87 protein-coding genes, 1 pseudogene and 1 riboswitch are annotated in these 93,068 nt (G+C 41.6%); of the genes and pseudogenes, 27 read left to right on the top strand and 61 right to left on the bottom strand.

Annotated features, from left to right (window positions below):
* Positions 1–296: 296 nt before the first annotated feature.
* The 4 genes from hpf to tkt form a co-directional block, all read right to left on the bottom strand.
* Positions 297–653, bottom strand: a complete 357-nt coding sequence (gene hpf, locus CWC02_RS15860; RefSeq protein ID WP_054551132.1) for a ribosome hibernation-promoting factor, HPF/YfiA family — start codon at positions 651–653, stop codon at positions 297–299.
* 182 nt (positions 654–835) lie between these two features.
* Complete coding sequence (ppnP, locus tag CWC02_RS15855; protein WP_054551131.1) at positions 836–1,147, bottom strand: pyrimidine/purine nucleoside phosphorylase; 312 nt, start codon at positions 1,145–1,147, stop codon at positions 836–838.
* Between the two features lie 702 nt (positions 1,148–1,849).
* Positions 1,850–2,500 (bottom strand): hypothetical protein, encoded by a 651-nt coding sequence (locus CWC02_RS15845; protein WP_138599688.1) that lies wholly within the window; start codon positions 2,498–2,500, stop codon positions 1,850–1,852.
* A 441-nt stretch (positions 2,501–2,941) separates the two neighbouring features.
* Complete coding sequence (gene tkt / locus CWC02_RS15840; protein WP_138619276.1) at positions 2,942–4,933, bottom strand: transketolase; 1,992 nt, start codon at positions 4,931–4,933, stop codon at positions 2,942–2,944.
* Between the two features lie 266 nt (positions 4,934–5,199).
* Between tkt and metK the strand changes: the two genes are divergently transcribed.
* Positions 5,200–6,351, top strand: coding sequence for a methionine adenosyltransferase (gene metK / locus CWC02_RS15835; protein WP_054551125.1), 1,152 nt, complete (start codon positions 5,200–5,202; stop codon positions 6,349–6,351).
* Positions 6,352–6,392: 41 nt separating this feature from the next.
* Here the strand turns inward: metK and CWC02_RS15830 are convergent, their stop codons facing one another.
* Positions 6,393–7,004, bottom strand: coding sequence for an START domain-containing protein (locus CWC02_RS15830; protein ID WP_171041494.1), 612 nt, complete (start codon positions 7,002–7,004; stop codon positions 6,393–6,395).
* A 37-nt stretch (positions 7,005–7,041) separates the two neighbouring features.
* Positions 7,042–8,562: a CYTH and CHAD domain-containing protein gene (locus tag CWC02_RS15825; protein WP_054551123.1), complete on the bottom strand. Its 1,521-nt coding sequence runs from the start codon at positions 8,560–8,562 to the stop codon at positions 7,042–7,044.
* Between the two features lie 213 nt (positions 8,563–8,775).
* Here CWC02_RS15825 and CWC02_RS15820 point away from each other — a divergent pair, with 213 nt between their 5' ends.
* Positions 8,776–9,375 (top strand): TIGR04211 family SH3 domain-containing protein, encoded by a 600-nt coding sequence (locus tag CWC02_RS15820; protein WP_054551122.1) that lies wholly within the window; start codon positions 8,776–8,778, stop codon positions 9,373–9,375.
* Positions 9,376–9,449: 74 nt separating this feature from the next.
* Here CWC02_RS15820 and CWC02_RS15815 read toward each other — a convergent pair whose 3' ends face one another.
* A complete protein-coding gene (locus CWC02_RS15815; RefSeq protein WP_054551121.1) occupies positions 9,450–9,650 on the bottom strand; it encodes a hypothetical protein in 201 nt (66 codons plus the stop codon).
* 120 nt (positions 9,651–9,770) lie between these two features.
* Between CWC02_RS15815 and CWC02_RS15810 the strand changes: the two genes are divergently transcribed.
* Complete coding sequence (locus tag CWC02_RS15810; RefSeq protein WP_054551120.1) at positions 9,771–10,298, top strand: TetR/AcrR family transcriptional regulator; 528 nt, start codon at positions 9,771–9,773, stop codon at positions 10,296–10,298.
* A 72-nt stretch (positions 10,299–10,370) separates the two neighbouring features.
* Here CWC02_RS15810 and CWC02_RS15805 read toward each other — a convergent pair whose 3' ends face one another.
* Entirely contained in the window at positions 10,371–10,853 is a 483-nt protein-coding gene (locus tag CWC02_RS15805; RefSeq protein ID WP_054551119.1) for a winged helix-turn-helix transcriptional regulator, read from the bottom strand.
* A 166-nt stretch (positions 10,854–11,019) separates the two neighbouring features.
* Between CWC02_RS15805 and putA the strand changes: the two genes are divergently transcribed.
* Together putA and CWC02_RS15795 are read left to right on the top strand one after the other, a co-directional pair.
* On the top strand, positions 11,020–14,823 hold the full coding sequence (gene putA, locus CWC02_RS15800) for a bifunctional proline dehydrogenase/L-glutamate gamma-semialdehyde dehydrogenase PutA (protein ID WP_054551118.1): 3,804 nt from the start codon (positions 11,020–11,022) through the stop codon (positions 14,821–14,823).
* Positions 14,824–14,974: 151 nt separating this feature from the next.
* Positions 14,975–16,183: a cyclic di-GMP phosphodiesterase gene (locus tag CWC02_RS15795; RefSeq protein ID WP_054551117.1), complete on the top strand. Its 1,209-nt coding sequence runs from the start codon at positions 14,975–14,977 to the stop codon at positions 16,181–16,183.
* Positions 16,184–16,203: 20 nt separating this feature from the next.
* On the opposite strand, the gene CWC02_RS15790 is transcribed toward CWC02_RS15795, so the two are convergent.
* On the bottom strand, positions 16,204–17,253 hold the full coding sequence (locus CWC02_RS15790; RefSeq protein WP_138619272.1) for a general secretion pathway protein GspB: 1,050 nt from the start codon (positions 17,251–17,253) through the stop codon (positions 16,204–16,206).
* A gap of 13 nt (positions 17,254–17,266) precedes the next feature.
* Positions 17,267–18,187 carry an ExeA family protein gene (locus tag CWC02_RS15785; protein WP_138599682.1) on the bottom strand — a complete coding sequence of 307 codons (921 nt, stop codon included), beginning with the start codon at positions 18,185–18,187 and terminating at the stop codon, positions 17,267–17,269.
* Positions 18,188–18,312: 125 nt separating this feature from the next.
* Between CWC02_RS15785 and CWC02_RS15780 the strand changes: the two genes are divergently transcribed.
* Entirely contained in the window at positions 18,313–19,422 is a 1,110-nt protein-coding gene (locus tag CWC02_RS15780) for a tRNA nucleotidyltransferase/poly(A) polymerase-related protein (RefSeq protein WP_138619270.1), read from the top strand.
* Here CWC02_RS15780 and CWC02_RS15775 read toward each other — a convergent pair.
* The 4 genes from CWC02_RS15775 to CWC02_RS15760 all read right to left on the bottom strand — a co-directional run bounded on the left by CWC02_RS15775 (position 19,410) and on the right by CWC02_RS15760 (position 22,766).
* The gene (locus tag CWC02_RS15775) at positions 19,410–19,931 is read right to left on the bottom strand and encodes an Lcl C-terminal domain-containing protein (protein WP_054551113.1); all 522 of its coding nucleotides are present in this window, start codon (positions 19,929–19,931) and stop codon (positions 19,410–19,412) included. The genes CWC02_RS15780 and CWC02_RS15775 overlap by 13 nt on opposite strands.
* A 1-nt stretch (position 19,932) precedes the next feature.
* Positions 19,933–21,609, bottom strand: a complete 1,677-nt coding sequence (locus CWC02_RS15770; RefSeq protein WP_138619268.1) for an Lcl C-terminal domain-containing protein — start codon at positions 21,607–21,609, stop codon at positions 19,933–19,935.
* A gap of 83 nt (positions 21,610–21,692) precedes the next feature.
* Entirely contained in the window at positions 21,693–22,025 is a 333-nt protein-coding gene (locus CWC02_RS15765) for a hypothetical protein (RefSeq protein ID WP_054551111.1), read from the bottom strand.
* 27 nt (positions 22,026–22,052) lie between these two features.
* Positions 22,053–22,766, bottom strand: a complete 714-nt coding sequence (locus tag CWC02_RS15760) for a DUF2982 domain-containing protein (RefSeq protein WP_138599679.1) — start codon at positions 22,764–22,766, stop codon at positions 22,053–22,055.
* Positions 22,767–23,008: 242 nt separating this feature from the next.
* Here CWC02_RS15760 and CWC02_RS15755 point away from each other — a divergent pair, with 242 nt between their 5' ends.
* From CWC02_RS15755 to msrA, 3 genes are all read left to right on the top strand, one after another.
* Positions 23,009–24,061, top strand: a complete 1,053-nt coding sequence (locus tag CWC02_RS15755) for an efflux RND transporter periplasmic adaptor subunit (protein WP_138619266.1) — start codon at positions 23,009–23,011, stop codon at positions 24,059–24,061.
* A gap of 3 nt (positions 24,062–24,064) precedes the next feature.
* Positions 24,065–27,163: an efflux RND transporter permease subunit gene (locus CWC02_RS15750; RefSeq protein ID WP_138619264.1), complete on the top strand. Its 3,099-nt coding sequence runs from the start codon at positions 24,065–24,067 to the stop codon at positions 27,161–27,163.
* Between the two features lie 84 nt (positions 27,164–27,247).
* Positions 27,248–27,781, top strand: a complete 534-nt coding sequence (gene msrA, locus CWC02_RS15745) for a peptide-methionine (S)-S-oxide reductase MsrA (RefSeq protein WP_054551107.1) — start codon at positions 27,248–27,250, stop codon at positions 27,779–27,781.
* 60 nt (positions 27,782–27,841) lie between these two features.
* On the opposite strand, the gene CWC02_RS15740 is transcribed toward msrA, so the two are convergent.
* The 3 genes from CWC02_RS15740 to CWC02_RS15730 all read right to left on the bottom strand — a co-directional run bounded on the left by CWC02_RS15740 (position 27,842) and on the right by CWC02_RS15730 (position 31,482).
* Positions 27,842–29,695 (bottom strand): TonB-dependent receptor domain-containing protein, encoded by a 1,854-nt coding sequence (locus CWC02_RS15740; RefSeq protein ID WP_138599676.1) that lies wholly within the window; start codon positions 29,693–29,695, stop codon positions 27,842–27,844.
* A gap of 34 nt (positions 29,696–29,729) precedes the next feature.
* Positions 29,730–29,885: riboswitch (cobalamin riboswitch) on the bottom strand.
* A 214-nt stretch (positions 29,886–30,099) separates the two neighbouring features.
* Positions 30,100–30,681 (bottom strand): hypothetical protein, encoded by a 582-nt coding sequence (locus tag CWC02_RS15735; RefSeq protein WP_138619262.1) that lies wholly within the window; start codon positions 30,679–30,681, stop codon positions 30,100–30,102.
* Between the two features lie 318 nt (positions 30,682–30,999).
* The gene (locus CWC02_RS15730) at positions 31,000–31,482 is read right to left on the bottom strand and encodes a YajQ family cyclic di-GMP-binding protein (RefSeq protein ID WP_054551104.1); all 483 of its coding nucleotides are present in this window, start codon (positions 31,480–31,482) and stop codon (positions 31,000–31,002) included.
* A 157-nt stretch (positions 31,483–31,639) separates the two neighbouring features.
* Between CWC02_RS15730 and CWC02_RS15725 the strand changes: the two genes are divergently transcribed.
* Together CWC02_RS15725 and CWC02_RS15720 are read left to right on the top strand one after the other, a co-directional pair.
* Positions 31,640–31,990 carry a VanZ family protein gene (locus CWC02_RS15725; protein WP_054551103.1) on the top strand — a complete coding sequence of 117 codons (351 nt, stop codon included), beginning with the start codon at positions 31,640–31,642 and terminating at the stop codon, positions 31,988–31,990.
* Positions 31,983–32,876 (top strand): ketopantoate reductase family protein, encoded by an 894-nt coding sequence (locus tag CWC02_RS15720; RefSeq protein WP_138619260.1) that lies wholly within the window; start codon positions 31,983–31,985, stop codon positions 32,874–32,876. The genes CWC02_RS15725 and CWC02_RS15720 overlap by 8 nt, the downstream gene beginning before the upstream one ends.
* 76 nt (positions 32,877–32,952) lie before the next feature.
* Here the strand turns inward: CWC02_RS15720 and thiI are convergent, their stop codons facing one another.
* Both thiI and CWC02_RS15710 read right to left on the bottom strand, forming a co-directional pair.
* Entirely contained in the window at positions 32,953–34,410 is a 1,458-nt protein-coding gene (gene thiI / locus CWC02_RS15715; protein WP_054551101.1) for a tRNA uracil 4-sulfurtransferase ThiI, read from the bottom strand.
* Positions 34,411–34,518: 108 nt separating this feature from the next.
* Positions 34,519–35,172, bottom strand: a complete 654-nt coding sequence (locus CWC02_RS15710) for a TetR/AcrR family transcriptional regulator (protein WP_138619258.1) — start codon at positions 35,170–35,172, stop codon at positions 34,519–34,521.
* Positions 35,173–35,389: 217 nt separating this feature from the next.
* Between CWC02_RS15710 and coaD the strand changes: the two genes are divergently transcribed.
* Both coaD and CWC02_RS15700 read left to right on the top strand, forming a co-directional pair.
* Positions 35,390–35,872: a pantetheine-phosphate adenylyltransferase gene (gene coaD / locus CWC02_RS15705; protein WP_054551099.1), complete on the top strand. Its 483-nt coding sequence runs from the start codon at positions 35,390–35,392 to the stop codon at positions 35,870–35,872.
* Positions 35,869–37,245 carry a capsule assembly Wzi family protein gene (locus CWC02_RS15700; protein WP_138619256.1) on the top strand — a complete coding sequence of 459 codons (1,377 nt, stop codon included), beginning with the start codon at positions 35,869–35,871 and terminating at the stop codon, positions 37,243–37,245. Before coaD ends, CWC02_RS15700 begins: the two co-directional genes overlap by 4 nt.
* A 9-nt stretch (positions 37,246–37,254) precedes the next feature.
* On the opposite strand, the gene CWC02_RS15695 is transcribed toward CWC02_RS15700, so the two are convergent.
* The 9 genes and pseudogenes from CWC02_RS15695 to argC all read right to left on the bottom strand — a co-directional run bounded on the left by CWC02_RS15695 (position 37,255) and on the right by argC (position 45,449).
* The gene (locus tag CWC02_RS15695; RefSeq protein ID WP_054551097.1) at positions 37,255–37,788 is read right to left on the bottom strand and encodes a hypothetical protein; all 534 of its coding nucleotides are present in this window, start codon (positions 37,786–37,788) and stop codon (positions 37,255–37,257) included.
* A complete protein-coding gene (locus CWC02_RS15690; RefSeq protein ID WP_138619254.1) occupies positions 37,781–38,347 on the bottom strand; it encodes a hypothetical protein in 567 nt (188 codons plus the stop codon). The genes CWC02_RS15695 and CWC02_RS15690 overlap by 8 nt, the downstream gene beginning before the upstream one ends.
* A 264-nt stretch (positions 38,348–38,611) precedes the next feature.
* Complete coding sequence (locus CWC02_RS15685; RefSeq protein ID WP_138619252.1) at positions 38,612–39,130, bottom strand: hypothetical protein; 519 nt, start codon at positions 39,128–39,130, stop codon at positions 38,612–38,614.
* 32 nt (positions 39,131–39,162) lie between these two features.
* Complete coding sequence (locus CWC02_RS15680) at positions 39,163–39,372, bottom strand: hypothetical protein (protein ID WP_138619250.1); 210 nt, start codon at positions 39,370–39,372, stop codon at positions 39,163–39,165.
* A 252-nt stretch (positions 39,373–39,624) separates the two neighbouring features.
* A pseudogene (gene argH / locus CWC02_RS15675) lies at positions 39,625–41,488 on the bottom strand (argininosuccinate lyase).
* A 52-nt stretch (positions 41,489–41,540) separates the two neighbouring features.
* Entirely contained in the window at positions 41,541–42,743 is a 1,203-nt protein-coding gene (locus tag CWC02_RS15670; RefSeq protein ID WP_054551091.1) for an argininosuccinate synthase, read from the bottom strand.
* Between the two features lie 9 nt (positions 42,744–42,752).
* Positions 42,753–43,673 carry an ornithine carbamoyltransferase gene (locus CWC02_RS15665; protein WP_054551090.1) on the bottom strand — a complete coding sequence of 307 codons (921 nt, stop codon included), beginning with the start codon at positions 43,671–43,673 and terminating at the stop codon, positions 42,753–42,755.
* A 7-nt stretch (positions 43,674–43,680) separates the two neighbouring features.
* Entirely contained in the window at positions 43,681–44,439 is a 759-nt protein-coding gene (gene argB / locus CWC02_RS15660) for an acetylglutamate kinase (protein ID WP_138619248.1), read from the bottom strand.
* Complete coding sequence (gene argC, locus CWC02_RS15655) at positions 44,439–45,449, bottom strand: N-acetyl-gamma-glutamyl-phosphate reductase (RefSeq protein WP_138599666.1); 1,011 nt, start codon at positions 45,447–45,449, stop codon at positions 44,439–44,441. The genes argB and argC overlap by 1 nt, the downstream gene beginning before the upstream one ends.
* A 221-nt stretch (positions 45,450–45,670) precedes the next feature.
* Between argC and argE the strand changes: the two genes are divergently transcribed.
* Entirely contained in the window at positions 45,671–46,822 is a 1,152-nt protein-coding gene (argE, locus tag CWC02_RS15650) for an acetylornithine deacetylase (RefSeq protein ID WP_138619246.1), read from the top strand.
* Between the two features lie 22 nt (positions 46,823–46,844).
* Here argE and panP read toward each other — a convergent pair whose 3' ends face one another.
* On the bottom strand, positions 46,845–48,473 hold the full coding sequence (panP, locus tag CWC02_RS15645) for a pyridoxal-dependent aspartate 1-decarboxylase PanP (RefSeq protein ID WP_138619244.1): 1,629 nt from the start codon (positions 48,471–48,473) through the stop codon (positions 46,845–46,847).
* Between the two features lie 248 nt (positions 48,474–48,721).
* Here panP and CWC02_RS15640 point away from each other — a divergent pair, with 248 nt between their 5' ends.
* On the top strand, positions 48,722–50,572 hold the full coding sequence (locus CWC02_RS15640; protein WP_138599663.1) for an EAL domain-containing protein: 1,851 nt from the start codon (positions 48,722–48,724) through the stop codon (positions 50,570–50,572).
* On the opposite strand, the gene trmB is transcribed toward CWC02_RS15640, so the two are convergent.
* The 8 genes from trmB to folB all read right to left on the bottom strand — a co-directional run bounded on the left by trmB (position 50,569) and on the right by folB (position 56,723).
* Entirely contained in the window at positions 50,569–51,234 is a 666-nt protein-coding gene (trmB, locus tag CWC02_RS15635; RefSeq protein WP_138619242.1) for a tRNA (guanine(46)-N(7))-methyltransferase TrmB, read from the bottom strand. The genes CWC02_RS15640 and trmB overlap by 4 nt on opposite strands.
* Positions 51,234–52,001, bottom strand: a complete 768-nt coding sequence (locus CWC02_RS15630; protein ID WP_138619240.1) for an ABC transporter permease — start codon at positions 51,999–52,001, stop codon at positions 51,234–51,236. The genes trmB and CWC02_RS15630 overlap by 1 nt, the downstream gene beginning before the upstream one ends.
* Positions 52,001–52,930, bottom strand: coding sequence for an ABC transporter ATP-binding protein (locus CWC02_RS15625; RefSeq protein ID WP_063703115.1), 930 nt, complete (start codon positions 52,928–52,930; stop codon positions 52,001–52,003). The genes CWC02_RS15630 and CWC02_RS15625 overlap by 1 nt, the downstream gene beginning before the upstream one ends.
* Positions 52,927–53,550, bottom strand: coding sequence for a flavin prenyltransferase UbiX (locus CWC02_RS15620; RefSeq protein ID WP_105181295.1), 624 nt, complete (start codon positions 53,548–53,550; stop codon positions 52,927–52,929). Before CWC02_RS15620 ends, CWC02_RS15625 begins: the two co-directional genes overlap by 4 nt.
* A gap of 22 nt (positions 53,551–53,572) precedes the next feature.
* The gene (gene mpl / locus CWC02_RS15615) at positions 53,573–54,916 is read right to left on the bottom strand and encodes a UDP-N-acetylmuramate:L-alanyl-gamma-D-glutamyl-meso-diaminopimelate ligase (protein ID WP_138619238.1); all 1,344 of its coding nucleotides are present in this window, start codon (positions 54,914–54,916) and stop codon (positions 53,573–53,575) included.
* 159 nt (positions 54,917–55,075) lie between these two features.
* The gene (locus tag CWC02_RS15610) at positions 55,076–55,879 is read right to left on the bottom strand and encodes an undecaprenyl-diphosphate phosphatase (RefSeq protein WP_138619236.1); all 804 of its coding nucleotides are present in this window, start codon (positions 55,877–55,879) and stop codon (positions 55,076–55,078) included.
* Positions 55,876–56,364 (bottom strand): 2-amino-4-hydroxy-6-hydroxymethyldihydropteridine diphosphokinase, encoded by a 489-nt coding sequence (folK, locus tag CWC02_RS15605; protein WP_054551078.1) that lies wholly within the window; start codon positions 56,362–56,364, stop codon positions 55,876–55,878. Before folK ends, CWC02_RS15610 begins: the two co-directional genes overlap by 4 nt.
* A gap of 2 nt (positions 56,365–56,366) precedes the next feature.
* Positions 56,367–56,723 (bottom strand): dihydroneopterin aldolase, encoded by a 357-nt coding sequence (gene folB, locus CWC02_RS15600; protein WP_138599658.1) that lies wholly within the window; start codon positions 56,721–56,723, stop codon positions 56,367–56,369.
* 227 nt (positions 56,724–56,950) lie between these two features.
* Between folB and plsY the strand changes: the two genes are divergently transcribed.
* Positions 56,951–57,553 carry a glycerol-3-phosphate 1-O-acyltransferase PlsY gene (plsY, locus tag CWC02_RS15595; RefSeq protein ID WP_138599657.1) on the top strand — a complete coding sequence of 201 codons (603 nt, stop codon included), beginning with the start codon at positions 56,951–56,953 and terminating at the stop codon, positions 57,551–57,553.
* A 9-nt stretch (positions 57,554–57,562) separates the two neighbouring features.
* Here plsY and tsaD read toward each other — a convergent pair whose 3' ends face one another.
* From tsaD to CWC02_RS15580, 3 genes are all read right to left on the bottom strand, one after another.
* Positions 57,563–58,576 (bottom strand): tRNA (adenosine(37)-N6)-threonylcarbamoyltransferase complex transferase subunit TsaD, encoded by a 1,014-nt coding sequence (gene tsaD, locus CWC02_RS15590; protein ID WP_054551076.1) that lies wholly within the window; start codon positions 58,574–58,576, stop codon positions 57,563–57,565.
* A 61-nt stretch (positions 58,577–58,637) separates the two neighbouring features.
* A complete protein-coding gene (locus CWC02_RS15585; protein ID WP_054551075.1) occupies positions 58,638–59,228 on the bottom strand; it encodes a YjaG family protein in 591 nt (196 codons plus the stop codon).
* Positions 59,212–59,577 carry a putative signal transducing protein gene (locus CWC02_RS15580; RefSeq protein WP_054551074.1) on the bottom strand — a complete coding sequence of 122 codons (366 nt, stop codon included), beginning with the start codon at positions 59,575–59,577 and terminating at the stop codon, positions 59,212–59,214. The genes CWC02_RS15585 and CWC02_RS15580 overlap by 17 nt, the downstream gene beginning before the upstream one ends.
* An 86-nt stretch (positions 59,578–59,663) precedes the next feature.
* Between CWC02_RS15580 and CWC02_RS15575 the strand changes: the two genes are divergently transcribed.
* From CWC02_RS15575 to CWC02_RS15560, 4 genes are all read left to right on the top strand, one after another.
* A complete protein-coding gene (locus tag CWC02_RS15575; RefSeq protein WP_054551073.1) occupies positions 59,664–60,071 on the top strand; it encodes a DUF2721 domain-containing protein in 408 nt (135 codons plus the stop codon).
* Between the two features lie 51 nt (positions 60,072–60,122).
* Positions 60,123–61,649, top strand: a complete 1,527-nt coding sequence (locus CWC02_RS15570) for a response regulator (protein WP_054551072.1) — start codon at positions 60,123–60,125, stop codon at positions 61,647–61,649.
* A gap of 119 nt (positions 61,650–61,768) precedes the next feature.
* Positions 61,769–62,656, top strand: coding sequence for a LysR family transcriptional regulator (locus CWC02_RS15565; protein WP_054551071.1), 888 nt, complete (start codon positions 61,769–61,771; stop codon positions 62,654–62,656).
* Positions 62,657–62,795: 139 nt separating this feature from the next.
* Entirely contained in the window at positions 62,796–63,416 is a 621-nt protein-coding gene (locus CWC02_RS15560) for a 2OG-Fe(II) oxygenase (protein WP_054551070.1), read from the top strand.
* Here CWC02_RS15560 and ubiA read toward each other — a convergent pair whose 3' ends face one another.
* A complete protein-coding gene (gene ubiA / locus CWC02_RS15555; RefSeq protein WP_138619234.1) occupies positions 63,417–64,295 on the bottom strand; it encodes a 4-hydroxybenzoate octaprenyltransferase in 879 nt (292 codons plus the stop codon).
* Positions 64,292–64,837, bottom strand: coding sequence for a chorismate--pyruvate lyase family protein (locus tag CWC02_RS15550; RefSeq protein ID WP_138619232.1), 546 nt, complete (start codon positions 64,835–64,837; stop codon positions 64,292–64,294). Before CWC02_RS15550 ends, ubiA begins: the two co-directional genes overlap by 4 nt.
* A 201-nt stretch (positions 64,838–65,038) precedes the next feature.
* Between CWC02_RS15550 and CWC02_RS15545 the strand changes: the two genes are divergently transcribed.
* The gene (locus CWC02_RS15545; protein ID WP_440590131.1) at positions 65,039–65,407 is read left to right on the top strand and encodes a flagellar basal body-associated protein FliL; all 369 of its coding nucleotides are present in this window, start codon (positions 65,039–65,041) and stop codon (positions 65,405–65,407) included.
* 41 nt (positions 65,408–65,448) lie between these two features.
* On the opposite strand, the gene glpG is transcribed toward CWC02_RS15545, so the two are convergent.
* From glpG to CWC02_RS15515, 6 genes are all read right to left on the bottom strand, one after another.
* A complete protein-coding gene (gene glpG / locus CWC02_RS15540; RefSeq protein ID WP_138619228.1) occupies positions 65,449–66,264 on the bottom strand; it encodes a rhomboid family intramembrane serine protease GlpG in 816 nt (271 codons plus the stop codon).
* A complete protein-coding gene (gene glpE / locus CWC02_RS15535) occupies positions 66,261–66,578 on the bottom strand; it encodes a thiosulfate sulfurtransferase GlpE (protein WP_138619226.1) in 318 nt (105 codons plus the stop codon). Before glpE ends, glpG begins: the two co-directional genes overlap by 4 nt.
* A 54-nt stretch (positions 66,579–66,632) precedes the next feature.
* Positions 66,633–67,658 carry an L-threonine 3-dehydrogenase gene (tdh, locus tag CWC02_RS15530; RefSeq protein ID WP_054551064.1) on the bottom strand — a complete coding sequence of 342 codons (1,026 nt, stop codon included), beginning with the start codon at positions 67,656–67,658 and terminating at the stop codon, positions 66,633–66,635.
* Positions 67,659–67,713: 55 nt separating this feature from the next.
* Positions 67,714–68,910: a glycine C-acetyltransferase gene (locus CWC02_RS15525; protein ID WP_054551063.1), complete on the bottom strand. Its 1,197-nt coding sequence runs from the start codon at positions 68,908–68,910 to the stop codon at positions 67,714–67,716.
* A 163-nt stretch (positions 68,911–69,073) separates the two neighbouring features.
* Complete coding sequence (gene gmhB / locus CWC02_RS15520; RefSeq protein ID WP_138619224.1) at positions 69,074–69,619, bottom strand: D-glycero-beta-D-manno-heptose 1,7-bisphosphate 7-phosphatase; 546 nt, start codon at positions 69,617–69,619, stop codon at positions 69,074–69,076.
* Entirely contained in the window at positions 69,616–70,677 is a 1,062-nt protein-coding gene (locus tag CWC02_RS15515; RefSeq protein ID WP_138619222.1) for a glycosyltransferase family 9 protein, read from the bottom strand. Before CWC02_RS15515 ends, gmhB begins: the two co-directional genes overlap by 4 nt.
* 124 nt (positions 70,678–70,801) lie before the next feature.
* Here CWC02_RS15515 and CWC02_RS15510 point away from each other — a divergent pair, with 124 nt between their 5' ends.
* Entirely contained in the window at positions 70,802–71,524 is a 723-nt protein-coding gene (locus CWC02_RS15510) for a 3-deoxy-D-manno-octulosonic acid kinase (RefSeq protein WP_138619220.1), read from the top strand.
* On the opposite strand, the gene hldE is transcribed toward CWC02_RS15510, so the two are convergent.
* From hldE to CWC02_RS15495, 3 genes are read right to left on the bottom strand one after another with little or no spacing between them, the layout of a single operon-like run.
* Positions 71,514–72,953: a bifunctional D-glycero-beta-D-manno-heptose-7-phosphate kinase/D-glycero-beta-D-manno-heptose 1-phosphate adenylyltransferase HldE gene (gene hldE / locus CWC02_RS15505; protein ID WP_138619280.1), complete on the bottom strand. Its 1,440-nt coding sequence runs from the start codon at positions 72,951–72,953 to the stop codon at positions 71,514–71,516. The genes CWC02_RS15510 and hldE overlap by 11 nt on opposite strands.
* Positions 72,953–73,543, bottom strand: coding sequence for a D-sedoheptulose-7-phosphate isomerase (locus CWC02_RS15500; protein ID WP_054560969.1), 591 nt, complete (start codon positions 73,541–73,543; stop codon positions 72,953–72,955). Before CWC02_RS15500 ends, hldE begins: the two co-directional genes overlap by 1 nt.
* 32 nt (positions 73,544–73,575) lie before the next feature.
* Positions 73,576–75,030 carry a capsule assembly Wzi family protein gene (locus CWC02_RS15495; RefSeq protein WP_138619218.1) on the bottom strand — a complete coding sequence of 485 codons (1,455 nt, stop codon included), beginning with the start codon at positions 75,028–75,030 and terminating at the stop codon, positions 73,576–73,578.
* A gap of 154 nt (positions 75,031–75,184) precedes the next feature.
* Between CWC02_RS15495 and waaA the strand changes: the two genes are divergently transcribed.
* Together waaA and CWC02_RS15485 are read left to right on the top strand one after the other, a co-directional pair.
* Positions 75,185–76,444: a lipid IV(A) 3-deoxy-D-manno-octulosonic acid transferase gene (gene waaA / locus CWC02_RS15490; RefSeq protein ID WP_138619216.1), complete on the top strand. Its 1,260-nt coding sequence runs from the start codon at positions 75,185–75,187 to the stop codon at positions 76,442–76,444.
* A gap of 50 nt (positions 76,445–76,494) precedes the next feature.
* On the top strand, positions 76,495–77,037 hold the full coding sequence (locus tag CWC02_RS15485; protein WP_138619278.1) for a DUF1415 domain-containing protein: 543 nt from the start codon (positions 76,495–76,497) through the stop codon (positions 77,035–77,037).
* 75 nt (positions 77,038–77,112) lie between these two features.
* Here CWC02_RS15485 and CWC02_RS15480 read toward each other — a convergent pair whose 3' ends face one another.
* The 4 genes from CWC02_RS15480 to purL form a co-directional block, all read right to left on the bottom strand.
* Positions 77,113–77,448 (bottom strand): YdbL family probable chaperone protein, encoded by a 336-nt coding sequence (locus CWC02_RS15480; protein WP_054551056.1) that lies wholly within the window; start codon positions 77,446–77,448, stop codon positions 77,113–77,115.
* 9 nt (positions 77,449–77,457) lie between these two features.
* Entirely contained in the window at positions 77,458–77,640 is a 183-nt protein-coding gene (locus CWC02_RS15475; RefSeq protein ID WP_054551055.1) for a YnbE family lipoprotein, read from the bottom strand.
* Positions 77,640–80,117, bottom strand: coding sequence for an intermembrane phospholipid transport YdbH family protein (locus CWC02_RS15470; protein ID WP_138619214.1), 2,478 nt, complete (start codon positions 80,115–80,117; stop codon positions 77,640–77,642). Before CWC02_RS15470 ends, CWC02_RS15475 begins: the two co-directional genes overlap by 1 nt.
* Positions 80,118–80,271: 154 nt before the next feature.
* Entirely contained in the window at positions 80,272–84,156 is a 3,885-nt protein-coding gene (gene purL, locus CWC02_RS15465) for a phosphoribosylformylglycinamidine synthase (RefSeq protein ID WP_138619212.1), read from the bottom strand.
* A 311-nt stretch (positions 84,157–84,467) separates the two neighbouring features.
* Between purL and mltF the strand changes: the two genes are divergently transcribed.
* A complete protein-coding gene (gene mltF / locus CWC02_RS15460; RefSeq protein ID WP_054551052.1) occupies positions 84,468–85,937 on the top strand; it encodes a membrane-bound lytic murein transglycosylase MltF in 1,470 nt (489 codons plus the stop codon).
* A gap of 94 nt (positions 85,938–86,031) precedes the next feature.
* Entirely contained in the window at positions 86,032–86,202 is a 171-nt protein-coding gene (locus CWC02_RS20780; protein WP_165385080.1) for a hypothetical protein, read from the top strand.
* On the opposite strand, the gene tadA is transcribed toward CWC02_RS20780, so the two are convergent.
* A complete protein-coding gene (gene tadA, locus CWC02_RS15455) occupies positions 86,203–86,700 on the bottom strand; it encodes a tRNA adenosine(34) deaminase TadA (RefSeq protein WP_054551051.1) in 498 nt (165 codons plus the stop codon).
* A gap of 180 nt (positions 86,701–86,880) precedes the next feature.
* Here tadA and CWC02_RS15450 point away from each other — a divergent pair, with 180 nt between their 5' ends.
* The gene (locus CWC02_RS15450; RefSeq protein WP_054560976.1) at positions 86,881–88,185 is read left to right on the top strand and encodes an inosine/guanosine kinase; all 1,305 of its coding nucleotides are present in this window, start codon (positions 86,881–86,883) and stop codon (positions 88,183–88,185) included.
* Between the two features lie 6 nt (positions 88,186–88,191).
* Here CWC02_RS15450 and glsB read toward each other — a convergent pair whose 3' ends face one another.
* From glsB to ftsY, 5 genes are all read right to left on the bottom strand, one after another.
* A complete protein-coding gene (gene glsB, locus CWC02_RS15445; protein WP_054551049.1) occupies positions 88,192–89,112 on the bottom strand; it encodes a glutaminase B in 921 nt (306 codons plus the stop codon).
* An 80-nt stretch (positions 89,113–89,192) separates the two neighbouring features.
* Positions 89,193–90,056, bottom strand: a complete 864-nt coding sequence (rpoH, locus tag CWC02_RS15440; protein ID WP_054551048.1) for an RNA polymerase sigma factor RpoH — start codon at positions 90,054–90,056, stop codon at positions 89,193–89,195.
* A 272-nt stretch (positions 90,057–90,328) separates the two neighbouring features.
* On the bottom strand, positions 90,329–91,315 hold the full coding sequence (gene ftsX, locus CWC02_RS15435) for a permease-like cell division protein FtsX (protein WP_054551047.1): 987 nt from the start codon (positions 91,313–91,315) through the stop codon (positions 90,329–90,331).
* On the bottom strand, positions 91,312–91,989 hold the full coding sequence (ftsE, locus tag CWC02_RS15430; RefSeq protein WP_054560978.1) for a cell division ATP-binding protein FtsE: 678 nt from the start codon (positions 91,987–91,989) through the stop codon (positions 91,312–91,314). The genes ftsX and ftsE overlap by 4 nt, the downstream gene beginning before the upstream one ends.
* A gap of 53 nt (positions 91,990–92,042) precedes the next feature.
* Positions 92,043–93,068, bottom strand: a 1,026-nt coding sequence (gene ftsY / locus CWC02_RS15425) for a signal recognition particle-docking protein FtsY (RefSeq protein WP_138619210.1), incomplete at its 5' end; no start/stop codon positions are given.

The raw sequence follows: 93,068 nt of genomic DNA, 5'->3' as shown, positions 1-93,068 counted from the left end.
GCAAGTTAGCAAGTTAGCAACACTAGACTGCCAACCACTTGTGTCAAGCCATTGTTTTTAAAATCTGACTTTTAACGACTGATATCTGATATCTCCATGTTTGTTCGGCGTTAAAACGCCGCCTACGTCTCGTATCTCGCAAACTTTACTTTTTCCCCTAGCAACTCGCTAACTTTTGGAACTTCAATCTGACAGCTGACGGCTAAATATTAAAACCAAAAAAGCCAAGCGTTTCGCAACGGTTGGCTTTTTCAGATTTAGTTTTAAGTCTAGCCGCTTAGGCTAGTGCTCTGTAATTAGCTCAGGTTCATTTCCTGAATGATTTCGTGGGCAATTTCCGGAGTTGTACTGACCGGCTTTTCGTGTAGTTTGGCTTTCATTTGCCCTTTACGATGTTTAAGTGATGCATCAAGTTTTTTTGCAGCACCTGCGATAGCTGGGTACATCACATCATCTTCAGCTTTTACTGATAAACGTGCGCCTTCATAGGTTGTACTAATCTCAGCCTGATACTTATTGTGTTCTTTTGAAAGAATAATATCGAGTGATATTAATGATGGAAAATGGCTAGCAATTTTCGAGAACTTCTCGTTGATATGAGCTCTAACAGCCTCAGTAACGTCAACATGATGACCAGAAATATTAATCTTCATAGGGTATCCTTTTTTCTTGTTACCTCACAGTTAGTATTGGGGGCGAATTGAATTAACACAAGCGAAAATTGCAGATAATTAGTAATTGATTGTAACCACAGATGATTTAGATCATGCGTTGCGGATAAAATATGCAAAAGCCCGCATCACACGGGCTTTTCAGAAAGGTTAACAACTGCTCATTAACTATACGAACAACAGTAGTCAGCAAACTCGCTGACCTTTACTAGAAAGGTAACATTTGCATCAACCGTAAAAGACTCTCCAGCTTGCATCGTTTGCCATTCGCTCTCACCGGGTAATAGCACTTGCCAACTGCCACCGTTAAGCTCCATCAACTCTTTTTTACTCGTAGCAAACTCAAACTCACCCGGTTGCATAAAGCCTAACGTCTTCGTGCTGCCATCAGCAAATACCACAGTACGGCTAGACACTTTACCGTCAAAATACACATTGGCTTTTTTCAGCACACTTACATTATCAAACTGAGACATCCTCACTCCTGTTGTTTTGTTATTAAGTTACAGACAGTGCCAGTTGTCTGTTTAGCATTCAAGGGGAGCTGGGTGAGAAATAATCAAGTCGGGCTAGCTGTAAGCTGTCAGTTTTAAGCCGAAGGAGCAATTGTGGTAGGTCGTGCTTTAGCGCTATAAGAGGTTAAAGGATCAAAAAACAATTTAATTCTGTTTTTGTCAAATATAGTAACTAAAGCATAACCCCACTGATGTGACACAGGCACCTAGCACTGACGCACCTGCAAATGTTATACAGTTATCTGCCATGTAACTAACCACGCCACCATGAACAAAACCATTATTTTGCTTTAGCTCTTCTTTAATTTCTAAACGTAACTCAGTATAACCAGCTTCGAACTTTTCAAGCTCCGCACCTAATAAATTGCTAAATTATTGCTGAGCCAATATTTCCTTTCCAGTTTTTAATGTAACTTGCAATTGTTTACTCCTTTATTTGAACCTTAAAAACCTAATACTCAAAAAACAGTCGAAAACCCTTTGCTCATAAGAAGCTAGTAATGTTGGTTGTGCTTTAGCGGGTAAAGAGTTAAATAAATCATTAAGTTATCGATAGACAATGATAGCGCCACCAATAAGCGGCTAAAAATAGTTGGCTAGAATTTGTTATTCACGAATAAAGCCAACCATTTTTTTGTCCTCTGTTACAACTTTGCTAGCATTTTACTCAGGAGGAAAAAAGCTCCAAATATCAAGACCAAGTATATTTTTACACCACTCTTCAAAAGTATAGGTCTTTTCTTTTATAGTAAATTTTAGTGCCATTGGATAGGTTCTTATTTTCTCTTCATTAAGCAAGTCTACAAACTCAATATAGAAATCATCATCGAGGTCAGTATAAATATTAAGTTCATCAAATTCCCTCCTTACACAAGTTTCTATCAGGCAGCCTTTGTCTGTTACTACGCAAACATCTATTAAAGATGTAAGTTTGCACGTCCCTTTCCACTGAAGTTTAGCTGACCTTCTATGGCACTCTTGAGTAAATGAGTACTTTGTTTTTCCTGTAATTTTAAAAAACCAATTATCAATTACTTGTAGACACCCATCAATCTCATATTCACGCATCAATAACTCAAAAATTCTATCTTGTTTTAACTCTTTGCAATACCCTACGAAGAATAAGTCTCCTTTCTCATTTGCCAAAAGCTCTGACATTTTAGCTTCACGCTTTATACAATGCTGGACACCATTTTGGTTACATACTTCTATGAAATTGATTGAGTGATCTAAGTTACACACCGAAAATAACCTTTTAGTGAAAGAGGTATAGTCATGTGGAAACATGTACTTTTTTTTCTTTTTCCAAAACATTCTATAATTACCTTTTGAAGTGCAACATCTTATAGTGAGTTAATCACACATATTTCTGCTAACTTAACGCTCATTTTTCTACATTATTATAGTTTTAACAAATCATCTAACACATTACTATTATTAAGTTTTTCTTCTTAAAGAAAAATAAACAAGGCTGTTTGAATACCATAAAATCGGGAGTGAAATACCAATAAAATCGGGGCTGAAGAACCAAAAAAATCGGAGCTAAAGCTCCCTCCTACGATTTTATTTGGCACTGTGCTTTAAATAATTTTGATCTGACAGCTGAAAGCTTATGGCTGACAGTTCAGGAGACGCGCTAAAGCACGACCTACAACGACAGCGCGCGAAACAAGTTTCATGCCTACAAGCTCTTACCAACAAAAAAGCCCGCGCTGTGCTATACAGGGCGGGCTTTAAAATTTTAGCGGCTTAAGCTTAGAACAAGGCGTTTGCTTTGTTTACGATGTTTTCAACAGTGAAACCAAAGTGCTTGAATAGCTCGCCTGCAGGTGCTGACTCACCGAATGTAGTCATACCAACTACTGCGCCATTTAGACCTACGTATTTGTACCAGTAGTCTGCGATGCCCGCTTCGATTGCTACACGGCGTGTAACGCTTGCTGGTAGTACGCTTTCTTTATACGCAGCGTCTTGCTCATCAAATAAATCAGTTGAAGGCATAGATACCACACGTACTTTTTTACCTTGTGAACGAAGTTCTGCAGCGGCATCTTGTGCAAGCTGTACTTCAGAACCTGTTGCAATAAGGATAAGCTCTGGCTCACCGTCACAGCTAAGTACGTAACCACCTTTTTTCACATCGGCTAACTGTTGTGCAGTACGCGCTTGTTGCTCAAGGCCTTGACGAGTGAAAATGAGTGACGTTGGGCCATCTTTACGCTCAATAGCTTGTTGCCATGCAATCGCTGACTCAACTTGGTCACATGGGCGCCAGTTAACTAAGTTAGGCGTTAATCGCATGCTTGCGATCTGCTCTACCGGTTGGTGCGTCGGACCATCTTCACCTAAACCAATTGAATCGTGCGTGTATACGAAGATACTTGGTTGCTTCATTAGTGCCGCCATACGTACTGCGTTACGTGCGTATTCCATGAACATTAAGAATGTAGCACCGTAAGGAATAAAGCCTTTATGCAGTGCAATACCATTCATAATCGCTGACATACCAAATTCACGTACGCCGTAGAAAATGTAGTTACCGCTTGCATCGTTTGCTTCTAGGCCTTTTGAGCCATCCCAAAGTGTTAAGTTAGAACCAGCAAGGTCAGCAGAGCCACCCATGAATTCTGGTAGTAACGGACCAAACGCGTTTAATGCATTTTGTGATGCTTTACGTGTTGCAGGGTTTGCAGGGTTTGCTTGTAGCTCTTCGATGTAAGCTTGTGACTTTTCAGCCCAATCTGCCGGTAGCTCACCGTTTGTACGGCGCTTAAACTCAGCAGCAAGTTCAGGGTATGCACTTTCATAAGCTGCAAATTTTTCGTCCCAGCTTGCTTCTAGTTGCTTACCTTTTTCTTTGCCATCCCACTCGCTATAGATATCAGCTGGGATTTCGAATGCATCGCCAGTCCAACCAAGGAACTCACGAGATGCTTTAATTTCGTCTTCACCTAGTGGTGCACCGTGACAATCATGGCTACCTGATTTATTAGGTGAACCATAACCAATCACTGTTTTACAACAGATAAATGATGGCTTATCAGTAATGCTACGCGCTTCTTCGATAGCGGCGCGAATTGCATCAGGGTTATGACCATCAACATCGCTAACTACGTGCCAGCCGTATGCTTTGAAGCGCGCTGGTGTGTCATCGCTGAACCAACCTTCTACTTCACCATCAATTGAGATGCCGTTGTCATCCCAAAACGCAACTAGTTTACCTAGGCCTAATGTACCGGCTAATGAACAGGCTTCGTGTGAAATACCTTCCATTAAACAGCCATCACCCATGAATGCATACGTGAAGTGATCAACAATATCGTGGCCTTCACGGTTAAACTGTGCAGCTAGCGCTTTTTCGGCAATTGCCATGCCCACTGCATTTGTGATCCCTTGACCTAATGGACCCGTAGTAGTCTCAATACCTGGTGCATATCCATACTCTGGGTGACCCGGTGTTTTTGAGTGCATTTGACGGAAGTTTTTAATTTCCTCTAGTGGTAAGTTATAGCCACTTAAGTGCAGTAGAGAATAGATCAGCATTGAACCGTGGCCATTCGAAAGAATAAATCGATCTCGGTCTGCCCACTCTGGATTCGTTGGATTGTGCTTTAGATAATCGCGCCATAGTACTTCTGCGATATCTGCCATGCCCATAGGGGCGCCAGGGTGACCAGATTTGGCCTGTTGTACTGCGTCCATTGATAAGACGCGAATAGCATTTGCAAGTTCTTTGCGTGATGGCATGAATTCTCCTACCTTTATGTATTTGCGCTGGTTGTTTATGAAGCCCCATTCTTACTTATTGTAAGGGTACAGTGCAATTAAAAATCCGCATTAAATGCACCATTTATGGGCGTTTGTTAAGAACAATACGTTATTACTAATTTTAAATGGACGTCTAGGCGTAAAATTACTATGCAAACATATTTGTTTTAGATAAAATACGCCCCTTAATTTTTTAGCGCTATTACCGACGTTTGTGAAGCGCAATATTTGTGAGCAGAAATACAATGGCAAAACATTTATTTACTTCTGAATCTGTTTCTGAAGGTCATCCGGATAAAATCGCGGACCAAATCTCTGACGCGGTTCTAGATGCTATCTTAGAGCAAGATTCTCATGCCCGTGTTGCATGTGAGACTTACGTTAAAACTGGCATGGTGATGGTTGGTGGTGAAATCACAACTAGCGCTTGGGTTGATATCGAAGAAATCACACGTAAAACAGTACGTGAAATCGGTTACACGCACTCAGACATGGGTTTCGATGCTGACTCTTGTGCAATCCTAAACACTATCGGTAAACAATCTCCAGACATCAACCAAGGTGTTGACCGTGCTCGACCTGAAGAGCAAGGTGCTGGTGACCAAGGTCTAATGTTCGGTTACGCATGTAATGAAACTGACGTGTTAATGCCTGCACCAATCACTTATTCACATCGTCTAGTTCAGCGCCAAGCTGAAGTTCGTAAAAGCGGTGAGCTTAACTGGTTACGCCCAGATGCAAAATCTCAAGTAACGTTTGCATACGAAAATGGCAAGCCTGTTGGTATTGATGCCGTTGTTCTTTCAACTCAACACTGTGATTCAATCTCACAAAACGACTTAGTTGAAGCGGTAATGGAAACGATCATTAAGCCAGTTCTTCCAGCTGAGCTAATCTCTAGCGCAACTAAGTTCTTCATCAACCCAACTGGCCGTTTCGTAATCGGTGGCCCAATGGGTGACTGTGGTCTTACAGGTCGTAAAATCATCGTTGATACATACGGCGGTATGGCCCGTCACGGTGGTGGTGCTTTCTCTGGTAAAGATCCATCAAAAGTTGACCGTTCAGCTGCATATGCTGCTCGTTACGTTGCTAAAAACGTGGTTGCTGCTGGCCTTGCTGACAAATGTGAGCTACAAGTTTCTTACGCTATCGGTGTTGCAGAGCCAACATCTATCAGCATCGAGACATTTGGTACAGGTAAATTAGAAGAAGCGCGTCTAATCGAATTAGTACGTGAGCACTTCGACCTACGTCCTTACGGCTTAATCCAAATGCTTGATCTTGAGCGTCCTATCTATCAACCGACTGCGGCATACGGTCACTTCGGTCGTGATGAGTTCCCTTGGGAGCGTACAGACAAAGCAGACGCACTTCGCGCAGCTGCTGGCCTGTAATAGGTTAGATAAAATGAAAAAAGCGCCTTTTGGCGCTTTTTTTATGAACACGAACCTAACTGACTTATTAAGTTATCTCGCGAGAACTGATTATTGGTTAATTGCTCTGTCAGTGCTTGTAGCGTTTTATAAACGCTTTTTAGCGATACCTTATTGCTCAACCAATGCGGGATTGAGCCACCCGGATCAGCATAGGCCTGATGGCTTACCAATAAATTACTTTGCTGCTCTTCTAAACGCCAATAAGCCCTGAGCTCTTTAATACGCACAACCCCAGAGACTTCTGCTTTAGCGTATGGCTGACTGATAATTTTTAGCTCTGTTTTATGTTCACCTAAGGCATGATAACAAGAGTAACTCACCAAATCGCGATCTAACACCGGCCAAGGCGAGTTAAAGTGAGTGTAAACAAGGGTTTCTGAGGGGCTTAAGCGCTCCATTAAAGTCACGCTTTTAACATTTTCGAGCCAATTGGGCGCGTTGTCGGTATCACTTAACAGCGCCATAAAGTCACTGGCCTTAGCATTTTTTACCAGCACAGAAGCATTAATTTCTATAATGCCAGTTTCGTGCTTTTTATAGCTAACCTTTATATCGTCTTGCTGTTTGTAGGTTTGCCATTCAATAGGGTTAGCCACTGCCGAGAGACTCAAACATGCTAACCCTATCCATAGGCACAAGCGCATTTATTTAAAACCAATAAGGGTCTGTATTAAATGACGCGTGGCGACTTTGCTCCATTGCACTGACCAAAAATTCTGACTTTTGATCAAGCCATGATTGAATTTTTGTTAGCTCTAAGTCGTCTTGCCCTGCACATAACTGCTTTAAGTACTCAAGGGTGCTTAACTCATAAATACCATGAGAGATATCAACCCACGGCATACGAAACTCGTTTCGATCTTCTTTATCGAACAAAGCGCCTAAGCAGTTGCCGCTGAGTAATGAGTTTTCAAGGCGGGTGCGCAGTGCCAAATAGTCTTTATCTGTAAACACTTGCTGCTCAGGAATAAGTTCGTGCATATCGTGCCAATCTTTAGCAAATAAACGCTTAGCAATATCGGCAACAGGTTTTTCAGCAGCTTGAAACTCAGTTTGCCCCCATGACTTACGCCATTGTTTTTCAATCAACCAGGTTGTTAATTGTAATAATAAGCGATTGTATCGGGTGCTATGGAAAAGTTTTTCGATATCTTCAATGCTTGGCTGCAACTCTTTTAAGTCATTAATAACTTGAGTGAGCTCAGGCGCACTGTTGATTTTTTTGTAGTACGCATGGCGCTTAGATGTGTAGGTTTTTAGCTGAATAGCATTTTCAACCCATGCTAATTCGCTTAATAACCACTTTAATTCTGTACGTAATGAGTCGGTATCGTCTTTACTAACAATATCGTCAAACAGCCAAAATGTATGGCGAATCAAACGAATACCGTCGGTGACACGCTTAAGGGTTTTTAAGCTTGGTTTTATGAAGTAGCAGGCTTCATGTTTTTGTACAAAGCGAATCGCGTAGTTAATGCTTTCTACTAAGGCTTGTTCTTGGGTTGCACCACGTTTTAGTGGCACAAAGCCAATTGATTTGCTTGCTTTTAATGGTTTGTCATCTGCAAGACGATAACCTCGAGCAGCTTTAGAATAAAGCCCTAAGCGAACATGGCTTTCACTTACCAGTTTATCTGCCAAAGCAAACAACTCATTGCGACTACCTTCAATCAGTTCGATTTCAAGTTCAGAGATTGGCTCAACTTGGCCCGATGCCGCCACTTCACCTTTATCTAATACCACTTCAATTTTTGCGCCATTTTCGGTTTCGAGTAACCAAGTACGGCGTATAAAGTTAGTGCTAAAAATTGGGTATAGGTTTTCTGCGATGGCAGGCACTTGCATACCATGCGGCCAAATAGCAGCATCAAATGCAAGTAAATCAGGGCGATTACCTGACAGTGGCAAATTGTATTCAGGGCGCTGATGTAAGCCACCAACCACTTCGCCAGCAAGCTTGATGGTTTGCTCACACTCACCATCACAACAGCGAGTACGAAGGCCAATATCTAAAGCACGTAATTCTCGGCTTGGCGTATCGTAATAAGCATTTTGTAAGTTGCGTGACGGTTTATTGGTAACGGTTTTTGCAAATTGGGTAATTAATGCGGGGATCAGTGGAACAACGGCATCTGACACCAAAAACTTCAGTTCTATCTCAGTATCCATTCGCTTTGCGGAGTACATTTAAAATAAATAAGTGATCAAAATAAACAAAGCAGACTGTTAATGCAAATTTTTTCCTGTTTTTTGCGGTTAAGCCCACGCACGGATTACAATATCAGCCTTGCTATTAATAGTTGAAATCCCTACTATCTCTATACATAAAGAAATTATAAATTTAGCCACTTATAGGCAAGATCACATTAACAAGGTAGATTGATGTTAAAACAGTGTATTTTTGGGTTGCTCCTTGCGGCCACCTCTTTTATTAGCTACGCAGAAGAAGCACCAAGCAGCGACAGCCAAAACACCGCCTACATAGTCGATAACCTGTACACCTTTATGCACTCAGGTCCAAGCAAAAACTACCGCATTTTAGGTTCAGTCGATGCAGGTACACAAATAGTGTTATTGTCGGGTGAAGATAATGGCTACTTTAAAATTCGTGATGATAAAGATCGTGAAGGTTGGGTAGAGTCAAAATTTGTTACTGAAAACGCAGGTATTCAACAACAGTTTCAAGCGCTGAATAACGACATGACGGTAATGCAAGAACAGCTTCGTCAAGCTGAAATTGAACTACCACAACTACAAGAGCAGAACAAATCACTAACAGAGCAAAACCTAGCGCTTAGCAAGCAAATTGAAGCACTTAAAAGTACCATTGAGTCTGAGCGTAACGCTAAGCAAACAGCCAGTGCCAAAGAGAAACGTCAGTTATTAACTTATGGCGGCGCAATTGCGTTCATCGGCTTACTACTTGGTATTATCCTAACCGTGGTGTTATCTCGTCGTAAACGTTACGACGGCTGGGCATAAACCTCCTCCTCATTTTGACAAAAATAAACCCTGCATTTTGCAGGGTTTATTTTTTAAACTTATCCACTTTTTACTCAAGAGCATTTTTGTCTAAGAGTATTAAACACTTCTTGCTTTAACACTAAAAACCCCTCTTTGTAACCTAAGATAAGCAATAACAATATCAAGCCTCCAGGCAATAGCACTGCAATAAGCAGAGGGCCTAAGATAAAGCTATAAAAGCAAATACCAGGTACGAATAATACATAACCAATTAAGCGTTTTAATTTATTCATAGTGCAACCATCCATTTAATTGAGCGCGCTCATTTTAATATTGAGCACGCTCAATTTACAACACCTTTGATTGAGTTTTTTTTAATTTCTGGTTAAATAGCATAAAAATTGGAGTGTTCAGTGACCAAAAAAGAGCAAACAAAACAACAGATACTTACAGCCTCATGGCAGCTTTTTTCAGAGCTCGGCTACCACCAGACCAGCACACGAGATATTGCAAGAGCAGCTAATGTCGCCAATGGCACAGTATTTAGTCACTTTGCGACTAAAGTTGAGATTCTTAAATACAGTTTTGAGAGTGAACTAGAAGATATTCTAAGCCGCGCTAAACACTCAGATTCGAGTACTACAGCGACAGATAGAATGTACCATTACGCTTGTTTTCTTTATGAGTTTTACCTTGCAAAAAAGGAGTTTAGCCGAGAGTTATTTAAAGAAATTATGTGGCAACAGAACGAGCTTGAACCGCAGCTTAAAGCATTCAAAAAGCGCCTGATCAATGACAATGAAGCAACCGCTTTAGATGCAGATATCATTATTGATATTTACTTTATGACGCTCATGGAAGGGCTTAATCAGGAAGACAGTTCTGTCGATTCGATGCTGGCAACACTCAAAGCAAAACTATCAAAAATTAACATCAATTAGGTTAGTTGTATAAACTGTAGCGCCGTTCGTTCAGTGCGACAGAAAGATAGGAAACCACTCGGTTTCCTTACGTTAAATATCGAATCTAAGGCCTGTGTCCTGTTTTATTTTTTCGATCACCATATAGGTGTGATGCGTACCCACTCCGGGAATATCTACTAAATCACCCAGTACTTGGCGATACTCATCCATATCTGAGACCCGTACTTTTAATAGGTAGTCATAGCCACCAGCGACCATGTCGCATTCAACCACTTGTGGAATATTCAATATATATTCGCGAAACACTTTAAATACTGATGTATTCGAGGTCACCAATGATACCTGTACATGTGCTAACAAGCTCTGGTTAAGTTTAGCTTCGCTAAGCTTTGCGTAATAGCCTTCGATGTAGCCTTCTTGCTCTAAACGTTTTACACGATCTAGACACGGGCTTGGGCTCAGATTTACCTGTTTTGCGAGGTTTACGTTCGATATTCTGCCATTTTTTTGCAGAGCGTCTAAAATTGCTAAATCGATGCGATCTAACATGCGTAATCTATTCGGACTGGTCATAACAGAATTTTATGCGGCTAAGTTAACGGTATGCCCTGTAAATTATCGTAAATCGAAAAATTTAACCAGCATATTCTGCTGGATTTTAATTAGAATGCACGAATTATATCAATGGTAAGAAATGCAATAAGTTCATTTCTAGACTCCACATACCAGAGGGTTACATATGCTATTTAATGGCGATTTGACAACTGAATGTCCAATTAGACAAAAGATCCGTGATTTCTACCGTATTGACGAAAATGCGGTTATTGATCATATTTTGCCTTTGGCTGAAGTAGGCGTGAAAGCGCGTAGCCGAGCGTGGGAACGTGCTCGTCAAATGGTTTTAAATATCCGTCGCGATCAGGATGGTCAAAGCGGTGTAGATGCATTACTAAATGAATTCTCACTTTCGAGTGAAGAAGGCGTTGTATTAATGTGTCTTGCAGAAGCACTATTACGTGTTCCAGATAAAGCAACGCAAGAGTCACTAATTCGTGACAAACTTGCTAAAGGTGACTGGAGCTCGCATTTAGGTAGCAGCGATTCTTTATTTGTAAACGCCTCTTCTTGGGGTCTGTTAGTAACCGGTAAAATGGTTAACTACAGCGACAAATCAAAAGAGCAGCAATTCGGTGTTCTTAAAAAAACAATTGGTCGTTTAGGTGAACCTGTTATTCGTAAATCTGTGAACTTCGCGATGAAGATCATGGGTAAGCAATTCGTTATGGGTCGTACTATCAACGAAGCGATTGAACGTGCAGCCGATAAAGAGCAAAAAGGCTACGTATACTCATACGATATGCTAGGTGAAGGCGCACGCACAATGAAAGATGCAGAGCGTTACTTCAACAGCTACATGACAGCTATTCACGCAATTGGTAAAGCAGCAAATGGCCGTGGTCCAATCAAGAGCCCTGGTATCTCAGTTAAAATTTCTGCGATTCACCCACGCTATGAGTTCACACATCGTGAACGTGTTATTGCTGAAATCGTACCTAAGTTAAAAGAACTTGCGCTTGCAGCGAAAAGCTACGATATCGGCTTTACTGTTGATGCTGAAGAAGCTGACCGCTTAGATATCTCTTTAGATGTTATTGAAGCGGTATTCAGTGATGACGATTTAGGTAACTGGAACGGCTTTGGTTTAGCCGTTCAAGCATACCAAAAACGCGCTATTTTTGTCGTTGAATGGGTTGCAGAACTAGCTCGTCGCGTTGGTCGTAAACTAATGGTTCGTCTTGTAAAAGGCGCATACTGGGATACAGAAATCAAAACCACTCAACAAGATGGTTTAGATCACTACCCGGTATTCACGCGTAAAGCGACCACAGACGTTTCTTACAAAGCCTGTGCTATCAAACTACTTGAAGCACGTGATGTATTGTACCCGCAATTTGCTACACACAACGCCTACACTGCAGCAACAATCTTAGAAGTTGCAAAAGGTGATAACGAAGGTTTTGAATTCCAACGCCTACACGGTATGGGTGAGTCGTTATTCGATCAAATCGTAAGCCAAGAAAAAATTCAATGTCGTGTTTACGCGCCTGTAGGTCAACATGAAGACTTACTTGCCTACTTAGTACGTCGCTTATTAGAAAACGGTGCTAACTCATCATTCGTAAATGCGATTGTTGATACCACTAAGCCTGTTGAATCACTGTTACCTGACCCTGTAGAAACACTGCAAGGTTTACGTAACAAGTACAACACGCAAATTAAGATGCCAATTGATTTATACGGTGAAGAACGTGCTAATTCAAAAGGCATGGACTTAACTGATATCAACGTAATCACACCATTTAAAGAAAACCTTGATACCTGGTTTGCTGAGCACCGCATTGAATTAAGCGATGTGCCAGAAGGCTCTCTTCCAGTGAAGAACCCTGCGAATCACAAAGAAATCATTGGGCATGTGAAGCTACAATCTTCTGACGAAATGACTGCACTTTTAGAAAATGCAGAAAAAGCATTTGAGTCATGGTCACAAACGCCAGTAAAAGAGCGCGCAAACTTATTACGCCGTGTTGCTGATATCTTAGAGCGTCACCACGATGAGTTAGTGGCACTATGTATCAAAGAAGCAGGTAAAGTAACTCAAGATGGTATCGATGAAGTTCGTGAAGCAGTGGATTTCTGCCGCTACTACGCTGCACGCGCAGAGGAACTTTCTGAAGATGAGCGTTTTGAAGCACGTGGTGTGATCTTATGTATCAGCCCATGGAACTTCCCACTTGCAATCTTCCTAGGTCAAGTTGCTGCGGCAATCGTGACAGGTAACACAGTTATTGCTAAACCTGCTGAGCAAACAAGCTTAATTGCACTTCGTACCATTGAACTTATGCTATCTGTTGGTTTACCTGAGCACGTTGTACAACCTGTTATTGCTCGTGGTAGCGAAGTAGGTAAAACCATCGTTCCTGATGAGCGTATTCAAGCTGTTATGTTCACAGGTTCTACAGAAACCGGTACTGTTATTTCGCAAACATTGGCTGCGCGTAATGATATTCAAGTACCGCTTATTGCTGAAACGGGTGGTCAAAACTGTATGATCGTTGATTCAACCGCTCTACCAGAGCAAGTTGTTGATGATGTGATCAGTTCAGGTTTCCAAAGTGCTGGTCAACGTTGTTCTGCACTACGTGTATTATTCTTACAAGAAGACGTTGCCGATGGCATCATTGAGATGCTCAAAGGCGCTTTAAAAGAACTTCACGTTGGCGACCCTTCATTACTTTCAACAGATATCGGCCCGGTTATCGACGAAAAAGCACTTAAAAACTTAAGTGACCACGTTGAATACTTAAAAGGCAATGCAACACTTCACTATGAGTGTGCTATTCCTGATAACAGTGAAAATGGTGCTTACTTCTTTGCGCCTCGTTTATACGAAATCAAAGATTTATCTGTACTTAAGCGCGAAGTATTTGGTCCTTGTGTACATATCATCCGCTTTAAAGGCACAGAGCTTGATAACGTGATTGACCAAATCAATGGCACGGGCTTTGGCTTAACGATGGGTGTGCATTCACGTATCGAAGAGCGCTGTGAGTACCTAGCGAAAATGTCACGTGCGGGTAACGTTTACATCAACCGTAATATGATCGGTGCGATTGTTGGCGTACAACCTTTCGGTGGCCGTGGTTTATCTGGTACTGGTCCTAAAGCGGGTGGCCCTAACTACCTACAACGTCTAGTGAAAGAAAAAGCATCACCAGATAACGTACAAATGACTAACCTAACACCTGATGAGTTAGATACTCACCACTATTCAGGTGCAGCTGAGCAAGTTGCTAAGCTAATGGATAACTCATTACGCGATGAGAAGATCTGGCGTGCGACACCACTAAATGACCGAGTTTCTGCTGTACGTCAATTACTTGCAAAAGTAGCGACTGTAGAAATTATTGACGAGCTTGCCGATGACTTAGCATTAACGCTAGCTGATGCACGTGCGCAACTTAACCGTCTTGAAAAACACATGCGTAAGCACACTGTGTTGCCTGGGCCAACGGGTGAGTCAAACACACTTCACTTAGAGCCTCGTGGTTGTGTGGTTTGTTATGCAGATAAGAGTACGTCATTTAACTTCTGGGCAATTTCGGTTATCACAGCACTTGCTGCTGGTAACACGGTAATCACGGTTGCTTCTGAGTTATTCTTTGACGAAGCGGTTGCATTCAGAGACAAGTTTATCTCTACAGGTATCGCTGAAGGTGTATTCCAAGTTGCTAAACCTAATCAGTTACAAGCTATCTTAGCGCACCCTCACCTTGCAGGTGCGGTTGTTGCAGCTCGTTCATCACGTTTAGGCTACTTTAGCCAGCAGCTAGCACAACGTAAAGGTGCAATCCTGCCAGTGATCAGCTCTGAGTACTACGACACGCTAATCAAGCGCTTACTGACTGAGAAAACAATCAGCGTTGATACAACCGCATCAGGTGGTAACACATCACTAATGACCTTGGTTGAAGACGACGAGTAAGTTGTATTGCAATAACTAAATGAGAAAGCCCTCGCTAGTCGAGGGCTTTTTGTTTACAGCCATAAAACCCCTCCTTTTTACTATTATTATTTACTGATACACGAACTTTCTGCTAATTTTATATTATTGTAGTCGTTTAGAAGTAAAGGTCTTGAAAACACTTCCTATCAATCAACTTAAGCCGGGCATGTTTGTACAGAGCGTGACAAAACAAACAGGCAAGATCCGTATAAAAAACCAAGGTTGGGTTAAAACACAGGGAAGTATAGACAAGCTGATCAAAGCTGGCATATTAGAAATTGCGATCGATCCAGACAAAACACTGACCTTAGACAGTGACAATAAAGTGGTTGAGCAGCAACACAATCCGCAACCAGTAGGAGACGCAGCCGCTTTCGATCCTTGGCACACTACTCACAGTGTGTCGGCAGAAATGACTAAAGCCAATAACTTATATAACGAAGCAAGATCATTACAAAGTAAAGCCTTTGACGATATTCGTAATGGCAACAAAATTGATATTGCCCCTTTTCAAGAGCTCGCGACTGGATTTATTGACTCGGTTTTTCGTAACCAAGATGCGCTTGCTTGTATCACCCGTATGCGTGACAAAGATACTTATCTACTTGAACATTCAATCAATGTTTCGATTTTAATTAGTATCTTTGCTAAACACTTAGGTATCGAAAAAACCATTATTGAGGAGCTTGCGACCGGTGCTTTACTGCACGATATTGGAAAAATAAATATTCCCGATGAAATACTCAATAAACCCGGAAAATTAACCGATGCCGAATACCAAACTATTCAAGACCATGCTCGTTTTAGTAAAGAAATTTTAGAACAAGCAGGCTTGAGCGGAATTGCTGTTGATATAGCAGGCTTCCATCACGAACGCTTAGACGGCAGTGGCTACCCATTTGGTAAAAGTGCTGAAGAGATTAGCTTGTACGTACGTATGGCTTCGATTGTTGATGTTTATGATGCATTAACCGCAGAGCGGGTCTATAAAGCTGGTATGGAGCCAATTAAGGCATTTAAGATACTTAAAGATGGCTGCCCCGATAGCTTTGACGGAGACCTAGTCACTAAGTTTATTCAGTGCATCGGTGTTCACCCAGTCGGCACCTTAGTGAAACTTGAAAGCCAAAAATTAGGTGTGGTCACTCACAGTAACCCTACTAGCCCTTTAAAACCTCAAGTTAAAGTGTTCTATAACGCTAAACATGCACGCTATACCGAAATACAGGATATAAACTTAGCAAATAGTCGCTGTCACGACAGTTTAGAAGCCGCCGTCAGGCCGACTGAGTTCAACATCGACCTGATCCGCTTTTTTAAGAACTCAATTTTACCTTAATCCCTTAAGCTCAGGACTGGCTATTCAGGCCAGTCTTGTAATGCTTTTAAGGTAAACTCATAGCCATCGTAACTTAATAAGCTCTGCTCTGGGGTAATTTCAATTACTGATAACACGCCGATGTTATCGCCTTCATATAACTCACGACCATTTAACTTAATCCAGCGCTTCGATGTTTCTGAAGCATAAATGTGAGCTTGATATTTTATGGTAGGAATAAGGCTTTGTAATGCATCTGGCAAAAGCTCAATAGGCTCTGCATAAGACGTGTTTTTAGTGCTACGGGTAATATCAACACTATGTTTGTTATCAACATCTTCAACCGCTTTAGCAAAGGCATCTTTCAATGTATCTGGCACATCTCTTAATTCATCATTTGTTGATGGTTGAGAAGCTGGTTGACTTGGCTGACCATCAAGCGGCTTGCCTAGCACCTTATATTTACTTAAATCAATGCCATTACTGCTCATTTGCTGCGGATTGATTTGCTGCATTGGCTGCGAAAACTGTGGCTGTGACTGATACACGGGCTGATTTTGATACATTGCTTGCTGCTGGTACTGAGGCTGAACTTGATAACCTTGATTAGCATACACTGGGGCTGAATTGACAGGTACTTGCACCCACTGATATTGCTGACCTTGCACCGGAGTCTGCTGCATCATTTGTTGCGGTACAGATTGTTGCACTTGCCCTTGTGGCATGGCAGCTGATTGCCCTGAGTTATTGGCCACTTGCGGGGTTTGGCTTTGTGCTACTTGCTGTTGCATCGTTGGTTGTTGTGTTTCAGGGTTTGCCTCAACTTCAGTCGCAACGCTTTCTGCGGCTTCATTACTGTTATTAACAACCTTTGGCTGCTCAGCAACTTTAGTTTGCTGTAACCATTTACCAATCGAAAAACCTGCCATAAGGGTTAATATCGCCGCCAGTAATAGGCCAAATGAAAAGGCCAAACGGCGATAGCGCGTTAATTCTTGCTGTTGTTTGAGCGCAAGAGCGGCTTGGTCATGATCTACAGCAGTTTGTGCATGCTGATCAGACTGTTTAATTGCATCTAATAATAAGGACATAAATGAACACTCGTTATATTAGGTAGGATAAACCAATACCCATTCCTAATACGGCTAAAAATGAAACTGGGTAAAGCCAAACATAACTCGGCTCTTTATTTGTTACTGTTGCAACAGGGGTACTGGTTGGAGGAAGAGCCTCAGCAGCAGAGAGCATTACAAGCTCACTGTCGATACTTAGCTTTTGCTGTGAAAATGCACCAACGAGGCACCGCTCACACAACAAATTGATTAATCTCGGCACCCCTTGAGTAACCTGATAAATCGCTTTTAACGCATCCCCTGAGAACAAGGCTTGCTCTGTCCCCGCTTTAAATAAACGATGCTTAACATAGGCAAACACCTGCCCTTCAGTAAGTGGCAATAAGTGATAACGAGCCGTAATGCGCTGGGCAAGCTGCCTTAATTCAGTGCGTTTTAATAACTCTTGCAGTTCAGGTTGCCCTACTAACACAATTTGCAGTAGCTTTTTATGATCTGTTTCGATATTGGTTAACAGGCGCAATTGCTCTAGCACATCAGGAGCGAGTAATTGAGCTTCATCAATAATTAAAATGGTATGACCGCCCGCTTGATTATTTGCCTCAAGGTGCTTTTTAATCACATCAGTAAGTGTCTTCAGAGTCGCATTCGCGCTGTCATACTCAATCTTTAATTCGTCACAAATACTGGCAAGCAGCTCAAGCTGTGACAAAGCTGGGTTATGAATTTGTGCCACTTGCGTGTTTTCAGGTAACTGCTCTTGCAGGCTTCTTGTTAGTGTTGTTTTACCTGTACCCACTTCGCCTGTTAATAATACGAAGCCTCCCGCTTCACCTAATCCATAGGTAAGGTGCGCTAATGCCTCTTTGTGGCGCTCACTAAGAAATAAATACTCAGGATTTGGGGCAATCGAAAAGGGTTTTTCTGACAAGCCAAAATAGCTTAAATACACCGTGTTATTCCTTGCGTCTAAAATCACGGTCTATAATGGCAAAAAACATCGCTACTTAAAACCTTGTTTACATTTTATTGGTTAAATAACGTAAAATAGCGAAAAGGTAAAATTATAGGTGTTTTATGCAGGTTTATTTAGTCGGTGGCGCAGTCAGAGACGCCCTACTTGGTCGTGACGTTAAAGAACGCGACTATGTGGTAGTTGGTGCCACGCCAGAACAACTGATCAGCCAAGGTTATCAACAAGTTGGTAAAGATTTTCCGGTATTTTTACACCCACAAAGTAAAGAAGAATATGCGCTGGCGCGCACCGAGCGAAAACAAGGTCAAGGTTACACTGGCTTCATTTGTGATTTCGCGCCGGATGTCACATTAGAGCAAGACTTAGTTCGTCGAGATCTCACCGTAAACGCCATAGCACAAGCCCAAGATGGCAGCTTAGTTGACCCATTCTCTGGCCAGCAGGATCTTGAAAATCGTGTCTTACGCCATGTCTCAGATGCCTTTAGTGAAGACCCTCTACGCATATTGCGAGTAGCCCGCTTTGCTGCTCGTTATCATTACCTAGGTTTTACTATTGCGCCAGAAACCCAGTCACTATTGACCGAGATGGTTAAAGCCGGTGAACTGAACACGCTAACTGCTGAACGCGTTTGGTTAGAATGCGAAAAATCCCTCAGTGATGGCGCATTTAGCGAGTTTCTGAATGTACTTGCCAGCATCCATGGTCTGTATGTAATTAGCCCTGAGCTTGAAAGTAAATGGTGTGATGAGCTTTACCGTACCTTACAAGCTCGCTTTGCCTATGCGAATGAACAACAAATTAGTGACACTGCGTTATTATTCAGCCAAGTTACCTTAGCGCTTTCAAGCAATGAGATAAAAGCGATAGCTAGCAACATACGCTTACCTAATGAAGTGCGCGATTTAGCGCTGTTTAGCCAAACTCATCAAACAAGTTTAAGTGCAGAAAAGCCGACTAGCGAGACCGTTTTTGCTTGCTTTAATCAACTTGATTTATGGCGTCGCCCTGAACGTTTTGAGCAAGTACTCAAAACATTAGAAGTTAGTCACCAACAGCCTGTAGTTTGTTATGACTCTCTCAAAAACGCAGCCACCCAAGCACGAGCTGTTAACCCGCAACAGTTTATTGCGCAAGGTATTAAAGGCGCAGAAATAAAAACCGCGCTTGAGCAAGCGCGGTTAAAGATTATTAAAGGTTACTTTTCGTAGCGCACTAAACGCAAATAAACATCGGACGTTTTTGCGTGAAGACTGTTGATGCCTTTATCAAATTGATACACCCAAGCTAGATCAGTGCGACTGATCCCTGAAGTGCTACTCCAGTAGTTTTGCAGCTTAGTCGATAAAAATGCGTTTTCGTTAATGCTAGGCTGCACACAACTATGCTCTAAAATACTGGCTAACTCTTTAACATTTGGCACATGCCAATCGCTGTAATCAGCAAAGGTTGCATTTTCAGCCCCGCGTAAAGCTTCGCCCCAAGTAAGCTGCTGACTATTACCTTCACACGTATCCGTTTCAGCGTTGTAGCTTTGACCAAACGTACAACGTTGCCACATTAGACCTGTTTCGCTGTCGCTCACTGTGCCATCTTCGTTAATAACAAAGCGGCTATCAGGAGTCGTTTCATTGACAGCGCTATAACATACTTGCGCAGCGGCATAACCCGATTGAAGAGCAATAACTGTAAGTGCTGTAATTAATGGTAACTTTCGCATATTACTCTCCTGGCGTTCTAACTAAGCGCACAAAGGCGGTGTTACTTTTCGGATAGGCTAAATCATTAGCACTACTCATATCGATAATATAAGCTTGCGATAAACTTGTACCGTCTGCCGCGGTTTGCGAAGTCCAATAAGGCATAAATGAACTGCTACCAGTGCTTAACTGAGTATCACTTGGTTGATTTGGGAAGAAGTCACTGTTAAGTAACGTAGACTCACCTTGCTTGGCATAATCTAATAACCCTAATAATTCCGTGTAAGTTGGCACACGCCAGTTTGTACCACCGCAAAAGTCGCTGCTGTTCACATCATTAATGTAAGTTTGTAGGCCACAGTCACTGGTGCTTGGACAGGTAGAGCCCGCAGCCCCTTGTATACTACCCGTTTGCACACCGCTTGAACCATTTAAATACCAAGTATAATGATTTGATGCTGCACGCTCGGAGGTTGCCGGTGGCAATGTTGAACTTGCTTCTTTTACTTCCCAAATAAGCCCAGTTACATTATCGCGTACGCAACTAAAGCTAGTCGCATCATCTGGAAGTTCGTCAGCAAACTCATTCATCTTAGTAAAATCAAATGCCAAATCACCTAGGCCGACTTTATCGAGCTGATTTGCGACGCTGTCACGACCTATATCTGCGTCTTGGCTTGGGAAGTCTTCGCTGTCACAGTTAATTTTTTGCGAATTGTTGTAGCAATCACTCATCCCGGTATCGTTAATTAACCCCAGTGGTTTTGGGCTAATATCAATAATCACTGTATCTGTGTCGCTACGCGATTTACTGTCTGTCACGGTAACTTCAAAACTAAGCTCTGAATCGGTATCAACATCAGGGGCTACAAACGTCGTGATACATTGGTTCTGGTTTGCCAAGGTCACGGTTTCGCCTGTTAATTGCTGCCAAAAACATGATTTTGTTGCCGTCACAATTTCACTATTGCTGGCATCAAGGGTTACGGTATCAAACTCGATAACCTGCTGATCAACACCTGCATCAGCAATAATTACCTCAACCGTTTTGTTTAAGGTGAACGACGCCTCTGTACTTGCTGAGCCACCTTCATCATCCGTTACAGTTAAACGCCATGTCATCGCTGTATTTGATTCAAGTAGTGGGTGAGTAAAGCTAATGGTTTGGTTGTTGTAGTTGTCAGCCGTTAAATCAGGGCCATCAAGTTGAGTCCATAAATAACTGTCAACTGTACCGTTTTCATCTATATCAGCAGATTCTTCGCCACTTAATGTGATCACATCATTATATTTTGACGGTAACTCTTCTGGCGCAGTTTGGGTGATCACTGCAACTGGCAGTTGATTATTCGAGGTAATAAAAATACTGACCTGATCGGAAACAAGTTGCCCATCGTCGGTTTGGTAATTTACTTTTAAAACAAGTTCTGAGTTAAGTTTAATATCAGGAGCTGTAATGGTTTGTTCAGCACCTTCGGCAGGAAAACCTTCTACTGCGGGGCCACTGACACGCTCCCAGGTAAAGGTACCATCTGCAGGAGAGCCTTTAGCTGAGACAGTAAATTCACTTTTTTCAATAATTTGTTGATCTGAACCAGCATTAACTGTCGCTGCGATTGTATTCGAATCACTCGAACCGCCACCACCACAAGCTGTTAATGTTGTTAATGCTATTAGGCTAAGAGGCACTAATCTCATGAATACCACCTTAAAATACAAAGCCGGCAATAACCGGCTGCCAAATAAACTAACAACTAGCAATTAAAATGCCAAACTTGGGGTTATAAATAACTTTCTTGGTGGATACGTACGAAGAGCTTGGTGCCTATTTTACTGTAATCAACTTTGTATTCTCTGCCATCTAGGGCTTGGATAAACAACAAACGTTTTTCTTCTGCAAATACATCTGGGCTTGATACATACACCATTTCTAAATAACGCTCTTTAGCCTCGCGACGATTTTTTGGCAGGTCTTCTTTAAACGGCTCTAAACCATTTTGAGTAACTTTAATGCGCGGATGGTTCTCACCATTCACAACCACTAAATCGAGTTTCTTATCTTTATGTATAATTGTGTTTCGACCGCTTTTAATAAAAGAACGTTCTTGACTCATAGTCTTTTCCTACTACATAACTGCCGCCTATAGCTTACTTTTCTGTAAGCGAGTCTCTAAAAACTCTTTAGGGTTCAGTTTCCAACGATTCAAATCAGCACTGAATTGCCAAATATCAACATCAAGAACATTGGCAGGTAATAGTAAATCGTATCCTGTCAACTGCCTTAAATGTTGCGTACGATTGGCAAACATGGCAATCAATCCTTTATAAATCTGACCACTAGGGGCCGTGTAGTCCGTCTCTTCTATTAACCATTCTGATGGGCAATCACCATTTTTGCAATACTTTTGAATGACTTGCATAAATAAATGACGTTGCTCTATAAGTAATCGTCCGGCAATTCTTGGGTGAATCTGTGTTAAAAATTCATCTATGTTATTGAGTTTAATACCAACTGCATTTAACTCAAGGTATTCTAAGCCCTGTTCCACTTTTGGTATACCACTATGATGAAAATTAGCACGATTTAACTGCCAATTCCCAATCTTATGATGATAAATAAGCAAATTCTGAGTAAAAGTTAAGCTAAAGTATGGTTCTTGAGTTTTTAAAAAGCCAATAAAAATTGCCGCTATGCAGGTTGTGGCTAAAAAAATCTCAACAATGCTAATTTCACCGGGTCTCAATAAGTTAACCAGCATAATAATGATTAACCCAATTCCGCCAACAATTAAAAACTCACTGCCATGGCGAGATGATTGAGCACGCACTTTTAGTGCAGGAAGATTTTTATCCATAAACAGAGAAGTAAAAAATAAACATCACAATTGTGACCAATATTATTTTTCTGAGCGTTAAACAATAATTACACTTTGGTGCTTTACTCATTCTAAACCTTTCTTAATTTGTCACAATAAAGGAACAAATTAGCATAACTTTTCACTTTTACGCTAAATGCACAAATTTATGAGATACCTGACATACGTGGCACGTACTAATTTTGTACACTACACTCAACTAAATTTCTGGTAACACGACGATGTACTCTACACAATCTGGTAAGGCACTATTCCCTTTTATTATTACCCTTTTTCTAGGGTTATGCATTTACTTATACCTTCCTTCGAGCCAAGGTGAGCAGAGCAACTTCTCAGGCGCTGCAACTCAAGTAACAGCTCACACTGTCACATCTGAAGAAAATGCTGTGCTCATAGAAGCAATAGGTAGCGCTCGTGCTAACCAAGCGATCTATATTCGCAGTGCGCAAAACGATTATGTTACAGATATATTTTTCAATGATGGCGACTTAGTCAGTAAAGGTCAAAAACTGGTTCAGTTACAGTCTCAAGAAGAAGAATTAGCAGTTAAAGAGCTAAGCATTAATTTACGCGAAGAGCGCCGTCAACTTGATCGTCTCACTGAGCTATCACGCTCACAATCAACGGCTAAATCTTTACTAGAAGAGCAGCTTTCACGTGTTGATGCAACCGAGGCGCAGCTTGAGAGCGCCAAAACCAAGCTGGCAGAAATGACAATTAAAGCACCGTTTTCTGGCTTACTTGGCAAGCGCGAGATTTCAATTGGTACTTATGTTAGCAATACTACAAACATCACCACCCTTGATGATATCAGTATCATTAAAGTCGACTTTAAAGTGCCAGAAAAATACCTAGCGCAGTTACAACTGGGTATGAAAGTGATGACGCAAAATGATGCTTACCCAGAAAAAACCTTCAACGGTAAAGTGACCCACATTAGCTCGCGTATCGATTCAGTCACTCGTAGCGTTGAAGTGACAGCAAGCTTTATCAATGAAAAAGGCCTATTACGCCCAGGCATGCTGTTAAATACAGCATTAGAGTTAAGCTCAAACCAAGCGCTAATGGTACCAGAGAAAGCCGTCATTCCTCAGCAAGACAAACACTACGTGTTCCAAATTGAAGATGGCGTTGCTAACAAAGTCGAAGTACATGTAGCGGGTCGTCACAATGGCTGGGTAGCTATTGATAAAGGCCTTGAAAATGGTCAGCAAGTCGTGACTGAAGGCATCATTAAGATCCGTACTGGCAGCAAAGTAAGTATCAAGGGCTAAACCATGAAAATTACTGATACTAGCGTTAAACGCCCGGTCTTTGCGATCGTAATAAACCTGTTGTTACTTACCTTTGGTTTGGTGGCATTTTCTATGCTACCACTGCGCGAATACCCAGATATTGAAACACCGATTGTTAGTGTGAGCACTGATTACACCGGCGCCAGCGCAGAGATCATTGAAACTAAAATCACCCAAGTACTCGAAAACCGCATTTCGGGTATCGAAGGCATTAAAAGTATTAACTCGTCGAGCCGAAATGGCCGCTCAAACATCACCATTGAGTTTAATATCAGCCGCGATATCGATGCCGCATCAAACGATGTACGCGAACGTGTAGCCCGAGCCCTTGATAGCTTACCTGAGCAAGTTCGCCCACCAGAGGTCTCTAAATCAAACAGTGATGAAAGCCCAATTGCCTGGTTCGTACTAAACAGTACTACCATGGATTCATTACAGTTATCTGATTACGCACAGCGCTTTATTGTTGACCGATTAGCCGTTGTTGATGGTGTTTCTAACGTACGCGTGGGTGGCGAGCGTAAATACGCCATGAAAATCTGGTTAAACCGTAAAGCGATGGCAGCACGCGGTATTACCAGTAGCGATATTGAAAACACCTTACGCACTGAAAACGTTGAATTACCCGCCGGTGAAATCGAATCTATCGACCGTGATTTTACAGTACGTACCGCGCGTAGTTATAAAGATCAGCGAGATTTTAGAAACTTAGTGATCAAACGTGGTGATGATGGCTATTTAGTACGTTTAGGTGAAGTGGCTGATGTTCACCTAGAAGCTGCTGACGACGAAAGCTTATTCCGTGGTAATGGCCGTAATATGATTGGTTTGGGTATCGTCAAGCAAGCCAAAGCCAATACCCTAACCGTGGTTGATAATGCCCGCGCAGAGCTTGAAAAAATTAAGCGTAACCTGCCAGAAGGTACCACCATTCAAGACAGCTATGACTCATCTATTTTCATCAAAGAGTCTATTGATGAAGTATATAGAACCCTTGGGATTTCAATGGCGCTGGTTGTATTGGTTATTTACCTATTCTTAGGCAATATTCGCGCAACCCTAGTGCCTGCTGTAACCGTACCAGTGGCGTTAGTGGGTAGCTTTATGTTCTTGCTCGCTATGGGTTACTCAATCAACTTGTTAACTCTTCTGGCACTCGTGCTTGCTATCGGTTTGGTAGTGGATGATGCGATTGTAATGCTTGAGAATATTCACCGCCGTATAGAGCTGGGTGAACCACCACTGCTTGCTGCATTTCGTGGTGCCCGTGAAGTTGGCTTTGCGATTATTGCCACCACCCTCGTACTGATTGCGGTGTTCGTGCCACTAGTGTTTATGGATGGCCGTATTGGTGCCCTATTCACAGAATTTGCGATGGCAGTAAGCGCCGCAGTGTTCTTCTCTAGTATTACGGCATTAACACTTTCTCCAGCGCTTTGCTCTAAAGTATTGAAAGCTTCAGAAAAAGAAAGCAAGTTTAGCCAGTGGATGGATAGAACCTTTAACAAAATCGAAAACGCCTATCGTAACTCGCTGGCTTCAAATATGAGCCGTAAATGGAGCTTGCTACTGACTATGATTTTGGCTGGTGTTGCCAGCTTTATGCTGTTTCAAAAAGTGCCTTCAGAGCTTACGCCAAAAGAAGACCGCGGTACTTTCTTTATCATGATGAGTGGTCCTGAGGGCGCAAGTTATGAAAATAACGCTGCAAACATGGCAAAAATTGAAGAACGTTTAATGCCTTACTCTGAATCTGGTGAATTAAGCCGAGTGCTTGTTCGTGTACCTGGCTGGGGCGGCCAAGGTGGTGTTGCTATCATTGGTATGGCCGACTGGGATAAGCGTAAGCGCTCAACATGGGAAGTAATGGACGAAATCAGCGGCAAAATGACTGAAGTGACCGATGTGCGTGCATTTGCAATTATGCGCCGTGGTATTGGTGGCGGTGGTTCATCTCGCCCGATTGAATTTGTACTGCAAGGTAACGATTACGACCAACTAGCCGATTGGCGAGACCGTATTATTAAGCGCGCTGAGAAAAACCCAGGCATGGTAAGAATCGATCATGATTACAAAGAAACGTTCCCGCAGTTTTTAATCAACATTGATAAAAACAAAGCCGCTGATTTAGGGGTTTCTGTATCGGATGTGGGCCGCACACTCGAAACCATGTTAGGCCAACGCCGCGTAACGACCTTTATCGACCGCGGTGAAGAATACGATGTGATTTTAAAAGGCACCAAAGAAGACTTTGCTAATCCGACTGATATCTCAAATATCTATTTAAAATCACGCAGTGGCGAATTAGTACCGCTTGATAGCTTAATTAGCTTAAAAGAAGAAGCCACTGCATCGCGTTTAAACCGTTATAACCGTATGCGCGCAATTACGTTAAGTGCGAACTTAGCAGATGGTTATACCCTAGAAGAAGCGCTTAACTTCTTAAATCAAGTTGCAGCAGAAGAAAACGACATCGACGGTGCAATCGACTACAAGGGTGAATCGCAGCTGTTCTATGAAGGCGCATCGGCAATGACCTATGTATTCATACTGGCATTGACAGTCACCTTTTTGGTACTTGCTGCCCAGTTTGAAAGCTTTATTCACCCATTTGTGATCATGCTTACTGTGCCACTTGGTTTAGTGGGAGCATTATTTGGTTTGTGGTACACCGGACTTACTCTTAATATTTACAGCCAAATTGGTATTGTAATGCTGATAGGTTTAAGTGCGAAAAACGGTATCTTGATTGTTGAGTTCGCCAACCAACTGCGCGATAAAGGCGTTGAGTTTAACGAAGCGATTAGCCAAGCTGCTACGCAGCGTTTACGCCCAATTATTATGACCTCATTGACCACAGTAATGAGCTCGGTACCGCTAGTTCTTGCAAGTGGCCCAGGTGCAGAAAGCCGCATGGTAATTGGTGTGGTGGTGTTTACTGGTGTTATTGTTGCAACCTTACTTACCTTATTCGTGGTACCTGCAGCATACAGTGCACTTGCTCGAAATACTCAGTCGCCTGAGTACTTACAAAGCAAGTTAGAACAACAAGCAAAAGACAAGCCGTTAGAAGAAATTTAAAACGCACTTTATTGATACAAAACGCCGTCTTTACGGCGTTTTGTTTTTTCGGCTATAGTCAGCAAAACGATAAGGGAGTTTAATATGGATAACAACATACAAATTGCCACTTTTGGCGGCGGCTGCTTTTGGTGTATTGATGCCGCATTTAGACGTGTGAAAGGCGTGCTTAATGTCAGCTCTGGCTATGCAGGCGGTGAGATTGAAAACCCTAGTTATCAGCAAATTTGTACTGGCTTAACGGGTCACGCTGAGGTGGTTCAGCTCGATTTTGACAGTAGTATCGTGAGCTATAACACCCTGCTTGAAATGTTCTTCACTTTACACGATGCCACACAATTAAACCGCCAAGGTAATGATGTCGGCACTCAGTATCGCAGTGTTATTTATTATCATAATGAACAGCAAAAAGCAGAATCTCAAGCCATGATTGATGCTTTACAAAAGCAAATTCGTGAGCCGATTGTCACCGAGCTGAGTCCGCTTACAAACTTTTACCCTGCAGAGCAGTACCATCAAGACTATTACAATGAAAACCCAAATCAAGGTTATTGCAGTATTCTTATTGCCCCAAAGCTTGCAAAGTTCGAACAGTATTACGCAGCTAAACTTAAATGAAAAAAGCCCGCTAAGTAGGTAGCGAGCTTTTAAACGCAGAACTAATAATTTTCCTTATTATTAGAACTGATAACGGGCACCTACAAACAAGCGACGCTCGGCCGTGTTGTAATAATAAAATTCGTCGTTGATGTAATCTCCATCTAGGTCTGTACCATAGGCATCAACGGCGTTGTACTCTTTATCGAATAGGTTTTCTACACGAAGTGACACTGTTAAGTTGTCAGTCGCTTGGTAGTGACCAACTAAATTCCATAACGTATACGATGGTAAGTGCGTTAACTTGCCATCACGATCACCACGGTATTGCATATCGATACCAGCATCAAAATCACCCCATGCTTTGTTTAATGACCAATTTACACTGTGATTTGACACATAGGTTAGTGACTGACCTGTCTCAGTATCTTCAGCTGAAAGGTAGGTAAAGTTAAAGCTGTGATCAAAGCCAAACACTTGGTTTTTAAAGCTAAATTCAACACCTTCATGGCGAGCTTCGTTTATATTAGTTGGGATCCACTGCCCTGATGCATTTGGTGCCCAAGCGATTTTGTTGTCGATTTCGCTGCGGAAAATCGCAATATCAAGGCTGATATCATTCACATTGAGTGATAAGCCAAGCTCTTGGTTATCTGATGTTTCAGGGTTTAACTCTGGGTTACCTGAGCCCGGGTAATATAGGTCATTAAATGTTGGAGATTTAAAACCTGTGCTTTGACTTACGCGGAATGTAGCGATGTCATTTAAGTGATAGCCAACAGCTGCAGTGTAAGTTGTTTCATCACCAAACTGCTGATCATCATCTTGGCGAACGGTTAGGTTTGCCAGCACGTGTTCATCGTCATAATAAGCGCCAACAAACGCAGCGAATACTTCACGGCTGTCTTTTAAATAAGTACCTGAGTTAGTGTTCACTTCATCTTTATACCAATTCAGACCGCCACTAAGAGTCAGTGCTTGATTGAAAAAGTATTGGCCATTGTAATCAATTTGCTCACGCTCAGTTTCAAACTTATCAACCACCGTTGCACCCGTGTAATCAATGCGTGAGTCATCTGAGCTATCACTTGATATGGCAATATCAATGGCATGACTGTGTTTTTCGAAAGCCTTTTTCCAACCTAGTGAAGCTTGGTAATTTTCGAACTCGCCTTTTTCTACAGTGCTGTCTGCAGGGCTATAAGCACTATCGTATTTTGCTTCGCCTTCTGAGTATTGTGCTTGCGCTAAAAACTCACCTAACTGCTCATTTTGATAACCAAGATTAAAGCCAAGGTTTTTGTTCTCGTAGCCGTCTTCATCTGGCGCTAAGCCTTGCAGAACATCAAAACCATCTGTTTTTTCATAACCGGCATTAACGGCAACATCAACACCTGCAAACTGACCACCTGTCGCTACTTGGTACTCTTGGTAAGAGTCTGAGCCAAAAGTAACATCTAAGGTCGTGTTTTGTGCTTTACGGGTAATGATATTAATCACACCAGCTAGCGCATCAGAACCATATACAGCTGCACGTGAGCCTTTAATTACTTCAACACGCTCAATACTGTTTAAAGGAATATTGCTAATACTTTTATAGCCAAGTGTTGCAGAGCCTGTGCGTACACCATCAATTAAAATAAGTGTATGACGAGAACTTGCACCACGTAATGACACACCAGAGCTTTGCCCAAAACCACCATTGGCATTAATTTGAAAGCCTGCTTGAGTGGCTAGTAAGCTTGGTAAGTCACGAACATAGCTTGCTTCAATATCAGCGCGGTCGATGACAGTAACACTGGCTAATACATCATTAATTGATTGTTCGAATTTATTGGCAGAAACTGTGATGTGCTCGATTGATTGCTCGTCAGCAGATACAGAAAAAGACAACGCAGCAGCAACCGCTACGCCTAACGCAGATTTATTTAGCATGATATCCCCTAGCCTGTGCCCACCGCACACGCGAATAGTAAGTTACTTCAAGGCCGGTCTCCGGACTCTGTACATGCATGGCATCTACATTACCGTTGCGGGGGCAGTGTTGGCATTGTTTTCTCCCTGAAAACGCACCAACTTCCCGATTATCTTGCGACTATTTCACCCTTTGAAATAAAACGTATCTGAAGATACAGCAAGCACCTCGAAAATAGGCCGTTATTGTGATGATTTTGGGGAGGAAAGTCAATGGACGGCTATACTTCTAAACCAAAGTTTTAAGTCTAAAGCTTCAAGCTGCAAGTTAAGTGCTAAGGTGTAAGCCTAAAGTAAAAAAGCCAATCAGCATGGCTGATTGGCTTTTGAATCTCATTTATAAAATTAGAGAAAAATACTCAATATTAATCACAGTAATTCTCAACAACTTTATAGTTTGAGCTTTCAACTTTTTCATAAGTACCTTCATTCGAAAGTACAATTTCAAACAGTTTTACACCGCACGTTTCTTTCCCATTAGGCAACTCAACGTAATCATATAAAGCCTCATAGTTAGCATCTTCTTTTGGCATGAAAGTTATTATTTTTCTACACCAAGAGTACAGCACACCACCTGAATCGTTCTGACCTGGAGAAAAGCCGGTAATTCCAACCCCATTAAATTGAAATGAAAATTGCTTTTCTGCAGGAATATAAACTTCATTTTGATGCGAGTCACCAAGCTCTGTATCATAAGCTGGCATGTTTAAACGGCTGAGACTTCTTACGAGGTTTGCTTTAACACCAAGAGTGGCTATGTGATTATTTGACCCTACTTTTTTAGCAATACACTCACTTTTTTCAGGTACATTGATAAAATTATTATTGCTAGGAACAGACGCTAAACGAAGTTTGGCGCTGGGCCCATCAACCATTGGCTGCGAGTACTTATTTGATGCACATCCAGATAAAATAACAGCCCCTGCCAACACTAAAACTTTTTTCAATACATTCTCCTTAGTGAAATGAAAAGCCAGCATTCTAATTTAGAAACAAAAAAAACCAAGGCTTTTAAATAAAAGTCTTGGTTTAGTCATCATTTTACCCACAAACTTGGTATTTGTTGATAAAAATAAGTACTGTGTGGACCTGTGTATTTTCTGTTTATTACGATCTATTGTTTTGTTTTTTACTGACATAAATATCCTCTAGCTGAAAATAGCTAGAAGATATCTTTTCTCTGTAATCTAATATTCGTCTCAAAATACGCTCCTTGTAAAGTTCAGAAACTTGCAGGCTTATAGCTTAAAACTTAAAGCTATATATTAATCGCGGAAGTTTTTGAACTGGAATGGTTGACCTAAATCAGCAGTACGAACAACTTGCATTGCTTCTTGTAAATCATCACGTTTTTTACCAGTTACACGTAATTCTTCACCTTGAATAGCAGCTTGTACTTTAATTTTTGAATCTTTGATTAACTTAACGATTTTCTTCGCTACGTCTTTTTCGATACCTTGCTTAAGAGCAACGTCACGCATTACGTATTTACCGCTACGCGATTCATCTTTAAGCTCAAGGCTAGATACATCTAAGCCACGCTTTGAAATTTTCGCAGCAAGAATGTCAAAAAGTTGCATTACTTGTTGCGGTGCTTCTGCTTTTAACTTGATTACTTTATCACTTAGTTCGATTGATGCATCAACACCACGAAAATCAAAGCGTGTCTCTAGTTCACGCTTTGCATTATCTACTGCATTCTGCGCTTCGTTCATTTCTACTTCAGAAACAATATCAAATGAAGGCATGGGGTTCTCCTAACATAGTCTTTTTTAAATTCATTTATGGTTGGCAATTATAACGCTTATTTGTCGATTCTTTCTATTTTTATCCGGCTTGTTCAGGTGCGATGCAAAAATTGTTTGATATACTGGCCATTCAATTTCGGCATTTTTAGGGTTTATTGTGACAAGGCGTGTTTACCAAGTTATCTTTTTAGCCAGCATTATTGGCTTTACGATTTTGTTTGCCAAAGAAATTAAAGGGGTGAGTAACCTCTTCCCACACGTAGATAAAGTGGCGCATTTTGGTATTTTCTTTGTACTGGCTTTGGTGATGGATAAAGCCTTTAAATTACCACTTATGGTGCAAATTTTACTGTTAGCCGGATATGGTGCGGCCATTGAGTTTATGCAAGATATGCTGCCTTACCGTCAAGCCTCGGTTGGTGACTTTATCGCTGACTTTATTGGTGCCATCAGCTATTTTGCTATAAAACTTGGTTTTCATTTAGGTAGAAAGCAACGTAATGGCTAATGTTTTAATTGTTGGCGATGGTGCGATTGGCTTATTGTTTAGCCATTTTTTATCTGCACAACATGACATCACATTACTGACCCGTAAGCCGACCCTGACCACACGTTTTTATCAAGCAAGCAATGGTAAATCACACCCTATCAAAGCCCATCTCATTAATCACAAAGAGCTTGGTCGATCAGCGCCCTTTGATTTGGTGTTAATAACAGTAAAAGCATTTCAAGTTCAAGCGGCCTTTAAGCAAATAAAACCTTATCTCAGTAGAACATGCCAAATCGTTATTTCTCATAATGGCATGGGTAATGTTGATGAACTTAATGCCCAGCTTTTGAATACGCAAGGATTAGCGTTTTTAACCACGCGTTTAGCTGGTTTTAAAACAACGCCTTATAGCGTAAACCATACAGGTAATGGTGAAAGTGTGCTAGGCGCATGTAATGCAACTGCAAGCGAAAGGCTCAACGAGCTTGAGCAGCAGTTTAGTTACTTGCCGCATTTTTCTGTGAGCGATGATATTCACTCATTGCGATGGCAAAAACTGTTAGTGAATATTGCCATTAACCCGTTAACAGCAATTCATAACGTAAAAAATGGCCAGCTACGTGCACCGCAATTTAACACGCGCATAATCAATTTACTTAGTGAAGCGTGCCTAGTCGCCAATAAACAAGGAGTTAAAGTAAAACTCAGCGAGGCGCTGGATCAAGCCTACTCTGTGATGACAGCCACCGCTGAAAACTTTTCTTCTATGCAACAAGACATCAGCCATAATCGAGAATCTGAAATTGATGCAATTTGTGGTTATGTGTGCGAGCAAGGCGCTAAGTTAGGAATAAAAACCCCCTATAATCAAGCAATGCTCAGCATGATAAAAATAAAAAGTTAAGCTACAAGGGGAAAGTTCTCGTAATGATTTCAGGTATTAAAAAAGCGCGAACATTTCGCGCTTTTATCAGTATCTTTTACGGACGATACACTTTTACGTTGCTAAAGCCTTCTTCGTGCAAGATCAGCGCTTGTAGCTGACTCATCACACCTTTAGCACAATATAAGTAATATTCTTTATCTTTTGGTAAGTCACCAAATTTAGTTGCTAAGCGGAAGAAAGGTAAATGTACAACTTCAATACCTTCGAGTTCTAGTGGGTTTGCGTCTTCTTCTTCTGGTGAGCGAATATCAACAACAACCGCCCCTTCAGGTAAATCTGATACAGACTCAGCTTCTTTCACCTCTTCTTTTGCTTCGGTGTCGATATCACGAATATCCATCACACGTGCATTTTCAACAACTGTATTTAGCACGTCGAAGTCAAACTTAGCTTCTTCGGCAAGAATCGTTTTGATTTTAGCTTTAACTGTTGGCTTTTTAGAAATTACGCCACAGTATTCAGGCATGCTTTCTGCCATCTCTGCTGTGCCGATTTGACGCGCAATATTGATAATATCTTGCTTGTCGTGTTGGATTAACGGGCGAATGATCAAAGTTTCCGTCACACGGTCAATCACACTTAGATTAGCCAATGTTTGGCTTGATACCTGACCAATACTTTCGCCAGTCACTAGCGCTTGTACACCTAGTTTTTCTGCAACTTGGCTACCGGCACGCATCATCATACGCTTAAGCACAACACCCATTTGGCTGTTTTCAACATTCTCTAAAATCTCAGCAACAACAGGTTCAAAATCAACAGTAACAAACTTCACTTTGTGAGTAGAGCTGAACTGTTTCCAGATATAATAACTCGCCTGCTTAACACCGATTTCGTGCGCAGCACCACCTAAGTTAAAGAACAAGAAGTGAGTACGCGCACCTTTACGGATCATTTGGTAGCTTGCAACACCAGAGTCAAAACCGCCCGACATAAGCGATAATACATCTTCTTGTGTTGGCAACGGGAAGCCCGCCATACCTAAGTGAGTTTGAGTAACAATGTATGCTTTATCATCACGTACTTCTAAGCGAACAGTCACTTCAGGGTGAGATAATTTAACGCGCGCACCTTCAACATGCTGGTTTAAACCACCACCTACGTAGCGCTCTACATCGCTCGATGTGAAATCATGCTTACCAGAACGTTTACAACGCACACAGAAGGTTTTGCCTGCAATCGTGTGGCCGATTAGTTCAAGTGCTTTTTGGTAAATATCGTCGATTGAGTCGAAGTCTGTTTCTGTTACTTCAATAAACTGTACGATACCTGGAATGCGTTTTAAGCCGTCGATAATATCTAAGCGAACTTGCTCAGAGTCTAGCAAGCTAACAACAGAGATATTGTCCCAGTTGTTTCTTACCTGCACTTTTTCGTCAACACGACGCAAAACGATCTTAATGTTATTTTCTAATAACTTGGTAAAACGCTTACGAACAGATTTACTCTTGATCGCGATTTCAGGGTGTAATTTGACGATAAATTTAAGCATAGTTCACTCTTAGACTGTGGATTTCACACGCCCTAAGGTATAGCAACCTCAAGGGCGCGCGATTATAACAAAAATTATAGCGTCTAGGAAATAAACTGCTTTGCGGGGTTATTGTTCGCTTTGCTCTGTTTCAGCAAGGGCTAAATACTTTGCCCTTAATTGATTTACTTGCTCTAAGTGTTGCTCGGTGCAATGGGCTTTTAATAGCAGCAATACCTTTAAAATACCGTTATAAATATCGGCTCTGGCAAGTTCGCCGCTTAAGCGGCGAGCTTTGATGTAAGGTGTCCAAAAGCTCACGGTCATTTTAAGCATATGCGCAAGCTCTGTGACATCTTCGTCTTCAATACAAATGATACCGCCTTCTCGTAATGCAAAAAGTACCTCTTTTACTTGCTCCAAAAGCTCAGCTTGAAACGCAATGTAGCCTTTTTTCAGCTCTTCATCACGAGATAAAATATCGCCTAAGTTGTCGTAGAAAAACTGAAAACGCCACATAAGTTCAAATAGCGAATCAAGATAGCCCGCTAGGTTTTCTAGTGCATCATCGTCAGGAGTCAGTGGCTTAAAGTGGGTATGTAAATGGTCGCTATACAAAGCAAATATGTGGCGAATAATATCTTCTTTATTTTTAAAGTGATAATACAAGTTACCTGGGCTTATCCCCATATGCGAAGCGATATGGTTAGTTGTTATGGCACGCTCACCGTGGCGATTAAATAATTCGATGCTGGTGTGTATGATCTTATCCTTTGTGCTCATAGCCTATTTACTCTGTTTTTTATGATTATTACGGTCCCCAGCCGAGCAGTATAAACAAATGCGCGACAATTAAATACTACCTTGAAAAATATTAACCTCAATCGGCTTAGTACCTTATATAGGTGAAGGTTCCTAATCCGATACGCGTATTTTCTAAGCTGCATAGTCGAGAAAACACTGTTAATATAGCAAGCAAATTTATAAATCGCTGATAGTTATGAACGTTACTGCAATCTATCCGGGCACTTTCGACCCACTTACAAATGGCCATACAGACTTAATTCATCGCGCGGCAAAAATGTTCGATAAAGTGATTGTTGCCATTGCGCATAATCCTAGTAAACAACCCTGCTTTACCCTTGATGAGCGTGTTGAACTTGCTAATAAGATTTTGGCGCACCTTGATAACGTGAGTGTAATTGGTTTTTCTGGCTTATTGGCTGATTTAGCTCGCGACCATAAAGCCGAAGTGCTTATTCGCGGTATTCGTGCTGTGTCTGACTTTGACTATGAATTTCAGTTAGCTAATATGAATCGTCGTCTAAACCCTGATCTAGAAAGTGTATTTTTAACACCAGCAGAAAAGAATTCGTTTATATCATCAACTCTAGTTAAAGAAGTTGCACGCCACAATGGCGATGTGAGCGAGTTTGTTGACCCTATTGTAGCCAAAGCCTTACAGGATAAAATTCACGGATGAAATTAAAAAAGTTCATTAGCTTAACTGCATTACTAATGATCTCTGCGCCAAGTGTTGCTGGGCCATGGATAGAAAGCGACGACCCACTGCTTCGCGCTTCAATCGAAATGCTATTTAACCAAGGCATTATTAAACAGCCTATTAATAGCTACCCATTAATGTGGCAAGGTATCGCACGGGACCTAGACGTTGCCAATACCAGCCAACTTGATGAGCAAAGCTTATTTGCGTATCAGCATGTAAAACATGCTCTTGATAATGCAAAGCAAAAAACTAGTTCAGGTATTCGCCTAAACTACAACAGCGAGCCACTGTCTCAGCAAGGGTTTGGTAAACGCCACCAGCAAGAAAGCGGTGTAAATAGTTATGGTTCAATCACTGGGAAGCGTGTTAGCGCTAAAGTCAGTGTAAATTACGCCGATGACGCCCTTGATAAGCAGCATGTTACTTACCAAGATAGCTATTTAGCCATACTTCTGGGTAATTGGTCACTTAGTGCAGAGCAAGTAAGCCATTGGTGGGGGCCAAGTAACGATAACGCCCTACTACTATCAAATAATGCGGCGCCAATGAAAGGCGTTCGCTTTACCAGAGCAAATACACAATATGTAGGCCCAAGTTGGTTATCATTTATCGGTAACTGGCAGTTAACGGGGATTTACGCCAAACAAAAGCCATATCTAAATAGCTCAGATGACGGTGACTTTTGGGCGCTCCGATTTGCAAGTACGCCATTAACAGGCCTTGAAATAGCAATTAACAGTGCAGGCTCTGATTATTTAACTAACTTAGAAATTGACCCTGTTACACTCGAAAGCAGTGAATCAACACACCGTTTAACTAGCTTAGATGTTAAGTACTCAACCTCTTTAGCGGCGCAACCTGTGGCATTTTATGCTGAGGTAATGGGTCGAAATGAAAGTGGCTTAGCACCGAGCGAGCCATTTTATACGCTAGGTGTTGAAAGCTATTTTGGCTCGAAAGAAAGTCTATTAAAAAGCTACTTTGAATACTCCAATACAGAGCAAACTTGTGAGCAAATTAGTGATTGCGTATATGGCTCTGGTAGCTATACACAACGCTCACGTTTAATTGGCAGCTCAACACCACAACAAAGTAAATCGGCTATCCTAGGCGCCTATTACCATACTCTAAACGGTTATGGTGGCCATGCTAAGCTTCGTTGGATTGAAAGCGAAGCAGCGCAAGCTGAGCTCGCATCAGATATGAGTCAGCTGCAGTTGGAACTCGGTTATCAACAATCTGTCTTTAATGGTCTGTGGAAAGTGACGGGGCTTATTTCAAAAGATGAAATAGGCGATGAGTCAGAAACAAACACAGCCCTTAGAACCAGTTGGGAATTCCGTTTCTAACTAATGAGGTCAAGCTGGTTCAGCTTGGCCTCGAACTCGCCTATATAGCTTCACAAGCCCTAAAAAGTCTTTATTACTGAAAAGAGCGATGAGCATCATGATATCCATCAGATTCACAGTGATACTGTAAACATCCCAAAACCACCAACTTCCAGTATAAGCATAGTTAATATCGAAATACATGGCTAAAAACAGTGATGAATTGACGAGAAGCCCAGTGTACACATAAAGCTTAGCTGGAGCCTGTGCAAGATTTCGCTTTCGAGCAATTAACCATACAATTAGCAGAATTGTTAAATCAGATAGCGCCCATATGACATAGGCAAAGCTTGAATCTAAAATATCATAACCAAGCGCGATATTGAGTAATGGGTCGCTCATCATGTAAGAAATAAACAGTGCAAGTGAGATCCACATCACTGTTTTGTCACCATTCGGTACAGATGATTTCTTTACCATGTTATAAAGAAACGACATCAAAAACCCCCACATGATGAATGCTGCGAGGTATACTCCAAAGTTGTCTTGGATTAGTTTAAGCATTTAACTCTCGCTGAACGCTACATCTAGTCTTAAGGTATTTTAACAATGCCGCTAACTTAAAAAAGTCTTTATTAGTTAACAGGGCGGCCAGCATGGTTAGATCCATCACATTGACTGTGACTGTATATACATCCCATAACCACCACCTTTCTTCGTTCCCGTAAACACTAACATCTAGGTATAAGCAGAAAAACAAACAGCTATTCGTTAGCAAGCCAATAATCACATACAACTTGGCTGGGAATTTTTCTATCGGGCTATTTCGACTAATAAGCAGAATGACACCCAAACATGTCAAATCAAGAATACACCAAATAATAAAAATAGAAGCATATCTCAACGACTCTATTTCAAAAGCCATCGATACTAATGGGTCGGTGAGTAAGTAAGAGAGAAATATAGCCAAAGAGATCCACATCAATGTCTTATCTTTACTTATGATGGATGAGCGATTTACCATATTAAATAAAAAAGTCATTAAGAAGCCCCACATAATAAATGTAGCTAGATATGTGCCTAACGTTTGCTGAATAGTTATTATTAAATTACTAATAGCCATAGATTTGAACTTTCGGATGCTCTTTTAATAGAAGGATTAACGTCACAGATGACTCTATGTAAGACAGGATGATTAAAACTGTTACACCATGATTTTTGTTACTTTTAGTCTTAGAGCCAAGTACTTTACCAACAAACACATGTACATCTGTTAGCGAAAACAGCTAGCCTTGATAAAGTAATTTGTAAACTAGAGTAAATTATGAAAATCCAGTGTCATATTTACCTTGTTATGAAGACGCTAGATGTTTTAGCAGATGAATGCTCAATAACTAATATTCTTTTGCCTTACTTTTGGCTTGAATAACTTAGATAAGCCTAACCAATCTTTTCCAAATACCAGCGTAACAACCATGAAAAAGTCAACCGTGTTAACACCTATAGAAAAGAAGCTCCAATACCACCAATACTCTTGCCTACCAAAAACAACAATATCTAAATGCAGAAGTAGGTATAAAAGAGTATTTATAGAAAGCCCAAAGGCAATGTAATAAAAAGTTGAAGTAAGTCTTAGTTTGAAGATTTTGTGTGCTAGAAAAATAATGGCTATTGTAACAAGGTCATATGTGGCCCAAATTGAATAGATTGATGTACCTGCATTCAGATCAACTATTTCATAACTAAGACCATACGAGAGGAACATAATGATTGATACAACGAGTGGGGAGTCGCTTCTTTCATCAACGGCAAATTTTAGAAATATATTATAAAGAGAAGCCATTAGAAGACCCCAAATTATAATTGTATCAAAATGAATACCTAATGACGTCAAATCAAAGTACATACACCCGCTCGTTGTTGAATCTTCATCGCCTACTATGATGGACGACGATCTGGATCAGTAGTGATACCACCACCGCCACGTTGAATCTCTACACCACCTGATAAAGACAGCGCTTCTTTTGATAAAGTTACTGTATCAGATTGCAGGGTTTTATTACTAGTAGTTTGTTCCAAAGCAGGCTTTGTTTGTTGCATTTGGCTGTAAGCTTGCATTTGCAATTGGCTATTGTTTGAAACTTGCATAAGTTAATTCCTTTAAGTTAATTGTTTTTTCAGTACAGCTTACAATAGCTTGCAAGCTGAGTTAAGCGTTCTCATTTTTTTGACGCTTTTTTATACTTCATTACGACGTTGCCACCGCATTGATAATAAAAGCAATTAACGATCCAACTTTTACAAAAGTTGATCATTTTGATCATAAAAGTCAGTAAATCTAAATTTCAGACATAAAAAAACGCACAGGGGTAACCGTGCGTTTTTCCTATCCAGGGAAAATTAAGCCACGTGTTTACACGGGATCACCGCGCATTACTTGGCTTTAAAATATATTCCATTGCCACTTCATCGCAATTATCTTTACGAAGGCAAAGTTCACAATCTTTGATCACTTTTTCTGGCAAACTGTCTTTGCTACAAAAGCTAAAACCTTGGCTTGCAAAAAATTCTGGCACTCTGGTCAGGACAATTACCCGACTAAGCGCCAAGCTTTTGGCTTTTTTAAGCAGATATTCAACAAGTTGACGCCCCTGCCCGGCAATTCGTGATTCGGGGTCCACCCCAAGCGAGCGAATTTCAGCAAGACCGGTGTCGTAAATATACAGCGAGGCACAGCCTGCAACTTGGTTTTCAACTTCAGTGACAGCAAACTCATTAATTGAGTGAATCATATCGCTTTTAGCTCGTGGTAGGTTTTCACCTACCGTAGCCCAATGCTGGATTAGCTTAGCAATAGACTCAACATCATTTAAGGTTGCGTCACGTACCGCTATTTGCTGTTTTTTTTTGCGTTTTTGATGGCACTAGTTACTTGCTCAAGAGAGGTGCCACCCAGAGCTTGTCTTGCTTTAATACAGGCATCTATTTCTAATACAGGATATACATCTGATTCGAAAATGCTATGCACTGATTTAAATTGCTCTAAACTTAAATCTTCTAAGTTATTCCCTTGTGCAATAGCCATTTGCACGAGCGTACCAACAATGTGATGACCTTCCCTAAATGGAATACCTTTAGCCACTAAATAATCAGCAAGTTCAGTCGCATTTGAGTGACCACCTTTTGCTGCTGCTAATGTTTTATCTGCATTAACTTTAATGCCTTTGATACACGCTTGCGCCATATGAATACATGCCAGCCAAGTTGGCATCGCATCAAATAAGCCCTCTTTGTCCTCTTGCATATCTTTATTGTAAGCAAGCGGCAGGGCTTTTAATGTCATCATCATGGCACTGAATGCACCAAAAACCCGCCCCGTTTTACCACGGATTAATTCAAGTGCATCTGGGTTTTTCTTTTGCGGCATTAGTGAAGAGCCTGATGTTACCCCATCAGAAAGCTCAATAAAGCCCGCTTCACCCGAGTTATAGAAAATTAAATCTTCAGCCATGCGCGACAAGTGGATCATCGAAATCGATGCACAGCTTAATAGCTCAACTACAAAATCACGGTCAGATACGGCATCAAGGCTATTGCGTGTGGCACCGGTAAAGCCTAACCCTTCGGCAAGCATTTGCCTATCAATTGGGTACGCAGTACCGGCTAATGCACCGCTACCAAGTGGGCAATAATTCATACGGCTTTTGGCATCACTTAAACGGCTTTCATCACGTTCAAGCATTTCAACATAGGCCATACACCAATGACTAAATAACACAGGTTGTGCGCGCTGTAAGTGTGTGTAACCAGGTAAAATAGTGCCAAGCTCACGCTCAGCTAAGGCAATAAACTCACCTTTCAGCTCTGCGATTGCTGCAAGAATATGCTCAGCTGTATCACGACACCATAAACGGAAATCTGTTGCTACTTGGTCATTACGGCTACGACCAGTGTGTAACTTTTTAGCAAGGTCACCCACTTTATCAATCAGTGCTGATTCAACATAAGAATGAATATCTTCATGCCCTGCTACAGCCACTGCCTGTGGGTTTGCTTTAACCTCATCTAGCAACTTATTAAGTGCTGCAACGAGGTCATCGTATTCTTGCTGATTAAGTACGTTAACTTGTTTTAACGCCCCTGCCCAAGCAACTGAACCAATAATGTCTTGCTCTGCAAGTTGATAATCAAAAGGAAGTGAATCGTTGAATTGTTTAAACGCTTCATCTGGACCCGTAGAAAAACGTCCGCCCCATAGTGCCATTGAACTGTCTCCAAATTCGGCTATTGCCCTGCAATGCAGGGCAATAATTAAATTACTTTTTCGTTAGTGCTGAGATTCTGCTTGAAAGCGAGAATAAACGAATGAAACCTTCTGCATGAGATTGGTCATATACATCATCTTCGCCAAAGGTTGCGAAATCTTCGCTGTATAAGCTATTCGGTGATTTTTTCTGTACCGCAGTGACTTGGCCTTTATAAAGCTTAAGTACTACTTCACCCGTTGCTAACTTAGACAGTGATTCAGCACCTGCAAGAATCGAGTCTTTTAATGGCGTAAACCAACGACCGTCATAGACTAAGTGAGAGAACTCGCCACCAAGTACTTCTTTCCATTTACGGCTTGATTTATCTAGTACAAGCTCGTCAATCGCTTGAAGAGCAGCCATGATCACAGTGCCTCCTGGTGTTTCATAACAGCCACGCGACTTCATACCCACTAAGCGGTTTTCTACGATATCAACACGACCCACACCATGCGGCGCAGCAATGTCATTTAATTTAACTAAGCAGTCATATGGTTTAAGCGATTCACCATTAACAGCAACCACTTCACCTTCAACAACGTTTAATGTTACATATTCTGCTTCATTGGGTGCTTGCTCTGGCGAGTTAGTCCAAGTCCATACTTGATCACTTGGTTGGCACCATGGATCTTCAAGCTCACCACCTTCGTGAGAAATATGCCAAGCATTCGCATCACGGCTATAAATTTTTGTTGCTGACGCAGAACACGGAATATTACGCTCAGCTAAGTAATCAAGTAATGACTCACGGCTTGATAAGTCCCACTCACGCCACGGTGCAATCACTTTTAGATCTGGTGCAAGGGCTGCGAAACATGACTCAAAACGTACTTGGTCGTTACCTTTACCAGTACAACCATGTGAAAGCGCATCAGCACCTACTTTACGGGCAATTTCAACCTGCGCTTTAGCAATGATTGGACGCGCCATAGACGTACCTAGTAAATAAGTGCCTTCGTAAATAGAACCCGTTTTTAAAGTTGGGTAAATATAGTCACTGACCATTTCGTCTTTTAAGTCTACGATATGGCATTCCGACGCACCTGAAGCAATGGCTTTTTCTTCAACGCCTTCAAGCTCCTCTGCGCCTTGGCCTACATCAGCAACAAACGCGATTACTTCACAGCCGTAGTTTTCTTTTAACCATGGCACGATTGCCGATGTATCAAGACCACCAGAATAGGCTAATACGACTTTTTTAATTGAACTCATTGGTGTTCCTTAAACAAAATTTGGATTTAATAATGTGACAAGTAGAGCGTTTTGCGCGTGCATACGATTCTCTGCTTGTTGAATAATTTTTGATGCTGGACCATCCATTACCTCAGAGGTAATTTCAAACTCACGATGCGCTGGCTGACAATGCAGTACCGTTTGCGCACCGGTTTTCTCTAATAGGGCTTGGTTAAGCTGATAAGGCATATATTTAGCTTTTACCTGCTCAAGCGGTGTTTTATCACCCATTGAAACCCAGGTATCAGCATAGACTGCATTTGCGCCAACTGCCGCCTCAATTCTGTCACTCACCATAACAGACGCGCCATTCATTGCTGCAATTTGCTCTGCTTGCTTGAGAATTTGCGAATCTGGCGAGCTACCTTTAGGACAAACTGCAACAAAATCAGTGCCTAAATTGGCTGCTAATAGCATTAGAGAGTGTGTGACGTTGTTACCTTCACCTAAGTAAGCAAGCTTTAGTTTGCTAACATCGCCATGCACTTCTTGCAGCGTTAAAAAGTCAGCAAGTGCTTGGCATGGGTGATATAAATCACATAGGCTATTAACAACAGGCACCGATGAATATTCAGCAAGTGTGGTCAGTGTTTTGTGCGCATTCACGCGAGCAACAATGCCATCAGCCCAAGTTGAGATATTAAGAGCAAAATCTTTAACCGATTCACGAGCGCCCATGGCACCATTTTGTGAATCTAAATAAACTGCGTGACCACCCAGTTTATTAATACCAATATCAAATGATAAACGAGTACGTAAACTTGGCTTTTCAAACAAGGTAACCACTGATTTGCCCGCTAATGCTTGGCTGAAGTCTGTTGGGTTTGCTTTAATTTTTTGCGCTAAGTTTAGTAATTTAAGTGCGCCTTTTTGGTCTAATTCAAGACCATTTAAGAAATTTTTTAACATGAAATACCTATGGTGTAATTTTCGTTCCTACATGCTCGCCTTTTAATAAAGCGACTAAGTTCTCTGGCTTCAGCCAGCTTGAGATATACACACCACGTCGTAAATGTTGGGCAGCAAGAAGGCTGGTCTTTACTTTGACCTCCATCCCGCCCTGAATAACTCCTTCAAGGATAAGTGTTTCGATTTGCTGCGTATTAAGTTGATGTAGTGGCTGCTTATTGGCATCAAGCACAGCCTCTACATCTGTCATAAAAATAAGTTCTGCATTAAGCTCTTTAGCGATAGCCGCTGCAGCTTCATCTGCATTGACGTTGTACCATTGGCCATCTTCCCCAAAACCAATAGAGCTCACTAGAGGTAAACGACCTTGTTCAAGCATGCTAGGTAGCACGCTGTCACAACTACCTGAGCACTGACCTACTTGCGCCAATACTCTAAGTTTTTCAGATACCAGTACACCCGCTTCATAAAGGCTTAAACCAACAGGTTTGTGGCCAGCGCTGATTGCTTGGCTCATCAATTGTTTATTGGCACAACCGGCAAGAGCACCAACAATATATGGCATTTGCTCATTTGGGCTGATACGTAAACCTTGATGTTTTGCAGTTACAAAGCCGGCGTCTTTAAGCCAAGCATCAACCAAGGCACCACCACCATGAACAATAACAAAGTTATCTTGTTCAGAGGCTAAAACATCAAAAAGCGCTTTTGCGGCATCTGCGCTATTTAACACAGCACCACCGACTTTAATGACCCAAGTTTTCATTACAGCGCTCCTACCAAACCAGTGTGGTGAGGTTCACCCATGGCTAAATTAATACACTGTAATGCTTGTCCAGCTGCGCCTTTTAGAAGGTTATCAATCGCTGACATAACGATGAGTTGCTCACCTTTTTGCTGCCATGCAATATCAACAAATGGTTGTTTAGCGACGCCTTTAATGCTTGGAATTTTATTGCCAAGTAAACGAATTAACGGCTCGTTAGCTAACACTTGATACGCCGCGCTCACTTGCTCTACTGTTACGCCTGGTTTTAATTGCACATAAATAGTTTCTAAGATTCCGCGAGGGAAATTACCTAAATGTGGGGTGAATAACACAGGGTGACCAAGGTGCTGCTCAATCTCAGGTGTGTGTCTGTGGTTAAACAAGCCATAAGGAGCAAGTGATACTTCGCAAAAGTGCGTGTTAACACTGGCTTTTCTGCCAGCGCCTGTAACACCTGACACCGCATTAACAATAATGGCTTGATCAGCTAATAGCCCAGCTTCTTTAAGTGGTTTTAAAGAATTAAGAGCCGCTGTTGGGTAACAACCCGCGACAGCTACAAGGCTCGCTTTACTAATCGCATCGCTATTCCATTCGGCTAAACCATACGCTGCTTGCTCTAAAAGCGCAGGGTGTTCATGTGCGAAACCGTAATAAGTCAGGTAATCCTCATTCCCAGCTAAACGGAAACCACCAGATAGGTCGAATACTTTTTTACCCATGGCTAAAAATTGGGGAGCAAGATCAACACTGACCTTGTGATCAGTACACAGGCATACATAGTCAGCATTGCTTTCGATATCTTGGAAAGCCTCAGCTGTTAGAGGTTGTAGTGGATACTCTAACAATCCAAGGTGCTCAGGGTATAAATCGCTTAATAATTTGCCTTTATCTAAACTCCCTTCAGACACATAACATGCTTGTAGGGTCAGTTTGGGGTGCTTAGCAACTAAACTTGCTAGCTCTGCGCCGCTATAACCACTTGCGCCAATAATCACTACATTCATTGCTTACTTTTACCTATTAAATCTGTTTATCGATACGCCTAAAATTACTCGCTCAATTGCGAATAAAAACACTGTCTAAAGTAATCAAATCAGGTTATCGTCGTTTCGTGTTCATCGTACAGCTTTACTAATATTTATGCTCAAAAAGTGAATTGATATTCATCATAAATACTTTTATATTGTTATGCAATTAGATTGAATAATTATTTTTGGATTTTTTTATGTCGCTACCCTCTTTTATATCTATGTATCAGCAGCTAATTGCTGCCCCTTCAATTAGTGCGATTGAAGATTCTTTGTGCATGAGCAATAAAGGGGTAATTACCTTGCTCGCAGACTGGTGCGAAAGCCTGGGTTTTACATGTGAAATCACAGAGCTTGAAAACGGCAAAGGCCGTTACAACTTATTAGCGAAACGCGGTAAAGGAGATGGCGGTTTAATGCTTGCAGGTCATACTGATACTGTGCCATTTGATGATAGCCGCTGGAACTACGATCCATTTAAACTCAGCGAGCATGACAATAAACTTTTTGGCTTAGGTAGTATTGATATGAAAGGCTTTTTTGCCTTTGTACTACAGGCTATCAGCGAGCTTGATGAAACTAAGCAAACAGAGCCACTTTTAATCCTAGCCACAGCCGATGAAGAAACCACAATGGCGGGGGCACAACAAATTTGCCGCCACCCAGACTTAAAACCAGCGCGCTGCATCATTGGTGAGCCAACTGATATGACACCGGTATTTACTCATAAAGGCCATATGAGTACAGCCATTAGAGTAATTGGTCGCTCAGGCCATAGTTCCGATCCTGAACGTGGTTTAAACGCCATCGAAGTCATGCATAAAATGATTACAAAATTGTTAATCATCAAAGAAGAATTAAAGAATAAATATTCAGTTGAGCACTTTGAAATTCCGTACCCTACTTTGAACCTTGGTCATATTCATGGTGGCGATAATGCCAACCGCATTTGTGGTTGTTGTGAAATGCACATTGATATGCGGCCTTTACCAGGTTTAAGTGTGCAAGAACTACAAGCGATTTTGCTAACAGCCGCAGAAGAGATTAATGCCCAATACCCAAATGCAGTGAGCGTTATCGACATGCATGAACCTATCCCAGCATTTAGTGGTAGCACTGATACAGCACTTGTAAAGCTGGCCGAAAAAATCTCAGGTCAACCCGCTGTCGCTGTAAACTATTGTACAGAAGCCCCTTTTATTCAACAGCTTGGCTGCGAAACCATCGTCATGGGGCCCGGCTCAATTAACCAAGCCCACCAGCCAGATGAGTTTTTAGCGATGGAAAAAATTAAACCATCACAAGCGATTATCAGTAACATGATTAAAGCAAGCTGCTTTAGTGAATAACGGGAGCATCACGCTCCCTTTGTTAATCCATATACTTACTTAAATATTTTTTAAATACCGGGTCGGTTTTCGCCAGCTCTTTTTGCTCCGCTAAAATATCTTTTAGAATTGCTTTAGAGGTTAACGGGTTGGCTAATACAACACGAAAAACCACGGTGGGCTGATGGTCATATTTTGCAGGAGTTAAACGTGTACGCGATACAAAAGAGCGACCCGCTTCACGCTGACGCTTTTGCATGCTTGCAGTAAAGCGATTCAACGAAGCGTAAATATCTAATTTCGTTTCTTTGTCTGCATCTTTCAGTTTCGCTTGGATTTCTTTTGGTACGTAACGATAGGTTAATAGGCAAAGTTCAGGCTCAGAGATTAATTCAAAATCTTCATCCTGCTTGATCATATCGGCAAAAGTGCGCGCTTTCACGATACTGCGATCAATTAGCATCTCGTAGCCTTTACGGCCAATAACACGTAAGCAAGCATGCACTAACATTGCCATACCTGGGCGGCTGCCCTCAAGGGTATGACTGCCTAAATCTTTTGAGCCTTTACGAAGAATATATTCCGCATGATGCTCAATAGCATCCGTCGCTGCAGGGTCTTTAAATAACACTAACCCCGCTCCCATTGGTACATACATTTGTTTGTGTGCATCAATAGTTATTGAATCAGCGCGCTCAATACCGCTCAATAGGTGGCGGTAATTTGAAGAAAGTAAGGTTGCACCACCCCATGCAGCGTCGACATGAAAATGACAGCCAAGTTCTTCGCTCAAATCAGCCATTTCATTGAGTGGATCTATGCTGCCCGTTTCAGTCGTACCAGCAACACCCACAAGTGCCATTACCTTAATGCCAGCCGCTTCAAGCTCATGAGCCTTTTTACGCATCGCATCGACATCGACTTTATTATTTTCGCCGGTTGCAATTGCGACAATGTTATCGCGACCAATACCCAGTAGATCAACTGTTTTGCCTAATGAGTAATGGCCTCGCTCAGAAACAAGCACAGCTAAGCCTTTGTAACCATAGTGCAGCATTCCCGCGATTAAACCCTGTGCAGCAATGCCTTTATAGTCACCATTGGCTTTTAATAAACGGTTGCGGGCAATCCATAAGGCGGTAATGTTAGCGACAGTGCCACCTGAACAGAATGCGCCTAATGACGTTTTCGCACTGTGCATCCATTTGCTATAAAAGCTGTCGTCTTCACCATAAGCAAGGTGATGCATCATGCCCAAAACTTGTCTTTCTAGAGGCGTAAATGCCTTTGAAGTTTCAATTTTTACTAGGTTTTGGTTTAGACCGACCATTAATTTAGAAAGCGGTAACACAAAATGCGGTAACGCTGAGGTCATGTGACCAATAAAGCTTGGTGCAGCAGTGTGCACTGAATGAGCAACCAACTGCTCCATAATATCTTGAGCATAGTCAGAAACAAAGGTTGGCTCTTCTGGGATAGTGGCCGTTTGAAAGTCTTTTTCAATTTCGTGCAAAGGCTTTTCAATTGCAGCTATATTCTCATTTAAGAACCCAGCTAAGTTGCTAGAAATTTCAGATTCGATTTTACTTAATGTCGAGTCTGGTGCTTCTGGCACCGTAAAAATACGAATCAAGCTTTCTTTGGAGGCGACGGCACAACGCTTTTGATCCATCCTAATACCCATAATTAGCAGCTAAAAATGCACCTGATGATGGGACATCTTGGTGAACACTTTTGCGGCACTGTTGCTACGAAATTGGCTAACTTTACTGGAATATCACGAAAATGTCTCGCATAAAGCTAAAAAGGCATAATTTCGATGACAAAAAAATGATTTATTGATGAAATTTGCGGTCAAATTATACTATCAGAGAAGTATTTTTTAAGTATAATCAAACGATAACCGCAAAGGGAACGTTTATGCCCAAAGGAATGCAAAAAACTAGCTGGCTGCTATATGGTTTCGCCGTTTTTTTTATTAGTTTATTTGGCTATATCTATTATACCTATGAAACCACACGTAGTGAGATCATGGCAAATATCGATAGCAAATTGCTAAATGCCGCGGTCAGTGTCAAGCATATCCTAGGTGATGACTACCATAATACAGTCAATGCTGGTCTACCTATTTCCAGTTCTACCTACAAAGAAAAGAGTCTTGCCCTTTCAGAGTACGCAAAGCAAATGCAACTTGCTTATGTGTATGCAATGGTCCTTCGCGATGACAAAGTCTACTTTAGCGCCTCAAGTTACACTCAAAAAGATCAAAACACTGGTCGTGTCACACAGTTTTTAGATGCCTACCCCGAAGCGACAGAACTTAACAAAGAAGCCTTTTATTCGACCGAACCCGTTTTTGAGATATCGCAGGATCAATGGGGGTATTTTAAAAGTATCTTTGTTACTTTTGTCGATGATAATGGCCAAACTTATATAACTGGCGCAGACATTACTATAAGTGACTTAAACCAGCAGCTTCAGCAAAGCGTTACAAGGGCGATGGTTACCAGTAGCTTTTTCTTCTTTATTGCATTACTTATAGCAGGATTATATTTCTTACAGCTTAAACGCTCCCTCTCAACAGATGCCCGCACTGGCTTCGCTAATCATGTTGCCCTTGAATATCACATAAAGAAAACGACCAAACACCGTATGGAATTGGCGATTATCATCATCAACGAGCTTGAAGACATCAGCAGTTTTTATGGCAGTGAAGTGAGTGATAAAGTGATGGCTAACATACTTAGGTATTTTCAATCACGTATACCTCGTGATGGCGGTATTTACCGCTTAACAACCAATAAAATCGCATTATTACGTACTCATACTGATGAGCATAATATCGACGAAGTAATAAACGCTTTTAACAATGCGATCCCAGCACTGAAAGAACCGTTTATTTATGTCAGCTTATCCGCAGGTGTCGCTACAGGTAATAAATTATTACTGATAGAAAACGCCCACATAGCACTTCAGCAGGCCAAACTAAACAACCAGCGTTTAATACGCTATGAAAATGTTTTTAAACAAGTTGAAGAACAATTTAAAAGTAACGTTTTCCTTGCTAAAGAAGTCAAAGAAGCCTTCGATAACAATCGCATAGTGCCTTATTTTCAAGCAATTTATAACAACCAAAGTAAGGCCGTAGATCATTATCAATGCCTTGCCAGAATGGTAAGTTCAACTGGTCGTATTCACGCACCTGATTACTTTATGATGGTACTAAAGCGCTCACGCATGGATGGCCCCTTGAGACGTACTATATTTACTCGTTGTATTGAGCAATTTAGGAAAACCAATGTACGCTGGAGTATCAACATTACCGCACAGGATATCCTTGACCCAAGCTTGAGCGAGTTTTTTGAATTACAGCTAAGGCGTTATCCGCAACCCCATAATATTATCTTTCAATTCCATGAACGCGATGCGATTGCTTACTTTGGTGAAATAAAAACCTTTATTAGCACTTTAAAGAATAAAGGTGCTCAGGTTTTTATTAATGAATTTGGCGCAGGCTTTTCAAACTTGCCTCACATTAGGAAGCTTGAGATCGATGGCTTGAAATTAGATAAAGGGTTGGTAAGCCAAATTCATACTAATAAAGATAACTATCTGTTTATTGAAAACTTGGTGAAATACGCTCAGCAACTAAAATTAGATGTAATCGCTGAGCAAGTTGATAACGAACAAATAGCAGACGCACTAGCTCGCGCGGGTGTGACTTTAATGCAAGGGAGTCACTTTGCACCACCGACTCCCTATATTCATTAAAGGTTGATCACCAGACGGTGACTTTGTTGACCACTGGCCCAATATTTACGTTCGAATGGCGTAATTGCAGTATCGCTTTCATATAGCTCAACATCGCACTTATGCCCTGCAAGCTCTAATGAGCGGGCAAATTCCTTAACGTATATATCCCAGTTACTTCTAAGCTCTAAGCGACCGCCTAATTTAACGATATACGGAAAAATTGCAGCGCCGTGCCAGCGTCTTTGCAAGTGCTTTGCTTTTGGCCAAGGATTTGGATACAACAGGTAATGATGACTAGGTTGCCAGTTTGCAGCCACTGCTAAACGCCAAAAGTCGTTCAGATCTGCTTGTACTAAAATGTACTGCCCTGCATCCGTTTGCTTGTACTCGATATCATGCTTGTCTAAACGATGTGATGATTTATCAATGCCAATCACCAGTGCATCGGGGTGACGTTTTGCTAAGTTAGCGGTACTTTCACCCACACCACAACACGAATCAAGAATGAGCGGCCCGTTAAACGCCTGCACCTTCTCGTTAACCTGATCAAAAGCCGCTTGCGTATGTTCTGCAATCGGCTTTTTAAATTCAGCACTTAAGTGCTTTAAAACAATTTCGTCTAGCTTTTCATGTAAGCCAGGTTGATTCGATACAATACTTCTCGAATTTGCATCCGTCATTAGTGTCTAAGCCCCACACCACGTTTAATAAGGGTTAATGCTAACGTAAATAAAACTACAATAAATAAACCAAGTACACCAAATGCTACCGATAAATCGACATCAGACACACCTAAGAAACCATATCTGAATGCATTTACCATATAAATAATTGGGTTTACTTGCGATACGCCTTGCCAAAATTCTGGCAACAAGGTGATAGAGTAAAACACCCCACCGAGATAAGTCAGCGGCGTTAAAATAAAGGTCGGGATAATACTAATATCATCAAAGCTATTAGCATAAATTGCATTGATTAGTCCGCCTAACGCAAACACAGCCGACGTTAAAATAACCGTAGCCATAATCACAAAAATATTATGAATTTGAATATCAACAAATAGCAAAGAGACACAGGTAACAATTAAACCAACCAGCATGCCTCGTGTCATGCCACCGCCCATGTAGCCTAGTACAATGATGTAATTGGGCACTGGTGCAACTAATAGCTCTTCAATGCTTTTTTGAAATTTAGTCGAATAGAAACTCGAAGCAACATTCGAGTAAGAGTTGGTGATCACCGACATCATAATCAGACCCGGGACAATAAACTCCATATAAGTAAAGCCACCCATATCACCGATACGAGAACCAATCAGATTACCAAAAATCACAAAATACAGGCTCATCGTGATTGCAGGTGGAACTAAGGTTTGCACCCAAATACGTAAAAAGCGAATACACTCTTTGATCCAAATACTTTTTAGCGCTACTCCATATCTAAACATTATTCGCCTCGCCCTTGTTCTAATAAGCCTACAAACAGCTCTTCTAATCGGTTTGCTTTATTTCGCATACTCAGCACAGTATTACCTTGTTCAGTCAGCGCACTAAATACTTGGTTTAAGCCCTGAGACTTCGCCACTTCAACTTCTAAAGTGTGATCATCGGTCAGTGTGTATTTGTAACCGTCGATGCTAATTGGCTGCACAGGTTGCTTTAAATCCAGTACAAAGGTTTCTTTATCAAGCTTGGCAAGTAGCGCTTTAATGGTAGTGTTTTCAACAATCACACCACTGTCGATAATCGCGATGTTTTTACATAACAGCTCAGCTTCTTCTAGATAATGGGTAGTCAAGATGATGGTCACACCTTGCTTATTAATCTCGCGAAGAAAATCCCACATAGAGCGGCGTAGCTCAATATCAACACCGGCTGTTGGTTCATCTAAAATAAGCAATTTAGGTTCATGCATCAGTGCACGAGCAATCATTAAACGGCGTTTCATACCACCTGAAAGGGTGCGCGCTTGTTTATCTTTTTTCTCAAATAAACCTAACTGCTTTAAGTATTTTTCGGCACGCTCATGCGCCAGCTTTCTTGGTACACCGTAATAGCCTGCTTGGTTAACCAAAATTTGATTTAGTGTTTCAAACTGACTGAAATTAAACTCTTGCGGTACTAAGCCAAGTTCAGACTTAGCGGCTTCAAGGTCTGTATCAATGTCGTGACCAAACACCTGGACCCGACCAGCACTTTTGTTCACTAACGATGAGATAACACCAATGGTGGTTGATTTACCTGCACCGTTTGGTCCAAGTAAAGCAAAGAAATCGCCTTGCTGAACTTGTAAATCAATGCCTTTTACGGCTTCAACACCATTTTTATAAACCTTTTTTAGGCCTTCAATATTTAATGCGATCGTTTTTTCGCTCACTGTTTGCCCTCTCCATAACCCCAACGTTTCGTCAAAGTATGTTCAATGTTTAAATGATCTAAAATTCGCGCCACCATAAAATCAACCAGATCTGAAATCTGCTCTGGTTGATGATAAAACCCCGGAGCTGCAGGCATAATGGTTACGCCGAGCCGTGCTAGCTTCAGCATGTTCTCAAGGTGAATTTCGCTAAATGGCGTTTCACGCGGGACTAAAATTAATTGCCCACGTTCTTTAATCACCACGTCAGCAGCGCGTTCAAGTAAGTTATCTGACGCACCGACCGCAATTGCAGACACTGAACCTGCACTACACGGGCAAACCACCATTTTTTTCGGCGCAGCTGAGCCAGATGCAACAGGACTAAACCAGTTGTCTTTACCAAATACTTTGAGTTGCTCAGGGGCAGCGTTAAAAAGTGTACTAAGCTGCTCTGTCGCTTTGTCTTCGTTGCCTGAAAGTTTAATATTCGATTCAGTATCAAGCACCACTCTTGCCGCACTTGAGATCAGTACATACACCTGAAACTGCTGTTCAAGTAATACCTCTAGTAACCGTAAGCCATAGGGAGCACCTGAAGCACCGCTAAAAGCTAACGTTATTTTATCTTTAAATTGCATACAGTTAAGCTCCGTATACGGGTTAGTTTTGTTCAAGAGCAGTAATTAAACGCTGATGAATACCTTCAAAACCACCATTACTCATAATTAAAATATGTTGTGACGGCGCACTGTTGCTAACAACCTGAGTAATGATTTCCTCAGTGCTTTTCATGCAATGCATACCGGCTTTGTCTGCGTATTCTTTAAGCGACCAGCTTAAATTTTCTGGCTCAAATAAATACACATCATCTGCTGCATCGAGTGAATCAATTAGGGTTTGTTGATGCACGCCCATTTTCATAGTGTTTGAACGAGGCTCTAAAATAGCAATTATCTTATCAGTGCCTACTTTTGCACGTAGCCCTGCTAAGGTTGTTTTAATTGCCGTTGGATGATGGGCAAAGTCGTCATACACTTTTATCGAGTTAATGTCGGCTTTAAGCTCCATACGGCGCTTAGGAGAGATAAACTCAGCTAAGCCTGCAATACTGACAGATACCGCGATTCCGACGTGTCTGGCTGCTGCAATGGCCATAATGGCATTTTTGACATTGTGCTCACCCATGGCTTGCCAGCTGACAACTCCTTGCACTTGTGAATTTAATAACACTTCAAACTCGCTACCATCAGCTTTAAGTAAACGGTAATCCCAATCACCCGAGAGTGTTTCGCTCTCGCTCCAAAGGCCACGTTCAATCACATCTTGTAGTGCTTCGTCTTGGCTTGGCCAGATCACTTTGCCACTACAGGGTAATGTACGCATCAAGTGATGAAATTGTTTCTTTATCGCGTTTAAATCTTCAAAAATATCAGCATGATCAAATTCAAGATTATTTAGAATTAAGGTACGCGGTAAGTAATGAACAAATTTACTGCGTTTATCGAAAAACGCCGTGTCGTATTCGTCGGCTTCAATAACAAAAAATGGCGTTTCGCCAACACGGGCAGACACACCAAAGTTTTGTACGATACCGCCAATCAAAAAGCCCGGTTTCATTCCTGCGTATTCTAGTAACCATGCCAGCATACTGGCTGTAGTCGTTTTACCATGGGTACCTGCAACAGCTAAAACCCACGAGTTTTGCAATAAATTATGCTTTAACCATTCTGGGCCAGATGTATAAGGTAAGCCTTTATCAAGTACGTACTCAACGCAAGGATTGCCCCGACTCATAGCATTACCAATTACCACCATATCTGGCGCAGGTTCTAGTTGGGCAACGTCATATCCTTGAGTGAGCTTTATACCTAGCTCTTCTAATTGTGTGCTCATCGGCGGGTACACATTTTGATCAGAGCCTGTCACTGTGTGACCTAACGATTTAGCGATTGCGGCAATACCACCCATAAAGGTGCCACAAATTCCAAGAATATGAATATGCATCTACTGTCCTGAGCAAAATGAATAAGAGATAAGTAAGGCGCTATAATGCCAAATATAAGCTTTACTTACCATTACTACACGGCATTAGACTTTTGCCAAATAGCCAACATAAAAAAACACCTCAACGTGAGGTGTTTTTAAATTAAGTTTAAAGCCTGTTTACAGCATTAAGAATACAAACAAACCAACACCTAATAGTAAGCGATAGATAACAAATGGCATCATGCCCATGCGCTCAATCACTTTTAAGAAAAAGAAAATACACGCATACGCAGATATAAAAGATAAGCCAGCGCCTAGTAAAATTGCATGCCAATCAATCGCCTCACCTGCAGTAGCCAACTGATACACATAATATGAACCTGCTGCAGCAATAACTGGAATTGACATTAAAAATGAAAAACGCGCAGCACTTTGTTTGTTTAGGCCCAGCATTAAACCCACTGTAATAGTAATACCTGAACGGGATGTACCAGGGAATACCATAGCAAGCACTTGTGAAAAGCCCAGCAATAGCGCACTAAAAAAGTTTACTTGGTAAATATTTTTAACTTGCTTTGCTTTAGCATCGGCATACCAAAGTAGCAAACCAAATACGATGGTTGAGGTGGCAATAACCCATGCATTACGCGAGTAGCTCTCTACAAAATCTTTGAATAAGTAACCAATTAATAATGCAGGAATAGTCGCAACAATAATCCACCAGCCTAAACGACTATCATCGGTTGCACCTTGTGCACCAAACGACTTAAACCAAGCACCAAGAATATCGACCACTTCTTTTCTAAAGTACAATACAACTGCACCTAAGGTTCCAACGTGAACAGCCACATCAAATGCTAAGCCTTGATCGTGCCAACCTAAAACTTGTGAGGGTAAAATTAAATGCGCTGAGCTCGAAATAGGTAAAAACTCAGTCAATCCTTGGATCAGGGCTAAAACAATTATCTCAATAATACTCATGGGTTAGAAAACTCCACCTTCCATAGTTTTTGTTGGGGGTTGTTATAATTATTCCATAACTCAGCCAAAGTTAGCTTAGCTACGGGGTGATAAAAATCAGGCGCTATTTCAGCAAGAGGCTGTAATACAAACGCATTTTTGGTTATTTCATCCCGCGGTAATTGCGCAGGTGTTTCACAGATAATGTCATCATAAAACAATAAATCGAGATCTAATGTCCGCGGGCTAAACTTTTTATCTTCACGGGTGCGGCCATTATCAAGTTCAATTTGTTTCAGTAGTTTACATAGTTTAGCTAATGGCATATCTGTTTTTGCTGCAACAACTGAATTATAAAAATTACTACCTGCAAACCCCACCGCTTCACTTTCGTATACTGATGAATGAATAAAATCAGGAAAGTAAGCTTTCAGCGCGATAAGCGCCTGTCGAAGATAATGCTCTTTATTGACATTAGAACCTAGGCTTATAAAAATTTGCGCCATCTCTAATTTGCCTTACATCGGGTGATCTCAACTCCAACAGTTTGCGCTTGTGGCACTGCGGCTGGTTTACTCACGCGAATAGTGACTTGGCTGGTCGCAAATTCAGCTAAAATAATGGCAGCTAATTGCTCAACTAAAGTTTCTAGTAACTCAACAGGTTTTGCCGTTGTGTGCTCAATCACTCGCTCACTCACTTTGGCATAATCAAGAGCCAAATTTATATCATCTGTCGCCGCTGCGGCAGAAATATCACATAACATTTCGATATCAAAATACAGGCTTTGTTTACTTTCTTTTTCAAAATCATACACGCCAATGATGGTGTCTACGTGCAGTTGTGATATATATACCTTGTCCATTGATACTCCAAGCGACATAAATATTAAAAACAATACTCAGCCTTAACGCTTATTAATTTTAATAATGCGCTATATAAGCTGTCATACTGTTTTAATATGTAAAAATTACCCCTACAATAACGAATAGATGCATTGCATAGGGTGCTTACATCCGACTCGACGAGAGTGGCAAATGGTTTTGCCGCCAATGATAGCCCAAAAGTGCAGATTAAAAAATAAGGAAGCGCGTGTTAGAAGTTTTAATGTTAGTTTTGGCTTACATACTAGGTTCGGTCTCTTCCGCTATCCTTGTATCTCGGCTGTTTAAACTACCAGACCCACGCAGTCATGGATCGAATAACCCGGGTGCTACAAATGTTTATCGCCTTGGTGGTAAAGTCCCCGCTGTTTTAGTTCTTGTCTTTGATATTTTAAAAGGAACCATCCCTGTTTGGGGTGCTTACTTTTTAAAGATAGAGCCACTAATGTTAGGTTTAATTGGTGTAGCTGCTTGTTTGGGTCATATGTATCCACTGTTTTTTAGCTTTAAAGGTGGTAAAGCCGTCGCGACCGCTTTTGGCACGTTATTACCCATTGGTTTATCGCTAGGGGGGATGTTGATTGCAACTTGGCTTTTAATTGTTGCTATCACGCGTTACTCATCTCTCGCGGCACTGGTTACGGTTTCATTAGCGCCTATTTATACTTGGTGGATAAAACCTTTGTATACTCTGCCAGTTACCTTTTTAACCGTACTGATAATTTTCCGCCACAGAGCAAACATTACTCGCTTGATGGCTGGGGAAGAACCTAAAGTAGGGGCTAAGAAAAAAGCCCCAGAGCAGGAATAGTGATGTAAATTAAAGCGCTTCGAGTGAATCAATAGGCCAACGCGGCTTAGTTTTCATATCAAGGCTAGCAAACTGCCCTGCTTTTAAGCGCTGCATACCAGCGTAAGCAATCATTGCACCGTTATCTGTACAAAACTCTGTGCGCGGGTAATACACACGCCCTTTCATGCCTTGCATTACTCGTTCAAGTTGCGCACGCAATTGCACGTTTGCACTCACACCACCGGCGATCACTAAACGTTTGATACCGGTTTGCTTTAATGCACGTTTGCATTTAATGATTAAGGTATCAATTACCGCTGTTTGGAATGCATGAGCTATATCAGCTTTGGTTTGCTCATCATCATCGCTATCACGAATAGCAAGCGATGCCGCCGTTTTTAAACCACTAAAACTAAAATCTAAGCCGGGTTTATCAGTCATCGGACGTGGAAATACAAAACGCTTAGGCGTACCCTGCTCCGCAAGTTTTGCTAAACGCGGGCCACCAGGGTAATCAAGACCTAATAACTTCGCGGTTTTATCGAATGCTTCACCAGCCGCGTCATCAACTGACTCTCCCAGCACTTCGTATTCACCAATGCCAGATACTTTTACCATCATAGTATGGCCGCCAGACACCAGTAGTGCGATAAACGGAAATTCCGGTTTGTCCTCTTCAAGCATTGGCGCAAGTAGGTGACCTTCCATATGATGTACAGCAACCGCTGGAATATTCCAACCATAAGCCAGTGAGCGACCAATTGAGGTTCCCACCAGAAGCGCACCAACAAGTCCAGGGCCTGCGGTGTATGCAATGCCATCTAAGTCTTCAGGACCACAACCCGCTTGTGCAAAGGCAGCATCAATCAAAGGTAAGGTTTTACGTACGTGATCGCGTGAAGCAAGCTCAGGAACCACACCGCCATAATCAGCATGTACTTTTACTTGGCTATACAGTTGATGTGCTAATAAGCCTTGTTCATCATCATAAATGGCAATACCCGTTTCATCACATGATGATTCAATACCTAAAATTCGCATCAATTACTCCGCCAAGAAAAACAAATGCGTATTTTACAGTGAAAATACGCATTACTGAATATTAAATTGCAATACCAATATTGGTTTGACCGTCAGATACCGCAAGTTGCTTAAGCTCTTTTACGTTCTCTGAGGTAATTCGGCCCATTTGCTCTACAAAATCAATAAGCTCTGCAAGCACATCAATTTCATACTGCATTAAAGGGTGTTCACGAACAGCTTTGTTATCAGCAATTTCACCATCCACTGTTAGTTGATATTCAATGAAACGAGCCACCGAGGCCTGTGAAATTTTACTAATATTTAAAAACTCTTGTTCATCTTTGGCTATCAAACCGTGCAGCATGCCAAGCAAAGCTGTCGCTGTATCGATTGCGGGATAGGTGCCAAACATGTCAAAGTCAGTAAGCTCTGGCACGTTTGGTTCTATTTTTTCAATTTGCTTTTCAAGGCTGATTTTACTTTTTGGCAGTAAGATTTTTTCCCAGCAAACACTCAATGCGCTACGAAAAACCGCGGCATCACCGAACCCTGTTGCTTCACTAAATAAGCTGTAATTAGGCAGCATACGCTCAAGTAATGCACCACCTAATACCGCTTTTTGCAAATAGTTTAATTCTCTAATACGTTGAAAATTATTCGCTTTCGTCATTCTTTACAGTCCCACAAGACCAACATATTTCAAATGTTGCTCCGTTAAGCTCATGACATTTTGGGCATACCCAGTCAGGAGCCGATTGTTTTAATTGCCGGTAGTTTAGCAATATTTCTTGCGCCTGGCGCTCTTTTAATGCGTAAACAAGTATATCGACCCCTGTTTGTTCAAATGGGATCTCCCCAAGCGCCCCTTGTAAAAGCTCACCTTGCAGTTGCGATTCGATCCCTTTACTTTTTAAAAGCCCTTTAATAATGTTTGCCTCTAAGCCATTTTCAGCCTGAAACACTTTTACCCAAGTGAATGGGTCCTGCTTCGCAGGTTGATTTAAATTACTGTTTTGCAAATCACTTCCCTTTTACTTTTCTATCTTTAAATCCTAAACTACGCTAGCAACTAACTTCGCTGCAATGCTTATTTCAAGGTAGCCACATGACTTTAACAACACCGGGATTGTTATTCCCAGCAATTTCTTTACTGTTACTTGCTTACACCAACCGTTTTTTGGTGCTTGCTCAGCTTATTCGAGAGCTCAATGCACGTGAAGGAGAAAGTATCCGCCCATTAGTTGTTGCACAGATTACCAATTTAAGAAAACGCATTAAATTAATTCGCGTAATGCAAGTTTATGGTGTTGCCTCTTTTTTAATGTGTACCTTATCAATGTTTGCATTATTTATAGAATTTAATACTACTGGAATCATTTTATTTGGCATCAGCCTCGCCTGCTTAGCCTTGTCGCTTCTCACCTCTTTGTATGAGATCCACATTTCTTGCGATGCAATCGAGATTGAATTGAAAAATATCGAAAAAAAACCTCTTTCAGATAAGGCAGAGTAAAATTCACCCTCTATACTTATTGTATGAGATACAACAATAAGTGGTGCTTTTGTGGATGATTTTTTATTTTCTGAAGAATCCTTAGAAGAAAATAATGTAGGTACGGAAGAGGCTGAATACTGGCATATTCTTGTTGTTGATGATGAAGAAGATATTCATCAAGTTACGAAACTAGTATTAGCTGGGTTCACTTTTGAAAATAAAGCGCTTCGCTTTTATCATGCCTATTCTGCTGCTGAAGCGAGAGAGCTTTTAGGTAAAGGTACTCCATTTTCAGTGGCACTTGTTGATGTGGTAATGGAAACAAACCACGCAGGCCTCGATCTCATTCAATACATCCGCGATGAAATAGAAAACCATGATATACGTTTAATACTGCGTACAGGTCAGCCTGGGGAAGCCCCTGAAGAAGCCATCATTCGTGATTACGATATCAATGATTACAAAAATAAAACTGAGCTCACCGCGATAAAAATGAAAACTTTGCTCTATTCAGCGCTACGATCACATCGTGATATTCAGATTATTGATCATCATAAACATGGCCTCGAACAAATTATCAATGCCTCAGCCAATTTCCTAAAATGTGATAGTGTGCAAGAGTTTGCCTCCACAATTTTAAACCATGTTACTAACGTAATGGGGATAAGTGACAGAGAAATATATTGTGCCGCTGCGGTTAACCTGCAATCATCGCCAGCTAATGACTTTCAATTACTTGCCGCTTCAGGTGTTGAGCCAACTCCATGTAAAAATAAAATTCCTGAGGATGTAAAAAACTTATTTATTGATGCACATGAAAGAAAATCGTCTTTAAAAAACAGCACAGATTACATTGGCTACTTTCCAACAAAAGCAGGCCTTGAAACTATGTTGTATGTCAATAAAGGTTCAAAACTGCAAAATACAGACTATCAACTGCTAGAATTTTACGCCAATAATATCGCACTTGCTTATGACAACTTAAAGCTTAGAGAAATGGTCAAAGAGTCACAAAAAGAGTTGTCGTATATTCTTGGCGAAGCAGTCGAAAAGCGCTCAAAGGAAACTGGCTCACATGTTAAACGTGTCGCTTTGTACAGTGAGTTACTCGCAAAATTATATGGCTTGGATTCGTTCCGCTGTGAAATCATTAAACTGGCTTCACCATTACATGATATTGGTAAAATTAGTATTCCAGACAAGATTCTAAATAAGCCTGGTAAACTCACTGATGAAGAATGGGAAATAATGAAAACTCATGCCGAAACTGGCTATGAAATACTAAAAAACTCAACAAACGAAATATTAAACTGTGGGGCCTTAATTTCCTACCAACACCATGAAAAATGGGATGGAACTGGTTATCCGCAAGGACTAATTGGTGATAATATCGATATTGTTGGTCGAATTACTGCAATTGCAGATGTATTTGACGCACTTTGCAGTGACCGATGCTACAAAAAAGCATGGCCACTCGATGATGCTCTCTCATTGATAAAAGAGCAACGTGGGAAACATTTTGATCCAATTTTAGTCGATCAGCTACTTGAAAATTTAGCGCTTTTCTTAGAAATTAAGGAACGTTATCCTGATTGATGTAACTTTTCTGTAAAACAAGTACTTCCCAATACGGGTACAATACTTTACTATGCCTCTCGTGATGTAAAATTGTACCGCCTGGATGTAGGGCTTACTTATAACAAGGGACTATTAAAGTGAGATTTGAACAACTTGAACAATTCGTAGCATTAGGCGTGCTAAGGCATTTCCGCCAAGCTGCAGAGAAAACTCAAATAAGCACTTCTGCATTAACTAGAAGTATTCAAACACTTGAAGATGAAATTGGTTATGAGCTAGTTACTCGCTCTACTCGCTCAGTAAAGTTAACCAAAGAAGGTGAGCTTTTCCTAGAGTATGCAAAACAAACTCTCGACAATCTTGAAGAAACCAAGAAGCATTTATTTGAATCATTAAACGGCTGCGCAAGTGAAAAACTGATTATTGGCTACACCAACAAAGCGAGCACGGTTGTGCCTGTTTCTTGCGGTCAGTTTTTAGCGCAGTACCCTCATGTGAAAATCGAGATGCAGCTGCAAGAGCAAAGTGAACTAGTACGTAAACTGCAATTAGGTGAAATTGATATCAGTGTATGTTCGCAAGCGATGAACAGCATTGGCAGCGATATACATTTACCTGATCAACTAATCATTTTCGTGGCTAAAAATCACCCGCTTGCAAATAAAAGTGACATTAGTAAACGCGACTTAGCTGACTACCCTATGTACAGCTGTTTTTCACAGTCAAAACAAGTGCAATCTATGCTAAACGATGCAATTGATTCTTTTGATAAGACATCAAGCATCAAAGTAGGCAGTATTGAACAAGTTATGGATGGTCTGAAAAAATCAAACCATATCGCGATTGCCAGCATTGAGCATGCTAATAGTGTGTCATCTGATCCGGAGTTACTATTATTAAAAACTAATAAAGGTATCGCACACGACCAGCTAATAATCCAAACAAACCAACAAATCAATGAGAATTCTCACGTTAGCCACTTACTCGATCTCATTGAAAAAACGGCCCTTTCAAGCCAAGGTTAGAAGCTATTTAATCTACTGCTAGCCTGTAATTAATCAGGCTAGCCAATCTTTTTTATTTCTTCATTTTTACTGCATAAAAAGCGTGCATCACACAATTTTTCATATACACTTACGCACCTTTTTTTGATTGTTCACATGAATGACCGCACCGCTTATTACCGACACATACTTAGATGCTATTGAACGTACTGGTTATGCTGTTGTTGAAAACGCGATTAATGAAAGCTTAATTGCTGATTTAATTGCCGATTGCTATCGCATTAATCCGCATTTTCATACCGCAGGTATTGGCCGATTAAACGACCAACAAATAGATAAAACTGTGCGTAAAGATAAAACCTTTTGGTTTGATAGCTCAAGCCAAGCACAAATTACTTATCTGGCGACCATGGAAGCAATAAAGACACAGTTAAACCGTGGCTTTTATTTAGGCTTATTTGACTATGAATGCCATTATGCAAAGTATCAACAAGGTGACTTTTATAAAAAGCACTATGATGCCTTCAAAGGCCGTTCTAATCGCATTTTTACAACGGTTTGTTACTTAAATACGCCAGAATCTGGCGGTGAATTGGTGATCTACAAACCAAAGAGTAAAGAGATTGAAATAGTCATTAAACCTCAAGCGGGCTTATTGGTGATGTTTGAAAGCGAACGCTTTATGCATGAAGTATTACCCGCAAACGATGTACGCTACTCTATTGCGGGTTGGTTCAGAAAAAATGCCTCAATCAGCGGTATTATCGACCCACCAAGATAATTAAAATGGCAGTGGCAAGGATGCTGCTAAACCGATAAAAATCACTAACCCCACATAGTGATTATTCAAAAATGCTTTGAAACAAGGATCTCGCTCTCGTTTATGAATAAGCGTTTGTTGATAAAGTAAAAAACCAACCGCTGCAGCTAAGCCCAGCCAATAAGGCAAGCCAAGGTGATTACTCATACCTATGTAAGCAAGAATCGTAATAAACAAGGCATTGAGTAAAAAGATGATGTGTCTGTCATAGCTGGCAAACAAGATTGCCGTTGATTTAACGCCAATCTTTAAGTCATCATCTCTATCAACCATGGCATACATGGTGTCATAAGCCACAGTCCAAACAAGATTCGCGATAAATAGGAGCCAGGCTTCTAATGGTACTGAGCCAATTGATGCCATATAGGCCATTGGAATAGCCCAACTGAATGCCGCGCCAAGTACAACTTGCGGCAGCTGGGTGTAACGCTTCATAAATGGATAACAAAACGCCAATGCTAAGGCACCAAACGACAATAATATCGTTGACCATCCAAGTGTTAACACTAAACCAAACGCCACCACAATGAGCAGTACAAATAAGCTCAGAGCTTCACCACTTGATACTAAACCTGCTGCTAGCGGTCGCTGAGCTGTGCGCTTAACTGAGCCATCGATTTTACGATCGGCAAAGTCATTAATTACACACCCAGCACTGCGCATCACAAAGACACCCAAACTAAATACCACAAAATTTAATAAGCTCGGCGTGCCAAGCTCAGCAAGCCACAACGCCCAATAAGTTGGCCATAATAGCAACAAGGTACCAATAGGCTTATCGGTACGCATTAACTGTTTATAGTAAGGTATATGTGCGACCTTAAGTGCAGCTAGCTTCATAGGTAAATATACGCTCCAGGTAAGAATACTTCAGCTACGAGAAAATGAGCATTAGATAAGCTAAATACACTGCGCCTTCCCCACAATGCTTGTGAAGAGTAGCCTATTTCAGCTGTTAAAGCTTGAATAGCGTGCTGCTGTGAAAACTCAGCAACTTCTATTTCAGTGCGAGATAAGTTTGGGTCTTGAAAAATAACATCGCCCAGCGGCCTTGTCCCCATACTTAGTAACTGCTGCTTTTTTAATGTATCATCTGCCGGCAACCAGCTTTGTGCATAAACCATTGGTTTACCATCGCATAGAAGTAACACTTCGCGATTTAATGCCTGACTTAGAGGGGTATTTAGTAACGCTTGTTGCTCGCAGGTTAGGTCAAAGGGTGCTTCGTTTAAAACTTTAACTGAAAAGACCTGACTGTGACTTTTAAGCTTAGCTGTTAATGACCCAGCTTCAAGCAGCCAACCTTGCTGTTGTTGCGTCAAATCTGGAAATGCTGAAGCAGGCTGCCAATTTGCAGCTAATGAAACTGGGAATGTGATCACAACGACTCATTATTTTTAAAAACCGTGCAAATGATATCACTGCTGCACGTTTGGCAAAAGTCATGATTTAATCTCAAGCTGGGTTAAAAAACGCAGAACAGCCTGTATCTTAAGTGAATTTGGGTATAGACTAAAAATCATTGAAAGGGTGGAATATTCTTAACTATGAAAAAATCATTGTTATCAATTTACTTGATAAGCATGCTACTTGTTTCTGCAACAAGTTGGTCTGTACGCGCTGAATCAAATGTTGGCTACTTTGGTTTTGAGCCTGACATCATCACTAACTACATAGGCCAAGGTAATAAAAAGCTTGGCTATGTTCGTATTACGGTGGATCTCATGCTCAATGATCTATCTGATATCGCAATCGTAGAACATCACACTCCACTATTGCGTGATGCGATTGTTGAAATACTCTCGAAAGAGCCAGAAGAAAACATTAAATCGCTGACCGGCCGCGAAGAAATCAGAAAACGCTGTACCGAAAAGCTAAAAGCACTACTAAAACAAGAAACAGGACAAGAGATTGTCCGAGAAGTGTTATTTACTAAGTATTTATACCATTAATTGTAAAATGGCGGCATAAGCCGCCATTTTTGTTTACGCGATTATTTGCGTGAAAGAAGCTTATCTGACACAGCATAAGCCATACCAGCCAATAACCCCGCTAAATGCGCCCAGTTCGCCATACTCACAGGCAACATATCTACAAAGCCTAGAATAAGCCAAACCAACATAAAACCAACGATGCTATTACTTACTAGTGGCGGCTCTGTTGGCCTCATTACGCTGTAGATCCAACAAAAACCAAGTAAGCCATACACAACGCCGCTTAAACCACCAAAGTTAGGCCCAACAACTAAAAACTGTGCCCAGTTACTAATGAATGCCGTCACTAAAAATAAACCCACTAAGGTTAATTTACCGCTGCGTTTTTCTATATCGTTACCCAGCGTCATCCACCAGATCAGATTAAAAATAAGATGAACAGCGCTAAAGTGCACAATGGCAGGTGTAAACCAAGTTAGAGGCTGTGCAGGGTTGAACTGCAACATACTATAAATAGTTTCAAAACCACCCAATAAGAAGGCCACAAATATAGCTATCGAGACTAGAGTAACTGTACGGTTTAGCCAGCTTAATGCCTTAAAACGGACTTTTAAATTAAGTGATTGGCCTTGATATGACAGAGGCGATTGTGTACTGCCCACCTGCCATGAAGCTTGTTGGTATTTTTCGTCATGAGGGTTAGCCGCAAACTCCTGCCAAAGTGGTTGAGCCTGATGAAAGTGCTCTGGAGCAACACAAATAATCACAGTTTGCCCATCTTGCGAGCGCAGCTCACCATGTAAGCCCTTACTTTTGATGTAATCTATAAAGCCTTGTGCGGCGCGAGGATTATTTATGCTACCCAACTCAATCATCGTTCAATATGCTCCGGAAGTTGCGTCTGCCAAGCTGTAAAGCCACCATCCATGCTGTATACGTCTTCAAACCCCTGCTCAACTAAATAGCTTGCAGCACCTTGAGAGCTCACACCATGATAACAAACGATGATGATTGGCTGATCAAACTCTTTATGCATCATAAAATCGCTGATGTTAGCATTTGATAAATGCTCAGCACCTGGGATATGACCCGTTTGAAATGAGTTAGGATCGCGAATATCAGCAATCACAACCTCTTCTTTCTCTAACAGCGCAAACGTTTCGCTCACTGAAATATGTTTATACGACATAGTACTCTCTAAACTAAAAAGGCGGCCAAAGCCGCCTTATAAAATTATTCGGTGTTAATCCCAGTTGAGGATTACTTTACCTGATTGGCCTGAAATCATTGTATCAAAGCCTGCTTGGAAGTCATCCACAGAGAACTGGTGAGTGATAATTGGTTTCAGATCAAGGCCTGACTGAATTAGACTCGCCATCTTGTACCAAGTTTCAAACATTTCACGGCCATAAATCCCTTTAATGATTAGACCTTTGAAAATAACCTGGTTCCAATCAACCGCCATATCTGAAGGTGGAATACCTAACATGGCAATTTTACCACCGTGATTCATGTTGTTTAGCATGCTGTTAAATGCTACTGGCACACCTGACATTTCAAGACCAATATCAAAGCCTTCAGTCATGCCAAGCTCTTTCATTACATCTTCAAGCTTTTCAGTTGCTACGTTTACAGCACGAGTTGCGCCCATTTTACGCGCTAAATCTAGACGGTATTCGTTCACATCGGTGATAACCACATGACGTGCACCCACGTGTTTGGCAACAGCAGCTGCCATGATACCAATTGGGCCAGCACCTGTGATTAATACGTCTTCACCGACTAAGTCAAACGACAACGCTGTGTGTACTGCATTACCGAATGGGTCAAAGATTGATGCTAGTTCATCAGGAATGTTATCTGGAATTTTAAATGCGTTGAAAGCTGGGATCACAAGGTATTCAGCAAATGCACCTTCACGGTTTACACCAACACCTGTTGTATTACGGCATAAGTGCACTCGACCGGCGCGACAGTTACGACAATGACCACAGGTAATATGGCCTTCGCCAGAAACACGGTCGCCAACTTGGAAACCACGTACTTCCTGACCCATATCAACCACTTCACCTACATATTCGTGACCAACAACCATTGGCGTAGGAATTGTATTTTGTGCCCACTCATCCCATTTATAAATATGGACATCTGTTCCACAAATTGCTGTTTTGCGGATTTTAATAAGCAGATCGTTATGGCCAACTTCAGGTTTTGGCGCATCAGTCATCCAGATCCCTGGTTCTGCTTTTAATTTAGATAATGCTTTCATGATTTATACTCAATTAAACAAAACCGAAGCAAAAGCTTCGGTTTAGAAAATAAAATTAGATAACACCCATTTCTTTACCAATACGGGTAAAGGCAGCAATAGCGGTATCTAATTGCTCTTTTGTATGCGCCGCAGAAATTTGCGTACGGATACGTGCTTGGCCTTTAGGTACTACAGGGAATGAGAAACCCGTTACGTAAATACCTTCAGCAAGTAATTTGTCAGCCATGGCTGAGGCAACTTTAGCATCGCCTAACATGACAGGGATAATAGCGTGGTCTTTACCTGCACAGGTAAACCCTGCAGCTTCCATTTGTTCACGGAAATACTTTGCGTTATCCCAAAGTTTAGCGCGTAACTCGCCGCCATTGCTTAGCATCTCAAGTACTTTAATTGATGCAGTAACAATTGATGGTGCAAGTGAGTTTGAGAAAAGATAAGGACGAGAACGCTGGCGTAACCACTCAACAATTTCTTTTTTACCTGATGTGTAACCGCCTGATGCGCCACCAAGTGCCTTACCAAGGGTACCTGTGATGATATCAACACGGTCGAGTACACCGCAGTACTCCGGCGTACCTTTACCATTTTCACCAACAAAACCAACAGCGTGAGAGTCATCAACCATCACTAATGCATCATATTTATCAGCTAGGTCACAAACCGCTTCAAGGTTACAAATAACGCCGTCCATTGAGAAAACACCGTCAGTGGCGATTAGCTTAGTTTTAGCGCCCGCTTCATCAGCAGCAATAAGTTGCTTTTCAAGGTCGCTCATGTCGTTATTTGCATAGCGGAAACGCTTTGCTTTACAAAGACGCACACCGTCAATGATCGAAGCATGGTTTAGCGCGTCAGAGATGATTGCATCATCTGGGCCTAAGATTGTTTCGAATAAACCTGCGTTGGCATCAAAACATGATGAGTAAAGAATAGTGTCTTCTGTTTCTAAGAACTCAGAGATCTTTTGCTCTAGAGTTTTATGAATATCTTGAGTACCACAAATAAAGCGTACAGACGCAACACCAAAACCATGGTCGTCAAGGCCTTGTTGAGCTGCTTTAATTAACGCTGGGCTATTTGCTAAGCCTAGGTAGTTATTAGCACAAAAGTTAATAACCTTATCACCAGAGGCAACTTCAATTTGAGCCTGTTGCTGTGACGTGATAACACGCTCGCTTTTGTATAAGCCTTCAGCTTTCACTTCATCAATTTGCTGCTGCAACTGATTAAAAAACGCAGATGCTCTCATCTGTAATCTCCACATATTCTTGTACCTAATCAGAAATGATTAGCATGAATTTAAATTTTGCACCTATTGTAAAAGCTTAGACGAACAATTGCACTGTTTGCAGTTCGTCGCAAACCCTCAACTGGTGTGGGTTTGTGAACTTAAACTGGTCTTACCTCATAAATTATAAATATAAATTGGGTAAATCAGCTAAAGATTCACAAACAATATCGGCATGTTGTTCTGTTGACTCAGCATAACTTTGTCCTGAGCGAACTAAAACACGGGTAGCGATGTTAGCTCTTTCAGCAGCAATAAGGTCGCCAAGCTTATCACCGACCATAATACTTTGTGATGGGTCGATTTGATGCTCATCGATGGCTTGTAACAGCATACCCGGAGCAGGCTTGCGACAGTTGCACTCTTGCAAATAAGCAGGCTCAGCCTTGCTTGGATGATGCGGACAAAAATAGACATCAAGAATTGTAACGCCATGGCGTAAAAATTCGCCCTTCATCCACTCAGTAAGGTTGGAAAAATCTTGCTCTGAATAATAACCACGGCCGATCCCCGATTGGTTAGTTACTACCACAATTTTATAACCAGCGTCGGCGAAGGCTTTGCACGCTTCGAATACACCGGGTACAAATTCAAACTCTTCTGGTTTGTATACATAGCCATGATCAATATTGACCACACCATCACGGTCTAAAAATAAAACTTTGCTCATGACAATTGCTCTTTATCTACCACGTGGTCAAACATCGAAATCACCTTTTCTACACTTATTTGCGCCATTAAATCAGCCCCTTTAACGCGTGTTCCCCAAGGTAGCTGTTGCGCTGTTTTGCCTGTTTGTTCACGTAAATTTTGGTGATAAACCTCAACAACATACTCTTGATACAAATAAGGCCCTGTGCGTTTTGGGTTTGAGTGGGCATACAAACCAATAACAGGCGTTCCTACCGTTACAGCCATATGTGCAGGCCCAGTATCAGGAGCTAGCACTAACGCCGCACGCTTCAAAACACATAACAGTTCTTTTAGTTGAGTTTTCCCTACTAAGTTAAGCACAGGTGCCGAACTCTGCGCGATAATTTGCTCTGCAAGTTCAATTTCTAAAGGGGTTGGGCCGCCAGTAATAACTACCGAAAAGCCTTGTTGATGAGCATGTTCAGCAAGTGCAGCATAACGCTCGGGTAACCAATTACGCTCTTTTTTACTTGCCGCAGGCGAGATAACAAAAATACGCCCGGCTAAACGTTCTTCACCTAATAGCGCATCGGCTGCTTGTTGGTGCTGCTCGGTAATTGGCATTTGCCATTGAGGCTTGTAATCAGGCGTCCCAATTGCTTGAGCAAAACCTTTAAAGCCTTCTAATACATGCGCTTCAGATTGCGGGGCAATACGCTTGTTAATAAACAAGCTATGTAACTCTTTTGAGCGAGCCCAATCAAACCCCACTTTGACCTTTGCAGGAATACAGCGGGCTGCTAGATTCGCTCTGAGTGCGACTTGCATATGTAAGAGCACATCAAATTTACGCCCCTTGAACGTGTCTTTTAGTTGCTGATAAGCCTGTTTGCCTTGTTTTTTATCGAATACAACAAACTCAACACCTGGTAAATCGGCCAGTAACATGGCCTCAACTTTACCAATCACCCAGGTAATTTTTGCCTTCGGATGTGCCTTTTGAATTGCTTGCACTGCTGATAAGGCATGACATACATCACCAATAGCCGAAAGCCTTAAAATGCAAATATCTGAATAGGAGGTTGATTGAGTCACGTGCGCCCTTAGCTACAGCAAATAATATGCGATCTTAAATTAACTTGATGCTAATGCAAGCACTTATGCGAAAAGCTAAAAATACGGTAAGATAGCGCTAATTTTATTTAATCTTGAAGTTGTTATGTTTGAAACTCAGCATCTGCAAAACACCACCCTTTTGTGTCACCCAGCTTATAAAGACGAGCTCACGCAACAGTGGTTCGATGCCAATTATTGGCAACAACAAGATAAAATCGTTGGCGCAAAAAAAGGCCGTGCAACAGCGTGGTTTTTTAAACATCAACAGCTTACAGGCGTTCTTCGTCACTATTGGCGTGGTGGTTTAATAGGTAAGTTGCTGAGCGATCAGTACCTATATGTTGGTTTAAAGCAAACTCGAGTCTATAAAGAGTTTACACTGATGATGCGCTTACTTGAGCTTGGCCTAAACGTGCCGACACCTATTGCGGCAAAAGTGACCACCCGTGGCTTAATCTATCACGGCGATATCATCACCGAGGCAGTAACAGGCGCCAAAAGCGTGTTAGATATTTTAATCACGCGTCCACTTAGCCAGTCTGAGCTAAAAGCGATAGCAGTCACTCTCAGCGAGTTTCACAATCATGGCGTCTATCACGCAGATTTAAACATCAATAACATCTTGTTCGATGATACAGGTAAGGTGTTTATCATTGACTTTGACCGCGGTGAAATCAAACAGCCACATGCTAGCTGGCAAACAGAGAATATCAAACGCCTTGCCCGTTCATTTGCAAAAGAGCAAGGCCGTAATGAAGTGATGCATTGGCAACAAAGTGATTGGCAGTCACTGGTGTGTGACTACCAAGCATTGCTTAAGACTTAATTTTGCTAATTACGTTTGATGTTGAGCAGCCATTAAGAAACTCAAGTACTTCGACTTTTCCGCCATGGCGTAGAACATGATCGGCACCAGCAATTTGGTCAACGGTGTAATCGCCGCCTTTTACTAGCACATCAGGGCTAATTTGCTCAATTAGCTTAGCAGGCGTGTCATTTTCTTCAATGCTGCCAAATGGAATAACCCAATCAACTGACGCCAGCGCACTTAATACCATGGCACGCTCATCCAGTGGATTAATTGGTCTTTCTGGGCCTTTTAAGCGAGTGATTGATTCGTCGTTATTTAAGCCAACAACCAGCCTGTCACCTCGTGCTTTAGCCTGTGCTAGGTAGCGCACATGGCCTGCGTGAAGAATGTCAAAACAACCATTAGTGAAAACTATTTTTTCACCATTTTGCTTAGCAAACTCAATATGCTGAAGCACATCTTCAAACGGCGTTTGGTAATGCTCGCCGGTTTGCTGTAAATATTGACCAAGTTTACGGCTCAACTCTTCTGGCGACACGGTTGCGGCACCCAGTTTACTCACCGCAATACCAGCAGCGAGGTTGGCAATTTCGACCGCATCTTTTGCTGTCATACCCGCACCAAGCATCACTGCTAATGTTGCAATTACAGTATCGCCGGCGCCAGTAACATCGCTGACTTCAAGCTGCTGGGCTGCAAAATCATGTTTTTCTGCTTGGCTAATTAACGACATGCCCTGTTCTGAGCGCGTTAATAGCATCGCAGCGATGCCAGCCTCATTGATTAGATCACGAGCGCTTTGGGTTAAACTTTGCTCAGAGTCAGTTTTACCACCAGCAAGTTTAAATTCGTTTAAGTTAGGTGTTATATAATCTGCGCCACGGTATAAGCTTAAATCAGATGATTTAGGATCAATAAGAACCGTTTTACCCGCTTTCTTTGCAACCTGAACCATTTGTTGAATTAAGCTCAGTGAGCCTTTGTTGTAGTCAGAAAACAACACAAAATCGTAGTCATCTAAAACCAGCTCTAAACGGTTCAATAACAATTGGCTGTGTTGCTCAGTAAAGGTCTCTTCAAGATCAAGGCGCACAACTTGTTGATGGCGGCTGATTACTCGCATTTTAGAAATAGTTGGTAAATCGCAAACACTCACTAATTGCGAATCAATTTTTTCTGAACTTAAAATTGTTTCGAGGATTTGCCCACTTTCATCTTCACCAACCAAGCCTAGTAAACCTACTTTACCATCTAAACGAGCAATATTTTTTGCAACGTTTGCAGCGCCACCGGCTTTGTCTTCAAACTTACTGACTTTTACAACAGGTACTGGAGCTTCTGGCGAAATGCGTCCTGAATCGCCATGCCAGTATCTATCGAGCATGACATCACCAACGACTAAAATACGCGCCTTTGAAAGGTTTTTTAGTAACGCTAAATCCATTACTTTTGCTCCGCTACAACCATATCGATGGCTTCGCATAACCAATGCCCGATAAACATGTGCGCTTCTTGGATACGCGCGGTTTCATCATTTTTAATAATAATAGGTAGCTTAGCGATATCTTTTACTTTACCACCATCTCGACCTGTTAATGCCACAGTAAAGGCGCCGATTTCATTTGCCGCTGCCAGTGCAAGATTGATGTTAGGGCTAGTGCCAGATGTGGTTAAGCCAATCACCAAATCTTCAGGCTTACATAACGCCTGCACTTGGCGCTCAAATACAGTATCAAAGTGATAGTCGTTACTGTGAGCAGTTAAAATTGAGGTGTCTGTTGTTAATGCGATAGAAGCCAGCGGACCGCGCTCTAATTTATAACGCACAACAAACTCAGCAGCTAAATGCTGCGCATCAGCCGCACTTCCGCCATTACCAAACCAAATCACTTTACCACCTGCTTGCAAAGCACTGTGACAAGCTTCGAGTAGTTGCATTACTTCAGGGTGGTAGGTTTCCATCGTCTCAAACAACATTTGATGACGATTTAAACTTTCTAGGTAGCTTGCCGCTACAGAATCAAGATTTGACATAAATATTCCTTAAAAAGTATTAACGGCTTTGCTTACCAAAAATAGGCTACAGATAACCAAGTATAGTTATCGCCAAAAACATCTTCACCATAGGTAAGAGTTGTCTCTAATGTATGCTCGTTTAATTGACGCGTGTTACTTAGTTGAAGTTCAATTGCATCATCATATTCTCGACTAAATCCACCTATATCATACTCGTAGTTACTTTTATTAGAAATAGTTGAAACTTTAGCACGCCATAGAGACTGAAAAGATTCAGAATAAGTCACTTCTAAAACATTTACTTCAGACGGTACGCCGTCACCAAAGTAACGCTGATCTGCAGCAAAATGTCCAACAACAAATCCATCTACCGTATTACCCTTAGTAGGATAAATATAGTTTTTATACCAAAAGCTGTGCATATTGGTATGTTCAAATCTAAAACTTATTGAGTCTGTTAATTTTGGGAAAAAAGCCCCTAAACTATAAGCGACATTACCAAACTGATAGTTTTTGTGCTCTTTAGTATCTTCACCACCGTATTCAAGATAAAGCTCTGTTGGCAATCCCCAATTAAAGTTAATTACATTTGTAATTGAAGCGAACTGATCGCCCAGCTCCGCATCAGAGCTACCTACTAATGCAACATTATCATTTCCGGCAGGATCAAAAAAAGCATCAAATACATCTCCAGCATCTACTTTACGAGGCCCACCGCCAAACTGCATCATTCGGTTAAGGCCAATTTTCCAACCACTAATAGGTTCAATACTGAAGTGAGTACCCGCAAGTTTAGGCGTACCACTATGAAGTTCACCTTGATATAAAATACCATTCTCAACATGTTCTAACTCTGAATAATACAATTCAAAATCAAAATTCCACCAATTATGAGCAGGCTTTACCATACCGATCGAAATTGACGGGGCTGTTTTTGCGTTGGTTGAAATGATTTGTGCAGAATGCTTAAACGGCGAGAACCAATGTTCTTTATACCCAAGGTTTAACTGTAAATCTTCACCAGCAAAACTAATAAACGAATTGTAATTTACAAACTTATTTGCCTTGGCTCGGTAATCAACTCCAACCTGTACTAGCGTGTAATCATTGGCACGCCAAATACCTTCAAAAAAGCCTTGTCCCCATTCATCAGAGCTAAGTCCGCGTTGATTTGCTATTTTTTTACTGTTGTCTGTATCAACTTGTAATTTAACACCTGCACGTGTTACTGCATCATCACTTTGATAAGGCTTTATTTTATAACGGATAGCTGCGACTAGTCCTGGCTCTTTTTTTTCAAGCTCAAGAAGCGCACTTTCTACTTCCGATAAACGATAAGGTTTAACCATAGGCGCGCCTGTGGTTAAGGCAAACAAAGTATCTAATTGATGATCAAGCTGTGCATCCATGCCAATCGGTAAGTAGGCGGTAGGTGCTGCAAATAAAGGCATAGAACAACTTAGAAAAGCACCAATTACCGAGGCTTTTATCATTTTAAATTTCATAACTGCTTCGTTGATTTATTAAGTAACCGAAATATTACCAAATTAGCTAACAGTAAACACTTTAAAACTTTCTTTAATAACCCTTTTTAACATTTTATATTTAGATCCCAAAGGTTCCACGCTATCATAGCGTTTTACCTATATAGGCTAAGCAATGGCGCGCATTTTATACTCTTTACTTTTATACCTACTAAGCCCACTGGTTGTTTTTTACCTGTATGTTTTACGCGGCAAAAAGAATAAGGGTTACCGTGAGCATTTTGCTGAACGCTTTGGCTTGTCGAATTTGTCGCATCACGATGTTGTTTTCCATTGTGCCTCTGTAGGGGAAGTGTTAGCAGCAACGCCGCTTATTAAGGCCGTTCAATCAGAAAATCCAACACTTACTATTTTAGTAACCTGTAATACCCCAACGGGTCGCGAGCAAATAAAAAATAACTTTAAAGATGCGGTTAGCTGCTGTTATTTACCGATTGATTTTTTCTTCGCTACCAATCGATTTTTAAAACGTATCCAGCCAAAGGTACTGTGTATTTTAGAAACGGAACTTTGGCCAAACCTTATGGCGCAAAGCAACAATAACGGCACAAAGGTACTTGTATTAAATGCACGGCTTTCAGCTAAATCACAGCAAGGCTACCAAAAGGTCATGCCTTTAACTAAGGTGATAATGCAATCAATTAGCGACTTGGCCAGTCACAATCAAGATGATGCAAAACGTTTTATTGAACTTGGTTTAAAGCCTGAAAAGGCACGCGTATTTGGCTCAATTAAATTTGATATCACGCCTACAGAAGAGCAATTAAATAAAGTTGCAGCACTAAAAAAACAGTATAACAACGAGCGCTTTATCTGGGTTGCAGGCTCCACTCACCCTGTTGAACATGCGCTTATTTTAACTGCTCATGAGAAGCTATTAAAAGCGTTACCCAACGCACTTTTGATTATTGCTCCACGTCACCCAGAGCAATTTGATAAAGTCGCTGAAGTTTTAAAAAACTCAAATTTGAGCTTTAGTCGTCGCAGTGAAGATAACTATAACAACCAACAAGTTGTGTTAGCTGACACGTTAGGTGAGTTACAATGCTTATATGGTGTGGCAAACATCAGCTATGTTGGCGGTAGTTTAATAGAGCGAGGCGGCCATAACCCGTTAGAGTCAGCAGCGTTTTCTGTTGGCGTATTAGCAGGGCCTCATACCTATAACTTCGACCATATTTATCCTGAACTGATTAGTGCTCAGGGAGCTAAAACCGTTACCGATGAAAATCACCTTGCTGACACACTTATCGCTTTGAGCACTGATGTACAAGAGACGATTAAGCTCGGTCAACAAGCTGCGAAATGCGTTGCTAACAATCAAGGCGCCATCAGTAAAACGGTTAATTTAATTGAGCTTTACTTAGAAAAGTAAGATAGAAAAGTAAAATAGAATAGAGAAATAATGTGACTTCAAAGCAAGCGATGAATCGCCCAGAAATACAAACGCGCGAATGGGTATCAAGCGTAATCGTAAAATACAATTTCTGCCCGTTTGCCCGTAAAGAAGTTGAAAGCAATTGCATTCATTATCAAATTAGTCAGTCTATTACGCTTGATGATGCAGTAATGGATATGCTTGAGCAATGTAGCGCGTTAGACCAACAAGCAGAGCGCGAAACCACTTTGTTGATGTTTGAGCAAGGCTTTAAAGATTTTGAAGAGTTCTTAGATTTAGTCGATTTAGCCAATGCGCTTTTAGCTGCGCAAGGCTATGAAGGTAAGTATCAAATAGCCAACTTTCACCCTGACTATGTATTTGCTGATAGCGATGACAGCGATGCTGCAAACTATACGAATCGTGCACCTTACCCAACACTGCATTTAATCCGTGAAGCCAGCATGAGCGAAGCGTTAGACAACTACGATGAACCCGAATCTATCCCAGAGCACAATATTAAACTTGCAAGACGCAAAGGCATCGACTTTTGGCAGCAGCTGCTGCAAAACTGCATCGATAAGCGCTAACACCTACCGGCGTTATAAAGATAAAAAGCCAGCAATGCTGGCTTTTTGTTTATTATAGCGATTAAATTTAGTGAGTTATTTTTTTACCCACTCACCGTTCACTTCAATGTAGTGACCCGGCTTCGTTTTTTCGATAGTTTTAGCAGCTGCAAGTGCTTCAACTTGCGCTAACGAAAGATTGTTCTTTTTCGCAAGTTTTAAATATTGCTCTTTACGCTTTGCATTAATTTCATCAACGACCGCTTTTGCTTCGCTGTTATTAACCACTAAACCTAAATAGCCTGAGCTGTCTTCACCCACTAGGCCTTGGCTTTTTGCATCATCAAGGCTGATAGCCCAAGCAGAGAAGGATAAACAAACAGCACTGATCAAGGTGATCACATTTAGTTTTTTAAGTTGTAATTTACGCATGTGTGCTCCTTAGAATAATTCGCTGTCATCACTGAATAAGGTATCTAGTTCTTTATCCACTTTTACGCGGATCTCATGGTCAACTTTTACATTTAAGTTGATTGTAATCGGCTCTTTTGCTGCCACCTCAACACGATGCGTACAGGCACTCAGCATGCCTACCGCCGTCAGCATTACTAACCACTTAGCCATCATTGCTTCCTTTTTTTTGCATACTCTTTCTCAACTCTTTGAGTAATTTCATCACTTAAACGCAGCGCTCTAAGTAAAGTAAATACATTCTCTTCATGATTATAATTAAAGTTCACTGCTTGCTGCTGCGCTTCATTATAACCCTCTAAATTTACACCTAAATGTAACCAACCATCCGGTTTGAGATTAACACTGCTGCGTAGTTTTTTAATATCTAAATTCTCAAGTAAACTCAGCGTGGTACTCAGCTCTTGTTGCTGCGCTTTTACCGCTTCAAAGCCCGCATTATTAGTGATCAGTAATTTACCATCACCCTGATTAACTAACTGCCCTTGCTTTACCTCGATACCCTGTTGACTTATTACAACGGGTAAAGTGCCTGCTAAGCGCCCACTTAAGCTAATCCCTGATTCAGCATCAAGGGTGACCAATTTACTGGCATCAATATTTTCAAATTTAACAGTCGCGGTTTGGTTATCACTGAGTGGGCAGAACTTATTCACCACAAATGCCCCGCCCATAACCTGACCAGTTAGATTAGCTGCGCAAGGCTGATTAGCTGTTACCTGCAACTGACCTTGTATATTTTTGACCACGGCACCTGCGCGCAGTTCATTGAGTGTAAATTTAGTCGCTGCAATATTAAGCTGCCCTGAATTAAACGTGCCGTTCAAATTCACTGCAAAATCATTCGCTAGATAATCATTATAAAGCGCACTGAATTTACTTATTTGCACGCGCCCTTGTGCTTGTTGAAGATTTACATCCCCTTTTATATTGCCCGAAACGACTCCATCAGTGACTGTAGCAAGCGGCTCAAACTGAGCAATTATCGGGTTTAGCTTGGATACTGCCTGCTCTGGTATCACTAATTCAAATGGGTGAGCAACCTCAGACATATGATGGCTAACAAGCGCTTCAAAGCCATCTGCAAACACATGATGCGTTGCCTGCAAGGCGCGGCTTTGAAGAGCTTTTGACACAACAGACAACTTATTTAAGCTAAGCTCTGCTGTTGATAATTTAGCGGCAGTGGTTTTGGCATCAATATCAGCAAATAACTCCCCCACACTGAGATCTGTACTAAGAGTAAGCTCATTGCTAATTTTTGCTGCGTTAATATCATCATAAGTTAATGATTTAACTTTGCTATTAGCGATAACAACTAGGTGCTGCTGGGCATTATACTCAGCGTTAATTGCGCTGCTAAAATCAGCTATCTGTGCACCCGATATTAGGGCGTTTTTAACACTGATATTGGTATTCAGTTTAGCTGTAGGGCTAGTAAATAACCCTTCAATATTTAGCTTTCCTTTAGCCCCAATATCTTCAACCCCAAAACCCTCAGTCAAGGCGCCATCAGCCTGAAAATCTAAAAATGCAGGTAGTGAATCCACCAACAGTTGAAAATCAGCGCTAACGCTGCTTTCATGCAAATGTGCGTTTAGCTTAAGCTCATCTATATCTTTACTATTAAAATAAATGCTAACTTGGCTATTCAGTGATGTGAGCGGATCCAGCAAAGAAAGGGATGTATTACTGACTGTCACCTCACTTTGCCCTTGTATAGCTTGCAGCTTTATGATTGGGGCTGAAAGATTTTTATCTTCTACACTCACTGGTTTTTCAATGTGTAACTGCCAAGTAAGCGGTAACTGCGCTTCAATAAATGATTGATGCTGTTGGTCTGCGATGGTGTTTAAGCAGTCTCGCTTTGCGCTCAGTTGATTTTGTAAAGCAGATAAATCCACGTATAAATGCTGTTGATTTAATTGATACTTAGCACTCAATTGCCCTTCACTGGCAAAACCTAGGTCACACTCCCCTACAGCATGCTGATAACTTGCATTGATTGAGCTTTCAATTGCAACTGTAATTCCATCAAACTTAATCTGTGATTGAGTGGTAAAATGGCTGCTTGTTGGCAATGTTACGAACCGCTCAGCCACTTGCTCATCAAAGGTGATGTTGGCTTTGACTTCATAATTAGATATTACAACGTCAGCATTGAGATCCCGTGAAATCGTAAAATGATTTAGGCGTTTTTCTTGTATCGCCAACCTAACAGGATTTTGGGTAAACGGTGAAACTACATCAAGCTGCTCAATACTTATTAGCGGTCTTTGCTCGGGTAATACCAAAGCAAGCTTTTTAAATTCAGTTTGTGAAGTGTCAGGTTGTTGATTATTACTCTGATTGCTAATTATAAGATTGGCTCGAGAAATACTAACCTGTTGCTTATTCGCAATAATGCCAGCTAACTCAATTTGCTGCCCTTGGTAGGTTAAGCATAATTTCTCGATATTCAAATCAAGCTTGCGAGTTAATGACCAATCAATGCAGTGAAGCTCAGCACCATTTTTACTGAGCATAGGCGTTAAGTACCACGATGTCAGTGGTAATCTGAACAGATACGCCAACAGCACCATGCTTAGCACGATACCTAGCAACCCAACACACGCCCGCTTAAAACTCAAAAAACTCTCCTTGCTTCTCGCTTCTCGCTTCTCGCTTCTCGCTTCTCGCTTCTCAGAACATTATAAACAAAAAGGCCACACATGATAGTGCAGCCTTTTTAGTTTAAACGGTTTGTATGAACCTAGCTTGTATAGCTAGGCACACAATTAAGTTCTAGCCAACGCTTTTACGAGCGTTGCGGAACATACGCATCCACGGGCTATCCTCTTTCCACTCATCTGGGTGCCATGAGTTAGCAACCGTACGGAATACACGCTCTGGGTGCGGCATCATCACCGTTGCACGACCGTCAGTAGAAGTAATACCTGTGATACCTTCTGGTGAGCCATTCGGGTTAGCTGGGTATTGCGTTGTTGGGTTACCGTAGTTATCAACAAACTTCACTGCCACAGTACCTGACTCAAGCGCTGCTTTAACTGCATCAGTGTTTGCGAACTCAGCATGACCTTCACCGTGAGAAACAGCGATAGGCATACGTGAACCAGCCATACCGTTAAAGAATACCGATGGGTTTTCTTGTACTTCTACAAGGCTAAAGCGAGCTTCAAAACGCTCTGACTTATTCGTTACGAAACGTGGCCAATGCTCAGTGCCTGGGATCAATTCTTTCAATGTTGAAAGCATTTGACAGCCATTACACACACCTAAGCTGAATGTATCTTCGCGGTGGAAGAAGCTTTGGAACTGCTCACGCGCCATCTCATTAAATAAGATTGACTTAGCCCAGCCTTCACCTGCGCCTAATACGTCACCGTAAGAGAAACCACCACATGCCACTAAGCCTTTAAATTGCTCAAGTGTTAAACGACCTTCAAGAATGTCGCTCATGTGCACGTCAACCGCGGCAAAGCCTGCACGGTTAAATGCCGCCGCCATTTCTAAGTGAGAATTAACACCTTGCTCACGTAGAATCGCCATTTTCGGCTTCGCACCAGTTGCAATGTAAGGTGCTGCAACATCTTCGTTTAAGTCAAAGTTTAGTTTTACGTTAAGACCTGGGTCTTTTGCGTCAAACTTAGCGTCAAACTCTTGCTTTGCACACTCTGGGTTATCACGACGCGCTTGCATTTGGTAAGTTGTTTCTGCCCAAATAGTACGAAGCTCAGTGCGCGTGTGGTTAAGAACCACATCATCACCACGAGTGAATACCACGCGGTCATCAGCGTTTAGTGCACCAATTTCATGGCTGATAGCAGCTAAGCCGTGATCAGCAAGAACCGCTTTCACTGCGTCTAAATCAGCGTTTGCTACTTGGATAACCGCACCTAGCTCTTCATTATAAAGCGCTTCGATGTCTGAACCTGTTAAGCCTGCAAGGTCAACTGTTACACCCGTGTGGCCAGCAAATGCCATTTCAGCGATAGTTGTGAATAAACCACCATCTGAACGGTCATGGTAAGCAAGTAGCTTGTTATCAGCAACAAGCGCTTGCATTGCTTCGTAGAAGCCTTTTAATAGAGCTGGGTTATCAACGTCAGGCGTTACATCACCTAGTTGCTTATAAACCTGTGCAAGGCTTGATGCGCCCATGCGGTTTTGACCCGCACCTAAATCAACTAATAATAGTGATGACTCACCTTTATCAGTGCGTAGCTGTGGCGTTACTGTTTTACGCACATCTTCAACACGACCAAAGGCAGTAATGATCAGTGATAATGGTGCAGTAACTGATTTTTGCTCACCGTTTTCATCCCATTGAGTTTTCATCGACATTGAGTCTTTACCCACAGGAATAGTTAAACCGAGTGCCGGACAAAGCTCTTCACCTACCGCTTTTACAGCTTCGTAAAGACCCGCATCTTCGCCAGGGTGACCTGCTGCAGCCATCCAGTTTGCAGATAGCTTGATATTTTCAAGGCCACCGATGTTCGCACACGCGATGTTCGTTAGTGACTCAGCCACAGCTAAACGAGCAGAAGCACCGTAGTTTAAAAGTGCAGCTGGTGTACGTTCACCTAGTGACATTGCTTCACCGTGGTAAGTATCAAACGCAGCGGCTGTTACCGCACAGTTTGCTACTGGCACCTGCCAAGGACCTACCATTTGGTCACGCGCAACTAAACCCGTTACCGTACGGTCACCAATGGTGATTAAGAATGTTTTCTCAGCAATCGTTGGTAAGCGTAATAAACGCTGTGCAGCATCTGCCGCATCAATGTTAGCAACGTCTAATGGTTGCGATTGTGCTTTTTTCGATTCAACTTCGCGGTGCATTTTTGGTGCTTTACCAAGTAAAACATCAAGCGGAAGATCAACTGGGTTGTTACCAAAGTGGCTATCTTCAACCGTTAAGTGACGCTCTTCTGTTGCTTCACCAATAACAGCGTATTCTGCACGTTCACGTTTACAGATTGCTTCAAAGCGCGCGAAGTCTTCTGCTGCAACTGCTAATACGTAACGCTCTTGAGATTCGTTACACCAAATTTCGTGTGGTGCCATACCCGGCTCATCGTTAGGAATATCACGAAGTTGGAATTTACCACCACGACCACCGTCGTCTACAAGCTCAGGGAATGCGTTAGAAAGACCACCTGCGCCCACATCGTGGATGAAAGCGATTGGGTTTGCATCACCTAGCTGCCAACATTTATCAATAACTTCCTGACAACGACGTTCCATTTCTGGGTTTTCACGTTGTACCGATGCAAAGTCTAAGTCTTCATTTGATTGGCCTGATGTCATACTAGACGCAGCACCACCACCTAGGCCGATGTTCATTGCCGGACCACCTAGTGCAATTAGCTTAGCACCTACAGGGATTTCGCCTTTTTGAACATGCTCAGAACGAATGTTACCTAAACCACCTGCAAGCATGATTGGCTTGTGGTAACCACGTACCTCGATACCATTATGGCTTGATACTTTCTCTTCGTATGTACGGAAGTAACCAAGTAAGTTAGGACGACCAAATTCGTTATTGAATGCCGCACCACCTAATGGGCCTTCAGTCATGATATCAAGTGCATTTACGATACGACCAGGCTTACCAAAGTCTGTTTCCCATGGCTGCTCGTAGCCAGGAATTCGTAGGTTAGATACAGTGAAACCAACTAAACCTGCTTTAGGCTTAGAACCACGGCCTGTAGCACCTTCATCACGAATTTCACCACCAGAACCTGTTGATGCACCTGAGAATGGCGCAATCGCTGTTGGGTGGTTGTGCGTTTCAACTTTCATCAAGATTTCGATGTTCTCTTGATGGTATGCGTACTCGCCTTCGTTATTTGGGAAGAAACGACCTGCTAGCGAGCCCTTCATTACCGCTGCGTTATCTTTATATGCAGATAGTACGTTTTCAGGGTTTTGCTCGTAAGTGTTTTTGATCATTTTGAACAATGATTTTGGCTGTTCGATACCATCAATTGTCCAATCGGCGTTAAAGATTTTGTGACGACAATGCTCAGAGTTTGCTTGTGCAAACATGAATAATTCGATGTCGTTCGGGTTACGCCCTAACTTTTGGAAGTTTTCTACCAAGTAATCAATTTCGTCATCTGCAAGCGCAAAACCTTGCTCAACGTTTGCTTTAGCAAGCGCTTCACGGCCACCACCTAAAATGTCAACTGATGACATTGGACGCGGCTCATCGTGACGGAATAATTTAGCTGCATCAGCCATATCCGCGTGCGTTGCTTCAGTCATACGGTCATGTAATAACGCTGCAACTTCAGCTGTTTGCTCAGCTGATAAGTTACCTTCTACGTAGTATGCAATACCACGCTCAACACGGTGAACTTGGCTTAAGCCACAGTTATGTGCGATATCAGTTGCTTTTGATGCCCAAGGCGAGATAGTACCAGGACGCGGCGTTACAAGAATTAACGTGCCAGCAGGGGTATGCTCGGCAATTGTTGGACCGTAAGTAAGCAGTTTTTCCAGCTTGGTTTGCTCATCAGCTGAAAGCTCAGCTGTAAGATCAGCAAAATGCATGAACTCTGCGTAAACGTCAGTGACTGGAAGTTGTGCCTGTTGGCAACGCGCTAAAATTTTCTGAACTCTAAAATCGGAAAGTGCTGGTGCACCACGAAGGATCAACATAGGTATTTTCATCCGGGGTTAGGGATTGAACGATATTTTAGGCGCATATTATAGTGCAAATAACGTCTAGATTTAACTCAAAATTACGCTTTTATTTAAATAATCTTCATAACCGCTTTTAAGGTTGCAACAATTAACTAGCTTAGTCGTCTTTATTTCTCTGCAGGTTCTTGTTCTGTATGACTTATCTACCATCTGCCTTGTTATAGTTATTAATTTTTAAATAGATCTATAACACTATTCGCCAAGTGACGTGGCTTAGAAGTTTTGTTATAACACTAAGGTAATGGTTTAAGGGGCATTTATAATTTATGCAAAAGTTACTCGCTATTTTTAGTTTAGTGCTCATGTTATGTGCGTGCGATATGCAACAGCAACCGTCGCAACTTGCTCATATCAAGGCGCAGAACAAAATTAGAGTCGGCACATTAGCTGGTGCGAGTAATTACTATCAGGCTCCACAAGGTGTGCAAGGCTTTGAATATGAGCTCGCCCAAGAATTTGCTGATTATGTTGGTGTAGAGCTCGAGATGGTGCCTTTTTTTAATCTATCCGATATGTTCGCACGCTTAGAAAGTGGCGATTTAGATATTATAGCGTCAGGTCTTACCTATAATACAATTCGGGCAGAGCATTACCGCTTCGGCCCAACCTATCGCACCATAAGCCAAAAACTAGTTTATAAGCAAGGCCGTAATAGACCCCGTGAATTTGCGGATTTAACCGGCAATCTGACTGTTCTCGCCAAAAGCAGTCACTCGTTGGCACTACAACAATTAAAACAACTTAATCCAGAACTTAGCTGGAACGAAACAGAAGATATGGATGAAGAAGAGCTTCTGCAAGCTGTTATCGACGGTGAAATTGATTACACCCTAGCAGACTCGCACACCTTATCGCTGTTTCGCCGCTACCACCCAAACTTGAGTATCGGCTTTTCGGTTACCCGTAATGATCCTATCGCTTGGTTACTAAGAAAAGATGGTGATGACTCTTTATATGCCCTCATGGTGCCATTTTTTGGCGACGTCAAACAAAGCAACCAGCTTTATGTGTTAGAAGAAAAATATTTCGGCCATGTTCGCCAGTTTAATTATGTGAACACACTTGCTTATATTGAAGCAATAAAAGACACCTTACCCAAATATCAACCTTGGTTTGAGCAATACGCAGGTAACATAGACTGGCGATTACTGGCAGCTTTGAGTTATCAAGAATCAATGTGGAACCCAAGGGCTAAGTCACCAACTGGTGTTCGCGGTATTATGATGCTAACCCAAGCAACGGCAAAACAGGTCGGCGTAACAAATCGCCTAGAGCCTGAGCAAAATATTAAAGGCGGTGCGCAGTATCTTGCCAAAGTAATTTCTTGGATCCCTGAACGCATTCCGCAGCCCGACAGAACCTGGTTTGCCTTAGCCTCTTACAATGTTGGCTGGGGACACGTCAACGACGCACGCATTATTACCGAGCAAGAAGGTGCAAGCCCCGATAAATGGGCTGATGTTAAAAAGCGCTTACCGCTTTTAATTAAAAAGCGTTACTATCGAAAAACCAAATATGGTTATGCCCGTGGCGATGTTGCAGTAAAATACGTTGATAATATTCGTCGCTATTACGACGCACTGGTTTGGCTTGATGAAAATGATGCGATTGCTAACCCAAGCGAAGAAGAACAAAGCACTGAAGAAGCTAAACCTGAAGCGCAAGTAAGCGAACCAAAGCCAAATGACAACACGCAACAAACCAACTCAGAGCAGCAAGAATTAGAAAACAACTAACTTCAAGCACCGAAATCTGTTTACTTGTCATCAAATGATCATTATCTTCCTGTAGAGATCAATATAATGCTTTACTCTCACTTAAGGAGCACTCATGTTAAAAAGAAGACGCACGACACATAAGTTTAAGCGTAATGTTATTTACTCAACGGCGACCCGCCGTCGTATCATGCTACGTAATACACACAAAAAAGTTATTTGGCGTCGCCGCTTATTTGCGATGCAGTTAATGGAAGCACAAGTTCCTGCAACGCCGGTTGTATAACTAGGCGTTGCGAGCAGCCAGCTTTGCCGCCTTTTTCTCTTCTCTACGACGCTTAAAAAACGCTGAAATTACCGCCCCACACTGCTCACTCATAACATCGCCGGTTACTTCAACTTGATGATTAAGCCTAGGTTCTTGCAGCAGATTCATAATTGATCCTGCCGATCCCGTTTTGGCATCTTTAGCACCAAATACCAATCGCTTAATACGGCTATGCACCAACAGACCTGCGCACATAGAACAAGGTTCTAACGTTACATACAAGGTGCAATCGATTAATCGGTAGTTATTAAGAGCTTTACCCGCTTCGCGGATTGCCATCATTTCAGCATGAGCGGATGGGTCGTTATCGATAATTGAGCGGTTATAACCATAAGAAATCAGTTGATTGTCTTTTACCAGCACAGCACCAACCGGAATTTCATTAATCGCAGCCGCTTCATTGGCGTAGTTTAATGCTTTTTCCATCCAATATTGGTCGCTAAATTGTTCGCTCATATATCACACAAATCTTGTAAAACTGTGAGTAATTATACCTAGTTAGTGAAAAATGTCGGCAATAAATACTGCTACACTTAAAAATTAACGCAAAATTTAGTGGCTTTTTCATGGCTCAATGGACCCATATTGCGCTATAATCTCGCGCTTTTTTTATTTAGCTTACAACACGGGTAGCAAATGAAATTTCCTGGACGCCGCAGGCATAAACATTATTTTCCGGTGGAAGCCAAAGATCCACTGACGAATCAACTTAACTCAACCGACCGACTACAACGTAGTTATATTACGGGTATCGACCAAATTGTGGTAGATATTGAAGCGAAAGTTGATCAAGCTTTCCTAGATGAATTTCAATTGCGCCGTGGCATGTCGCAAGTGATCGATAACGATATTACCAACGCGCTATACGACAGACTAAAACTCGACAATATGATCGATTATGAGTTTGCCGGTGGTACGGTAGGTAACACCATGCACAACTACTCTACCCTAGCTGACGACCGTTCAGTGTTGTTAGGGGTAATGAGTGAAAATATCAAAATCGGCAGCTATGCATACCGTTTTTTATGTAACACCTCTAGCCGCGTTGACCTTGACTACCTTCAGCCTGTAGATGGCCCTATTGGTCGTTGTTTTACCTTAATTGACGAGACCGGTGAGCGTACCTTCGCAATCAGCGCGGGGCTTATGAATCACCTTCGCCCTGAATCAATCGATCAGGCACTTATTGAGAATTCATCAGCACTGGTGATCAGCGCATACCTAATGCGTACTCAAGGTGATGAAACCATGACAGAAGCGACCATGCAAGCAGTGAAATATGCCAATGATGCCGGTGTGCCTGTGGTTTTAACCCTTGGCACTAAGTTTCTAATTGAACAAGACCCTGCTTGGTGGGCTGATTTTGTAAAAGAGCATGTTGATATTCTTGCTATGAACGAAGAGGAAGGCCTTGCTATTACTGGCTTTGAAGATCCGCTTCTGGCAGCCGACAAAGCGCTAGATTGGACTGATTTAGTTATTTGTACGGCTGGAGAAAAAGGCTTGTTTATGGCCGGTTACGTCGACGACTCATTCAAGCGTGAAACAGAATACCCGTTATTACCAGGCGCGATTGCTGACTTTAACCGTTATGAATTTTCTCGCGCTATGCGTAAAGACGACTGCCAAAACCCTATTCGTGCGTACAGCCACACAGCACCGTTTATGGGTGGCCCAGATAGTATTAAAAACACCAATGGCGCAGGCGATTGTGCTCTGGCCGCGGTACTGCATGACCTATCAGCAAACGTTTACCACAAACTTAATGTGGCAAACTCAGCGAAGCATCAGCAACCTGCTATGACCTACTCATCGCTTGCACAAATTAGTAAATACGCTAACCGTGCAAGTTATGAAGTACTTGTTCAGCACTCGCCACGTTTATCGCGAGGTTTACCTGAACGTGAAGATTGTTTAGAGCAAGTTTACTGGGATCAATAATCTCCACTAAAAAATCGAAATATCCAGTTTCTGGGATAAACGCTCAAGAGCCGCTATCCCAGCCACTGAGTTACCATACGAGTTAAGTCTTGGCGCCCACACAGCCACAGTAAATTGATTTGGTAACACAGCTAAAATAGTACCCGATACCCCTGACTTACCCGGCATACCAACACGGTAGCCAAAATCCCCTGCAGCATCGTATAAACCACTGGTAAACAGTAACGAGTTTAACTGCTTATTTTGCCTTGCACTAAGTACTTCATGGCCATTGGCATCTTTACCTTGGTTTGCTAAGTAATTGTAAGCTTTTGCTAATTCTACGCAGTTTAACTCTATGGCACAGAAGTTAAAATAAGCCCATAGCACATCATCAACTTCATTATTAAAGTTGCCAAATGACTTCATTAGATGCCCCATCGCGGCGTTGCGATGACGAAACTCATATTCAGAATTCGCCACTTTCTTATCAATAACAACCTGAGCATTCCCTGATAACTGGCGAAATGACTCAAGCATAGAGTGCATTGGGGCAGATAAACGGCTATATAACGCGTCACAGGTGACAATCGCGCCGGCATTAATAAATGGGTTGCGTGGTATGCCCTGTTCAAACTCAAGCTGTGTAAGAGAATTAAAAGCGGTGCCTGAAGGCTCTTTACCAACTCGTTGCCAAAGCTCATCACCATAACGCTGAAGTGCTAAGGTTAAGGTCATTACTTTAGAAACAGATTGAATTGTAAAACGCGCACTACAATCACCCGCGCAATAGGTTTGCCCATCTACTGTATGAATAGCAATGGCAAACTGGTTTGGCTCAACCTCTGCAAGCGCAGGAATATAATCAGCAACCTTCCCTTGGCTCAGTAATGGTTGAACTTCTTTTGTGATTTCATCTAATACATGTTGATAATCAATCTGTGACATACCGCGTCCTTTAAAACAAAAAGCCCCGCATTTGCGAGGCTTTGTAGTCTACTAAAGATGGTTTGCTATAGCGATTGCTATTAGCTCATAGCTGATTGCAGTTTTTTCATCGCTGTTTTTTCTAGCTGGCGAACACGCTCTGCTGAAACGTTATATTTCTCAGCAAGCTCTTGTAATGTTGCTTTATCGTCAGCTAACCAACGTGCACTTACGATGTCTTGAGAACGTTCATCAAGGGTTTTTAACGCGCTGAATAAACGTGCATGAGACTGTTCTTGCCATTGCTGCTCTTCGATATCATCAGCAAGGTCAGCACTGCCATCTGTTAAATACTGTACTGGCGAGTATGTGCTTGTTGGTGCGTCGTCATTGTCGTCGCCCGTTAAGTCAAAGCCCATATCTTGGCCACTCATACGTGATTCCATCTCACGTACTTCTTTTTCACTTACACCTAGCTCATTAGCAACTGTGCTAACCTCAGCTTGGTTAAACCAACCTAAACGCTTTTTGTTTTTGCGTAGGTTGAAGAATAATTTACGTTGCGCTTTAGTTGTTGCAACTTTCACGATACGCCAGTTTTTTAGTACGTATTCATGAATTTCGGCTTTGATCCAGTGTACTGCGAATGAAACTAAGCGAACACCTACACTTGGGTCGAAACGTTTTACCGCCTTCATCAGACCGATGTTACCTTCCTGAATTAAATCAGCTTGCGGTAAGCCATAACCTGAATAGCTTTTCGCAATATGAGCAACAAAGCGTAGATGCGACATAATGAGTTGCTTCGCAGCTTCAAGATCACCTTCTTCCTGAAGACGTGTCGCCAACTGCTTTTCTTTCTCTGCATCAAGCATAGGAATAGTGCTAACCGCTTGAAGGTAGCCGTCCATACTTGCGCTCTGTTGACCTGCAGTAAGTGCCATTGCGTATAAATCTTTACTCATTTTTCACCTCAGTGATAAACATTTGAAACCATCTTAGCACTCTTTAAGCGAGAGTGCTAACTTCAATTAAAAACTTTTTTAAAGTTCAAATCAAGTGGTTTTTTTAAGATAATTTTATTTTACTTTAAGGCGCTGAATAAGCGATGAATTCTAGCTTTTAAAGGTATTTTGAAAGATATATAGCCCACCATTCAAAATCTAAACAAACAGCATAAAGGCTTAATATGACAAATTAACGACAAGCAAAAGCGCTAAAATAATAGCGCTGATAGCTACACTTTATCGGGTTCAATTTCTTTTATATAGCGGTTAACTGATAGGTAAGAACCAACAAATCCTAACCCTGTTGCAAGAGCGACTAAAATGCCAAACTCTGTGAGTGTTAAACCAATTAAGTCAAAGCTGGTTTCATAAACACCCGCAACATCACTTACAGCAGCACCAAGCCACCACATCATTAATGCAACACAAATAAAAGAGAACAAACCGCCAATAATACCGTACCAAATCCCTGTCCATAAAAATGGCGCATGAATAAAGGTGTTTGTCGCCCCAACTAACTTCATCACCTGAATTTCATCTTTCTTATCCATGATTGATAAGCGGATAGTATTACCAATGATCAGGGTGACGGAGGTTAATAATAGTAGAGCAATGGTGATCACGCTTTCTTTTAATAAACTTAAAAGTGCATTTAATCGCTCAAGCCAAGCAATATCGAGTTTACCAAAATCCACTTCTCTTTCGCCTTCAAGCTTTTGCAGTAATTGTTTTGCTGTATTTGGCTGACGGTATCGTGCTGTCGGCGTGACGATAACAACATCAGGTAACGGGTTCGCATCTAAATATTCAAGTGCTTGGCCAAATCCTGATACTTGTTTAAATTCAGTGAGGGCATCGCCCTTTGATATAAACTCTACTTTATCTACTTCAGGGTAGAGTGCTAAACGCTTAACCAAGGTTTGCGTTTGCTGTTCGCTCATAGTTTCTTTTACGAACAACGAAATCTCTGCTGCATCTTCAAAACCACTGCTCACTTGCGAGACATTTTTAACCACTAAATAAAGCGTCGCTGGCAGTGTTAAGCTTAATCCTAATACGGCAATGGTCATCAATGAAGCTAAAGGCGTTCGCCACATTTCACCGAGGCTGTGCACACCTTGGCGAATAAGATTAATAAAGAAGAAATAAGGCGCTGCTAAAAATGACTTCTTCTGACGTTCGTTTTGGCTGTTGCGGCTTTTAAACAATAAACTCATAGTGCCCCCTCAGCTAACGGATCGTCAATCATACGGCCATCTTTCAGTGTTAGACTGCGATAACGCATACGCGCAATTAAGCCAATATCATGGGTTGCAATCAGCACGGTTGTACCATGATTATTAAAGTCTTCGAATAAACGTAAAATGTCCATCGAAAGCTCAGGGTCTAAGTTACCGGTTGGTTCATCAGCTAATAGAATTGGCGGTGAATTAACGATAGCGCGAGCAATACCCACACGCTGCTGCTCACCACCTGATAAGGTTGCAGGATTACACTTCGCTTTATCAAGTAACCCGACTTTATCAAGCGCACCATGAACACGCTTAGCTATTTGCTTGTGGTGCGTACCTTCAATAATTAAAGGTAAGGCAACATTATCAAACACTGAGTAACGTTCTAGTAAGCGGTGATTCTGAAAGATGATACCAATATCGCGGCGCACGTAAGGGATCTGGCGTGATTTAACCGCATTTAAATCAACACCATTAATAAGCACCTGCCCTGCCGATGGACGCTCCATCAAACTAATAAGCTTCAATAGGGTACTTTTACCTGCACCACTGTGCCCAGTTAAAAAGGCCAGTTCGCCAGGCTTAATATGAAAGCTGACTTTTTCAAGGGCACGATGGCCACCTGGGTATGTTTTACTGACTTGCTGAAAATTTATCATTTTAGTTATCAATCATCTTGCAGCGAAAAAGGGAGCAAACTCCCTTTAGTTAATTATGCGTCATCCTCGTCTTGGCTAAATAGTGCATCAATAAAGTCACTACTATTAAAGGTACGTAAATCATCAATACCTTCACCAACACCAATGTAACGAATTGGGATATTAAATTTATCTGCAACGGCGAAAATCACACCACCTTTAGCGGTACCATCTAGTTTAGATAAAGTAATGCCCGTTAAACCAACACATTCATTAAATAATTTAACTTGGCTAATTGCGTTTTGACCTGTACCTGCATCTATAGTTAGCATAACTTCATGCGGCGCATCTGGGTCAATTTTCTTCATTACACGGGCAATTTTCTCAAGCTCTTGCATTAGGTTATCTTTATTTTGCAAGCGACCTGCTGTATCGGCGATTAACACGTCAACATTACGGGCTTTTGCCGCCTGAAATGCATCAAAAACCACTGACGCACTGTCTGCACCTGTATGCTGGGCAATCACAGGAATGCTATTACGCTCACCCCATACTTGCAGCTGCTCAACCGCCGCAGCGCGGAACGTATCACCAGCAGCAAGCATCACTGACTTACCTTCGTTTTGGAACTGCTTAGCTAATTTACCAATCGTGGTGGTTTTACCTACACCATTTACACCCACCATTAAGATAACAAATGGCTTTTTGTCACCACTTACAACCAGCGGCTGCTCAGCGGTTTTAAGCATACTTGCCATTTCTTGCTTCATTAACTCATATAAAGCATCGCCATCTTTTAATTGCTTACGATCAGCGGCATCGGTTAGGTTATCAATCAACTTCATGGTTGTATCAACACCTAAATCGGCTGTTAGTAATTGTGTTTCTAGTTCTTCAAATAACTCATCGTCAATTTTCTTACCACTAAAAATAGACGCAAAGCCAGAACCAATATTAACGCGAGTTTTTAATAAACCTTTTTTAAGGCGTGCGAAGAAACCTTCTTTCTTAGGTTTTTCAGCAGCAGCTTGAGCAGCTTTCTCTTGCTCTAGGCGCTCTGCCTCCGCTTTCTCTGCCGCAATACGTTCTTGTTCTAAACG

The sequence above is a fragment of the Pseudoalteromonas sp. S2721 genome (assembly GCF_005887425.1).
Taxonomy (GTDB): Bacteria; Pseudomonadota; Gammaproteobacteria; order Enterobacterales; family Alteromonadaceae; genus Pseudoalteromonas; species Pseudoalteromonas simplex.
The sequence above is the reverse complement of the archived record's forward strand: the minus strand, read 5'-3'. Positions and strand labels throughout refer to the sequence as shown.

What these genes read in the sequence shown, in the direction of transcription:
- CWC02_RS15610 (WP_138619236.1), bottom strand. Translation starts at nt 55,879, where the DNA reads ATGAGTATTATTGAGATAATTGTTTTAGCCCTGATCCAAGGATTGACT.
- ftsE (WP_054560978.1), bottom strand. Translation starts at nt 91,989, where the DNA reads ATGATAAATTTTCAGCAAGTCAGTAAAACATACCCAGGTGGCCATCGT.
- CWC02_RS15620 (WP_105181295.1), bottom strand. Translation starts at nt 53,550, where the DNA reads ATGCAATTTAAAGATAAAATAACGTTAGCTTTTAGCGGTGCTTCAGGT.
- hldE (WP_138619280.1), bottom strand. Translation starts at nt 72,953, where the DNA reads ATGGATTTAGCGTTACTAAAAAACCTTTCAAAGGCGCGTATTTTAGTC.
- msrA (WP_054551107.1), top strand. Translation starts at nt 27,248, where the DNA reads ATGGATAACAACATACAAATTGCCACTTTTGGCGGCGGCTGCTTTTGG.
- CWC02_RS15485 (WP_138619278.1), top strand. Translation starts at nt 76,495, where the DNA reads ATGAATCGCCCAGAAATACAAACGCGCGAATGGGTATCAAGCGTAATC.
- panP (WP_138619244.1), bottom strand. Translation starts at nt 48,473, where the DNA reads ATGGATCAAAAGCGTTGTGCCGTCGCCTCCAAAGAAAGCTTGATTCGT.
- CWC02_RS15825 (WP_054551123.1), bottom strand. Translation starts at nt 8,562, where the DNA reads ATGGATACTGAGATAGAACTGAAGTTTTTGGTGTCAGATGCCGTTGTT.
- tadA (WP_054551051.1), bottom strand. Translation starts at nt 86,700, where the DNA reads ATGAGCGAACAATTTAGCGACCAATATTGGATGGAAAAAGCATTAAAC.
- folB (WP_138599658.1), bottom strand. Translation starts at nt 56,723, where the DNA reads ATGGACAAGGTATATATATCACAACTGCACGTAGACACCATCATTGGC.
- CWC02_RS15760 (WP_138599679.1), bottom strand. Translation starts at nt 22,766, where the DNA reads ATGGATAAAAATCTTCCTGCACTAAAAGTGCGTGCTCAATCATCTCGC.
- CWC02_RS15790 (WP_138619272.1), bottom strand. Translation starts at nt 17,253, where the DNA reads ATGTCCTTATTATTAGATGCAATTAAACAGTCTGATCAGCATGCACAA.
- CWC02_RS15680 (WP_138619250.1), bottom strand. Translation starts at nt 39,372, where the DNA reads ATGCAAGTTTCAAACAATAGCCAATTGCAAATGCAAGCTTACAGCCAA.
- CWC02_RS20780 (WP_165385080.1), top strand. Translation starts at nt 86,032, where the DNA reads ATGTTAAAAAGAAGACGCACGACACATAAGTTTAAGCGTAATGTTATT.
- metK (WP_054551125.1), top strand. Translation starts at nt 5,200, where the DNA reads ATGGCAAAACATTTATTTACTTCTGAATCTGTTTCTGAAGGTCATCCG.
- purL (WP_138619212.1), bottom strand. Translation starts at nt 84,156, where the DNA reads ATGTTGATCCTTCGTGGTGCACCAGCACTTTCCGATTTTAGAGTTCAG.
- CWC02_RS15845 (WP_138599688.1), bottom strand. Translation starts at nt 2,500, where the DNA reads ATGTTTTGGAAAAAGAAAAAAAAGTACATGTTTCCACATGACTATACC.
- argE (WP_138619246.1), top strand. Translation starts at nt 45,671, where the DNA reads ATGTCGCTACCCTCTTTTATATCTATGTATCAGCAGCTAATTGCTGCC.
- CWC02_RS15730 (WP_054551104.1), bottom strand. Translation starts at nt 31,482, where the DNA reads ATGCCTTCATTTGATATTGTTTCTGAAGTAGAAATGAACGAAGCGCAG.
- waaA (WP_138619216.1), top strand. Translation starts at nt 75,185, where the DNA reads ATGGCGCGCATTTTATACTCTTTACTTTTATACCTACTAAGCCCACTG.
- argB (WP_138619248.1), bottom strand. Translation starts at nt 44,439, where the DNA reads ATGAAAACTTGGGTCATTAAAGTCGGTGGTGCTGTGTTAAATAGCGCA.
- CWC02_RS15525 (WP_054551063.1), bottom strand. Translation starts at nt 68,910, where the DNA reads ATGAGAGCATCTGCGTTTTTTAATCAGTTGCAGCAGCAAATTGATGAA.
- CWC02_RS15665 (WP_054551090.1), bottom strand. Translation starts at nt 43,673, where the DNA reads ATGTTAAAAAATTTCTTAAATGGTCTTGAATTAGACCAAAAAGGCGCA.
- CWC02_RS15700 (WP_138619256.1), top strand. Translation starts at nt 35,869, where the DNA reads ATGAAATTAAAAAAGTTCATTAGCTTAACTGCATTACTAATGATCTCT.
- CWC02_RS15755 (WP_138619266.1), top strand. Translation starts at nt 23,009, where the DNA reads ATGTACTCTACACAATCTGGTAAGGCACTATTCCCTTTTATTATTACC.
- tsaD (WP_054551076.1), bottom strand. Translation starts at nt 58,576, where the DNA reads ATGCGAATTTTAGGTATTGAATCATCATGTGATGAAACGGGTATTGCC.
- tkt (WP_138619276.1), bottom strand. Translation starts at nt 4,933, where the DNA reads ATGCCATCACGCAAAGAACTTGCAAATGCTATTCGCGTCTTATCAATG.
- trmB (WP_138619242.1), bottom strand. Translation starts at nt 51,234, where the DNA reads ATGACGGATGCAAATTCGAGAAGTATTGTATCGAATCAACCTGGCTTA.
- rpoH (WP_054551048.1), bottom strand. Translation starts at nt 90,056, where the DNA reads ATGAGTAAAGATTTATACGCAATGGCACTTACTGCAGGTCAACAGAGC.
- CWC02_RS15510 (WP_138619220.1), top strand. Translation starts at nt 70,802, where the DNA reads ATGTTTGAAACTCAGCATCTGCAAAACACCACCCTTTTGTGTCACCCA.
- hpf (WP_054551132.1), bottom strand. Translation starts at nt 653, where the DNA reads ATGAAGATTAATATTTCTGGTCATCATGTTGACGTTACTGAGGCTGTT.
- mltF (WP_054551052.1), top strand. Translation starts at nt 84,468, where the DNA reads ATGCAAAAGTTACTCGCTATTTTTAGTTTAGTGCTCATGTTATGTGCG.
- CWC02_RS15720 (WP_138619260.1), top strand. Translation starts at nt 31,983, where the DNA reads ATGGCTAATGTTTTAATTGTTGGCGATGGTGCGATTGGCTTATTGTTT.
- CWC02_RS15710 (WP_138619258.1), bottom strand. Translation starts at nt 35,172, where the DNA reads ATGAGCACAAAGGATAAGATCATACACACCAGCATCGAATTATTTAAT.
- CWC02_RS15775 (WP_054551113.1), bottom strand. Translation starts at nt 19,931, where the DNA reads ATGCGAAAGTTACCATTAATTACAGCACTTACAGTTATTGCTCTTCAA.
- CWC02_RS15560 (WP_054551070.1), top strand. Translation starts at nt 62,796, where the DNA reads ATGACCGCACCGCTTATTACCGACACATACTTAGATGCTATTGAACGT.
- CWC02_RS15670 (WP_054551091.1), bottom strand. Translation starts at nt 42,743, where the DNA reads ATGAGTTCAATTAAAAAAGTCGTATTAGCCTATTCTGGTGGTCTTGAT.
- CWC02_RS15575 (WP_054551073.1), top strand. Translation starts at nt 59,664, where the DNA reads ATGACTTTAACAACACCGGGATTGTTATTCCCAGCAATTTCTTTACTG.
- CWC02_RS15815 (WP_054551121.1), bottom strand. Translation starts at nt 9,650, where the DNA reads ATGAATAAATTAAAACGCTTAATTGGTTATGTATTATTCGTACCTGGT.
- argC (WP_138599666.1), bottom strand. Translation starts at nt 45,449, where the DNA reads ATGAATGTAGTGATTATTGGCGCAAGTGGTTATAGCGGCGCAGAGCTA.
- ubiA (WP_138619234.1), bottom strand. Translation starts at nt 64,295, where the DNA reads ATGAAGCTAGCTGCACTTAAGGTCGCACATATACCTTACTATAAACAG.
- putA (WP_054551118.1), top strand. Translation starts at nt 11,020, where the DNA reads ATGCTATTTAATGGCGATTTGACAACTGAATGTCCAATTAGACAAAAG.
- CWC02_RS15640 (WP_138599663.1), top strand. Translation starts at nt 48,722, where the DNA reads ATGCCCAAAGGAATGCAAAAAACTAGCTGGCTGCTATATGGTTTCGCC.
- CWC02_RS15695 (WP_054551097.1), bottom strand. Translation starts at nt 37,788, where the DNA reads ATGCTTAAACTAATCCAAGACAACTTTGGAGTATACCTCGCAGCATTC.
- gmhB (WP_138619224.1), bottom strand. Translation starts at nt 69,619, where the DNA reads ATGAGCAAAGTTTTATTTTTAGACCGTGATGGTGTGGTCAATATTGAT.
- CWC02_RS15770 (WP_138619268.1), bottom strand. Translation starts at nt 21,609, where the DNA reads ATGAGATTAGTGCCTCTTAGCCTAATAGCATTAACAACATTAACAGCT.
- mpl (WP_138619238.1), bottom strand. Translation starts at nt 54,916, where the DNA reads ATGCATATTCATATTCTTGGAATTTGTGGCACCTTTATGGGTGGTATT.
- CWC02_RS15805 (WP_054551119.1), bottom strand. Translation starts at nt 10,853, where the DNA reads ATGACCAGTCCGAATAGATTACGCATGTTAGATCGCATCGATTTAGCA.
- CWC02_RS15750 (WP_138619264.1), top strand. Translation starts at nt 24,065, where the DNA reads ATGAAAATTACTGATACTAGCGTTAAACGCCCGGTCTTTGCGATCGTA.
- tdh (WP_054551064.1), bottom strand. Translation starts at nt 67,658, where the DNA reads ATGAAAGCATTATCTAAATTAAAAGCAGAACCAGGGATCTGGATGACT.
- CWC02_RS15495 (WP_138619218.1), bottom strand. Translation starts at nt 75,030, where the DNA reads ATGAAATTTAAAATGATAAAAGCCTCGGTAATTGGTGCTTTTCTAAGT.
- CWC02_RS15820 (WP_054551122.1), top strand. Translation starts at nt 8,776, where the DNA reads ATGTTAAAACAGTGTATTTTTGGGTTGCTCCTTGCGGCCACCTCTTTT.
- ftsX (WP_054551047.1), bottom strand. Translation starts at nt 91,315, where the DNA reads ATGAGTTTATTGTTTAAAAGCCGCAACAGCCAAAACGAACGTCAGAAG.
- CWC02_RS15740 (WP_138599676.1), bottom strand. Translation starts at nt 29,695, where the DNA reads ATGCTAAATAAATCTGCGTTAGGCGTAGCGGTTGCTGCTGCGTTGTCT.
- glpE (WP_138619226.1), bottom strand. Translation starts at nt 66,578, where the DNA reads ATGTCGTATAAACATATTTCAGTGAGCGAAACGTTTGCGCTGTTAGAG.
- ppnP (WP_054551131.1), bottom strand. Translation starts at nt 1,147, where the DNA reads ATGTCTCAGTTTGATAATGTAAGTGTGCTGAAAAAAGCCAATGTGTAT.
- glsB (WP_054551049.1), bottom strand. Translation starts at nt 89,112, where the DNA reads ATGTCACAGATTGATTATCAACATGTATTAGATGAAATCACAAAAGAA.
- CWC02_RS15685 (WP_138619252.1), bottom strand. Translation starts at nt 39,130, where the DNA reads ATGTACTTTGATTTGACGTCATTAGGTATTCATTTTGATACAATTATA.
- thiI (WP_054551101.1), bottom strand. Translation starts at nt 34,410, where the DNA reads ATGCTTAAATTTATCGTCAAATTACACCCTGAAATCGCGATCAAGAGT.
- CWC02_RS15630 (WP_138619240.1), bottom strand. Translation starts at nt 52,001, where the DNA reads ATGTTTAGATATGGAGTAGCGCTAAAAAGTATTTGGATCAAAGAGTGT.
- CWC02_RS15480 (WP_054551056.1), bottom strand. Translation starts at nt 77,448, where the DNA reads ATGCGTAAATTACAACTTAAAAAACTAAATGTGATCACCTTGATCAGT.
- CWC02_RS15475 (WP_054551055.1), bottom strand. Translation starts at nt 77,640, where the DNA reads ATGGCTAAGTGGTTAGTAATGCTGACGGCGGTAGGCATGCTGAGTGCC.
- CWC02_RS15585 (WP_054551075.1), bottom strand. Translation starts at nt 59,228, where the DNA reads ATGACGAAAGCGAATAATTTTCAACGTATTAGAGAATTAAACTATTTG.
- CWC02_RS15780 (WP_138619270.1), top strand. Translation starts at nt 18,313, where the DNA reads ATGCAGGTTTATTTAGTCGGTGGCGCAGTCAGAGACGCCCTACTTGGT.
- folK (WP_054551078.1), bottom strand. Translation starts at nt 56,364, where the DNA reads ATGGCGCAAATTTTTATAAGCCTAGGTTCTAATGTCAATAAAGAGCAT.
- coaD (WP_054551099.1), top strand. Translation starts at nt 35,390, where the DNA reads ATGAACGTTACTGCAATCTATCCGGGCACTTTCGACCCACTTACAAAT.
- CWC02_RS15450 (WP_054560976.1), top strand. Translation starts at nt 86,881, where the DNA reads ATGAAATTTCCTGGACGCCGCAGGCATAAACATTATTTTCCGGTGGAA.
- CWC02_RS15690 (WP_138619254.1), bottom strand. Translation starts at nt 38,347, where the DNA reads ATGGCTATTAGTAATTTAATAATAACTATTCAGCAAACGTTAGGCACA.
- CWC02_RS15765 (WP_054551111.1), bottom strand. Translation starts at nt 22,025, where the DNA reads ATGAGTCAAGAACGTTCTTTTATTAAAAGCGGTCGAAACACAATTATA.
- glpG (WP_138619228.1), bottom strand. Translation starts at nt 66,264, where the DNA reads ATGATTGAGTTGGGTAGCATAAATAATCCTCGCGCCGCACAAGGCTTT.
- CWC02_RS15500 (WP_054560969.1), bottom strand. Translation starts at nt 73,543, where the DNA reads ATGTCAAATCTTGATTCTGTAGCGGCAAGCTACCTAGAAAGTTTAAAT.
- CWC02_RS15545 (WP_440590131.1), top strand. Translation starts at nt 65,039, where the DNA reads ATGCTACTTGTTTCTGCAACAAGTTGGTCTGTACGCGCTGAATCAAAT.